We start from the raw sequence: 111555 nt of genomic DNA on the forward strand, positions 1-111555 counted from the left end.
TGCGACTGGCTCGACGCCCAGGACCCCAAGGTCCTCGCCGACCTGCGCCGGCTCGGGGTCGGGCAGCGCTTCACGGGCCGCGGCTGACGGCAGCGGCCGGACCACACACCGGCCGGCGCCTCTCCTCCCCGCCACCTCACCGTTCGTCGGGCGACGGTCAGTCCCTCGTCCAGAAGCGGAGCTTGTCGGGGTTGAGTACGGCCCAGATGCGATGGATCCGGTCGCCTGTGATGTCGAACGCCATCACCGATACCGTCACGCCATCCCGTTGGGCCACCAGCCCGGGTTGCCCGTTGACCGTACGCTCCACCAGCGTCGCGGCGGCCGTGGCCGCACCGGCCCGGTCGGCGAAGAAGCGTGCGACCTGCTCGGCGCCTTCGACCGGGTGGAGCGCGGCGGTGACGAGTCCGCCGCCGTCGCCGGTGGCCGTGGCGTCGGGGGCCAGCAGGCCGACGAGGGCGTCGATGTCCTTGGCCTCCCATGCCTGTTTGAAGGCCCTGACGACATCGGCGCGCCGGGCTGCCGCGACCGCGTCGGGCCGGGACGCCGCGTCGGGCTGCGCCGCGCGAATGCGCCGGCGGGCAGAAGAGGCCAGTTGACGGCAGGCCTCCGGGGTCCGGCCGACGATCTCGGCCACTTCGGCGAAGGGGTAGCGGAAGACGTCGTGCAGGATGAACGCGACGCGCTCCGCCGGGGTCATCGCCTCCAGCACGACGAGGAAGGCCATGTGGACCGACTCGTCGAGGGTGACCCGGTCGGCCGGGTCGATGACGCCGGCGCCGGCCCGCCCGCTGATCCACTCGGTACGGTCGGGCAGCGGCTCCGGGAGCCATTCGCCCACATAACGCTCGCGTCTGGCCCGCGCCGAGCCGAGCTGGTCCAGGCAGATCCGGCTGGCAACGGTCGTCAGCCAGGCACCGGGGGAGTCGACGGCCGACCGCTGCTGCGGGGACCTGGCGTACCAGCGGGCGTAGGTTTCCTGGACGACATCCTCGGCATCGGCCAGTGAGCCCAACAGCCGGTACGCGAGGTTGGTCAGCTGACGCCGCTCACTCATGACCGCGCTCAGGCCCGGATCGGGCCGGCCCTGTCCCGGCGTGGGGTCGGACGGGTTGTTCATCGTGTCACCGGCTCCTTCGGACGCTCTGCCTCACCCCTTACGACGAGCCGGCGCACGGAATTGTGAGGTCGGGTCGTCGTCGGCACGTCGCCTCACATCTCATGGGGCTGTCTCGTCGTACCGATCAGACCGGCACCGAGGGGCCGGCATCCGATCAGATCGACAAAGGCAGGAAACCGATCGTGGAACCCGTGAACGTGGCGATCATCTACTACAGCTCCACCGGCACCGTACATGCCTTGGCACAAGCGGCCGTTGAGGGTGCGGAGAAGGCCGGCGCCACCGTGCGCCTGCGCAAGGTCGCCGAAACGGCCCCACCGGAGGCGGTCGGCGCCAGGCCGGAGTGGGCCCGGCACCTGGCGGACACCGCCGACGTCGCCGAGGCCGGCCACGACGACCTGGAGTGGGCCGACGCGGTGCTGTTCGGCACCCCCACCCGCTTCGGCAATCCGGCGAGCCAGCTCAGGGCGTTCATCGACACCACCGGCCCGCTGTGGTTCCAGGGCAAGCTCGCGGACAAGGTGTACTCGGCCTTCACCGCATCCAACACCGCCCACGGCGGGCAGGAATCCACCCTGCTGGCCCTGGCGAACACGTTCTACCACTGGGGCGGCATCATCGTTCCGCCCGGCTACACCGACCCCGTCCAGTTCCAGTCGGGCAACCCCTACGGCACCTCCCATGTGACCGCCGACGGCCCGCCCGGTGAGGTGGCCCTGCAGGCCGCCCGCTACCAGGCCCGTCGCGTCGTCGACACCACGGCTTCCCTCAAGGCCGGCCGCGCCGCCTGATCCAGCACGGTTTTCCTACGCGAGAGCGGCCTTCGCCTGCTCCTGTGCTTCGTCACCGGTCACAGGAACCACGCGAAGGCCGTTCTCGCGCCTCTTCCGGGTGGGACTTGTCCCGTCGTGCCCGGACGGAGGCGCCGGCCTCATGCCAAGCCCCTCAATTCCGCAGAAAGTAGGAGCACACATACGGGCCGAGCGACTCGCCCCTGGCGCGCAGGGTCACCTGGACGTCGTCGGGCCGAAGCGCCGGGTGGAGGGCCGCCTGTGCGCGGGCCAGGCTGCAGACCAACTGCCCGTTGCGGAGGCGTGCGTCAGGGGAGAGGTAGGTGTCCGGTGCGTCGAGGGCGACGCGATGGGCGTTTCCGGAGACGCGGTACGAGCCCTCGAACGCCACGAGGTTGGTGAGACCGCTCTTCTGCTCCGATTCGTTCGGGCCGGCCATGAGGAGTTTGATCACCCCGTCGAGGGAGTGCAGCTTCAGGTCGGGCCGGGAGACACCGCGCAGACCCGTGTCCGAGGCGAAGTAGATCCGCAGTCCCCTGGTGAGCCCCGGGACGGGCGGACCGGCGTCGATGACTCCGGTCGGGGTGATCCCGCAGCCGGCGAGGGCCGCGAGGAGCAGCGCCCCGAACGTCAAGGTGCGCACGGTTCTCATTGGGCGTCCTCCGGAGGGGTGCCGGGCAGTCGGAGGGTGAAGCGCGCGCCGCCGTCCGGCCGGTTGGCGGCCGTGATGGTGCCGCCGTGCAACTGGGCGTTCTCCAGGGCGATCGCGCTGCCGAGGCCGCTGCCCTCGGACCGGCTGCGGGCGGTGTCGGCCTTGTAGAAGCGGTCGAAGACGTGCGGCAGGGCTGCGGGGGGCAGGCCGGGGCCGCGGTCCGTGACCTCCACGGTGATCTCGTTGCCCGTAGCGCGGAGTACCACGGCGACGGGCTGGTCCCCGTGCCGCAGCGCATTGCCGACGAGGTTCGCCACCACGACATCGATCCGGCGCCGGTCGACCCGCGCCCGTATCCCGTCGGGAAGATCCGTGTGCACCTGGTCGGTCCAGCCCCGCCGGGTGAGCGTGGACCGGACCAGTTCCGCCAGGTCGGTCTCCGCGGCGTCGAGCGAGACGGTCCTGGCGTCGAAGCGGGAGATCTCGATGAGGTCCTGTACGAGGCGGGTGAGCTGTGCGACCTCCGTACTGACCGTACGGGCGGCCAGGGCCGAGTCGGGCGGCAACTGGTCGGCGTCCTCGTCCAGCACGGTGGAGACCATGGTCATCGCGGCGAGCGGAGTGCGCAGTTCGTGGGAGACGTCCGCCACGAAGCGGCGGGCCCGCTCTTCCTGCGCCCGCAGTTCGGCGACGGAGGTCTGCAGGCTCTCGGCCGTGTGGTTGAACGTCTCGGCGAGCTGGGCGAGTTCGTCCCGGCCCTTGACCGGGACCCGGGCGGAGAGTTCGCCCGCGGCGAGCATCCGGGTCGCCCGGCCCAGGTCCCGTACGGGCCGCAGCACGGTACGGGCGGCGAACAGCGCGAGTCCCGCCGCCAACAGGACGACCGGCACGAGCCCCTCGCGGACGGTCGCCAGCAGCACGGCGATGTCCTCTTCCTCGGCCCGCAGCGGGGCGACGGTGAAGACATCGAGGTCCGAGGTGCGCCCGGTGTCGAAGGCCACGGACGCCCCGACCACCAGGAACGGTTCGCCCCGCCACTCGACGCGCTGGAAGCGCATCCGGCCGGTGGTCCTGACCGCGGTGCGCAGTTCGGGAGTGATCCGGGTCTGGTCCGCGTGGGCATCCGAGGTGGCTGTGAGGCCGTGGTAACGGGCCACGACGACGGCATCGCCGAGTCCGTGCGCGACGCTCGTCGTGAACCGGGCGAGGGTGTCCCGGTCCGGAGGTATGTCGAGGTCGGCGGCCACTTCGCCGACCCGGTTGCGGAAGTCGGTCCGGATCGCGTTCTGGGCCCGTTCCAGGACGGCGTTGCGGGATTCGCGGTAGGCGAGGGCGGTTGCGGTCACCGCGGTGATCAGGGTGACGAGGACGAAGGCGACCACGAGTCGGGTGCGCAGTCCGCCCGTGGGGACCCGGAGGCGTCTCATCGGTGCGTCACAGGGGACCGAAGCGGTAGCCGAAGCCCCGGACGGTCTGGACGTATCGCGGCTTGCCGGGCAGGTCCTCGATCTTGGTGCGCAATCTGCGCACGGCGGCGTCCACCAGTCGTGAGTCGCCCAGGTAGTCGAGGTCCCAGACCGAGGACAGAAGTTGCTCACGGCTGAACACCCGGCCCGGTGCGGCCGACAGTTCCAGCAGCAGCCGCAGCTCCATGGGCGGCAGCGGGATGGGCGTGTCCCGCTTGGTGACGGTCAGGGCGGCCCGGTCGATGACGAGCCCGGCATGGTGCTCTCCCGGCCGGGAGCCGGGTATCGGCTCGGCGCGGCGCAGTGCTGCCCGGATGCGGGCTTCGAGCACCCGGGCCGTGACCGGTTTGACCACGTAGTCGTCGGCACCCGCTTCGAGGCCCGCGACGATGTCCTGGTCGTCGCCGCGGGCGGTGAGCATGATCACCGGGATGGTGCTGCGGGCCCGGATCGCACGGCAGACCTCGAATCCGTCCATCCCGGGCAGCATCAGGTCGAGCACGACGAGCTCGACCGGCTTCTCCGGAAGTCCGGCCAGCAGCGAAAGCGCCTCCTCCCCGGTGCCGGCCACGGACACGTCGTAGTCGTGTCGGCGCAGTACGAGTTCCATCCCGTCGCGTACGGAGAGGTCGTCCTCGATGAGCAGCACATGCGGCATGCCCCTGATTATGCGGGAGCGTTTGCGCATGTCAGGCCGGGTCGGGCGGGGGACGGGCGGCTCGCCGCCGATTGTTACCTCCCCATCATCCAGAGATCCAGGATTCATGATGTGAGCGGCCGAGCGTTGTCGGCATGGACATCCGCACGCCATTGCGTCACGCCGGCCGCCTCCGTCTGGCCGCACTCGTCGCCCTCCCCGTTCTGGTCCTCTCCGCCGCATGCGGGGGAGAGGACGACGGGCTCAAAACCGGTAAGGAAGTCGCTTCCGTTCCCGGGGAAGCTGGCAACGCCTCCTCCGGCAGCAAGAGTTCCGGCCATCAGGGCGGCACGGGCGACAAGGGCGCTTTCTACGACGCCCAGATGAAGTACGTGCAGTGCATGCGCGGGAAGGCCGGCATCAAGGACTTCCCCGACCCGAAGATCAGCGGGTATCTCGACTGGGCGAAGATCGACGAGATCTCTCGGAAACCCGGAAACGAAGAGGTGTCCAAGGGCGGCAAGAACGGCATCTGCGGCAAGGAAATGTCCGCCGCCATGACCCTGGAGCCGAAGCGCGACGTACAGAAGGAGTACGAATCGATGCTGTCGCATGCCACCTGCATGCGGAGGCACGGCGTCTCGAAGTTCGCCAACCCCACGATGTCCGGCGGCAATGTGATCCCCGGCGGCAATGCCAGTCCGGTCGGGGCACCGATCGACTTCGAATCCCCCGTCTACAAGCGCGCCCGCGAGGCGTGCAAGGACAAGCTGCTCGACGGCCTGGACGGCATGCAGTGACGCGCCGCAGGACACTGGTGGCAGCCGGCGCGGTGACGGCCGCCGTCGCACTCGGCGCCGGGACATGGGTTCTCGTAGGGAGCGACCACGACGCACCGGCCGGGAACAAGGGCGATCTGCCGCCCGCCACCACCGAGATCACCCGTACCGACCTGGTACAGAGCAAGACCGTCGACGGACACCTCGACTACGCCCAACGCCGGGCCATCAAGTCACCCGTCGAGGGGACCGTCACCAAGGCCGCTCAGGAAGGCAGGACGGTCGCGGCCGGACAGCGGCTGTACGAGCGGGACGCCCGGCCGGTGATCCTGATGTACGGGCCGACACCGGCGTTCCGGGCGCTGAAGGCCGGCGACCGGGGCCCCGATGTCCTCCAGTTGGAACGCAACCTCCGGGACCTGGGATTCGGCGCCGGCCTGTACGTCGACACCCGCTACGACAGGGGCACCGAAGCCGCGGTCAAGAGCTGGCAGAAAGCGATCGGCATCGAGAACGCGGACGGCCGGGTCGGGAGGGGGGACGTGGTCTTCCAGCCCGGCACGGTACGGGTGGTGTCCGCGGACGCCGCACTCGCCGACCAGATCGGCCCCGAGAAGACCGTACTGACCGTCGCCTCCACCAGACCGGTCGTACGGGCCCGGCTCGACCAGACCGACACCGGCCTGACGGTCCGCGGCACCAAGGTCGAGGTCACCCTGCCCAGTGGGAAGACCGCCGCCGGCAAGGTGGCGGGAACCGCCAGACCGGAGGCACAGGAGGGCTCCGCCGAGCCGAGCCAGGACGGCATCACGGTGGAGATCACCCTCGACCACCCCCGGTCCGCCATGGCCTCCGAGGACCCCAAGGCCACCACCAGCGTCAGGTTCATCAGCGAGAGCCGCAAGAACGTGCTGACCGTACCGGTCGAGGCGGTCGTCGCCCTGCGCGGCGAAAACGGCGGCTACGGCCTGCAACTCGTCCAGGGCCGTACCACCACGATGGTCAGGGTCACCACCGGCATGACCGCCGACGGACGGATCGAGGTCAGCGGCAGCGGCATCCGCGAGGGCATGCGGGTGGGAGTGGCCAAGCAATGACCGTGATCGAACTACGGGCCGTCACCAAGTCCTACCCCGGCGGTGTCCACGCCCTGCGCGGTGTGGACCTCAGCATCGACCGGGGCGAACTCCTCGCCGTCGTCGGCCCGTCCGGCTCCGGGAAGTCGACCCTGCTCAACCTGATCGGCACCCTCGACCGGCCCACGTCGGGCACGGTCCGGGTGGCCGGCCACGACGTGGGCGCGCTGTCCGACAGCCGGCTGTCCGCGCTGCGGGCCCGCCACATCGGCTTCGTGTTCCAGCACTTCCACCTCTCGCCCGGCCGGGACGCGGTCGACAACGTCGCGGACGGCCTGCTCTACGCAGGCGTACCGCTCAAGGAACGGCGGGCACGGGCCCGCCTCGCGCTGGACCGGGTCCGCCTCGGGCACCGGCTCGCGCACCGCCCGCACGAGCTTTCCGGCGGCGAGAAACAACGCGTCGCCATCGCCCGTGCGCTGGTCGGCGAGCCCGACCTGGTGCTCGCCGACGAGCCCACCGGCGCGCTGGACACCGCGTCCGGCCAGCTCGTGATGGAACTCCTCCACGAGCTCCATGCGACGGGCACCACGATCTGCGTGATCACCCATGACCAGGAGATCGCCGCCGCACTTCCCCGGCACATACGGGTCAGGGACGGCGTCGTGGTCTCCGACCGCCGCTCCGCCGAGGCCGCCTCATGACCCGCCCCGCCTTGCCACCCGCCCGCCTCGCGGGGGCCGACATCCTGCGCATCGGGGCCGTCGGGCTGCGCGCCCGCCGGGCCCGCGTCGTGCTCTCCGCCCTCGGCATCGCGATCGGCATCGCCACGATGGTCGCGGTCGTCGGCCTCTCCACATCCAGCCGGGCCGACCTGATGGGCCGGCTCGACCGCCTCGGCACGAACCTGCTCACCGCCGAGGGCGGCAAGGACGCCCTGGGCCAGGAGGTGAAGCTCCCGAAGAACGCCGAAGCCATGGTCGAGCGCATCGGCCCGGTGCAACGGGCCACCGCCATCGGGCAGGTGGACGCCCGGATCCGGCGCAGCGATGTGGTCCCCGAGGACCAGCCGGCCGGAGTCACCGTACAAGCGGCCCGCACGGACCTGCTGACCACGCTCAACGCCCGGACATCCAACGGGCGTTGGTTCGACCGCGCCACCGAGCGGCTCCCCGTCACCGTCCTCGGTGCCGTCGCCGCCGAGCGACTGGGAATCACCGAGCCCGGCGGGAAGATCATGATGAACAACCGCTACGTCGTGGTCATCGGCATCCTCCACCCCGTCGAACTCGTCCCCAACCTCGACCGGGTGGCCCTGGTCGGCTTCCCGGCCGCGGAGGAATACCTGGGATTCGACGGCCACCCCACGACCGTCTTCGAGCGGTCCCCCGATGCCTCGGTCGAGGACGTCCGCGCGGTGCTCGCGCGGACGGTCATGCCCGGCAACGAGGGTTCCGTGAAGGTGTCCCGCCCCTCCGACGCACTGGCGGCGAAGGCCGCCGCGGACCAGGGACTCACCAGCCTGATGCTCGGCCTCGGCGCGGTCGCCCTCCTGGTCGGCGGCGTGGGCGTGGCCAACACCATGGTCATCTCCGTACTGGAACGCCGTCAGGAAATCGGTCTGCGCCGCGCCCTCGGCGCCACCAAGGGCGCCATCCGCCTGCAATTCGTCACCGAGTCACTCCTGCTCTCGGCACTGGGCGGGGTCACGGGCGCAGCACTCGGCGCCGCAGCGACGGCCACCTTCGCCATGGCACAGGATTGGCAGGTGGTCATACCCCTGTGGTCACTCGGCGGCGGCATGGCCGCCACCCTCCTCATCGGCATCCTCGCCGGCCTCTACCCGGCGATCCGGGCCTCCGGTCTCCACCCGACGGTGGCACTGCACGCGACGTGATGTCTGGCCGGGGGAGAGCTGGGGGCGGAGACCAGAGGCCGGGAGCAGAGGGAGACCTACTCGAACTGCTCGAGGCTAGTAATCATCGTCGTCGTCCGGATAGCCCCAGTTGACAGCCACCTTCGCGGACGGTGCCACCTGCTGCACCGCCTGGTGGACGCGGCTCTCGAATGCCGGCTGCCAGCGCCCGAGTCCGCTGATGATCAGCGGGTAGTCGGTGCCACCCACCACCTGGAGTTGCCCTTCCCACTCCTCCACCGCAAGGCGGACCGAGTGGTCCATACCCTCGTGATGTATCACTGCCTCAAGGGCCTTCAGTATCCGCTCCGCCTGTTCCGAGTCGCTCGGCCCGGTGACGGTCAGCTCAAGATCGATGTTGACTGACATGCGGTAAGGCTATGCACAGGGCAGCGGGTTGTCCGGCCTGCCCCGGTCACTGTCCCGGCAGTCGGTTCCGACCGGGCCTCGCCGACCACCACCCGCGAGATGCGGAACGGACGCACGAGTCCGGGGCAGTGAGGGCGGCATCCCGATCAGGGCCGTGTGGACGGAAAACTTGACGGTGGTTGTCAGGTATCACCCCGCATAGTGGTCCCATCGACCCGCACACGATCCGGTCCGGGCCCGTACGAGAGGTGCATCCATGAACGCGTTCGACCCCCGCCCCCAGTTCCTCAACGCCCTCGACCAGTTGGAGAAGCTGCTGAGCGGCCTCGACCCCGCCCTCCTCGGCCGTCCGACCCCTTGCGACGCGTACGACCTGCGGGCACTGCTGAGCCACACCGTTGGCGCGATCCACCGGATCGCCTACATCGGCGAGGGCGGCCGCGGCATGGACCTCCCCGCGGCGGCCGGTGAGATCGCCGACACCGACTGGGCCGGCGCGCTCGGCCGGGCCCGCGCCCGCGCGGCAGCGGCCTGGGCGGACGACGGCAAGCTCGACCGGGAATTCGAGGTTCCGTGGGGTGTGGCCGCGGGCCGGATCGCCCTGAGCGGCTATGTGATGGAGACGGTCACCCATACCTGGGACATCGCCCAGGTCATCGCTCCCGAGGCCGAGTTGGACCAGGAGCTGGGCCGGACGGCCTTCACCATCGCCCAGCAGGTCCTGCCGGCCGAGCCGCGCGGTGGAGAGATGCCGTTCGCCGCGGTCCGTCCCGTCCCGGACGACGCCGACATCCACCGCCGACTCGCCGGCTGGCTCGGCCGCGCGGTCTGACCTCCGGGGCCGGCACCGAACGGAGCGCGGGGCCGGCCCCGGGGCGTGGGCTCGGTGTGTCAGTCGTCGATTGCCTGGTAGAGCGTGGTCCAGAAGTCGTGCATGAGGTGCACCGGGTCCGGGACGGATGCCCCGACCTGGGTGAGCAGGATTCCGGTGAGCTGATGGGCCGGGTCGGCGTAGGTCGAGGTGCCGCTTCCGCCGTCCCAGCCGAACTGGCCGATGGGCGCGTAGTCGCCGCGGTAGGTGCGGACCGCCATCCCGAAGCCCCAGCCGCCGTGCTGCCCTTGGCCGAAGGACACATGGACGTTGTCACGGGCCAGGGCGGTTCGGGCGGCGTTCTGCTCGGGCGTGAGGCGGTTGGTGGTCATCAGCTCGACGGCGGCCCGGGACAGGATGCGTTCGCTCCCGTGCATTCCGCCGTTCAGCAGCATCCGGAAGTAGGCGTGGTAGTCGTCGGCGGTGGAGACCAGCCCGCCACCGCCGCCCGGGAACGCCGGAGCCTGGCTCCACCGTCCCCCCTTGGCCTCGTCCCACACGGTGAACTCGCCGGTCTGCGGGTCGGGAGCGTAGAGGGTCGGCAGCCGGTCGATCTTGTCGGCGGGTACGTGGAAACCGGTGTCCTTCATACCCAGCGGGCCGAAGATGCGTTCACGCAGGAACGTCTCGAACGACTGGCCCGTGACCCTGGCCACGAGCACGCCGACCAGATCGCTGCTGATCTGGTACTGCCAGCGCTCACCGGGCTGGTACATCAGCGGAAGCGTGCCCAGGCGGCGCATCCACTCGTCCGGCTCGGGCATCGGCTCCGGCAGGTTGGGCGTGAGCCCCTGCTCGAAGACCGCGTTCATGATCGGAGTGCCCAGCACGGTCATATCCATGCCCAGCCCGAACGTGGAGGTCAGCACGTCCCGCACGGTGATCGGACGCCGCGCCGGCACGGTGTCGTCCAGCGGGCCGTCGATCCGCTTCAGCACCCGACGGTCGGCCAGCTCCGGCAGCCACGGCTCCACCGGGTCGTCGAGGCGCAGCCGGCACTCGTCGAGCAGAACCATCGCCGCCGCTATCGAGACCGGCTTGGACGTCGAGGCCATCCGGAAGATCGTGTCCCGGCGCATCGGCGCGCCACCGTCATGACGCATCGTCCCGACCGTTTCGACGTGTGTCTCACCGCCCCGGCCGACCAGGGCGACGAGTCCGGGAATCTTTCCCGACTCCACATGCCGTGCCAGCACATCGCGGACCCTGCGCAGCCCCGTAGCGGAGAAGCCGCTGTGCTGGTCGGTAAGGGTGACGGACATGGTGGTGTGCTCCTTTGATGGAAGAGAGGGGTATATCTACGAGACGGGTGTCTATGGGACAGGTATGGGACGGACGGGTAGGGAAGGCGGGTAGGGAACAGGCGGGTGGTACGTCGCCGTACTTGTGGGCGCCCGGGGTGTCTGGAGTGCGGTCGGTCATTGGATTGGCACCCGGGGTGTCTGGAATGCGGTCGGTCATTGGGCTGGCGCCCGAGTGTCTGGATTGCTCAAGTCGCCTCGCCCGAAGGGATCTCGCCCTCCGCCGGCCCGGACCGGGTGAGGAGAGTGGACCGCCGGCAGCCGAGCCGGTCGGCGATCACCTCCAGCACCTGTTGCAGATCGCGTGACATGCGGGCACGCAGGCCGAGCTCGGCGATCCCGTCCGCGAACCCTGGATGGTCCGGGACGACCCGGTGGACGCGATGGGTCACCAGGGTGCCTGCGGGGCAGGCGGTGGCGGTGTGGACGCCGGCGTACCAGCTCTGCACCGCCACCCTGGACCGGGCCCGGTCCACCTGGATATCCACCGGCTCCACAGGCCCGGCGAGCTCGGCGCGGTAGGCATCGGCGCCGGGCCCGGTCACAACGGTCATGGCCCCCTGTCGTGCCGCCGAGGCCCTGGCCAGCAGCAGCAAGTTGTCATCGCCCACCCGCCCTTCGGCGACGGCGAGCAGAAGCGCGGCGACCGCCTCAACGGGCGCGGCGAGTGTCCCGGCCACTTCCCATCGGAAGGGCAGCGCGTCCAACTCGGTGAGTAGGGAAGACGTCGTGTGCATGGGGATGAGCCTCGCCGCGGCGGCCTGTCCGGGACAAGGCACACCGCGCCTTCCGGGACACCAGACATCCCACCAGTGCCCGTCTGACCTGCGCTGTTACGCCAACGGACGGCTGTTGCACGGGTGTCCCGGGACGGGACGGGACGGGACACCCGGGAGGGGACGGGACACCGGGGACACACCCGGCCGGACCCAGTCAGGTCCCCCGGGCGATGACCCCACGCGCGCCGGCACCAGATCCTCCCTTAGCCGCTCGGCTAGTTCACCGAGCACTTTGCCAGCCTTTCTCCAGGTCCGGTCCAGAGCGCTGATCTCAGACGGCCTGGAGTGGACCAAGTCGGACGTCAAGTGGTCCAGGGCGGCTTCAGCCGTTCTCGGAGGCGCGGAGGATGCCGGGGAGCTCGTCCATCCAAGCGAGCACCGCTCTCTCGTAGTGGATGCCGAACCGCAGCGTACTGCGCTGGTACCTGTCGAACAGGGGATCGGCGTCGAACTCCTCGTACCGGCGCAGCCGTTCCGCATGGGCCGAGCGGTGTGCGGCGACGTACTCCAGCAGCCGGTCGTCGTCCAGGAACTGGCCGAAGGACAGGGTCAGCAGCAGGGGATAGCGGATGTTCTCCGGGCCCGGGGGTACGGCGAGCCATTCGGCGAAGGCCGCGCGTCCGGAATCGGTGAGGCGGTACGGGCGGGCCGATCTCGCCCGGATGGGCTGGGCCTGCACCATGCCGCGCTCCTCCAGCCTGGCCAGCTCCCGATATGCCTGACTTCGCGTCACCGTCCAGAAGTCGCCGATGAACGTGCGTGCCGCGTCCCAGAGTTGGTAGCCGGTCGCCTCGCCGCCGTGAAGGAGACCGAGCAGCGCGGCGGCCGTCGGATTCACGTCGTTCACCAAGACCCCCTTGACGCTCCACAGTGGACGTTCCACTATGGACGATTATAGGGACCTGAGATCCTTCCGCAGGTTCCGCATGAGCGGCCCCCTCGCCAAGCAGGCAGAGGATGCCGTCCCATGCTTGCCAGTCGTCATACGGGGGTGTCATGACGGGCAGGAAGAAGCGCGGTCCGGCGAGCACCGGCAGAGTGAGCCACCGGCGCAGAGGTGTGGTCGGTCTTCTGGTGCTGCTCATCGGATGGGTCGGCCTCGCCGGCCCGTCTCCGGCCGCCACGGGGGCAAGGCCGAACGCGGCACCGGCCGCGTTCGGCCTTGCGGCGGATCCTCCGTACGGCGATCCGATGTTCACGTACCTCTACGAGGGACGGATCTTCGACGGGTACGACTCCACAGCACGCGCCGGTGTGAACTATGCCGTCGCATGGCTCAGGGTCACCGACTACACGGCCAGGGAATTGCGGATCTTCGACAAGGAGCTCTTCTCCCGGTTCGACCGCCGCCGCGGCAAGTGGGACGACGTGATCTACCGCAAGTTACGCACGGCGGGCGAGATCCAGCAGGAAGATCCCGGGCTCTTCCGTCAACTCGAAGAGCGCGGACTGCGGCGCGACGACGTCACGCTGCAGGTGGTGGCCCGGAGCGCCCGGTACCGCGGTGAAGCGGTCGGGCATTCCGAGGAACTCATCCTTCGGCGCTTGGGAGAAATCGAGTACACCTTCAAGCGGCTGAAGGCCCATGCCTCACTCGAGCAGATCGAGAAGGAACTGCAGACCAAGCACGGGGTGGACATCACCCCGGAGCGGCTGATCGGCGGCGCGTCCGAGCGAGCGCCCTGCGATTACGCGGGGGGACCGCGATGCGCTCGATACTCCAAGGACATGAAATTCCTGGTGCCGTACGGGACCAAGGAGGAGCAGCGGAAGGCCACCGCTCACGTCAAGGAGCTGATTCAACAGCAGAACGAGTGGCGGGACCGGAACGGGGACGGGCTGTTCGACCCACCATCGACCGGGGCCTCGACCCCCACAAGCGGTCCGAAGGGAAACAGCGACTCCAGATCGCCGCGGCAGGTGGCGGCCGGAGCCTCGATCGGTGCCCCCGGCGGTATCGACTTCACGACCGTCGAGTTGCGGTACCTCTCGGCGTATCCAGGAGATCGGCTCGGGTTCGCCTATGGGTTCACCGCACAACGGGGCGCCGGGAAGAATGCTGCCACTGGCCTGCAGAGTCTGCGTGAGACGTCCGACGCGTTCTATGTCTGGCTGGCCCTCGACCCATCGAAGCTCTGGGTGAACCTGAATCCCAACGAGCCCGACCGGATCATCGACAAGCAGCTCGGCCGTACCGATGCCGGAAAGATCCTCCTCGAGGCCGACCTGCGGCTGAAGGGGATCGAGGCAAACCTTCTCTATCGGAATACCGCGGCCGCGAGCGAGTACTGGAAGCGGATCCGAAACCTCAACGTTCGGTGCTTCGATCGTCGTCTGTGGATCACACCCGGAGAGGCCAAGGTCTATACGGAAGGCGACGAACTCTACATCCTCGACGCGCCGTTGAAGGTGCAAGCCGAACCGATGAGCATCGGGAAGACCGGAAACCGCAGCCATCAGGGATGTCCCCGTCTGTCCGAGGACGCCGAGGCCAGCATCTCCGCCGCCTACGATGCTCTGGTCCTGCCCGGGATTGTGCGAGAGGTCAATAAGGGCCCCGAGTACGCCGCCTTGCGGCGGGTCTACCTCAGCCGGGTCGCCGCCGAGTGGATCCGCCGGCGGACCGCGGTTCGGGAGACGGGATATGAATACGTCATCGACAGCGGCGATGTCTCCAGGTGGAGCTCAAAACGACAGTGGTCTCCGCATTCCGTCTTCGAACGTTACGTGACGTATTACGACAGGATGGCGGCCTGTCGTACCTGCACGAGGGAGAAGCTGTACCGCATCGCGTCCGGTGGCGTCGACTTCGGCCGGGTCGTCCAGCACAACGTGAGCAAGGCCGAATTCGACGCGAAATGGCGCCACTTGGCGGCAGGTCGGGCGTACCTGAAAGGCGCCAGCGTGTCCCAGCCGAAGTCCGGCGCCGAAGCCGCGCCCTTCAAACCGAACCCACCGGATTCAGCGAGCCCTTGGGCGCTGCTTTCGGACCTCGCCGGATCCAACCGGCATCTGGGCATCGAGCTGATCGTCGTCGGCGTCTTGGCGCTACTCGTCGGCTGGCGGATCGTCGACCGTCGACGTTCCACCAGGACTGATCTACCCATGCATGATCCCCCCGTGCAGGACTGATCCCCCCCATGCGCGACGGTTCAGTGACTTTCTGACGGCCATGGATGTGGTTCAGGTCGAACGGCTGACCCGGCGCGCCGCCAAAGAGGGAGCTCACGCGTGACCACACCACCAGATGCCGTCCCACCGACCCCGTCTCGGACACCCATTCTGCGAGATCGGCGCAACTGGATCGCTTTCGTCATCGGCCTGGCCGTCATCGTCACCGGAGCCGTCCTGGTATGGCCGAAGGGTGCGCCGGAGGCCGGCCCGAAGGTGCCGGACGACTTCTGCTCGTTCATCGGCGAGGAGACGCTCGCCAAGTACGTCCCGAGTGCCGAGCTGCGCCACAGCGCGGACACGCCGATGGGCTACGTCAATTGCACTGCCCGTTCGCCGTCCGGTGACGTCTTCCTCAACATCTCTCTTTCGCGAGGACTGGGCCGTGCTGATCCACTCCTCCCCAAATTCTGCCGGCAGATGAGATGGACCCACGAGGATGCCCACGTCATAGGGCCCACCGAAACAGCCGAGTTCGGCGACCACATGTGTGGCGTCGTCGACATCGATCAGTACGACCGCGGCGCGATGTTCTATGTCGCCCGGGGTGGTGACCTGCTCGATGTCAGCTACAAGCTTCGAGCCGGGGACCGAAAGGACATCCTGCCGCGCGCGTTGGAGCTGACGCGGCGGGTACTCGCCAAAGTTCGATAACGGGAGACTCACGTATGGCAACGCCAGCAGGATCCGGCAATCCGTCCCGGACCGGGACACCCTTCCTCCGAGACCGACGCAAGTGGATGCCGCTCGCAGCCGGGGCGGTGGTCGTCATCGCCGGAATCGTACTCGTGTGGCCGAAAGGCCGACTGGAAGAGGTGCCGGACGACCTTTGCGCCGCTCTCGGCAAGGAGACGCTCGCCAAGTACGTCCCAGACCCCAAGACGCTGCCCGACAAGATCGGGACCGACCTCGCCTATTGCAAATCCAAGTCGCCCTCCGGTGACTTCAGACTCAACATCGAACTCTCGCGGAACGAAGACAGCGAGGAAAGCTACACCGACCTGTGCCGGAAGCTGAAGTCGCGTAGGGAAATGAAGGCGGAGGACCTGATCAAGCCGTCCGAAACGGCCGAGTTCGGTGATCAGATGTGCGGTTGGATCTCCGCCGTGCGCAATAAGTCGGGTGTCGGTTCACTGCCGAACGCCAGCACCGTCCATGTCCTTCATGGCGACGACGAAGTCTTCATCATGTATGAGGGCGGGTCGGGGAGCAGGAGCTACCAACTACGGCACACGCTGGACCTGACGCGGTCGATCCTCGCGAAGCTTGACTGACTGCGTCAGGCTCTTGCGGGCTTGCGGGCTTGCGGGCTTGCGGGCTTGCGGGCTTGCGGGCTTGCGGGCTTGCGGGCTTGCGGGCTTGCGGGCTTGCGGGCATGCGGGCATGCGGGCATGCGGCGAGTTGAGCTGGCCTGTTGGTGGGGCAGTGCGCTTGCGAAAGCCAGTACCTCCTTCGCCGACACGCCAGGCTCGGCTGATCCTGGGGGGAACGAGAAGGGCGCCCCGCTTCGGTGCCGCGCTGGTCGATGAGCACGGTCGGTGCGGTGCACGGAACGCGCTCACGCCTCCAGGCCGAGGGCGGCGTTCATGGAGGAGCAGGACCGGCGCAAGAGCGTGGGAAGTGCGCCCGGTGTGCAGTCGGGCAGCCATTCATCCAGGGCGCAGCGCCAGGCGGCCACGAAGAACTCGATGAGGAGCCGCAGTTCGAGAGGGTTCTGGCCGTCGAATCGGCGCGCGATCTCGGCCTGGACCTCGGCGCAGTGCCGCAGCGTGTACCCGTCGAGTGCGGGTGAGTCGGCGATCAGTCGGAGCGTGAGCGGGAAGCGCCGGTACCAGTCCTCGTCCATGCGCTCCAGAGTGGTCAGCATGGCGCCCAGGAGGACGTCGGCCAGCGGCCCGGACTTCGCGGTGCCGTCCAGGACTTCCAGGTAGACGTCCCAGAGCTCCTTGACGGCGGTGAGCGCCACGTCCTCCTTGGAGCGGAAGTTGCGAAAGAAGGTCCGCCGGGACACCTCCACCTGATCCAGCAGCGCGTCCAGCGGCGTGCTGTCGAATCCGCGCTCACCGAAGAGCGTGACGGCGGTATCGACCAGCGCCTGGCGAGTGCGCTGCTTCTTGCGTTCGCGCAAGGTGACGGGCTGTTCGGAGGTGTTCATCACGAGCACTTTACCAAGTACGCCAAGCTCGCGCGTATGCTCTACTGGAGCAAACGCCACACTGTGGCACTACAGCCCTGTGGCACTCATTGAGAGGGATATTCCTGTGCGCGCACTCGTCGTCGACCACACCTCACCCGGCCACCTGTCACTGACGGACGTCCCCGCTCCCCGGCCCGCCGCCCACGAGGCGCTCGTACGGGTCGAGGCGGTCTCGCTGAACTTCGGAGAGGTCCTTGAGGCGACCCGTCCCGAGATGCCGGACGGCACTGTGCTCGGCTGGGACGCGGCCGGCGTGGTCGTCCAGGCGGCCGCCGACGGCTCGGGTCCGGCCGAAGGAGAGAGGGTCGTCACCGTCGGCGAGACCGGCTGGGCCGAATTGCGGGCCACACCCGCCGCCCTGCTCGGCACCGCGCCGAAGGACGCCGATCCCGGCGCACTGAGCACCGTCCCCGTGGCCGGCCTGAGCGCCCTGCACGTACTGCGCCGGATGGGATCGCTCCTCGGTCGCCGCGTGATGGTCACCGGTGCTTCCGGCGGCGTCGGCCGTTACGCCGTCCAGTTGGCCGCCCGCGCGGGCGCGCACGTCGTTGCCATCAGCCGGAATCCCGCCCAGGCGGACGGGCTGCGAGCCCTGGGCGCCCACGAGGTCCACCCCGAGCCGGCCGCCGTGGAGCAGCCCGTGTCGGCCGTTCTCGACAACGTCGGCGGACCGCACCTCGTCGATGCCTTCGCCTCCCTGTCGGCCGGCGGCACCCTCTTCAGCGTGGGCCGCTCCTCCGAGGTCGACGCGATGCTGTCACCGGAGGCCCTGCTGGGCACCGAGGGACGGCACGACCGGTCGATCCGCACTTTCTTCCTCTTCGCCGACCCCAGCACCGACTTCTCGGCGGATCTGACCTGGCTGGCCGGAGAGATCGCCGCCGGCCGCCTCGACCCAGGCATCAGCTGGCGCGGGTCGTGGACTCGCCACGCCGAGGCAGTACAGGTTCTGCTCGACCGCCGCCTCCACGGCAAAGCCGTCCTCGACCTTGAGTAACCGGCCGGTGTGACGTCGTCATCACCTCCGCCGGTGCTGTACGTGCTGTACGACGCCGGCGGAGGTTGCAGACTCCGGTGGTCGTCGCGTTCGGAGCCTGTTGACTTCGCCGCAGCGTCATGCGCCTTCGAAAGGTCCGGTGCGCCGAAAGGGCCGGTGCGCCGCGTGAAAGCGTCAGTCGGGGAGAAACTCCCGGGCATGGTCGTGTGCCCACTGGGCGAAGGTGCGAGCCGGGGCCCCAGTGGCCTCCTCGGCTGTGGGCATCGGACCAGCCGCCGTCGGATCGAATTCCGCCGTCGGATCGAATTCCGTCGTCGGATCGGATTCCTTCGTCGGATCGAATTCCTTCGCCGGGTCGGATTCCTGGAGTGCCTGTAGGTCCGTCTGGCCGCCTGAATAGTCCTCGAAACCGAGCAGGAAGTCCGCGTTCGCCGCGGCGAATCCGCCTTGCCTGCGGTAGTTCTCCCGTGCCTCTTCCCGGCTGACGACTTCACAACGGATCGGACGTCCGATGGCCTCGGCGATCAGTTCGACCTGTCGACGATGCGACAGCATTTCGGGGCCGTTGAGGGTGTAAGCCCGTCCGCAGTGTCCGTCCTCCAACAGAGCCAGGGTCGCGACATCGGCGATGTCCTGCTCATGCACCGGGTACCAGGCCACTTCGGGGTTGGGGTCGCGTACCACACCCTCGGCACGGATGGAGGGGCCCCACAGGGCCAGCTTGTTCAGCGCGAACTCGCCGGGGCGCACATGCGTCCACTCCAGGCCCGACTCTTCTACGGCCCGCTCGACCGGCACGTGGAAGTCGTTGTCGAAGCCCGTCGTGACAGCTCCGGAGGAGAGCACCACGATACGGCGCACGCCGGCCTGTCGTGCCAAGGCAACCACTTCCCGTGCCGTTTCCGCGACCGGGAAGAGATACATCCGGTCGACGCCCTTCAACGCGTCGGCGAGCGACTCCGGTTGCAAGAGATCGCCTGCAACCACGCGTACGGCCTCCGGGAATCCCGCCGTGTGTGGACTGCGGGTCAGAGCCCGCACCTCCGCGCCGGACCCAACGAGTTGCCGGACCACGTTCCGGCCCACATTACCGGTGGCTCCGGTCACCAAGATCGCCACAATGCTCCTTCCGATCGTCACTGCTCACGGGACGACTCACCACGACGCTCACTACGAGGCATCACTACGAGAGGCCAGCAGGCCGCACGTTGAACCGACCGACGAACCCAGCTGTCCTACCAGGCAGGCAGGCAGGCAGGCAGGCCGGCCACGGCGGCGAGAATGGCACGCAGCGGGGGAGCAGCTCTAGTCTCCCGCCGCATGCATGGCGAAACATCAGTAAGCAACGCCGCCCGTAAGCAACGCCCGTAAGAACGTCAGTAAGAAGCGTCAGTGACTCGGCGGTGTCTCCCAGATCAGTGGACCGCCGTTCCCGGCACGCTCCGGGAGGGGGCCTCAGGGCTGCTCGGGGCCGGGTGCGACCGTCAGGACGATCTTCCCCGTGGTGCGGCCGGTTTCGCCCAACGCGTGGGCCTCGGCGGCCTGTTCGAGGGGGCACGCCGCGTCGACGATCACCCGCAGGCGGCCGTCCTCGACCAGGGCGCTGATCTCGCGCAGCCCCTGCTGGTCGGGTTCGACGAGCATGAACACCGCTTGTACGCCGGCCTTCTCCGCCTGCTGGAGGGGGAAGGTGTCGTCCGGCGGCAGCAGGGAGATGAGGATGCCGCCCCGGCGCAGGGTGCGCAGGGAGCGTGTCCAGTTGGGACCGCCGATGCTGTCGAGGGCGACATCGACGTCGCGGACGGTGCCGGCGACGTCCTGGGTTCGGTAGTCGATGAGCTCGTCGGCACCGAACGTGCGCAGCAGGTCGTGCTTGGCGGCGCTGGCGGTGGCGATGACGTACGCGCCGCGGGCCTTGGCGATCTGTACGGCCAGGTGACCGACACCGCCGGCCGCGGCATGGATCAGCACGCGCTGCCCCGGCTGGACATGAGCGGTGTCGACCAGGGCCTGCCAGGCGGTGAGCGCGGCCAGCGGCATGGCGCCGGCCTGGATGGGGTCGAGGCCGCGTGGGCGCGGGGCGAAGTGGCGGGCCGGTGCCGTGACGTACTCGGCATACGCGCCCGCCGGGTACGGGAAGCGAGGCATCCCGAACACCTCGTCGCCGGGCTGGAAGATCGTCACGCCGGCGCCGACGGCCTCGACGGCTCCGGCCACGTCGAAGCCGAGGATGAAGGGAGGTGTCGCTCCGGTGGCGAACACGCCGCGCTCGCGGGTCTTCCAGTCGGCGGGGTTCACGCCCGCCGCGCGCACACGGACCAGGATCTCGCCCCGGCCCGGCTCCGGTCGCTCGGTCTCGACGACCTTGAGGACGTCGGGGGCTCCGGCCCTGTCCTGGGACACGGCGCGCATGGTCGAAGGGGTGGTGCTGGGCTGGGTCATGAAGGCGTTCCTTCTCCGGGGGCGTAGCGGGTTCTCGTGCCGGTGGTCCCGACACGGCCCCAGACTGGCCGGTCGGCAACGCCCCTGGTGGTGGCGTGATGGCCAGGCACTGAAAGGATCTGGCCATGCACCGTGTTGGCGTTCTGGCCCTGGAGGGCGTCGTCCCCTTCGAGCTCGGCATCCCCGCCCGTATCTTCAACGCCGCCCGCGACCGGGACGGCAACCCGCTGTACTCCGTGGCCACCTGCAGCCTGGACGGCGGTCCTGTGCGCGCCGAGGGCGACTACGACCTCGCCGTCGCCCACGACGCCTCCCTGCTGGCCACCGTCGACACCATCGTCGTCCCGCCCTCTCACCGACTGGGACCGATCCGGGAGGAGGGCCGTCTGCCCGGCCCGCTGCGGCATGCCCTGGCCGCCATCCGCCCCGGAACGAGGATCGTCGCGATCTGTACCGGCACCTACGTCCTGGCCGCCGCCGGCCTGCTCGACGGCCGTCCCGCCACCACCCACTGGCGCGAAGCCGACCGGCTCCAGCGGATGTTCACCCGCACCCGCATCGACCCCGACGTCCTCTACGTCGACGACGGTGATGTCCTCACCTCCGCCGGAGTCGCCGCGGGCATCGACCTGTGTCTGCACCTCGTCCGCCGCGACCATGGCAGCCACATCGCCAACGAGGTCGCCCGCTCCTGCGTCGTACCGCCGTGGCGCGACGGCGGCCAGGCCCAGTACATCCAGCGCCCCGTCCCCGACCCGTCCACCGGCAGCACGGCCACCACCCGGGCATGGGCCATGCGGCACCTGGCCGAACCGCTCACCCTGGCCGGCCTCGCCGCCCACACCAACATGAGCGTCCGCACCTTCAGCCGCCGCTTCCGCGACGAAGTCGGTACCACGCCCGGACAGTGGCTCACCCGCCAACGCGTCGACCTCGCACGCCACTTGTTGGAGACCACCGACTGGCCGATCGACCTGGTCGCCCACCGGTCCGGATTCGGCACAGGTGCCTCCCTGCGCCAACACCTCCACGCCACCATCGGCGTCAGCCCCCAGGCGTACCGCCGCACCTTCCGCCCCCAACAGACAGCCGGCTGACCCCAACAAGACAGCTGGGAGACCCTGCCCAGAACCCAAGTCAGGCGGCGGGCCCCAATCGGCGGCCCCATCAGCGCTGTACGTTCAACCAGCACACTCATAACCGCTGTTGAAGGACACATCCTCGTGAGTGATCAGACCGGGATCGCCTGGATAGGCGCACACAGCACCACGGAGAAGGACGGCACCCTGCCGGGAATGCGCGGCGGGATCTCGCTGACCTGCGCCCGTGGCATCGAGCAGGACGCATTCCTGATCAACCTGGGCGCCGACCTGGACGAGTTGGCCGAACGGATCCCGTACAGGGATCTCGCCGCGTCGGTGGGCGGACCCCCGGCCGGCACCAACTACGCGATGTACGGGACGTGCGGGGAGTGGGTGTATGTGCTGGAGGACTGGGGGATGTCCACGTGGTCGACCGGCTTCCGCAAGGCCGAGTCGATGTGGCCGGGTCCGGGCCAGGAGATCGTCTGCGTGACGTTGAACTGGTGGAGCCCTCCGCCCGTGACCATCCACCTGCCGGGCTACGAACGTGTCGTGCGCGCCGAGTTCGGGGAGGACACCGGCGAGGGGTCCGCCCTGGATGCGGCGCTGCGTGAGGCGGGCGCGTTGATCGGACCCAGGCCGGACAGCGCCACGGCGGCGGCGGAGGCGGAGTACGAGGAGCGCAGGGAGCTGCTCCCTGCGGCGGTGTTCACCGCCGTTGGCGCCTATTGCGGACTGTCGATCGACCAGGCCGCCGTGGAGGCCGGCGACCTCCCGGCGGTGGTGATCCCCATGGTCTGAGACACCGGCACAAGACGACTGGCCGCCACCCCCGATCGTGCCTGTGGTGGTGGAGGCCAGTCATCTTGTGCCGGTGGAGTTCTGCTGCTGGGCGGCCAACTTGCAGACGACCGGGGTAGCGCAGCCGTGCCGGCCGACAGACCAACTGACCGCCGCTGGGCCCTGCTTTCGACCCAGGCCCCCACAGTGAGGACTTCGGCACACGGCCAGCCATCACACACGTCTCCACACCCACCCTGCGGTATTTTCACTCAACGTCAGACGTTGAAGGGTCAGTAGCCCAATCATGCATGAGCAATTCGACACCATCGGTGGGTCAACCCCTTCCGACACCGACCTGGTGCGGCGCATCCGTGCGGCAGCCCGGCCCGGAAGCCGGGCGGCGGCTGATCCGTATGGCGGACCGGCTCCGGACGGCACAGCGGAGACGGCCGAGGAATCCCTCGACGAGTTTCACCACCGGCACTACGCCGCCGTACTGGCCTACGCCCGCACCTGCTGCAGATCCTCCCAGGCCGCGGCGGATCTGGCGAAGGAAGCCATCGACGGCGTCCTGCACTCCCAAGAGCCGGCGGAGGGGCCTGATGCCGTATGGCGGGACCGGCTGCTGGCGGAGGTACGCCACACCGCCGCCGTCTGGCACCAGAATTCCCGGAACGCCGAACTGCGCGACAACTTCGAGTCCTGGCTGGCCCACCAGTCAGGGGAGGGACCCGATCCTTTCGACAGCGAAGGCGAGCCTGCCACCGGCGGCGAACCCGCCGTCGCTGTGCCCCCTTCGACGGTGAAGCCGTCCGCCGAGCCGCGCGTTGCCCAGGCGTCCCGATTCTCACCGGCGCGCATCGCCGTGCTCGCCGTTGCCGTGACTGTCCTGGCCGGCGGTGCCATATCCGCCGGCACCCTGCTCGGACCGGCGCGCCACGACGCCTCGGCCGGCAGCCCCGAACGGTCCGGTCACTCATCGGCAACCACTCCGGACCACCCGCCGACGGCTTCGCCCAGCGGCTCGGCGACCGCCTCCGGCTCGGCGTCGGGCTCCCCGTCCCCCACCCCCACCACGGCGTCGAAGCGTCCGAGTTCCCGGCCCTCGTCCTCCGCGAAGCCGTCGCCTTCCGGGCGCCCGGGCTCCGAGGACAAGCCGTCGCCCGCCCGTATCACCTCGTTGAACACCCGGCCGTGGACCTCCAGCAAGAACGGCTGGGGGCCGGTAAGGCTGAACCGCAGCATCGACGGACACCCCATTACCATCCAGGGAACCAGCTACACCGAAGGGCTGGGGGCCCACGCCTTCAGCGAGATCACCTACCACCTCGGCGGCGCCTGCTCCGCCCTCAGTGTGGACGTGGGCATCGACGACGAGGTGGGCGCAAACGGCTCAGTGGTCTTCCAGATCTACCGGGACGGCACGAAGGTCGCCGACAGCGGGCTGATGACGGTCGACCAGCCCGCGAAGCACCTCACCGCAGACCTGACCGGCGGCAGCGAGATGCGGCTCGTGGTCACCGACGGAGGCAACGGCAACAACTCCGACCACGCCGACTGGGCCGGACCCCTCATCACCTGCCGCTGAGCGGTCGCGTCCGACCGGCACCGGCTGGTCGTGGCCGCAGGCAACCAGGCCATCGAGCTAACAACCGCGCCGCCGACCGCGCACGATCTCGGTGTAGCGGGACTGCAGTTCGTCCGCGATCGGCCCGGCGTAGCAAGTGTTCACGATCACGGGCACGAGCACGAGCACGAGCACGAGCACGAGCACGAGCACGAGCACGAGCACGATCACGATCACGAGCACGAGCACGGCACGAGCTCGATCACGGGCACGGGCACGGGCACGTTCTCCACGATCACCATATGACTGCGCGTCAGGGAGCGAACGGCCCAGGGGAGTTGGCGAACTGGCCGGTCTCGGCCGCCACCGTCATTTGGGAATGGTCGAGGCGACCTCGTCGAGGGTGGCGTCCTTGACGAGTCCGGTGTCCTCCAGAACGTCCATATGGTCCTGGACGGTGTTGTTGGTTTGTGTGGCCAGTCGCCGGATCAGCGAGTTCTTGGTCGTGGCGCGCACCTCGCCGATGGTGATGAAGATCTTGCCGTGGGAAGCACGCAGCAGGTCCACGAAGAGCTGGTCGAATGCCTGGCCCCGGGCGTTCTTCAACTGGTCCACCCAGCCCTGTTGTTCGGCGGTGGCCTGGTCGGGGATGGGCACGTTCAGCGCCTCGGAGTCCTCACGGGCCAGTTGGTCGAGCTTGCTGTGCCCTTCGAGCAGATGCATACCGGCGCGCTTGATGGCTTCGCTCGATGCGTGTGTCTGGGCGAGCCGGCCCGCCGGCATCTCCCACAGGCCGGCCTGCCGGACCTTGGTGAGGAAGGTCTTGTCCAATGCGGTGACCGTGCCGGTGTTGCCCCCACGAGGGCCGGCCAGGGCCGCGCTCGCGGCCGGCAGATCGGCAGAGACGGACTCGTCGGCAGAGCCGTTCCGCTGCCACAGCCACACGGACACGGCAGCGATAACTGTGGTGAGGGCGAGTGCGGCGGCTATCAGGCGGCCGCGGTTCGAGGTGGGCCGGGGGCTTCGCGCGTGAGATGTCATCGTGCCTCCTGGATTGCGCACGACGGATTGCCGACGGGCGCCGCCGTCCGGGCGAGGGTGGGCGGTGCCACGCTAACCGTTGCACTGGGCAATGAAGCGGTTTGAGCGACGATGCTCAAATCCGGCCGTCGGGCGGTGCGCGTGAACTACGATCCCGCTCTCCGCGCCGTGCGCACGGGAGCTGGCTCTGCCGATGCGGGACGGATTCCCCCGTGCTGGTGAACGCGGACCGGGGACCGGTCAGAGGTGCCACCGAATGTCTGGGCCCGCGTGTACGACGCCGTGGCCGTGGAGGTCTTCGGCCATTCGGCCACCTCGCCTTCGCCCTGACGGACCCCGAACCGCCCTTCGCCCACACCGTCCGCGCATCCTCGCCGCACTGGGTGAGTCCGCGCCGATGACGCACACCCCTTCCAGCGCCGATGGTGGGGCCTACCGGGCGTTCGGCGCGCTCAGCCCGCCGGATCTGCCGTAGGGCGGCTGCCCGTAGTCTGCGTTTCGGTCTGATGTTACGGTCGTTGCATGAGTGCCAAGACGACAGTGGGTCGGGCGCGATTCCTGCTGGTATCGGTGAGCACGGCCGACGCCCCGACGGCGACGCGGGTGCGGGTGTGGCGCAAGCTGCGCTCGCTGGGCGCGCTGTACCTCCAGCAGTCGGTGTGCCTGTTGCCGGATCGCGAACCGGTGCGCCGCCAGGTGGCACGGCTGCTCGCCTCGGTACGGGCCGATGGCGGTACCGCCCGTCAACTGACGGTGGACATCGCGGACGACGCCGAATACGCCCAACTGGTCGGCGAGTTCAATGCCGAGCGGGACACCGAGTACGGCGAGGTCGTCGAGCGGGCCCCGGAACTCCTTGAGGAACTGGAACGAGAGACCGCCCGCGGCAACGCCACCTACGCGGAAGTGGAGGAGTCAGAGGCGGACCTGGAACGGTTCGAGAAGTGGCTCGCGAAGATCGCCGCCCGCGACTACTTCGACGCCCCGGGCGCCCCGGCGGCACGGGAAGCGGTCGAACGGTGCCGGGCCGCGCTGGCCGCCTTCGAGGACGCGGCGATCGCCGCACAGGCCGGCGACCACCCCACAGGCCGCTCCGCGCACGCGCTGCCCGCATCGGCGCGGCTGCGCAGCACCGTCGAGTGATGGAGCACCCCATGTGGTGGGACCTACTGATCGCGCTCGGCGCGGGCCTGCTCGCCGCATGGCTGGCCCTGCTGATCACACTGCTGCTGATCCGCCCCAAGGGCGCCCTACTCGCCGAGGCCATACGCCTGCTACCTGACCTACTACGGCTGCTGCGCCGCCTGGCCGCTGACAAAAAACTGCCTCGGGGCGTACGGCTCCGACTCGGCCTGTTGATGGTCTACCTGGCCCTGCCGATCGACCTGATCCCCGACTTTCTGCCCGTCATCGGCTACGCCGACGACGCCGTCATCGTCGCCTTCGTCCTGCGCGGCGTCGTACGACGGGCCGGGATCGAGGCGGTCCGCGCTCACTGGTCCGGCACCGACGACGGCTTCACCGCCCTGGCCCGCCTGACCGGACTCCACCGGGCCGCCGACGGAACCGGCGCCACCACCGACCCGGACCGGCGGTAGACCCGGCCGAGGTTGACCTCGGTGAGCTCTACCTGGTGTGAGGTGGGGCGCGTTGACCGCCCGCCACCACCGCTGTTGGGCGGACGTCCTCGTCCGCGCCGGAGCGGTGTGCGTCAATGGCGGGGGACCGGTCGAGCGAGCGGCTAAGTGGCGGCGTGCAGCGGCGAGAAGGCTTCGACCGTGACGTGACCGTCGAGTCGGCCGCCTGTCAGGTTCGTCCTCCTTCACGGTCGGCGGCTCCATCTCTCGCCTCGTCCCCCTGCTCAGCTCCACGTTCCGGGCCACATTGCGTGGCAGTTCGTCCTCCCGTAGGGCGTGCCCGGGTTGGGCCGCGTGTTGGTCTGTCCGGGTGATAGTCGGGTCAAGACGGTGGTGTTCCATTGGCCATTTCGGGTTAATGGTGGTGACCGTTTTCCGGTGGGTTGCCCATCTCTCCGGGGAGAGATGGGCAACCCTGCGGTGTGCCGGTGTGCCGGCGCGCGGTACGTGTCGGTGTGTCCTCTCTTTGTCCCGGTGTGCACGTGGTGATCCGGTTCGCGTATGCCGGCGCCGTGCGACGCGGGCCCCGGTGGGAGTTCTCGGGTGGCCCTCTCAGCTGAGAGAGGTTTGCCATGGAACCGACTACGGGTTGGTGGGGAGCTCCGGCGGTAGCCGGCGGGGTTCGGCCGGTTGTACCGGCCAGTGGGTCTGGGACGGCCGCCGTGCGGGGGCTTGTGGCCGCGCCGTTCAGTGCGGCGTTCTCCACGGTGACGATCCCGGCGGGCACGACCCCGCTGGCGGTGGCGGTGGCACAGAACGGCAACGTCTACGTCGGCAACGCCAATTCGGCCAACGTGACGGTGATCAGCAGCACCACGAACACCGTCCTGGCCACCGTCCCCGCCGGCTCAGACCCGGCCATGATTGCGGTGGCGCAGAACGGCAACGTCTACGTCACCAACCAGAGCTCCAACAACGTGACGGTGATCAGCAGCGCGACGAACACCGTCCTGGCCACCGTCCCCACCGGCGGGGGCCCGTTCGCACTGGCGGTGGCGCCGAACGGCAACGTCTACGTCGCCAACAGCACCTCCAACAACGTGACGGTGATCAGCAGCGCCACGAACACGGTCCTGGCCACCGTCCCCGTCGGCGCGGTCCCGGACGCGGTGGCGGTGGCGGCGAACGGCAACGTCTACGTCGCCAACCGGAACGCCAACACCGTGACGGTGATCAGCAGCGCCACGAACACCGTCCTGACCACCCTCCCCACCGGTGGTTTCCCGGGCTATGCGGCGGTGGCGCAGAACGGCAACGTCTACATCGCCAACCAGACCTCGAACAACGTGACAGTGATCGACAGCGCCACCAACACGGTCGTGGCCACCGTCCCCGCCGGCTCGGTCCCGGGGGTGATTGCGGTGGCGCCGAACGGCAACGTCTACGTCACCAACACCGTTTCGAACAACGTGACGGTGATCAGCAGCGCCACGAACACGGTCCTGGCCACCGTCCCCACCGGCGGGGGCCCGTTCGGGGTGGCGGTGGCGCCGACCGGCAACGTCTACGTCGGCAACAGCAATTCCAACAACGTGACGGTGATCAGCAGCGCCACGAACACCGTCCTGGCCACCGTCCCCGTCGGCGCGTTCCCGTTCTCGGTGGCGGCGGCGCAGAACAGCAACGTCTACGTCAGCAACGCCAATTCGGCCAACGTGACGGAGATTTCCCCGTTGACGGTGACGACCTCGCCGGCATCGCCGGTGTGTGGACAACCGGTGACGTTCAACATCTCCGGGGGGACTCCGAGCGGGACAGCGGTGGTGAACTTCGGGGACGCGAGCCCCACGGTCACCGTCCCCCTGGACGCCACGGGGAGCGGGCAGACCACCCACACCTACACCGCCGGTTCGTTCACCGCGACCGTGAACGGCAACCCCACCCCCGTCACCGTGAGCCCCAACCCCACAACGACGACGCTGTCGGTGACGCCGAACCCCTCCACCTGCGGGCAGAGCGTGACCGTGTGCGCCACCATCACCCCGGCACCGGCCACCACCTCAGTGCCGACCGGCACGGTCACCTTCACCCTCCCCAACAGCCAGACCCAGGTGGTCTCCGTCAACGCATCGGGCCAGGCCTGCTTCACCACCACCGCCCTGACCACCGGCACCCTCACCGCCGCCTACAGCGGTGACAGCTGCTTCACCGTCTCCACCACCAGCACCTTGGTCACCGTGAACCCCAGCCCCACGACACTGACCGCGCAGCCAGGCACGATCCGGCTCCGGCTGACCCCGCTGCCCGAGTACTACATCCCCACCCTCAGCGCCACCCTGACGACCACCTCGGGGATGCCGGTGGTCGGTCAGCCGGTGACCTTCACCGCCACCACGCTCTTCGGCCCGGTCAACCTCGGCACCGCCCTCACCGACGCCAACGGCACCGCCACCCTCCACAACGCCATCGTCCCCGTCTTCGCCATCGCCACCCCCTTCTACACCGCCACCTTCCCCGGCACTGCCTGCTACACCCCCGCCACCGCCCACGGCATCCTGCTGTTCATCCCCCTCTAGGTCTGATCTCATCGGCTTCGATAACCGCAGGTCACCTGGTCTGCTGTGCCTGGAGGAACCATCGTGGCCCAACTGAACGAGCTGGCCGACCAGTTGAGGGGTTCGGCGACACGTGTGGTCCGTCGGCACTCAGCGTGCCCCAGCGAGTGCATCCCTCAACCCATGGGCGCCGCCACGGTAGAGGCTGTCGATGATGTCGAGGCACTGGGCTCGCGTGGTGGCTCCGCCCTGGCGGTACAGACGCAGGACGATCTCAATGAGGTACCGCTGGAGCAACGCGTAACCGCGCTTCCCGGCCGCGGCTTGGTCCTCGGCCGCGCGCGCAATGGCTTGGCACGCATGCACGGTCCGGGACGGTAGGCGATGGGGCGTTTTGGCCAGTGCATGGGCCAGTTCTCGGAGATGTTCGGAGAAGGCGGGGCTGGTCAGGAATGCGGTGATGAGGTCATCGGCCTCATGCCGAGGCAGGGAATCGACTTTCCGCATGGCACGGGAAGCTGCCTGGCGTACTGACTTTTCCCGGTCGTGAAACAACCGTTTCAGGAGCGGCGCACCATAGGCGACGTCGCTCGCGGCCATCTTTGCAGCCCCATGCCGCGCCGCAGGAGGAAGGCGTTGAACGTCTGCGGGCAGGCCAGCTGGGAGCTTGTCTTGCATCACGAGGACGGACCAGCTTGCCCCGGCATAGTGAGCTGCCGATTCTGGGCCGGCGAGGACTCGTACCAGCTCGGGGGCGAATCGCTCAGCGTCACTGAGCATGACGTAGGTGAGGAGCTCGTGGCAGCTGCGGGCACCGTGGATGTCGGCGGGAGCGTCAGCGAAGAGCTGCGCGGCGAGGTCGAGGGCGGCAGAACGCCTGTGACGCAGCAATGCCATCACCGACTCGGCGGCACATACCCGTACTGCCATGATGGGATCCTGAACGAGGGACTCGATGACTGGCAGCAGACGTCCTGCATGGGCGTCTCCTGCGAAGAGGATGGCGGCCGCTGTGAGGGCTGCCCGTCCGCGAGTGGAGTTGAGCCCTGCGGTGAGGAAGTCTCCGTTGGAGAACTGCTGGCCCTGGCCGTCGTCGGTTCGGGCGGCCTCGCGTTCGGGGTCCGGATCGGTAGCGCAGTCCGCCAGCAAACCGGGTGGGCCGCGGCGCTTGCCTCCGCAACTGGCATGACGAAAGGCAGCACATGTTGGAGGAATGCCTGGGGAGCTGCCCCGGCAATGTCGTCGATGGCGGTACTGGCGCCTGACGTTGCGGGGGTGGGTAGATGCCCGGAAGAGAACGGATCGCCGTGCCCTGCGGCCTGAGCTCGCCGCAATTGGCGTTGCAGGAAGGCGCCGAGCAGCCGCGCGGCGTCCGAGGGGGAACGATCAGCGACATCCTTGACGAGGTCCCACACGTCACCGCCGGCGTCCGTCTCGTCGAAGTCCCCGCGGTCGATGCACCGGAGAGACAAGTCCAGGGAAAAAGGGACTGGCCATGCTCGATCTATGTGTGGAACCATCGGTCGGTTTTGCTGCCCTACCGGTCAAGCCGGTATTGGCGGCATACGGTCTGGAAGATTTCCAGTGGAAGGCATCGCATCACCCTCGTCAAATGCAGCCCATGTAACGGTCAATATCGTTGTGACACATGTGAGTTGGCGCTGTAGGCTCGTGCGTCTCTCCACCGTGATTCCGTCCGTATCGAGCAGGACGAGGGAATGAGCCTGAAAACCGAAACCACAGCGGATGAGCCGGCCGAGGCAGTCGGAAGTCCATTCGGGTTGCCGGCGTTCAGGTGGTTCTTCACCGGTCGGCTTGTCTCGCTGCTGGGTAGCGCGATGACTCCCGTGGCGCTGTCCCTCGCGGTGCTCAACGCCTCGAACAGTGCGGGTGACATGGGTGCCGTTCTCACCGCCAACACGATCCCGCTCATCGTCTTCACATTGGCCGGTGGCGTTGTCGGTGACCGGTTCTCGCGGCGTCTGGTACTCCTCCTCTCGAACCTGGGTGCCGCCCTGACGCAGGCGATCGTTGCGTTCCTGCTGATCTCGGGAAACTACGACCTTGGTTCGCTGATCGTGCTGGAAGCCCTCAACGGCACGGTGGCGGCCTTCACGAATCCCGCGCTCCGCGGCATCGTTCCGGATATCGTCCCCAAGCCGCAGATCCAGCGTGCGAATTCCGTACTGGGGTCGGCGAAGAACGCCGCGAAGGTACTGGGGCCGACAGCCGCGGCCACGATCGTGGCCACCGCGGACGGTGGCTGGGCCATCTCCTTCGATGCCGCCACCTACTTCGTCGCGGCGATCTGCATGGCTCGGTTGAAGGTGACCGGTAACACGCCGCCTCGCAAGGCGAGTGTCTTCGTGTCCCTGCGAGAGGGTTGGACCGAATTCAGGTCGCGGACCTGGGTGTGGACGATCGTCGCTTCGTTCGGCGTGGCGAACTACGTGCAGGTCGGCATCTGGACCGTGCTGGGACCGCTTATCGCCAAGGAGCGGATCGGCGAGACGTCTTGGGGATTCGTGCTCAGCGTCAAGGCGGTCGGCGTGCTGCTCATGGCCGTGCTGATGTACCGCATTACTCTCAAACGCCTGTTGCCCGTGGCACAGACCTGTGCGGCGCTGGTGGGCCTTCCCCTGATCGCACTCGGGCTCGTGGCGAACGTGTACTGGCTTGCCGCGTCCGCTTTCATCGCGGGTCTGAGCCTCGGCTTCTACAGCGTCGCCTGGGAAACCACGCTGCAGGAGCAGATCCCGAAGAACATGATTTCGCGCATCTCCTCATACGACAATCTGGGGTCCTTCATCGCTATCCCGGCGGGACAACTCTCAGCCGCTCCATTGGCGAGCGTCTTCGGGGCTTCCCGTGTGGCGTTGGTCGGTGGATTCCTATGGATCGTTCTGACGCTCTGCCCTCTTATGGTCCCCTCGGTACGTGGATTGCGGCACGAAGTCTGACGCCACCGCCCGGTGTGTGTCTCGCACGCGACTGCTCGCGCCGAACCGCTGCCGAGTTTGTCGAGCCATATCGATGCGTTCCCCGCATGCCGCCTCAGGGCATCCGTGCGAGCGGGCATCTCCACGTAGCGTCCGGCTATTCCATGCGCTAAAGCGCATCCCATCCCGAAGCCTTGGTGCGGAGAGCCGCCGAGCGGGGCACGGAGTGGCTCGCTCTGACGGATCGCGACAACGTCACCGGGGCCGTTCGGTTCGCGAAGTCGTGCGCAGCGCATGGAGTGCGCCCGATCTTCGGCGTTGACCTGGCGGTTGCTTCCACGAGGATCGGTGGAGGTTTCGCGCCTGTCCCCGGCGCTCGGCCGAGCCACGGCAACCTCGTGACCCGGCGGTCCCGCCCCGCCTCCCGTCCGAGGCGGGGCGTCAGTCCGCGGAGTCCCTCTCCGGCGTTCCGTCATCCACGGTGTCCGGATGTGAGACGCGGCCGGCGGACTGGTCGTCGGTGTGGTCCGCCCCTTGCGGGTCGATCGTGGCTGCCCAGCGTTCCGCCCAGCGGGCGAGGGGGTTCAGGGCGTGGCGCGCCTCCTGTCCCAGCGGGGTGAGCTCGTAGCGGCTGTCCGGTAGTTGGTGAATCACCTGGGCATCCAGCAGTTCGGTCAGGCGCTGGCGCATCACGCTGGAGGACATGTCGTCGCACCGCTTCTGCAAGGGGCGGAAGCCAAGCGGACCGGCGCGAAGCTCCCACAGGATGCGCAGACTCCACCGCCGCCCGAACAGATCGAGTGCGGCCATGAGGGGGCGGCCGGTGGTCGAGCCGCGAACAGGGTTGCCAGGTCTGGGAGTTGCCATGTCGGGATGTCCAGCTCTCCAGGGTTGATGCTTCGAATTCAGACACGCTAGCATCGGTGACCGCTTCGGAAATCGAAACGGAGGCGGCTGTTGTGGCACCTGCCCTGACGACCTGACCCACAGCGCGCCGGCCATGGATCCGAGCATGTTTCTGATCATCAATTCCGAACACAGGAGGTACCGTGGCCAAGGGCTACTGGGTCAGCGTCTACCGCACCATCGCAGACCCTGAGAGGCTTGCCGCCTACGACAAGCTGGCCGGTCCAGCCGTCAAGGCCGCGGGCGGGCGGCTGCTCTCCCGCGGCAGCCGGGTCGTCGCACACGACGCCGGAATCGCCGAGCGCACCATCCTGATCGAGTTCGACAGCTTCGAACAGGCGGTCGCCGCACGCGCGAGTGCGGCCTACCAGGAGGCGCTGGCCGTACTTGCTGACTGCGTTGAGCGCGACTTCCGCATCATCGAAGGCCTCGACTGACGACCGATGCCGCGTCAGGGAGGAACACGATGCCAACTGCGGGGATCACCCCGGCTCGTCAGCGCGCCGCACCGTCGCGAACACCCTGTTCGGGACGGGATGCCGGATGTAGGGGTGTGCGGCTCGTCAGCAGGGCCGGCCAACTCCTATACGCCCAAGGGTATGACGAAGCTCCGGCGGTGCTGTGGAGGAGAGAAGATTCGATGGCCACAACGACGCTGGTGCTCTGCAGGTCAGCCGTGCGACGTGGTGCGACCGGGGCCCCTGAGCAGTGCAGGACAGCCGAACGGGAAGGTGTATGCGCTGTGGTGGATCCGAGCGCATGACGCGGATCGGCGCCGCACCCCACCGATCTGGCCGCTGTAGCGGGAGCGCCGTCGACCGTCACTGTGGCGCCCGACGGGCCGGAGAGCTGGCGCGGTGTGTAGACGGATGCCTCACAGGACGGTGCGGCGTCGGCGTCCCCGTGATCATGAGGCCCTGCCTCATCGTGCGCCGCAGCCCGCTCGACACCGCCGGCCTGCGCGGGCGTGACGACGGCACGGTGCTGTGATCAGCCGCCCAGATCGAGGGCGGATAGATGAGTTGGCCCGCACGTGAACCCGGCGTGCAGGAGGCCCACCAGGGCGGCAACCAGCACAAGGGCCCCGAGCCCCGCGGTAGGCCGCGGGCCGGGGTCTGCTGGAGAGGTACCGCATCTGGCCCTCCTGGTTCTCCCCCCAGAGAACCGCGACATCATCGCTCTGGGCATGCTGAGAGCGACCGAACGGGGCACTGATTCGTCCGATCCGGTGAACGCCGGCGCCACACGGGTCGTGGCACGTGGCCGTATCGCAGACGACGTACGGCCTGTTCGCTCACCTGAGCTCTTTCGCGTACAGGGAGAACTTGCGCCTGCCCCGCGGGCCATGCGCGAAGCCCACGTACAGCCCCCTGCCATCACCTCGTCGTACGGCCAAGCCCTCCGGCTCCCGCCAGGAAAGTGCCGGTGCGGTTCGCTCGAGAACGTCGCGCGTCACCGTGCCGGTGCGCCAGTTGATGCGGGACAGCCGGGTATTGCCGGAAGAGGACGGCGGATTGCCGCGACCGTATCCGCTACCAAGGAGTTGGTAGACCGAGTTGCCGTCCAACGCCATTCCCTGGAAGGGCAGACCCAGCTCCGTATGGGGTTGGGCGAAGTCGGCGAGTGGATGAAATGCACCACTTGCGAATTGATCGGTCTCATACAGCGCGAAACGCGGCTCTCCATGCACCTTGTAACGCAGCAGAAGTCTGCGCCGGCCCGGATCCAGGGTGGCGCAGTTGCTGGTGGACCCGGGAATCGGGCGATAGGTGGCGAGTTCAGCGCTGTTCCGGGTGAGGACCCGGCCGTGCGTAAAAGGGAAGCGGCAGAGGCCTCGTCCGTAGCCGGACGCCGGGTTCGCATCCCATTCCGTCCACAGGATGCTGCCGTGTTCTCCCGCTTCGACCCCCAGAGCACCGCCGTGCCCAAATCCTTTGAGGAACATATAGCCGGTGACGGTGCCGTTCATTGCGAGCCGGTTCAGGCACAGGTCACCCCGTCGAGCCCGTTCCCCATGGGAGTATGCGCGGTCTTCGTCCTGCAGGCGGATGCCGCCCTGCATGACCTGGAGAGCGAAAAGGTGCCCGTTGCGTTCGTCGAAGGCGAAGGACTGCAGCACCGTGGTCTGATGCAATGGTCGGTCGATGAGCCACGCCTTTCCGGGAGCCGCCAGGCCGGAGGGCTTTGCCGGCGCCCTCGTCGGCGCGTGCGCTTTCCAGGCCGGCAGGGCCATGGCCAGGGCCGTCATACCGGCGAGGCCAAGGATCTCCCTGCGGCCTGACCACCGTGGGAGTCGGGTCTTGGCCATGGAAATCACCTTCTTCAGGGTGCTTGGTTTTCTCCCGCGCAGCGCTCCATTGACGGCCGGAAGGGGGACGCGCGCGGTACGCCGCTTCGCTCGACGTGAGGCTGTGCGCAGCGCGGGGCGGGAGCCAGGGGAATGGCGGCTGGCAGAGCTACGCAGCAGTCACGGCCACGGCCACGGCGACGGAGCCGTGCCGCATGAGGCGAGGGATCATGAGCGCTCCTCAAGGAGAGCGCCTCGCATCATGCCGCCGCAGCTCGCGGCCCAAGCGCAATGCGGGATTCTGAGATCAGCTAGGAGCTGACGGAAGTCGGGGCGCAGGACGATCCGGTCGATGGAGCCGTCGGGCTGGATGACCTTGTGCTCCTTGAATGCCGAGGTGTCGTTCTCGCGGTAGACGCGGGCGAACGGGCCCCACCGCAGGCGAGTCCGGGTGTCCTGGGCTTCTTCGAGCTGTCGGTCCACGCCGGCTTCGAGGCTGTGAGCGTCTGCGGATACTCGAACAGCGCGGGTCGCTCTTTCGGGGTATTGCGCGGGCAGTGGGTGGCTTCGCGAAGGGCGGGGTTTTGGGCATGGTGGGGAGGGCGCGGCGTATGCGTGCCGATGGCTCGGGGTGGAGCAGGTTCAGGCGACCGAGGTCTCCAGGGTCCGGTTCCACGCGTTGAGCGCGTCCGCGGCGAGCAGCGGAGCGACGGGACGGAGGAGCGGATGAATTCGTGCTCGACGAGGTAGAGCGCCGCATGCCCGATCCGCGACGAGGACCAAGGCCGGGGCCCCAGCCTGCTCGCTGACGTCGGCATCGCGCACACCGAGCGGGTCAAGGCACAGAGCAAGGGCCCGACAACAATGCCGTCGGGCCCTTTCATCATCTGACCTCAGCAGGGACGCACCGCCGACCACCTGAGCCGGCGCATCGCGCCGGCTCAGGTGGTCTCGGAAGACCTTCTCCTCCTTGCCGAGGCGGTGTCAGTGTGCTGTGCGTGGTTTCCGTGCGCTCACGTTGGGCGCCTGGGTGGTGCTGATCTGGTTGAAGGTGTTGGAGTATGCGTAGCCGGTGGGCTTGTCGTAGCCGTCGACTTCCCAGAAGGACAGTTCCTGGATTCCGTTGGAGGCGGCGAAGTTCTCCAGCGCGGCCGCGTCGGACTGGGAGAAGATTTCGTCGTCGTCGTTCTTGCCGGCGATCGGCGTCAGCCCCATCATCTGGTACGCCTGCGAGTGGGAAACGCCGTAGAGAGTGGCGAGTTGCTGGGCGGTTGCCTGTGCGGCCGATTCGGCGTCGGCGAGCGGGTTGTGCCCGTCGCCGAAGTCCATGGTCATGAGGTTGACGGTGCTGACGTTGACCCCGGTGTCCTTGGCGTCTTGGAGGAGTCCGGTCTGTGCGGAGGGCAGGCCGTCGGGGGCGACCGCGAGCGTGTAGTTCACCTGGACCGAGGGGTTTTGTGCCTGAAGCGCGGCGAGCGCCTGGTTGCGGCGGGTGTTGGCGGCGGTGTCGTCGAGGGTCGCGCCTTCGATGTCGAAGTCGAGCCGGGTGACGCCGTAGGTGTTGACGATGTTGGCGTAGGCGGCGGTCAGGTCGGACACGGAGGTGCAGGTCTGGGCGAGTTCGCCGCCGGCGGCTCCGCCGAAGGAGATGATGACGTCTCCGCCGTTGGCCTTGAGCGCGTTGATCTCCGAACCGAACGCGCCGACGGGGTCACCGTTGAATTCCCATTTTGCCGTGCAGCCATCCTGGGGGATGAGGAATGCCAGCGTGTAGTGCTTCAGACCGGTGGCGGCCATGTCGTCGGCCATGTCACCGGCTGTGCCGGGGCCGATCTGGAGGTAGGGGGCCGCGAAGTGTGCGGGCCATGTCGACGTTGCCGCCGCGGCGTTGGCCGGCTGTCCGTTCGCGACCAGCATGGCGGTGGCGGTGAGTGGCAGAAGCGCGGCGAGAGCGGTTCTGGGGATGCGAGTGTTCATGGTTGCCTTGTCGGATTGGGAATCGAAGGGGGGGACCGCCGTCCACGGGCAGGCTTGGGCCTGGGGGGGCGTGCTCCGGCACGGTGTGCCTGACCTGGTGTGCGGATGCGAGGGCAGGTGCGTTCGCCGGCTGCCCGCGGCGACCGAACGTCGACGGAACCGGGCCGCTCATGGAGGGCTCAGTGATGGACGACCGTGCACTGTCCGTCGGAGAACATCGGGGTGGTGTCGACCGGCAGGCCGGGGTCAGGGTTGACGATGATGCCGGAGTCCTGGGTGACCGAACCTTCGCAGTTGCCGAGGGCGGGCTCCGGCTGCGTGCTGGCGGGGCCCATCCACAGGTCGACGTGGTACACGCCGTTGCTCCAGTCCGAACTGCACGCCGCACAGCCGTCCTCCATGATGAAGTACTTCTGGAGGTACGGGACGTAGATGCGCGTGCCGGGAGCGAATTCGCCGGGGTCGGTGGCGAAGGTGGCGGGATGGTCGTAGGTGCCGAGGTCTTCGGTCGCCTCGTTGTGTATCTGGGGATAGGCGATCTGCGCGGTGCCGTATTGGCCGTTGCCGTCGTCGTTGTCGTTGTAGCCGTAGGACGTCACGTGGACGTTGATGTTCTGGCTGTCCGACGGCCGCATTTCGTGGTTGCCCGAACGCTGGAAGGCGACGGAGGCGGTGTGTGCCGAGGCAACAGGGGCAGCGAGGGCTGTGGCGAGCGTCGCCACCGTGACGGCGACTGATAACTTCAGGTGTGAGCGCATGGTGTCTTTCTTCTCTGATGGGAAGTGGACGTCAGCGAGCGGACCGCTTCGGTGGGCGGCCGAGCAGGGCACCCAGAAGCCGGAGCACGCGCTGAAACATTCGGGGGGCCACCACAAGGTGCTCCCCGAGGGCGGTGACGGCACAGGTGGACAGGTCGATACGGCGGTGTGCCGAACCTGTTCACGGGCCGCGATCGTTGATCCTCGCGGTCACTGTGCGTCTGTACGTGGCCGCGGCCGCCAGGAGTTGGCCGGGCGGCTCCGGCTACGGGATTCTGTGTCGTCCGTGCCTTATCGGCATGCGAGTCCTCTGGGCGGATCGGTCATGGTGACACGGGTTGGCTGCCGGAGACCCGCCGTACTGTTGTACAACAGGTTACTGTCGGTAACCTTATTGGTCCGTACCAAAGTTGGGTCTCTAAGGCTTCATTACACGCCGCTTAAGGCACGGATAACCGATGGCTTCCATCTGAGGTTCTGAGGCGGTGGAGGGAGGGGCAGGTTGCCTTTGCGAGGCCGTTGGCATCGGTGACCGCTCCGCCGTGACCGTGGGGTGGGATCGACCGGCGAGGAGGGTGCGAGCAAGCGGTCACTTCGTCGTAGCTTCGGGTTTTGAGGGGGCCTTCGCAGCCGTGGCCGGGCCTTAGCGGCACCGGCGATCTCCTACAACAATGGCACGCGGCGCAGGCCGAGCTCCCTGTGATGCGTTGACTGATCGCCCCGCACTTCATGGCATGTTCGCCGCGCTCACCGTCGGAGACCACGCGCCCGGCCAGTCGCACGGCCGCCTTCGTCGGCTGGGCAGCACCTGCGTTCCAAGAGACGGACCAGCCGCCGCACTCCAGGCGGAGTCCGCTGGGCAGCAACGGCATCGCCCGCCGAGGTCACGTTGCCAGACGGACCAGGTGAGCGATCGGTGTGCCCGCAGGCAGGTGGGACAGCCAGTAATCGGTCCGTGCTTCGCTGTCCGCGCAGCCGGTCGTGGAACTGCCTTGACCAGGCCGTGGTCGCGCCAGTGGCGGAAGAACGCATACACCCGGTCCCACGGCGGGAAATCCACCGGCATCGCCCGCCACTTGATGCCGTTGTCCGCCAGGTAGTGGAGCGCGTCCAGCATCGCCCGGTGGCAGTACCCTTCCGGCTGCCCGCCCCGGCCGCGCAGCCAGGGATACGGCTTCTGATGGAAGGCCGGCCTGGCCGCCCCGCTGGCTGACGGGGCGGCCAGGCCATCGATGGTCAGTTGTCGATCTGCTGCTGGATGTCGCTCGCGTAGGTGGCGACACGGACGAGGACCCCGGGCAGTTCCACCGGTATACAAGGCTCGCGGCCGAACGACACTATTCCGGCCAGTTTCCCGTGGACGACCAGTGGCCCACCACTGTCACCCTTGCACTGCCGGGTGGTGTCCGACCCGGCACACACCATCATCTCCGGGTCGAAGTCGGGGTATTCGACATCGCAGAAGCTGTCCTTGGACACCGCCACAGCACCCTTCCGCAAATGGGTGATGCGGGGGACGTTGTCGCCGGTCAGGCCCCAGCCCAGGATGGTTCCGGGTGCGCCGGGCCGGTACAGGTCGTCGTCCGGCGTACCGAGGGGCAGGGGCGGGGCGTCGGCCGCCTCGGTGAGGGTGAGGACGGCGACGTCATTGCCGTTCCAGACGTCATAGAACTTGGGGTGGATCCATACGGAACCGACGTCCAGGACCTTGCCGCTGGTGTGGTCTTTCAGATCGGTGCGGCCGGTGACCACCTTCAACTCGGCTGCCTTCAGGCCCTTGGCGCAGTGCGCGGCGGTGACCACTTTGCGCGGGGCGACCAGCGTGCCGCCGCAGAACATCCCGGAATACTGGTTGTTGACCGAGGGCGCGTAGGAGACCGCCACCATCCAGGGGAATTCCTCGGTGCTCGCCTCCGAGCCGCCGATGACCGACGGCTGGGCGGCGCGGGGCCCAGTCTTGGCGGCCGCGGGCGCGGTGATGGCCAGGGCCAGCCCGAGTGCCACCAGGGCAGCCCATATCCGGGTACGGAATCTCATGCCTCGCCTCCAAAGCGATGGGGAGCGTGGAAGTTCTCTCCGGATCAGTGGCTGCCACCGCGTCAACGGTAGTGAGTGTCCGCATGGCGAGGAAGCGCGGGAATTCTCGGTTTGAGGGTTGCGAGGCCGGCCATTGACAACGTGGTGGCGGAAGGGTTGGTTACCCACCATGGCGCCAACCCCCTTACTGCCAGGGCCTGGTGAGCCAATGCCCTTCGCGGACGCACTACGGGCCGCGGTCAGCGCATGCGGGCTGGCACTGGACCGTATCCAGCACCGGCTGCGGCAGCGTGGCACACCCGTCAGCGTTGCCACCCTCAGTTCCTGGCAGTCAGGCCGCACCCGGCCGGAACGGCCCGGATCGCTGGCCGCGCTGCCGCACCTTGAGGACATCCTCGGCATTCCATCCGGTGGGCTGAGCGGACTGCTGGGAAAGCCCAGACCCCGAGGCCGGGGCCGCCGGGAGGCGCGGATGCTGCCGATCGGTGCGCTCAAACCCCACGCGGACCGGGTAGCCGCCCTGTTGTCCGGGCTGGACGTCGACTCAGATCCGTACCTGATCCGGATCAGTCAGCACGACCGCTACGAGTACGGGCCCGGCCGCACTCAACTCCGGGCGTGGAACCGGCAGATCCTGCGCGCGGACCGGGACGGCCCCGACCGATGGGTAACCCTGTTCTACGAGGACGAACCCGGCTCCGGCGTTCCCCGACTCCGCGCGCTGCGCAACTGCCGCTTGGGCCGCACGGTGAAGGACGAGACGGCCGGGATGCTCGCCGCCGAATTGCTCTTCGACCGTCCACTGCACTGCGGTGAAACATTGATCATGGAGTATGAGCTGGTCAACCTGGTGCCACAGCAGCCCGCGACCCAAGGCAGTTGCGGCCGCACCCTGCGGATGATCACCCGCGAGTACCTCCTGGAGGCGGCCTTCCACCCCACCGCGCTGCCGGCCCTCTGCGAGGAGTTCAACGAACCCGCGGACGGCGGCCCGGCCACCAGCCGCCGGATTCGCCTGGACAGCACCGGGTGCGCCCACGCCCTTGCCCTGAACACCGGCCCGGCCCGGTTCGGCATCCGCTGGACCTGGAACGACTGAACTCTGTCCGTCATGGCCTGCGCGGTTGACCGGTCGTGACGACTACTCGGCCCCGGCGTGTGAGGGTGCTGGTCCCAGGTGACGGGTTGGCGGGCGGGGCGGGGCGGGGCGGGGCGTGGGCGGCGCGGGCCTGTCGCGCGGCGCGCTGTCCGGCGGGCTGCCTCTGTCCGGCGGCCGCAAGGAGTCCGGTGAGACCGACGAGGAGTGCGCGCGCCGCGAGCTGCGTGCGGAGGCCGGCATCACGGCCGAGTCGTGGCTGAGGCCCGGCTCGTACGTCATCTCGCTCGACTCGGCGGCGCGTGTGCACCTCTTCGAGGCCCGGGATCTGAGCTTCGGGCCGCAGGGGCTGACACTCGTCGGGTCGACTCCCTGCTGTGGGCGGCGGCGTTGGGTGGAAGGCATGGCAGGGACCGTAACCGCGTTTGCCGACCAGGTGTGTTGCCGGAGTATTACGCCATGTCGTATTGCCACGGCGGGGCTGTGACTGCGTGGATGCGCATTTCTGAGGGAGATCCGCCACACCGGAGGCGCGAATCGGCAGCGATTCCGGTCCACACCGGGACTCCTCGGCAGCTCGCCAGGTTCACCCCGACCTGTTTTGTCGTCCCACAGGTCGGGCAGGCTTTGACAACCATGTCCGAGGTCTGTCTAACTTACGCCGCAGATCGGTCATGAGTGTCAGCGACAAGCCCTGGCTTGCTGACCGGCAACCCTCGCGCCGCGGTGGGGTGCCCCAGGTGACGACCGGGCCGGAGACTTTCGGTAAGCGCGAGGCCCTCAGGGGCCGGAACAGTGACGGTGACGGAATGTACGCAGCTTTCGGGACGGCCGCATGGCGGCGCCGCGGCTGCCTGTTGCTGTGCGCGAACCGTTCGGTCGATCTACTCCGCGTCAACAGCGCGCTGTGTACCGGTACCGGCACAGGCACCTGCTGTGCCTTTTGCCGAGGCTGACGGTCTTCTGAATCTGTGACGCCACCGCTGTCGTGGTGTGCGCCCTTCCTGCCCAGCCCCCGTTCCGCATGCCCCGTGCGCATCGTCACGCAGAGTCCTGCCGACTCTGCGGTGTCGTTGCCGCATCCGTGGCCCGGGGTGTCCGAATTCGCTGGAGCCCTCCATGAGTCAATCTCCTGGCGCTGCGGTATCCCCCGCCTCAGCGCCTCCTGCCGAGGAGACCCCCGAACTCTCCTCCGCGCCTCGTACCGCACGCCCCGCCGAGGCCGAACGGCCGGGCGACGACACCGCACCGCGGCCACTGGCGGCCCAGCGCGTGCTGCCGTTGCGCAGACCGGGCCGCTGGATCGCCACGGCGATCGTGCTGGTGCTGGTCGCCCAGATCGCCCACGGACTGGTGACCAACCCCTTCTATCAGTGGGACCGGTTCCAGTACTGGTTCCTGCGCCCGACGATCCTCGACGGTCTGCTCATCACCCTCGAAGTGACGGCGTACAGTGCCGTGTTGGGTCTGCTCGGCGGCATCCTGGTCGCCCTGGGCAGGCTGTCCCGGAGCCCGGTACTGCGGGCGGTCAGCTGGACCTACACATGGCTGTTCCGTTCGGTCCCGCTGATCGTGGTGCTGCTGTTCCTCTACAACTTCAGCGCGCTGTACAAGACGCTGAGCCTGGGGGTTCCGTTCGGGCCCGCCTTCTTCAGCTTCGACGAGTCCCGGCTCGCCACCGACATCGTCGTTGCGGTCGTCGGACTCAGCCTGAACGAGGCGGCGTACGCGTCCGAGGTGGTGCGGAGCGGCATCCTCGCGGTCGACCAGGGGCAGCACGAGGCGGCATCGGCACTCGGCCTGCCGAAGAGCCACCAGTTCACGAAGATCGTCTTTCCGCAGGCACTGCGCTCCATCACCCCGAACTACGTCAATCTGCTGATCAATCTCATCAAGAGCACCTCGCTCGTCTTCTACGTGTCCTTGCTCGATCTGTTCGGATCCGCGCAGAGCATGGGCAGCACCTACCCGGGTGACATCGTCCCGCTGCTACTGGTCGCCACCGTCTGGTACCTGATCCTCACGAGTGCGGTCTCCGTCGTCCAGTTCTACGTCGAGCGGTACTTCTCCCGGGGCGCAACGCGCACCCTTCCGCCGACGCCGTTGCAGAAGTTGCGGACGAGTCTGCGTGATCTGCGGGCCCGAGCCCGGAGGGAGGCGGCGGTATGACCACCGAGACTGCTGGTAGCACCGAGCTGACTGAGACCACCGACGCCACCGAGATACGACCGGCTGCCGTCGAGGTGCACGACGTGCACAAGTGGTACGGCGCCCACCGGGTGCTGGACGGCGTCGAGTTGACCGTGCGGCCGGGCGAGGTCACCGTGATTCTGGGGCCGTCCGGGTCCGGCAAGTCCACCCTGCTGAGGGTGATCAACCATCTGGAGAAGCCCGAGGTCGGTTACGTCAGCGTGAACGGCGAGCCGATCGGCGTACGCCGGCACGGTGAGAGGCTCAAGGAGCTGAGCGAGCGGGTCATCCTGGGCCAGCGCGGCCGGATCGGCTTCGTCTTCCAGAACTTCAACCTCTTCCCGCATCTGACCGCGCTTGACAACGTGGCAGCCGCTCCCGTTGCCACCGGGAAGCTGACCAAGCCCCAGGCCCAGGAGCTGGCCCGCGAGCTGCTCGGCCGGGTGGGCCTGGCCGACAAGGTCGGCGCCTATCCGCGGCAACTGTCCGGCGGCCAGCAGCAGCGGGTGGCCATCGCCCGCGCGCTCGCCCTGCGGCCGGGGGTCATCCTCTTCGACGAACCCACCTCCGCGCTTGATCCCGAACTGGTCGGCGAGGTGCTGGCCGTCATCAAGGACCTGGCCACCAGCGGCACCACCCTCATCATCGTCACCCACGAGATCGGATTCGCCCGTGAGGTCGCCGACCAGGTCGTCTTCCTCGACGAGGGTCGGATCGTCGAACAGGGCCCGCCCACCGAGGTGCTGGACCACCCGAAACACGAGCGGACCAGGGACTTCCTGAGCAAGGTGCTCTGACCCCGCCGAACAAGCAACACGCCACCACCCTCACTCACCGAACCAAGGACAGCCATGCACACCGCCAGCCTTCGCAGCAGACTCCTCCGCAGCCTCACCGCAGGCACCGCCGTCGCCACCCTCGCCACCGGCCTCGCCGCCTGCGGGGGCAACAGCGAAGCGGCCGGCACGTCTGACAGCAAGCCGTCCGGGACGGTCACCGTGGGCGCCCTTTCCAACGGGGCCGCCAAGGAGACCGACCTCAAGGTCTCCGAGGTCAAGTCCATCAGCGCAAAGCTGCCCAAGTCGATCGCCAAGAAGGGCAAGCTGGTCATCGGTGTCGGCGCCCTGCCCACCGGCTCCGTGCCGCTGAACTTCGTCGGCGACGACCAGAAGACGCTCACCGGATCCGAGCCCGACTTCGGCCGACTGGTGGCCGCGGTCCTCGGCCTCAAGCCCGAGCTGAAGAACTCGACCTGGGAGAACCTGTTCGTCGGCATCGACAGCGGCAAGGTCGACGCGGCCTTCTCCAACGTCACCGACACCGAGGAGCGCAAGAAGAAGTACGAGTTCGCCACCTACCGGCAGGACAACCTGGGGTTCGAGGTGCCCAAGAAGAGCACCTGGAACTTCGACGGCGACTACAAGAACCTGGCCGGCAAGACGGTCTCGGTGAGCCGGGGCACCAACCAGGAGAAGGTCCTGCTGGAGTGGAAGGCGAAGCTGAAGAAGGAGGGCAAGGACCTCACCGTCAAGTACTACCCGGACAACAACAGTGTCTACCTGGCGCTGAACAGCGGGAAGATAGATGCCCACTTCGGCCCCAACCCCAGCATCGCTTACCACACCACCCACACGGCGAATACCCCCAACGCGACCCGTAGCGCTGGCAAGTTCTCCGGCGCGGGCGCGAAACTCCAGGGTCTGATCGCCGCGACGTCGAAGAAGGACAGCGGGCTGGCCAAGCCGCTCGCCGAGGCCATCAACTACCTGATCAAGCACGGCCAGTACGCCAAGTGGCTGGACGCCTGGAACCTCTCCAACGAGGCCGTCAAGACCTCCCAGGTCAACCCGCCCGGCCTGCCGCTCGACAACTCCTGATCAACGCTCGCACGGGCGTCTGCCGCCCGGGACCGCCCCGGGACTCCGGCGTCACGTCGGAGTCCCGGGCACCCCGGCCCGCCATGTCCGCCACCGATGACACGGATCCCACGGAGCCTTCTCACCACTATGTCCACCAGTGTCTCGCCTTCCCCCGCGCAGAGCCCGGCCGAACCGCACGTCCTGGACAGCGCTGTCTGGGCCGCGCTGACCGGCCCGCACGCCCGGTTCGCCGAGCGCCGCGGCCGCGCTGCCCGCTACCCCCTGGACGTGTGCCCCTTCACCGCCCTCGCTGACCCGGCCGACCCGGGGGCCTGGGACGACCTGACCGCGCTGGTCGGCCCGGACACGGTCACCGCCGTCACGGGAGCGCGGGCCGTCCCCGACGGATGGGAGATCGTGGAGAGAGGGCAGGGCGTCCAACTGGTCGACACCGGGCTGCGCGCCGAATCCGCCCCCGAAGCGGTACGGCTCGGGCTCGATGACGTCCCCGAGATCCTGGACCTGATCGCTCTGACCAAGCCGGGTCCCTTCCTGCCCCGCACCGTCGAACTCGGCACCTACCTCGGCATCCGGCACCACGGACGGCTCATCGCCATGGCCGGGGAACGCGTGCGTCCGCCGGGCTGGACGGAGATCAGCGCCGTCTGCACCCATCCGGCACGCCGTGGGCAGGGCCTGGCCACGCGACTGGTCCGGGCGGTGGCGGCCGGGATCCGGGAACGCGGTGAGACCCCCTTCCTCCACACCCTCGCAAGCAACACCACAGCCATCCGCCTCTACGAGTCGATCGGCTTCACCCTGCGCCGCCGTACGGACTTCCTGCTGGTGCGCACCCCGGGCCGCCAGTCGGCACCGACACCTTGAACAGGCGGCCGCCGTGCCCGACGACGCCGTGTCCGACCACGCCCAGACGCCGAAGGGAACCGACATGGTCACCTCCGCCAACCGCCCTGCCTGGTCCTCCACCGCCGTTGCTGCCGACGACATACTCCGCCGCACCCTGCGGCGCCACGCAGCCGGAGTCACGGTGATCACCGTCCCGGGCCCCGCCGGCTTCACGGCCACCTCCTTCAGGGCATCGCCTGGACCGCGCATGAGGACGGCTCACGACGGGGCGTTCGCCGCGGCCCGTCCGCTGCTCCCACAACCGATCCGTCGCGTTTCGTGACCCTCACAACCCTCACGATGATCGCGACCATCACGACGATCGCGACGAGATGAGCCCACTCCCGGTACGTACGTCCCATAAGGAAGGCGCCCCACCGTGTCCTCGTCATCCTCTTCGCTGCCTGCTTCGCCCCCTTCATCCGCCCCGCTGCACCTGGCCGTCGCGCTTGACGGCGCGGGCTGGCACCCTGCCGCCTGGCGTGAGCCGGTGGCCCGGCCGCGGGACCTGTTCACCGCCGGCTACTGGGCCGATCTGGTCGCCGAGGCCGAGCGCGGTCTGCTCGATTTCGTGACCATCGAGGACGGCCTCGGCCCTCAGTCCTCGCACTTCCTGGACCCGGACGAGCGCACCGACCAGGTCCGCGGCCGCCTCGACGCCGTCCTCATCGCCTCCCGCATCGCACCGTTGACCCGGCACATAGGTCTGGTGCCCACGGTGGTCTCCACGCACACGGAGCCGTTCCACATCTCCAAGGCGATCGCCACCCTCGACTACGTCAGCGCCGGCCGCGCCGGCCTGCGCGTGCAGATCACCGCCCGCCCGAACGAGGCCGCGCACTTCGGCCGCCGCACCGTCCCGCGCATCGAGGCCTACGACCACCCGGACACCCGGGAGCTGGTGGCCGACCTCTTCGACGAGGCCGCCGACTACGTGGAGGTGGTGCGCCGCCTGTGGGACAGCTGGGAGGACGACGCCGAGATCCGGGACGCGGTCACCGGCCGCTTCATCGACCGCGACAAGCTGCACTACATCGACTTCGAGGGCAGGCACTTCAGCGTCAGAGGCCCCAGCATCACGCCCCGCCCGCCGCAGGGCCAGCCGATCGTCAGCGCCCTCGCCCACGACACCATCCCGTACCGGCTGGTGGCCCGCGCCGCCGACATCGGGTACGTCACCCCGCACGACGCCGACGAGGCCCGCGCCATCGTCGCCCGGATCCGCGCCGAGCAGAACGCCGTGGGGCGAGCCACCGAACCCCTCCATGTCTTCGGCGACCTGGTCGTCTTCCTCGACGACGACCCGGCCGCCGCGACCGCCCGCCGGGAACGGCTCGACGCGCTCGCGGGACGGCCGTACACGAGTGATGCCCACATCTTCACCGGCACGCCCTCCGAACTCGCCGATCTGCTCCAGGAGTTGCACAGCGCCGGGCTGACCGGTTTCCGGCTGCGTCCCGCCGTCGCCGGCCACGACCTCCCGGCGATCACCCGGGGGCTGGTCCCCGAACTGCAGCGCCGGGGCGCCTTCCGCCGCGCCTACGAGGCAGACACTCTGCGCGACCTGCTGGGCCTGGCCCGCCCCGCCAACCGCTACGCCGCTGCCTGAGCCGGAAGGATCCCCGACCGATGACCAAGCCTTTGAAGCAGATCCATCTGGCCGCCCACTTCCCGGGCGTCAACAACACCACCGTGTGGAGTGACCCGAAGGCCGGCAGCCACATCGAGTTCAGCTCCTTCGTCCACTTCGCGCGGACCGCCGAACGCGCCAAGTTCGACTTCCTGTTCCTCGCCGAGGGACTCCGGCTGCGCGAACAGGGCGGGCAGATCTACGACCTGGACGTCGTCGGCCGCCCCGACACCTTCACCGTGCTCGCCGCGCTCGCCGCCGTCACCGAGCACCTCGGCCTGACCGGCACCATCAACTCCACCTTCAACGAGCCCTACGAGGTCGCCCGCCAGTTCGCCAGCCTCGACCACCTCTCCGGCGGCCGCTCCGCCTGGAACGTCGTCACCTCCTGGGACGCCTTCACCGGCGAGAACTTCCGCCGCGGCGGCTTCCTGCCGCAGGAGGAGCGCTACTCCCGCGCCAAGGAGTTCCTTGCCACGGCGAACGAGCTCTTCGACTCCTGGCACGGCGACGAGATCCTCGCCGACCAGGAGACCGGCACCTTCCTGCGGGACGCCAAGGCCGGCGCCTTCGTCCACACCGGGCAACACTTCGACATCCACGGGCAGTTCAACGTGCCGCGCTCCCCGCAGGGCCGCCCGGTGATCTTCCAGGCCGGCGACTCCGAGGAGGGCCGCGAGTTCGCCGCCTCCGAAGCCGACGCGATCTTCAGCCGGCACGCCACCCTCGAAGCGGGCCAGGCCTTCTACACCGACGTCAAGAACCGCCTCGCCAAGTACGGCCGCCACCACGACCAGCTGCTGATCCTGCCCGCCGCCACCTTCACCCTCGCCGACACCGACGCCGAGGCGGAGGAACTGGCCAAGCTGGTGCGCCGCCAGCAGGTCAGCGGCGCCACCGCCCTCAAGCACCTGGAGTTCGTCTGGAACCGGGACCTGTCCTCCTACGACCCGGACGGGCCGCTCCCCGACATCGACCCGGACGTCAGCGACCGGCATATCTCCCAGGGCCGCGCCCAGGTCCGCATGTACCGCGACCCGCTGGCCACCGCCCGCGAGTGGCGCGAGCTGGCCGCCGCGAACAACTGGTCGATCCGCGACCTGGTCATTGAGACAGGAAACCGGCAGAACTTCATCGGCTCGGCCAAGACGATCGCCCGCACCATCAACGAGTTCGTGCAGGCCGACGCAAGTGACGGCTTCATCCTCGTCCCGCACATCACCCCGACCGGCCTCGACGAGTTCGCCGACAAGGTTGTTCCGCTCCTGCAGGAACAGGGCGTGTTCCGCACGGAGTACGAGGGCCCGACCCTGCGCGACCACCTCGGCCTGGACCTCCCCCACTCTCGGCTCCGCTCGAGCGGGGGGACCCCCAGCGACGACGGCCGCGACGAACGGGCAGCGTCGTGAGGTTCCTCGCCATCACCCTGATCGTGCACCGGCCGGACCCGATCACCGGGGTGCAGAAGCCGACCCATGACCGCTTCCGTGAGGTCCTCGACAACGCCCTGCTCGCCGAGGAACTCGGCTTCGACGGCTTCGGCGTGGGGGAGCGGCACGAGCGGCCTTTCCTCTCCTCCTCGCCGACCGTCGTCCTCAGCCACATCGCGGCACTGACCCGACGCATCCGGCTGTTCACCGCCGTGACCACGCTCAGCCTTCTGGACCCGGTGCGCGCCTACGAGGACTACGCCACCCTCGACCATCTCTCCGAGGGACGACTGGAGCTGATCATCGGCAAGGGCAACGGCGCCGCCCAGCGCGAGCTGTTCCATGTCACTCCCGAGGACCAGTGGGAGCGCAACGCCGAGAGCTATGAGGTGTTCCGGCAGATCTGGCGGCAGGACAAGGTGACCGCGGCGACCCGCTTCCGCCCTCCGCTGACGGACGCCGAGGTGTGGCCGCGGCCCTACCAGCGGCCCGTCCGGGTCTGGCACGGCAGCGCCACCAGCAAGGAGTCGGTGGATCTGGCCGCCCGCTACGGCGACCCGCTGTTCTCGGCGAACGTCACCAACCCCATCGAGCCGTACAGCGAGTTGATCAGGTACTACCGCGAGCGCTGGGAATTCTACGGCCACGACCCGGCGAAGATCGCGGTCGGTGCCGGCACGGCCGGGCTCCTCGTGACCCGTACCTCCCAGGAAGCGATCGAGGTGTACCGGCCGATCTTCGAGTCGACGCTGGCGTTCCAGAAGCAGTTCGGCCTGCCGGTGGTCTTCGAGACCGTGGAGGACTTCGTTGAGCGCAGCTCCGCCCTGATCGGCAGCCCGCAGCAGATCATCGACAAGGTGCACCGCTACCACGAGCAGTTCGGGCACACGGTGCTCCATCTGCACGCGGACGCGAACGGGTTGACGGATGCCCAGCACCGCGCCTCGCTCCAGCTCTTCCAGTCCGACGTCGCCCCGGTACTGCGCCGCGACATCCCGGACCCGCCCTTCGCCTGGGGACCGGTCCTGCCCGTCACCGAGGAGGAGCCCGCCCATGCCTGACATCCCCCTCGGCGTCCTCGACACCGAACGCACCCAAGCCCTGACAGGCTTCCTCCACACCTACAACCACCACCGCAGCCACACCGCACTCGGCGGCAAGCCACCCATCAGCCGTGTGAACAACGCTCCAGGTCAATACACCTAGGACGACGAGCACGGGTTGTCCTTCCAAAGCGCTCCCGAGCGGCACCCTCGTCGGACCCGGCGGGCTCGTCGTCGGGGGTGTGGCCTGCGGTGACGGAGTCGATGGGGCCCACGAGGCGGGCTTTCCCTGCGTCACCGGGCATGGCGGGAACGTCGGTGACGTCTGATTCAGGCGGAGGCACGATACTCACGGGCGTTGCGTACGAACAGCTCATGCAGGTCGCGGCGAACTCAGGGGCTGGGTGGTGCCGCGGATCCGCTGTACGGTGCGCGGCGGCCACCTGGATACTGATCCGCATGCGTACTGACTTTGATCCCGCCGTCATGTCCCGCAATGACTTCTACCGGCTGCTGACCGCCACCGTGGTGCCGCGGCCCATCGCCTGGGTGTCGACGATGTCGGCGGACGGGGTTCATAACCTCGCCCCGCACTCCTTCTTCAACATTGCGAGCGTCGCGCCGCCCGTTGTGCAGTTCAGTTCGGTCGGGCGTAAGGACACTCTCCGCAACATCGAGGCGACCGGGCAATTCGTGGTGAATTTCGCCTCGGAGGAGCTTTTTCAGCAGATCAATGACACGGCGACCGACTTCCCGCATGGTGTGAGTGAATTCGAGGCGGCCGGGGTCGAGTCGGAGCCGAGTCTGCGGGTCAAGCCGCTGCGGGTGGCGGCCTCGCCGGTGGCGCTGGAGTGCGAGGTGCACTCGACGATGGGGATCGGGGATTCCGTCATCGTTTTCGGGCGGGTGGTGCATGCGGTCGTCTCGCAGGACGTGCTGGTCGACGGGCACCCTGAGATTTCCCGGCTGAAGCCGTTGACGCGGCTGGGCCGGGACGAGTGGGGGACGGTCGGTGACGTGCGGGAGCTCTCCCGTATTCGGCACGCGGACTGGCAGGGGCCGGCCAGCGACCGCTGAGGCTGATTCCGGCCGCGTTCCCCTGCGGGGCACTTCCCGCTCATCCCAGTCTTCGAGAATCTGTGAGGGATGACCGAGGCGACGGAGCTGACCGAGCTAACGGAGCTGACTGGGGCGACTGAGGTGGCTGGGGTGACTCACGTGACTGTCGTTGGTGAGTTAAGCGGCGTGGCTGATGTGACGAACGGGCGTGAGCTGACGGATGCGGTCGCTTGCGGGGCGGGCCGGTCCCGGTTCGGGCGGCGGGCCGTAGTGCGGGCGGTGGCGGCTGCGGCGGTCGCCGGGCCGGTGGTGACGACGGCGGCGTACGGGTCGGGGACCGCGTACGCCGCCGACCGCGGCCCGGCGCTGCACGTGATGACGTTCAACCTGCGCTACGCCTCGGACACCCCGCCGCACTCCTGGGCCGAACGCCGCCCCGTGATGCGAGCCCTCCTGCGCCGGGAGGGCCCGCATCTGCTCGGCACCCAGGAGGGGCTCTACGGTCAGCTCCGCGACATCGCGGAGGACCTGGGGCCGCGCTACGCCTGGCTGGGCACCGGGCGTGGTGGTGGCAGCAAGGATGAATTCGCGGCCATTTTCTACCGGGTGGGCCGGCTCGCTCCGCTTGAGTACGACCATTTCTGGCTGTCCGACACGCCCTATCTGATCGGGTCGGCGACCTGGGGGAATACGGTCATCCGGATGGTGACCTGGGTGCGTTTCCGGGATCTGCGTACGGGCAGCGAGTTCTATGCACTCAATACGCATCTGGATCATGCGCATCAATATGCGCGGGAGCGGTCCGCAGCGCTGATCAGCGAAAGGCTGGACGGCCTGGACCCCGCACTGCCCCGGATCGTCACCGGCGACTTCAATGTGGCGGCGCACGGAAATCCCGTGTACGACGCGATGCTGCACGGCGGGTCGCTCGTCGACAGTTGGGACACCGCCGAGGAGCGGAGCGCGCAGTACGGCACCTTCCACGGATACCGGCCGCTGGTGCCGGACGGGGACCGGATCGACTGGATCCTGACGTCGCCGGGCGTACGGACGCGGCGCACGACGATCAATACCTATTCCGCACACGGCCAGTTTCCGAGCGATCACCTACCGGTACAGGCGGTGGTGGAGTACGGCCGATGAGCCCGGCCGGTCGGTCTCCGGGGGTCGGCCCGGCCGGTGTCAGTGGTGGGTGGGCAACGTGGCCCGGCGGGTGGCGGAGCCGCGGATCTGCAGGCCGTCGAGCAGCTCCTGGGTCGCTGCCGCCACCGCGTCCACGGCCTGGTCGAACACCTCACGGTTGTGGGCGGCCGGGGCGCGGAAGCCGGAGATCTTGCGGACGTACTGCAGGGCCGCGGCCCTGATGTCCTCGTCGGTGACCTCAGGGGTGAGGGGCGGGCGGAGCGTCTTGATGCTGCGGCACATGAGTTCAGTGTGCGGGCATCTGGTGACGGAGTCATCTTCCGGGGGGATCTTCCGAGGGGCATCTTCCGAGGGTCACCTCCCCGGAGTCGTGTCCCCGGAGTCATCTCGCCGGATTCATTTCCCCAGAGTCAGTGCCCCTGGGGGGCCGGCCCCACCTTCCGCTCCTACCCCTCAAGTGCTAACCCTTGAGGCCCGTCATGCGCAGGGTGATGTTGAGGCGGCCGCCGGCCAGGCCGGTGGCGGGGTCGCCGGTGCCCGGTCGTACCTTCGGGACGCCGTGGTACGCGAGGCGGGACGGCCCACCGAAGACGAAGAGGTCGCCGGAGGCCAGCTCGATGTCGGTGTACGGCTTGGTGCGCGTCTCGGTGTTGCCGAAGCGGAAGACACAGCGGTCGCCGATGCTGAGGGACACCACGGGCGCGTCCGAGCGCTCGTCCTTGTCCTGGTGCATGCCCATCTTCGCCTGGTCGTCGTAGAAGTTGATCAGTGCGGTGTCGGGTGTGTAGGCGTGGGGTGCGTAGGCGTGGGGCCGGTACGTGTCCGTGGCCGGGGTGGGAGCCCCGTCCTGGTACGCCTCGGCTACGGCCTTGCGGCCCAACTCGACCAGCCAGGCGGGGAGTTCGGCGACCCGGGCGCCGTTCACGTCGTCGGCGGTACGGGTGTACGCGTACGGCTGCCAGTGCCAGCCCAGGCACACGGTCCGGACGGACATCACGCCGCCGTTCGGGAGCCTGGTGTGCCGGATCGGCACGGGACCGCGCGCCCAGTCCCGGCAGGCGACGACCAGAGCCTGCTGCTGCGCCAGGGACAGCCAGCCGGGGACGTGTACGGCGCCGGGGGCGATCTCCCGGCGGGTGCGCGTGCTCGTCGTGTTGCTGTCGGCCCGGCCTCCGGGGGCCGGCTCGCTACCCGCGGCTCGTGGCTCTCCGGTGGCTTGTGGCTCGTCGGCGGCTCGTGGCCTTCCGGCGGCTTGCGGCCTTCCCGCGAGGACGTCGAAGCTTTCGAAGCCGGGGAGTGGCGTGCTCATGTGTGTCCGCCTGCCTCTGTTCCTACCTGTGTTCCTGCGCTGTTCCCGCCTGTTTGTGCCCCCTTATTGGCTGGATCATCGTGGGCCTGATGCGCGCTGAGCGCTTACGCCGCCTCCGCCACCACGACGTCCGCGTCCTCCGCATCCTCCGACCGTACCGCCAGCATCCAGACCTCCAGCAGCGCCGCGTACTCCGTCATGTCCTGCGCCGTCCAGGTCAGGCCGTGCCGAGCGCGCACGAACCGCCGAATCGATTCGTTCGCCTCGGAGGCAGGGACAGGCGCGCCCATATGGGCAGAAGGAGTTGGGGACATATGAGCAATGCTAGGGGCAGACACTGACAACGCCGCCCCGTCGGCGACGTGCTCCGGCCCCCGTGGCGTGATCCGACGCCTGCCGCCGCCGGCGCCGCTGCCGCCTCAACTCGCTGACCAGTGACGACCGGTCGCCCCGAACGCGGCGGGTGCTGGCTGCATGTGTCCATTCCCACACGCTCCGCGTCCGGGCATGGAGCTCACGTGATCTCGGAGGAGGGGAGGGCCGGGGGAGGGGAGAGGGGGAGTTGGGGAGCTGGGGAGTAGAGGTCAGGTCGGGGTCGGTAGGGGTCGGGTGGATGTCAGGTAGGAGGGGTCAGTTGAGGAAGAGGCAGAAGGGGTGGCCTGCCGGGTCGTACAGCACCCGTACATCGTCCTGGGGCTGGTGCTCGGCTCGTACCGCGCCGTGGGCGACCGCATACCGCTCGGCCTCGTCGAGATCGTCGACGCGAATATCGAGATGAAGGATCTTCTGCTGTTCGTCGGGGAGTTCGGGCCACACCGGTGGCCGGTAGCCCGGTTCGGACTGGAAGGACAAACCGGTGCCGCCGTCCGGGCATCTGAGCAGTACCCAGTCCGGTTCGCTGGCGGTTACGCCCCAGCCCAGCAGTCGTCCGTAGAAGCCGGCCAGCTGATGGGCGTCCGGGCAGTCCAGGACGATCGTCGCGAGCGAGAAGCGAGGTTTCCTCGTCACCTTCCGCTACTCCCTTTCTCGGGTTGGTCGGGAGTTTCCTCGGCTCTGCCGCGGCCTGTGGTTGACCGCAGGGAACTCCCCTGATCGGGTGATGCCCTCATACCGCGCTGCGGCGATTTTCGGCGGCCAGTTGCTGTCGGGCGTCGTATGCGCGGCACATCATGCTCTCTTCCCGACCGCGATTGTCAGTGGTGGCCCGTACGGTGGGATCCGTAACTATCCGAGCTGCTGGCGCTTCTCGGACCCGCCCCGCTCCTGTGACAGCGCACGGGAGCGGGGCGCCAACAATCCGTGACGGCACCGGGCCGTTCCCGTGGTGACGCAGCACCGTTTCCTGAGGCGCGCCCGGCGGGCCTGAGTGACGATGGAAGGGCCAAGCCGTATCGGGAGGCCGCCATGGATTACCCGGAACGCTATGAGCTGGTGTTTCAAGCCCCCGCCGTAGAGGACGACGTGGTGGTCGTCCGCCGCACCGAGCGGGCCGGAGCGGGCGGCTATCCGGTCTACGAGGACGAATCGGGGATCGTACGCGCGGAGATCAGTGACCGGGGTGAGGTGCGCATGCTGGCCAGCGGCGGACATCAGGCACCCCGTACACCGCTCCTCGCGCGGCCGCTCGGTCGCTGAGTGGCTTACGCCCGCTCGTACCCAGGAGTGCGTCTCGCGCCAGCCCTCTTCGTGCACTCTCGGTAAGCGGGCGAGCGTGACGCGTAAGGGGTGGGAGATGAGGCCCAGGGACGTGTCGCGAAAGGCGTGGGAGGGGAGATCCCAGGGCTGTGTTGCGTCATGCAGGGGAGGGAAGGAAGGTGCCAGTTCCCAGGATCCAGGTCCCAGGCAGGTCGACGGAGCGGTCGGCGATTCGGCTAGAGGCCGCGTAGATGCGGCCGTCGCCGTGGTGGGGTCTCGTCTTCGTCCGGGAGGTCGGCGGGCTCGGCGTCGTCGTCCGCGTTGTCCTCGGGCGGGGCGTGGCTGACCTCGGGGTCTTCGGGGGCCGGGTCGGTGGTCTGTCCTTGGAGTACGGCCATGGCGCGTTCGAGCGTTTCTCCGGTGACCTGCATCCGGATTCTGGCCAGTCGTTCTAGCTCGGTACGCGACACCACGTCAGAGTACCTGTCGCCACTTCAAACCTCGGGGGCACCCAAGAATCCGTGCAGAAAGGGTAGTTGACGGGTGGTCGTGCGTGTTGGGGGTGGGGGGCGGGAGACGCCGACGGGTTGGCTCTGTCTGCCTGCTCTGTTTCCCGTCGTGCCTCCTGTCGTGTTTCCTGTCGCGCTTCCTGCTGTGCTCACCACGCCATGGCCGTACTTCGGTGCGCTCGGTGTCGGTTCGGCTATGTGGCCAGGGGGGCGAGCGCGCGGTCGACGGCTGCTTCGGCATGCAGTCGGGTGGTGGGGAAGACAGGGACCGGGCTGTGCTCGGCGCCGATGAGCAACTCGATCTCGGTACAGCCCAACACGATGCCTTCGGCGCCGGCCGCCACCAGATCGTCGATGACTGCCTTGAAGGCCGCCCGGGACTCCTCGCGGACGATGCCGAGGCACAGCTCGTCGTAGATCACCTTGTGGACGGTGCTGCGGCCGGCTGCGTTCGGGACGAGGACGTCGAGCCCGTGGCGTGCGAGGCGGCCGCGGTAGAAGTCCTGCTCCATGGTGAAGGCGGTGCCCAGCAGTCCGATGCGGCGTAGTCCGTGGGCACGGACGGCCTCCGCCGTGGTGTCGGCGAGGTGCAGGAGCGGGACGGAGGTCGCGGCGGCCACCTGATCGGCGACCTTGTGCATGGTGTTGGTGCAGATCAGCAGCATGTCCGCGCCGGCCGCCGCCAGCGCCTTGGCCGCGTCGGCGAGTATCTCGGCGGCCTCTTCCCAACGGCCTTCGACCTGCAGCCGTTCGATCTCGGCGAAGTCCACGGAGTAGAGCACGCACTTGGACGAATGCAGGCCGCCCAGACGCTCGCGGGTGAGCTCGTTGAGCAGCCGGTAGTACTCCGCCGTGGACTCCCAGCTCATCCCGCCGAGCAGCCCGATTGTTCGCATTTCCATGGGGTCACTGTGGCACAGGGGGTCACGGGGGCACAGGCGTGCGGGGTGGCGAGGTGATCTCCCGGGGGTGCAATGGGGGGCTCTGGCTCTGGGGTCTTCTGTGGGAGGTGCTCTGTGGGAGGTGCTTTCCGGCTCTCCGGCGGGTGGGTGAATCGCGCAGTGGTCTTGCGCGGATGAGTCGCACATGCGGTCTCGCGCACTCGGTCTCGCATATGTGGGCTCGGCGACTCGGTCTCGCGCATTGGTCTGGACATGGCCAACTTGGCCTGGTTAGCCTTCCGTTGAGCCTTGGTTGGTCTAGACCTGGGTTCGTCTCTACATGTGCGTGCGCGCGATGCCTGTCTCCCCCACTCTCTCCCCACGCTCTCCCACCCCTCACCCCTCACCCCCCCCACCCCCTCCGGCCGCCCCGTCCCGCCTCGGCCCCGCTCCGTCCTTCTCCTGGGCCCGCGGCATCTGGCGGCCGTGTGAAGGAGTTTCGCCATGAGAACACGTATGGCCGCGGTGCTGAGCGCCGCCACACTGGCCGTCGGTGTCGCCCTCGTCGTGCCGACGGGACCTGCGGCGGCCGCGGCGGGTTGCTCCTCCTGTACCGCCGCTCCGGCCGGGTCCCAGGCTGATGCGCGAGCCGGTGCACGAGCCGGGGGCACGAGCCGATGCGCGGGCCGACGTCCGAGCCGAGGAATTCGTGGTCAGCGAGGCGCAGTTCAACGAGATGTTCCCGAACCGGAACCCGTTCTACACGTACAGCGGACTGACCGCGGCGCTCAGCGCCTACCCGGAGTTCGCGAACACCGGGAGCGACACCGTGCGGCGCCAGGAGGCCGCGGCGTTCCTCGCGAACGTCGGCCATGAGACCGGTGGGCTCGTCTACTTGGTGGAGCAGAACACCGCGAACTACCCCCACTACTGCGACGCCAGTCAGCCGTACGGATGCCCGGCCGGGCAGGCCGCCTACTACGGCCGCGGGCCGCTCCAGCTCAGCTGGAACTTCAACTACAAGGCCGCGGGCGACGCGTTGGGGATCGATCTGCTGAACAATCCCTATCTGGTGGAGCAGGACCCCGCCGTCGCCTGGAAGACGGCGCTCTGGTACTGGAACACCCAGAACGGCCCAGGCACCATGACGCCGCATCAGGCCATGGTCAGCGGCGCCGGTTTCGGGGAGACCATCCGCAGCATCAACGGTTCCCTCGAATGCAACGGGGGCAACCCCGGCCAGGTACGGAGCCGGATCGACAACTACACGAACTTTGTGCGGATCCTGGGCACCACACCTGGCGACAATCTGAGCTGTTGAGGTGCTGAGTGCTGAGTGCTGAGTGCTGAGTGCTGAGTGCTGCACCTGACCCGGGCGGGCCGGAGCACCCGACCCCGCCGGGCCGGGGCGTTCGACCCCGGCCCGCCCGTCAGCAGCGTGCGTGGGCCGTGATGTCCGCGCCGAACTCGTCGATCATCGCGGGGGTGACGGTCGGCCGGCACTGGGCGATGGCGGCGAGGTAGTCCTCGGTGCTCGCCCCGAAGCGGCCATGCCCGGACGCCCCCGCGCCGACCGACTCCAGATCGCGCTCGAACGACGCCTGCGCGGCCACCCGCGCGGCGTGTTCGATGTCGGCCGGGGTGAACAGCTCGCTGGCCGCGACGAGCGCCGCGATGTCCACGTCGGCCCGCCCGTCGGTGTACCGGGACCAGATCGCCGAACGGGCCGCGGGGTCCGGCGTACCGATCGGGATCAGGTAGTCGAACCGGCCCGGGCGCAGGAACGCCGGGTCGAGCGAGCGGATCGAGTTGGTCGCGCACACCAGCAGCCGTTCGTCCCGCTCGCGGAAGCCCGGTATCAGCTTGAGCAGCTCATTGGTCACACCGTGCAGCCCGCCCGGCTGGGCCGGCTCATGGCGTACCGGAGCGATCTCCTCCACCTCGTCGATGAAGACGAGCACCCGCTCCAGATCCGCGATCCGGGCGAACGCGCTGCGCAGTGCCGCCGCGAGATTGCCCTCGTCGGCCAGCCGGGACGGCAACAGCTCGACGAACGGCCAGCCGAGGCGGGCGGCGATGGCTCGGGCGAAGGTGGTCTTGCCGGTCCCCGGCGGGCCGAAGAGGGTGATCGCGCGGGGCGGCCGGACCCCGTGCCGGGCGGCCCGCTCGGGCTCCGCCAGCGGCAGCACGACCCGCCGTTCGATCAGGTCCTTCTCCGCCGCCATCCCCGCCACCTTGGCCCACAGGTCGGCGGGCAGGAAGCGTCCGCCGAGGTCCTCCAGGAGGTTGGCCGCCGGACCGTGGTGCGGTTCGACCTTCTCGAAGTAGGCCACCGCGGGCTGGCGCGTATAGCCGGCGTTCAGCAACCCCTCTCCGAGCAGGTCCTCCTCCGGCAGGACGTACGCGATACGGCTCACCCGGGCCGCGATCAGCCGCCGTTCCAGTTCCACCAGCAGCGCGCTCGCCAGGCCCCGGCCGCGCCAGGCCGACGAGATCGCGATCCGCATCACCCAGCCCCGCTCACCCGCCACGCACGCGAGGGCCGCCCCGATGGGCGCTCCCTGGTGGACGGCCACCACGGCGGGCTGCCGCGAGGTCAGCGCGCTGATGCACTCGGCGAGCGAGAAGACGGACTCCTGCCCGAGGTCGGCCGTGGAGTCGATCAGGTGGACCACTTCGGCGAGATCGTTCTCGCGGTAGTCATGGATGAGCCAGTTCACCGGTACCGCCCCTCGTTGGTCGTGCTGGTGATGTGGGTGTTGGTGGTGATGTCGGTGTTCGTGGGTGACGTGGGTGACGTGGGTGACGTGGGTGACGTGGTGATGTGGGTGTCGTGGTGAGGTAGGTGGGGTGGCAGTGAGGCTAGGGGTGGCCGGGGGAGTGGGGCCTGCTCCACCGTGCACAACCGGGGGAGCGAACCACTACGGTCCGTATGTAGCGAGAAACGCCCGCGCTCCTGAGCTTCAGCGCCCGCGCCGAGGCCCTGCCGAGGCCCCCGCCGAGGCGGAATTTGCTGGCCGGTCCGTCCCGTCCGGTGACATGCTGTGCGACGTGAACGCACCGGTAGTCCACTTCAGCTTCGCCCCTGAGCTGCACGTTTTCGTCGCAGCAGAGCACAGCGCCACCGATGCCGCCGTGGTGACCGACGGGACGTCGACGCTCGGCCATGTCGTCGAGTCGCTGGGCGTCCCGCTCACCGAGGTCGGCGGCTTGGTGGTGGACGGCACCGAGGCGACGCCCGCCCACGTGCCCAGCGCGGGCGAGCGCATCGAGGTACGAGCCGTCGAACGCCCGCAACGGGTCCCCGGTGCCCCGCTGCGCTTCCTGCTCGACGTCCACCTCGGCACCCTCGCCCGCCGGCTGCGGCTGCTGGGCGTCGATGCGGCGTACACGAACGAGGACCCGGGCGACGCCGCACTGGCGGCGCTCTCGGCGAAGGAGCAGCGGGTGCTGCTCTCCCGGGACCGCGGGCTGCTGCGCCGACGGGAGATCTGGGCCGGGGCGTTCGTCTACAGCGACCGACCCGACGACCAACTCCGCGATGTCCTCAGGCGGTTCGCACCCACGCTGGCCCCTTGGACGCGCTGCACCGCCTGCAACGGCCGGCTGGCGGACGCCGACAAGGACTCGGTGCGCGAGCAACTCCAGCACGGCACGCAACGTACGTACGACGTCTTCGCGCAGTGCACCGCCTGCGGCCGCGTCTACTGGCGCGGCGCCCACCACGCCCGCCTGGAGGCCATCGTCCAGGAGGCGCTTCGGGAGAACGCCGGCTGATACGGCGAGCAGCTGCCGGCTGACCGTTGCCCGCTGCGGTGGACGGCCCCGCCCCGCTGGAGCACGCGGGGCGGGCCGGCGCCTCCCCGGGCGGCCTCTTGGCCGTACGACTTCCTCCGGACGGGGGACGGGCGGGAGGGCATGGGGCACCGGGCACTCCGACCTTTGCGGTGGCAGCCGTGGAGCTGCGTGAGGTGCCGTGCCGTGACGTGACGTTTCGTCAGTGAATGCTCAACTGGGGTGCCTGGCACGGGAATCAAAGGGCTCGGTGGTGCGGCGGCCCGGCCGACGTTCGGGGCGAGGTTCTCCGCCGCGCGGCCATAGGTGGTCGTCTTGATCGTCGGGGCGTCGTCGGGGCGTCGTCGGGGCGTCGTCGGAGCGGCAGTCGCAGCGTCGTCGCCGGGCAGCCCCAGTCGTTGAGTCATGAACCATCTCCTGGGTGGGGACGCCCTCGCACCCCCTAGCCCACTCGTTGCGCGACACGCCGACGACGCGCGCCGTCCAACGGGTGAATCCGCTGCTTCCGGCCACCCGAAGAGCCCATCGGGTACCTCGAATGCGACGTTCTCCGGTGGTGCGCGGTCGCAATCCGGCTGACGGTGATCACGTCGCTACTGCGATCCGATGTGCCGACAAAGAGTCAGCCTTCGCAGTCGCGCCGAAAGGAACATGTCCCCATGCGCACTGCCCGCACCCTGTTCGCCTCGGCCGCTATCACAGCGGCCCTTGCAATCTCCGCGCCCGCCGCACACGCAATGATCATGGAGGATATTGCCTCGGGCAGCGGGTCGTCTGCCAGCAACAACGATCACGACAGGAACGGCGACCGCGACCGCGACCGTGACAACGGTCGTGACCACCGTTGCGACTACGGCCGCGACCACGGTCGTGACGGCGGCCGTGACAATGGCCGCGACCACGGTCGCGACAACGGCAGGGACAACGGCCGTGGCAACGGTCGTGACAATGGCCGCGACAATGGCCGCGACAATGGCCGCGACCACGGTCGTGACGGCGGCCGGGACCACGGTCGCGACAACGACCGGGACCGTCGCTGCGACCCCGGCCACAGGAGGCCGAGCGGCGGCGTGCACACCGGTGGCGGCGCGCTGGCCCAGACCGTGCTTGCCGACTGGGACCAGGGCAGCGGCTACGGCGACGACCACGGCCGTGACGGCGGCGGCCGGGACCACGGCCGCGACGGTGGTGGCCGGGACCACGGCCGGGATGGCGGCGGCCGCGACCATGGCCGTGACGGTGGCGGCCGGGACCACGGCCGCGACGGTGGTGGCCGGGACCACGGTGGCTACGGCGACCGGGACCACGGTGGCTACGGCGACCGGGACCACGGTGGCTACGGCGACCGCGACCACGGCGGCTACGGCGACCACCGCCGGCCGCACGGCGGCATCCACACCGGTGGCGGCGGCCTCGCGTCCGGCAGCAGCATGGCTGCCGGTTCTGTGCTGATGCTCGGTGGTCTGGGCGCAGGTGCCTACATGCTGCGCCGTCGTTCCGCCTCGGGCTCTGCGACGGCCTGACAAGGCTGCCCCCGTACGGAGGCCGCCACGCCGTCGCGGCCACCGTTCCTCGCGGACGGTGGCCGCGGCGATTGCGTTCCCCGCCGCCTCCTTCACGCCTCGCCGCCGTCCGTTCATGAAAGGCATCCGCACATGACCGCCCAGCAGTCGCCCCAGCCGAAAACGAACCCGCCCCGGACCCCCGCGTCCCGCCCCGTCGGTCGCGGCCTGTTGTGGTCAGCGGCAACATTTCTGCTGGGCTCGCTCCTCGTCTACAACTCCGTCGACACCTCGGCGGACCCCAAGCCGCAGTCCCACCACGCCGTGGCCGCGTCCGCAACCCCCCGGGCGAACGGCTCCCCGTCCGCTGCGGCCGCCGCGCCGGGACTGGCCCTGCCCCGCTCCGCACCGAAGCGGCTGAGGATCCCGTCGATCGCGGTCGACGCGCCCTTCGCCCCGCTCGGCCTCGGCCCGACCGGCCAGCTCGAAGCCCCGCCCCCCAACGACAACAACCTCGTCGGCTGGTTCAAGGACGGGGCCACCCCGGGCGAACGCGGTTCGTCGATCATCGCCGGTCACGTCGACACCAAGACCGGACCTGCGGTGTTCATGCAACTCGAATCGATCAAACCGGGCAGTACGGTCAACATCACTCGTGAGGACGGGGTGACCGCCACGTTCAAGGTCGACTCCGTGGAGACGTTCAGCAAGGCGAACTTCCCCAACGACCGGGTCTACGGCGATGTGCAGGACGCGTCGCTGCGGATCATCACCTGCGGGGGCGCCTACGACAGGAAGGTGCGGGACTACGTCGACAACATCGTGGTCTTCGCCCACCTCGCCTCGTACACGCGTGCCTGACCTGTCCCGTCCCCCTGTCTCCCCTCACACCTCGCACCCCGCACCCCGCCGTCACCGCTTCCCTTCCCTTTCCTTCCTTCCCTCTCCCCTTCCCGTCTTCCCGTCTTCGCGTCTCGTTCCGCCGCAATAGGACGATGCCCGGGCCGGCCACCGCGCCGGTCCGGGCACCGCCCTTTATCCGACCGTTTGCCGTTGGCGGTCAGCCGTTTTGTCTGGCGATCACAGGGCACACGCGAGGCGACGTGAGGACAGCGGACCTGAGTACCGCAGACGGCAGGCCCGAGTACCGCAGACGAGAGACCTGAGTACCGCAGACGGGAGTCCGCCTGACTCACGCGTGCACGTAATGCCACACCTCGCCCTGATGACGGGATGAAATGAACCCCGGACGTCAACAACCGCCGACCCCGCGGCAGCGCCGGAAGCCGGCCCGCGGGGGTACGCCCGCGACCGACCGCATGCTGCGCATCCTGCTGCGTCGCCGCAAACAGCCACTGAGCGCCCAGGACGTCACCGTCACCGACCGGCCCGCGGTCCGTAAGGCGGTCTCGGCGGCCGCGCTGGGCAATACCATGGAGTGGTTCGACTTCGGCGTCTATGCCTATCTGGCGGGCACGTTGGGGAAGGTGTTCTTCCCGTCGAGTTCGCCCGGGGCGCAGGTCGTCTCGACGTTCGCCACATTTGCCGCGGCCTTTATCGTCCGGCCGCTCGGTGGCCTCGTATTCGGCCCGCTCGGCGACCGCATCGGCCGTAAGCGCGTACTCGCCGCGACCATGATCATGATGGCGATCAGCACCTTCGCGGTCGGCTTTCTGCCCAGTTACCACACCATCGGCTTCGCCGCGCCGATTCTGCTGCTGATCTGCCGTCTGGTGCAGGGCTTCTCCACCGGTGGCGAATACGCCGGAGCCACCACCTATATCGCCGAATACGCCCCCGATACCCGGCGCGGATTCCTGGGCAGCTGGCTCGACTTCGGCACCTTCGTCGGGTACTCGCTCGGTTCCGGGCTGGTCACGCTGCTCACCGGCGTCCTCGGTACGGACGGACTGGTGAACTGGGGCTGGCGGCTGCCGTTCCTCGTCGCCGGACCGCTGGGGCTGATCGGCCTGTACATGCGGCTGCGGCTGGAGGAGACGCCGGCCTTCCAGCGCGAGGCCGAACAGGCGCACCACGATGCGGAGGAGGCGCGCGCCGCGGGTGGCGCGGACCCTATCGAGGAGGCCCGCCAGTCCGGTCACGGCCGGTTGAAGGAGATCTTCACCCGGCACTGGCAGGCGGTGCTGATCTGTATGGGCCTGGTGCTGCTCTACAACGTCACCAACTACATGGTGACCTCCTATCTGCCGACGTACATGACCGAGACCGTCGGCGAGGATCCCCTCACCGCGCAGCTGCTGGTGCTCGGCACCATGATCGTCGTGGTGCTCACCATCACCACCGTCGGCCGCACCTCCGACAAATGGGGCCGGCGGCCCGTCTTCATGGCAGGCAGCGCCGCCCTGATCGCGCTCGCCGCACCCGCGGTGCTGCTCATCCGGGCCGGCGGCATCCTGCTGCCCGCCCTCGGCTGCCTGATCCTCGGCCTGCTGCTGGTCTGCTTCGCGGGGACCTCGGCCTCGACGCTGCCGGCGCTCTTCCCGACCCGGCTGCGCTACGGAGCGCTGTCGATCTCGTTCAACATCTCCGTCTCGCTCTTCGGCGGTACGACACCGTTGTTCGCCTCCGCGCTGGTGCAGGCGACCGGCAGCGCCATGGTTCCGGCGTACTACCTGATGGCGGCCGGCGTCATCGGGCTGATCGCCACCTTCTTCCTGCACGAAACCGCGGGCAAGCCGCTGCGTGGCTCCGGCCCGATGGTGGAGACCGAGGAGCAGGCCCAGGCCCTCGTGGCCGAGAGCCGCACCGAGGCCGGTCGGCGGGCCAGGGACATCTGGATCCGACTGCGACACCCGTGGACACGGCACTGAAGGCGCATCACGGGCGAACGCTGCTGTCCCAGCGCCAACTGGTGAGTCGAGGACGCCCCGGAAGCACACCGCGTCCGGTGGCCCACAACAGGACGGCCCAGGGGCCACCGGCCACCGGGATGTCTACGTCCGCCGCCGCCCCCAGCGCATCCGCTGCCCCCGGTGCTCCCGATGTCCCCGGGCCGTCCACGTCCTCCGGCGCACCTGGGGCGCCCGGGGCACCTGAGGCACCTGGAACATCCGGAAACAGTCGGGCGAGCACCCGTTCGCACAGGTCGGCGGGCGGCTCCCAGGCCAGCCCCAGCCCCTCGGCCAGATCGTGGGTGTGGACCAGGGTTTCCACCATCCCCATCGCGGCGAAGCCCTCCGGATCCGAGACTCCGAACACATGGTGGGCCCGGACCTCCGGAGACGCCGTGCGCACCATGGCGACCAGCAGCGCACCGCTCGCCTCCAGCACCTGCAACAGCCCCGCCGGCCCCGCCGCGCGGTCGGCGTGCACGGCGTTCGCGGGCCCGCCCGGCCGCCGGCTCTCCCAGACGAACGGCACCTCACCGTCCAACGGCGGCTTCCTGGGCGCCAGTTGGACGGCGTAGGCGAAGAGGTCATCACTGAGGTGCTCGACCGTCTCCCAGCAGTCCCACTCCAGCGAACCGGCCTTCCGCTGCCACGCCTCCGCGGGCGCCTGGCGCAGCACGGCCAGCGCGAGCTGCACACAACGGTCGAGGTCGTCCGCGGTCACCGTGAGGGGGGACCGGGACGCGAGCGCAGAAGACTCGGATACGGCACGGCCGCCGAGACGGGAACTGGCGCTGGCACTCGTACTGGCACTGGTGCTGGCACTGGTACTGGCACTGCGTGTTGACCGGGACATGAGGGGACCGTACCCGACCGTAGGGGCCCCTCCTGACCCGACCTAAGGGCCCCTCCTGCGGGCCTCCGCCCCAATCTGACGGTCTATCGTGGGCGCATGTCCGCCCCAGAACTGATCCGCATCGTCTCCCGCGACTCGCCGATGGCCCTGGCCCAGGTGGAGCGAGTACGCACCGAACTCGCCGCGCTCCACCCCGGTATCGCCACCGAGGTCATCCCGGTCAAGACCACCGGTGACCGCTGGATGGGGGCGCTCTCCCAGGTCGAGGGGAAGGGCGCGTTCACCAAGGAGGTCGACGCCGCCCTGCTCGCCGGTGAGGCGGATCTCGCGGTGCACTGCGTCAAGGACATCCCGGGTGACCGCCCGCTGCCGGCCGGTACGACCTTCGCCGCGTTCCTGGAGCGCGATGACGTACGCGATGCGCTGATCGACCCGGGCGGCCGTACGCTCGACGAGCTCCCCGCCGGCACCCGGATCGGTACCTCATCGGTCCGGCGGATCGCCCAGCTCGCCGCCTCGCACCCGCACCTCCAGTGCGTGCCGATGCGGGGCAACGCCAACCGCCGCATGGAGAAGCTCGCGGCCGGCGAGGCGGATGCGCTGCTGCTGGCCGTCTCCGGTCTTGAGCGCATCGGCCGGACGGACGTGATCACCCAGATCCTGTCCGTCGACGAGATGTGTCCGCCCATCGGCGCGGGCGTGCTGGCGCTCCAGTGCCGCGAGGGCGACACCGGGACCATCGACGCGGTCAGCGGTCTGGGCCACCCCCGGACGTACCAGGAGACCACGGCCGAGCGCATGCTCCTGCACGTCCTGCAGGGGCACTGCAACAGCCCGATCGCCGGTTACGCCACCACCGACCGCCGCGGCGAACTCTCCCTGCGTGCCTGCGTCTTCACCCCGGACGGCAAGACGGTCCTCAATGCCCACGAATGGGCCGGCCCGCTCACCCCCGAGACGCTCGGCACTTCCGTGGCCGTGGCCCTCCTGCGCCAGGGCGCCCGCGAACTCATCGACGGCATCCCGCACTGAGCCCGCGCTTAGGTGGGAAGCGGTATGAAGCGGTAGGAAGGGTAGGGAGCCGAGGCCGGCCGCTTCCTTCCGCCTCAGAGATGAGTGGATGACGACTGCCGGCCCGGTGGCCTGTCACCGCCCGCCCTCTGCCGCGGTACGACCACGATCTGGTCGTCGTCCTCGTAGATGATGTGGCCCGGATCGGTGGACTCCAGTCGTTCGCACGGGACGCCGTGGGCGGCCAGCAGGTGCAGATAACCGTCCACGCGGTCGATGAGGTGGGTTGCGGTGATCTTGAACCAGGCGACCGCACCCGGGTTCCGTTGCCGGTCGTAGACGAGTGGGTCGGTGTCGGACGGATTGGGGTAATGGGCGTCGTACCAGTCGTTGCCGGCGCGCCAGAAGCGGTACTGCTCCTCGTTCAGTCTGCCGTCCCGCGCGAGCCCGTTGGCCAGGGCGAAGATGCCGGGGAAGTGACCGTGCGGGCTGCGTGTCGTGCCTTGGAACCGCACGTAGCGGGCCTGGGACATGGGGCTGGCCTCCGGTGGGGGAGAGGGGTGGTGAGGGGGCTGACTGCGGCGGCGTGCGCTTACGGGGCGGGGCTTGCGTGTGGTGCTGCGTAGTGGTGGGGCGCCGTTCATGGTGCGCCATCCGTTCCATGTGTGTCATGCGTGACGGCGCGTCAGCTCAGTCCGTCCGTAGGCCGGCCGGACCATGGCGCGATGGGCAAGGGATGCGGCGGGCGGGCGTGGTGGGGGTGCGCGGAGTGGGGGGTGCGGTTTCCGCGGCGGGTGTTGGTGGTGGCGGGGGTTTTGTGTGTGCTCTTCGGGTGTGCTGCCTCGGGACTGGCCGATCGGTTGTCCGTCGGTGGGCTGACCGCGTCGGGAACACCTTCGGCGCGGGCCGAGGCGTGGGCGACGCGCTACGGTGCCGGCCGTCCGGAACTCGTCCTGGTGGTCCGGCCGGTATCGCCCCGGACCGGGCTGGACGGTCCGGTGGCGCGCATCGCGGGAAGGCGTCTGACGGAACGGCTGTCGGCTGAGGGAGGGGTGGCCGGGGCACGTTCGTACTGGGCTACCGGCGCGGACCGCGGTACAGCTCCTGATCGTGGTGCGGAGTTGCGGTCGACGGACGGGCGGGCCGCGCTCGTGCTGGTCGATCTGCGGGGGAGCGAGACGGATACGGCGCGTACGGCGGAGCGGCTCGTACCGCGCTACACCGGGGAGATCGGCCCGTTCGAGATCCGGGCCACCGGGCCCGCGTGGAGCCTGGCGCAGTCGACCGACCAGGCGCGTACGGACCTGCTGCGGGCCGAACTGATCGCCGCCCCGCTGACCTTCGTGATCCTGGCCCTGGCATTCCGTTCGCTGGTGGCCGCGCTCCTTCCGGTGCTGGTCGGCGGGGTGTCGGCGATGGGGGCGCTCGCCGTGTTGTGGGCGCTCACCGCCGTCACGGACGTCTCGGTCTTCGCGGTCAACCTCATCGGCGCGCTCGGATTCGGACTGGCCGTGGACTACGCCCTGTTCATCGTCGCCCGGTTCCGTGAGGAGCGGGCCCATGGGCGGAGCGCGGAGGACGCGGCGCGGGCCGGCGTGGCGACGGCCGGCCGTACGGTCGCGGTGTCGGCCGGAACGGTCACCGCGGCCCTGGCAGCGCTGTTGGTGTTCCCCTTCTCGTTCCTGCGCTCGATGGCGTACGCCGGCATGGTGGTGGTCGTACTCGCCGCCCTCACCGCCGTGTTGGTGCTCCCGGCGGTACTGGTCCGCTGGGGGAGCCGGGTGACGGCGCTGGATCCGCTGGGACGGTTCCGATGGGCACCCGCGCCGACGATCGGCGGGGACAGTCCGTTGTGGCGCACGGTCGCCCGGGCGGTCACCCGGCGGCCGGTGTGGTGGGGAGCGGCCTGCCTGGTGGTGCTGGCGGTGCTGGTGCTGCCGTTCGCACACGGTCGACCCGGGCTGGCCGATGAACGGATCCTGCCGGCGGGCACCGAAGCACATGCGACCGCCGATCTCGTACGGAGGCAAGGGGGGACGTCCGCGGAGGGCACCCTCGCGGTGGTCCTCCCGCGCGTCGATCCGGTTGCCGACCGGGCGGCACTGGATGCGTACGGGCGCAGGCTGTCCGCGCTGGCCGGGGTACGGGGGGAGGCGACGGTGGCCGTGCGGGCGACGACGGGGCGGTATGCGGGCGGGCGACGCGTGGGGGGCGCGGCGCCGTACACCCCGCAGGCGGGCGGCGGAGCGTACGTTCCGGGGACGGGCGGGGGAACCGTTGGACGGGGGATGGGCCGGGGCACGGTGGTGACGTTGACGCTGCGGCCCGATCCGCAGTCGGAGCGTGCCGCCGCACTCGTGCACGCGGTCCGCCGGCTGCCCGCCCCCGGCGGCGCCCTGCATCTCGCCGGTTGGGCCGCCCAAGTCGTGGACGCCCGTGCGGCGTTGGCGCACCGGCTACCGCTGGCCCTGGGGCTGATCGCCGCCGGAACCATGACCGTGGTGTTCCTGTTCACCCGCAGCGTGCTGATCCCGCTGAAGGTGCTCGCGGTGGCGGCGCTGAGCCTCACCGCCGCCCTCGGCAGCATCGTCTTCGTCTTCCAGGACGGTCATCTACGGTCACTGCTCGGCGACTTCACCGTCACCGGCACCATCGACATGACCATCCCGCTGCTCCTGTTCAGTGTGGCATTCGGCCTGTCCGTGGACTACGAACTGTTTCTGCTCTCCCGCATCCAGGAGCACTACCGCGCGACGGGCGACAACACCGCGGCCATCGTCCACGGCATTTCCCGGACCGGGCGGCTGTTCACCGCGGCCGCACTCGCCGTGGCCGTGGCGATGGGCGCGCTCGCCTCGTCGGGCGTGCTGCTGCTCAAGGAACTGGGCGTCGGCCTTGCCCTGGCCGTCGTGGTCGATGCCACGGTGGTACGAGGGGTGCTCGTCCCGTCGGTGATGCGGCTGGCGGGGCGCGCCAACTGGTGGACGCCGGGCCGCGGCGGCCGCCGTGCTGCTGATCCCCGACAGGAGCCTCCCCGCTATGACGGGTCGTCAGTCACGTCCGGTCACGCCGAGGTGACCGACCTTGCCGTCGACCCCGGCCGACGGCCCGACCTCGATCGTCGGTGAAGCGGAGACGAAGTCCGTCAGCCCGGCCTGGCGCTGCCGCACCGCGGCAGCCAGCCCGGACTGACCGGAGCCGATCACGACCGCGTGGACGTCCTGAGGGACGGGGAAACCGGGGGAACCGGAAAGGAGCCCGAGGAAGAGGAAGCCGTGTCGACGAGTGCCGCTGCCTCCGCGAGGGTCATCCCTGGTCGCAGTTCCGTCTCCCTGGTCACACCGAGGCGTTCGCCCATGACGAGGGCGAATTCGAGAAGGGCGAGGGAATCGACGTCGAGTTCCTCGAACGTCGCGTCAGGGCGCAGTTCGTCCGTATCGATGCCGAAGGTCTCGTGGAGGGCCGTGCAGATGACGGCGTAGGTGGGGGAGGAGGCAGGGGGAGTGGTCGTCGGGCGGGGATCAGACACGAGCCGTCACGGCTCCCTTCTGTGCCGAGGCGGAAGAGGAGGAGGGGGAGGAAGGGGAGGAGGGAGAGGAAGGGGCGGAGGGCGCGGGTGACGAGGGGGTGCGCATGCCCGCCCGGACGTACTCACCGGACAGTTCCGGAGGCGGTGCCAGGCCGGCCGTTGCGGCCTCCAACCGGGTCCGGTCGTAGTGGCGGCGGGACCACCAGTGCGGCGTCAGCCCGGCGGCCAGGCGGATGAGGAACCGCTCCAGCGGCCGCATGCCTTCGGTCGTCACGTCCGGGTCAAGCGTGACGTCGAGCCAGTCACATCCGCTCAAGGCGATCTGCACCAGCTCCTGCACCGAACAGTCCTGAGGGTGTGTCACGTGATACGTCTCAACTGGCGACTCCGGCTTGACCGTTGTCTTTGCCGTGCCGGCGGCGGCGCAGCGGAGCATGGCCGTCACCGCCCAGTCGACCTGGAGGAGGTTGACGACGGCGTCCGGCCGTCCCGGCACCCGCGCCTCATAGGGGAAGCTGATGTCGTCGCCGGCCAGACCGGCGGCGCGCAGGACGAACGCCGGATTCTGTCGCTCCAGCATGCTGATCCGCGCCGCCTGCACCGCCAGCCAGTGGCGCGGCTCGCCGGCCTGGGCCGGGCGGTCGGTCACCAGCAGACTGGGGCGGAAGACCAGCGCCGGACGGCCCTCGGCCCGCGCCCATGCGCGCACCAGGCTCTCGGCGCGGAACTTGGACTCCTCGTAGAGGGTGGCAAATCCGTACTGCTCGTCCAGCGTGTCCTCGTGCACCAGGCCGGTGCGGCGCCGGCCCGCGACGAACGCGGTGCTGACGTGGCACAGCCGGGCGGTACGTCCGCCGGCGTTCAGCAGTTCCAGGACGCGGCGGGTGCCCCCCACGTTGGTGCGGTGCAGGGCCGCCGCCTGCCCCAGTGGGCTGGTGTCGGCGGCGCAGTGCCACAGCTCCTGCGTGCGCCGGGCCAGCGCCGAGTGTTCCGCCTCGGACAGTCCCAGCCGCGGGGCGGACAGCTCGATCCGTACCGGGGTGACCCGGCGATGGAACGTGTCGGCGTCCCACTCGGCCCCCCATCCGGCGCCGGCCCCAGGCCTTGCGCCGGTGCTGCGTACGGCCCGCAGCAGTCGTTCGCGGGCCGAGACCGGATCGCCCCGGACGAGGGCGCAGACGGGACGGTCGTCCCTGCGCAGCAGCGCGGCGAGGAGATGTGCGCCGAGAAAGCCGGTGGCACCGGTGATCGTGATCAACGACTCACTCCTTCGACCGCGTGCCGGCCGCGGCGCGGCAGCGTAGGCAGCGCGGGCCCGCACGTCGTGACACTGACATTCTTCCTATTTATAGGAATTTCTTGCAGTATGTCGAAGTGTCAGGGATCAGCAGCCCCGGCGCACCGGCGCACTGTTGCAATACGAGCATTCGCGTGACCTCCGGCCGCTACCGCACGCCCCGTGCCCACCGCACCGGCCGACAGGCAAACGCCCAAGACGCTAAGACGCCGCGCGGAAGACCAGTACCGCGTTCTGGCCGCCGAACCCGAACGCATTGCTCACCGCCGCCGCCATCGGCAACGGCCGTGGCACCTTCGCGACCACATCGAGCTCGACCTCGGGGTCCTGTCGCTGCAGATTCGCCGTCGGCGGGACCACCTGCTCCGTCAGCGTCAGGACCGTGCAGGCCGCCTCGATCGCTCCGGCACCACCGGCCGAGTGCCCCAGCGTCCCCTTCACCGCGGTCACCGGCGGCGGCCGCCGGAAGACCTGCCGCAGCGCCAGCGCCTCCGCCCGGTCGTTGAGGACCGTCGAGGTGCCGTGCGCATTGACGTGGTCGACATCGCCGGGCTCGATCCCGGCGTCGCCCAGCGCGGCCGACAACGCCTCGGCCGCCCCGCGTCCTTCCGGGTGCGGCGCCGTGAAGTGGTACGCGTCGCACGACGCCCCGTAGCCGGACAGGTAGGCGTGGGGGCGGGCGCCGCGGGACCGGGCGTGCTCCAGCCGCTCCAGTACGAGCACCCCGGCCCCCTCCGCCAGGACGAACCCGTCGCGGTCCGCGTCGAAGGGACGGGACGCGCCCGCGGGATCCTCCGCGCGCCGGGACAGCGCGCCCATCTGGTGGAAGCACGCGGCCGGAACCCGGCTGCACAGCGATTCGCTGCCGCCCGCCACCACCACGTCGCAGGCATCCGCGAGCAGCAGCTGGCGGGCCGTCCCCAAGGCCGTGGCCCCGGAGGCGCACGCCGTACTGACCGTCAAGTTCGGCCCCCGCACCTGGAGGTCCATCCCCACTTCGCCGGCCACCATGTTCGGCACACTGCGCGGAATGGCCAACGGGGAGATGTCCGTGGCCCGTCCCTCGGTGAGCTTGGTGAACTCCGCCTCGTAGCGCTCCATGCTCGCCGTACCCACCCCGAGGACGACACCCACCCGTACGGGATCCCAGTGGCCCGCGCCCAGCCCGGCGTCCTTCACCGCCTCACGGGCGGCCACCAGGGCCATCGCCGCACACCGGTCCAGACGCCAGGAGAGCCGCCGTCCGAGCTGCGCGGCAGCGTCGAAGTGGGGCACCCGGCAGCAGAAGTCCACCGGGAGGCCGGCGAGTGACGGCTCGGTCGCCGCGGTGGATTCGCCCCTCAGCAAGCCCTGCCAAGTGGCGGTGACACCCACCCCCGCGGGCGTCACCAGCCCGAGCCCGGTGACGGCCACGTCTCGCGCGTTCATGCGGCCCCCACCCTCCGCACCCGCGGCTCAGCGATTTCCGGCATGCGCTCAGTATTGGAGGCGTCCTACCGCCCCCGGGCGCGCCAAGCCGCAACGTCCCCCGACCAGCCGCAGCCCTACCGGGCCGGGGCGGCGAGTGCTTGCCCCTACGGAGAGGCCGTTCGGCGCACGCACGGACCGTTCCGCGCCGCCGTCCCGCACCGCCTCGTCCGCGCCCCGCCCGCGCCCCGTGCACCGTTCGCGGATGTCGTCCCGCGCACAAACCGTGCTTTCGATCATCAACGGTGATCAACAGTCTCAGGCTCTGGGATGATCTTTGCGTGCTCGCCACGCGCATGACACGATGTCCAGCGCCGCACGGGGGAGCGGTGTATCAGTGGGGACAACCTCCCTTTGCACCAAGGTTTCCGTCGACCCGACGAGGTCGGCCGGCCCCACCGGTGCTCCCTTCTTCCCGGGGCGGCGAATACCTACCGAGCCGAACCAGCGTAAGCAAGTGGAAAGAAGGAACCACCGACATGAGCACCGCCATGCAGCCCTCCGGCACGACGCCCATCTACGAAGAGCTCGTCGAGAAGCACGGCGATGTCCTCGCCGCGACCCGTGAGGCGGCGGAGCATTCCCAACTCAAGGCGTCCCAGGCCCTCGACTGGAGCGATCTGCGTCGCCGTCACCACGAGTAGTGCTCACGGGCCGGCCGCTCGCTCCGTCATTCAGTTGGTTACTCGTTCCGCTGGTTACTCGTTCCGCGGCTCGCTCGCTCGCACGGTCGGTCTCGACCACGCCGTCGCGATTATTTTCCGTTCTGGCTTGTGCGGAAGTTCTCCAACAACCGTGCCGGGGCGGCTTGTTTCCAGGAATCCACCAGGATGTCCCGGAGTTCGTCCAGGTCCTCCAGTTCGGCCAGCCGGACCCGCACCCAGTGAGAACCTGCCTCGTGCGGCGGCACCCAGAATTTGCGTGGTTCCGCGGCGATCAGTTCCTGCCGTTCATGGATCGGGCAGCGCACGGCGAATGACGTCTCGTCGTCGGGCACGGTGATGAACATCTTCCCCGCCACCCGGAACGTGGGCATGTCCCAGGCTTCCTTCTCCACCGTTTCCGGAAGGGAGAGGGCGATACGGCGGACGTCGGAGGAATCGATCACGTCACTACTCTCGATCACGTCACCACTTTAGCCCCGCCGACGACGCTCCGGACGTGTTCAGGAGGGCCCGGTGGGACCGCGGCCCCTGATCAGGTTCTCGACGTGGTCGAAACGCGCGTGCAGCGTACGCAGCTCCGCCCGCAGCGCTTCCGCGTCCTCGCGCGCATGGCTGCCGATCGCCTTGCCCAGCCGGATCGCGTCCTGCTCCGCACGTCCGACGAACCAGGTGGCGAGGGCGGCCGTGATGACGCCGAACGCGGTAATGGCGCCCAGCATCAAAAAGGACGCGATGACCCTCCCCCAGAACGTCACCGGATAGAAATCCCCGTATCCCACAGTGGTCGCCGTCTCGATCGACCACCACAGCGCCTTCGGGTACGACGTGATATTCGCCCGCGGCGCGCCTGATTCGGCGACGACGGTCAAACCGGCGCCACTGAGCAGGAGTGCGCCCATGCCCATGGTCACCCAGAAAGCAGCCCGGGCGTGCAGCCGGCGCCATGCCTCGTTCCCGAAAAGGCGATTCAGGGCGGATGCGAGGAACGACGGCACCAACGAGGGTCATCACCTTTCACTGCCGGCCTGACCGGAATTCAGGTCCGCCGGGCGAAAACCGGCTCTCGATGGAAAGCCGGTTCTCTGACGGCAGGGATTCCGAGATTAACAGGGTGCGGTGCCGCGGCCCGGTCAGGAGGACGGAACGCGGGGTGCGGCCGGAGTGTCGCCGCGTACGGCATGGAGGTAGAGCGCGAGCGTGTCGAGGGTGAAATACGAGCTGTAGGAGACGTCGGGGAAGTCACCGCCGGTGTGATAGCCGCCGATGACGCCGATCAGGGCGTAACCGGTGAAGTCCCGTACGAGGAAGGGTCCGCCGGAGGTTCCGCCGATATAGCCGGCGCAGGCGATCTCCAGGAAGTCGCCGGGGGCGGCCGGGTCGGTGCTGGTGTAGCGGTGCGTGGACGAGGTGCAGTCCAGCGGCTTGGGGTGGGTGGTGTCACTGTTGCCCGGGTAACCGATGAGCCGCACGTTCTGGTGTTGGTATCCGGGATAGGGGACCAGGTCGTACCCGCCGGTGATGTCCTCCACCTCGGCCCCGTCCGCGCGCGCCCCGAGCCGGACGACCGCATAGTCCCAGCGTGCGCCGCCGTCCGTACCGAGGTCGTAGTAGCGCTGGTCGAGGTAGATCCGGTCGACGGGGTAGATCCCGTGGGGCTTCAAGCCGTCGTGGTACTGCGGTACGAACGACAGATGCCGCTTCGGGTCGGGCGCGCGCAGGCAGTGTGCGGCGGTGACGACGAGGTTGCGGAGCGGGCTGCGGACGACCGTTCCCCCGCAGAAGCGACCGGTGTGGGTGCCGTCCGTCCAGAAGAACGTGCCGACTTGCGGCAGGCCGTCGAAGGGGTGGCTGGGCGGCACCGGATCCGCCTCCGCCGACGGGTGCGGAGTACGGAGGCTGCTGTTCCTGCTCGCTCGGGAACTCGAGTCGGTCACGACCGGCTTGGCGGCCTGCATGCGCTGGGGCGTCCAGTACGCGGCATCGTCCGATGCGGTTGCGGACGCCGCTGTCGACGCGGATGAGGGTGTCCGGTGGGCGGTTCCGGTTGCGTGGGCGAGGGAGGCGAAGGGGGCCGGCGGGGCGATGAGCGTCAGTCCGCCGAGTCCGAGGAGGAGGGCGGTGAGGAGGAGGGGGCGGCGGCCGCGTACGGCGATCGGTCTGTGCATGATCGGGGTCCTCCCGAGGGATGCTGGCCGAGCGTGGAGTGCCGAGGGTGTGGGGGCGGATGGGGCGGCTTGCGGCGTGCGCGTGCGGATGACGGCGTGGCCGGTGCGAGTGGGTAGCGAGTCATGGTCCTACGGGGAGGGCCGGTGTGGCGAGAGGGCGTACGGAGGGGCCTGGTCCGGGCGGTGTGGCCGGTGCGTTCCGGTGTGCGTTTCGCGGGGGGAGTGGGGGTGCGATTCGGATAGGGTGGTGAGGGAGGTGGTTCCCGTGGCCAGTGAGCAGGATGCGCTCTTCGCATCGGTGGATGCGTTGCTGGCGCAGGCCGGTGCGCCGGATGCGTTCCCGGAGCCGTCGGAGCGCAAGCGGCTGCGCGAGGCCGCCGGCCTGAGTCAGGATCAGGTCGCCAAGGCGCTGTCCGTACGACGGGAGACGATCACCAGCTGGGAGTCCGGCCGCACCGAGCCGCGTCAGCCGAAGCGGGCCGCGTATCTACGGTTGTTGGAGGGCCTCGCCGAGCGATTCCCGGCGGGGTCGGGCGCCGTCGGTTCCGTCGAGCCCACCCCGGCCGCGAGTGCTGTCTCCGTGCCCGCCCGGCTACCTACGCGGCCCGCGTGATCGCCCCGTGCAGGGCGGCCGGCGGCAGTGCGTCCAGCTCGCGATCCTCCCGTGGGGGGCGCTCGACGCCCGTGAGGCGCCGGACGAACTGCGTCTCGCCGCGGACGCTCGAGAAGCCCAGGCCGCCGACCGGGGCAACGGAACAGCAACTGCGCGACATCGCCGCCGAGGGGCTTCAGGAGATCTACTTCAAGGATCACGGCCGCCGCGCCGACGGACTCCAGGTGGAGTTCACCGACATCGAGTACGTGGAGCTGGAGTTCTAGGAGCGAGCCAGGTGGCCGCGGTCCATGGGCAGTTCACGAGGTCCAGATCGGGTCGTGGGGGCCGGTCCGTCCGGAGGAGCGTTGCGGTGGAGCGCCGGGTGCGGGATCCGTACCGGGCCCGCGGGGAGTGACGGAATCTGTGCTTGTTGCTGGGGCACATCGTGCTGCAATGGTCTCAACGCGCGGGAGAGGTACGGGGGTTGCTGATGGTCAAGGTGCGTGATGTGGTCCGCGAGGTGGTGGCGGAGCGTGCGGCGCACGAGCTGCCGCTGGTCGACAGTCTGCGGCAGTTCGACGACGACCGGGTCGTTCGGACCCTCGGCCGGCAGGGTCGGCGGGGCGAACCGCTGGGCTTCGGCTATGCGGAAATGGTGTCCCTGGTGACGCCGGTGGTCTGGCTCGTCCTCGACCAGGCGGCCAGGCGCGGCGTCGACATGGCCACCGAGAGCGCGCTGGCACGCGGGCGGGCGGGGCTGCGCAGGCTGCTGCGCCGTGCCCCCGCAGCGCCGGACCGGGTGCTGGTCGAGCTGGCGCGGGACGAGCTGGCGCTGGTGCGTACGCACATCCTGGAGCGCGCCGTCGAGCGGGGCATGGACCGCGAGGAGGCCGAGGCGCTGGCGGACAGCGTGGTGGCGCGGCTGGCGACGGCGCCCCACCCCGCACAAGCTGACCAGGCCGAGTAAGCAGGGGCATGATCGCGGAGATCGCGGACCTGGTGTTGGTGTTGGTGTTGGCGCTGATGCTCCTCTAGCCGTCGCTTGTGGCCGTCGTTCGTTGTCTTCGTTCGTTGCCGTCTGCAATGTTTGCCGCGGTGTCGAAGCGGGTGGTTGCCTGGCGGGACCGGCCGGCGGGACCGGCCCTGGCCGGCCTTGATCCTCGCCGTTACGGTGCCTGCCCTGCCCTTTACGGGGGCCCGCCCCGCCCGCCTCGTTCGCCGTGCGTCACCGCCCGGAGGTAACCTGAACGGAACCCTCCTGCCCCCGGTGCCGGGGAGGTCTCATGGTCGTCGGTGAGAGCCTGCGTCCCAATAAGGCGGACGCGCCGCGCTACATCCCCATAGCCGAGCACGGCCTGATCGGCGATATGCGGACGGCCGCGCTCGTCGGCACGAACGGCACCATCGACTGGTACTGCTGCGCCCGTTTCGACGCGCCCAGTGTGTTCGCGTCGATCCTGGACGCCGACCGCGGCGGGTCGTTCGAGCTGGCCCCGGACGTGCCCGCCCGGACCAAGCAGTTCTACTTCCCCGACACCAACATCCTGATCACCCGCTTCTTCGCGGACAACGGCGTCGGCGAGGTCCAGGACTTCATGCCGATCGTCGACGACTCGCGCGAGGCGGACCGGCACCGGCTGATCCGCCGGGTGCTGTGCGTCCGCGGCACGCTGCCGTTCAGCGCCCGGGTGGCTCCCCGGTTCGACTACGGCCGGCGTGCGCACACCGTGAGCAGCCACGGCTGCCATACGGTCTTCGAGTCGCCGGGGCTGTCGCTGTCGCTGACCTCCAGCGTTCCGGTCGAGATCGACGGTCCGGACGCCTGGTCCTCGTTCAAGCTGCACGAGGGCGACGCCGCGGTATTCGCGCTCGACCGTATTGGCGGGGGGCTGGAGCCGCGGGCCTGTCCGGCGACCGAGGCCGAGGAGCTGTTCGGCGCCACGGTGCGGTACTGGCGCAGCTGGCTGTCCCACTCCCGGTACCGGGGGCGCTGGCGGGAAATGGTGCACCGCTCCGCGCTCACCCTCAAGCTCCTCACGTACGCGCCGACCGGCGCCATCGTGGCCGCGCCCACGACCAGCCTGCCAGAGCAGATCGGCGGCGAGCGGAACTGGGACTACCGCTACGCCTGGGTGCGGGACGCCGCCTTCTGTATTTATGCGCTCCTCAGGTTGGGCTTCACCGATGAGGCCAAGGCGTTCGTGCACTTCCTGTCCGGCAACATCCGCCCCGAGGGCTGTGCGGCCGGACCGTTGCAGATCATGTACGGCATCGACGGCCGCAGCGAACTGCCCGAGGAGGAGCTGCCCCATCTGGAGGGGCATCTGGGCTCGGCGCCCGTCCGGATCGGCAACAATGCCGTCCAGCAGCTCCAACTGGACATCTACGGTGCCCTGATCGACTCCCTCTACCTCTACGACAAGTGGGGAGAGCCGCTGTCCAGTGAGCACTGGGACGCCATCGGGCACCTGGTCGACTGGGTCTGTGAGAACTGGGACCAGCCGGACGAGGGGATCTGGGAGACCCGCGGCAAGACACAGAACTTCCTGTATTCGCAGCTGATGTGCTGGGTCGCCATCGAACGGGCGATGCGGATCGCCACCCACCGCGGGCTGCCGGCGGACATGCTCCGGTGGGGGCGGACCCGCGACACGATCTACCGCAGGATCATGGACCGCGGCTGGTCCGCGGAGCGGAAGGCGTTCGTCCAGCACGAGGGCGACACCGTCCTGGACGCCGCCGTCCTGATGATGCCGCTGGCCAAGTTCATCTCGCCCACCGACCCGAAATGGCTCTCCACCCTGGATGTGCTGGGCGAGGACCTGGTGTCCGACTCGCTCGTCTACCGCTACGACCCGCGCAGCAGCCCGGACGGTCTGCGCGGCGCGGAGGGCACCTTCTCGATCTGCTCGTTCTGGTACGTCGAGGCGCTGTCCCGCGCCGGCCGCGTCGACGAGGCCCGGCTCGCCTTCGAGAAGATGCTCACCTACGGAAACCATCTCGGCCTGTACGCCGAGGAGATCGGCCGCACCGGCGAACAGATCGGCAACTTCCCCCAGGCTTTCACCCACCTGGCACTGATCAGCGCCGCCTTCAACCTCGACCGGGCGCTGGGCTGACGACCGTTCCCCGGCGACGGCACCCCCGGTGACGTCATGGCGGTGACGGCATCCCCGGTGGCGTGATCCCCGGTGACGGCATCCCCGGTGGCGGCAGGGCGGAACGACCCGCCTACCGTAGGGCGCTGCCGTTGACGGGGGGAGAGGCATGACCATCGAAGATTCCGTGTTCCGTGGGCGGATGCCCGGGCGGGCCGGGGACCTGGCGGTTGAGGGGCACGGCATCGAGCCGGTGCCCGAGAGCAACCGCTACGGGACGCCGGGGCGGCTGTTCACCGTGTGGTGTGCGCCGAACCTGACCATGACCGGGGTCTTCACCGGCACGGTGGGCGTCTCGCTGGGGCTGGACTTCTGGACGGCCCTGGTCGCGATGGCCCTCGGCACGGTGGTCGGCGCGCTGCCGGCGGCGTACCTGTGCACCTGGGGCAGCCGGACCGGCACCGGCCAATTGCCGCTGGCGCGGCTGGCGTTCGGCGCTGGTGTGGTGCTGCCCGGTGTCACACATTGGCTCACCTCCGTCGCCTGGGACGCCCTGATCGGGCTCTTCGGCGGTGAGGCGCTGGCGCAGCTGCTCGGCCTGCCGTTCTGGACGGGCGCGCTGGTGGTACTGCTCCTGCCGGGCGTCGTGGGGGTCTTCGGTTACGAGGTCCAGCACCGGCTCCAGACCGTGATGACCTTCGTGCTGGCCGCCGCGTTCCTGGTCATCGGCGGCAAGCTGCTGAACGGCGTGCCGCTGCCGGTGCCGGGCACCGCGCACGGCGCCGACCGCCTCGGCGCGTTCGTGCTGACCAGCACCGTGGCGCTCGGCCTGGCCGTCTCCTGGGCGCCGTACGCCTCCGATGTCAGCCGCTATCTGCCGCGCAGCACCTCCCGGCCGCGGATGTTCTGGTACTCGCTGCTCGGCCTGGCGGCCTCCCTCGTCGGGGTGCAGACGCTGGGCCTGTGGGGAGCCGGGCTGTTCACCGACCAGACCGCCGCCGGGGTGCACGGCCTGCTGGGCGGCGGGGTCCCCGGCGCCTTCGGTCTGCTCGCCATCGCCGCCGCGGCGGTGTGCAGCAACGCGATGAACGACTACAGCGCCTCGCTGGCCCTCCAGGCGGCCGGCCTACGGGTGCCCAGACCACTCGCCGCCGCGGCCGCCGCCGTCCTCGGGTTCCTGCTCGTCCTGTGGCTGCACGCCGCGCACACCACCGTCCGCTTCCAGTACCTGCTGCTGTTCGTCGGCTACTGGATTCCCGGCTTCGTCGGCATCGTGCTCGTGGACGCGTGGGCGCGGGCCAGGGCCCGGGGCGGTGTGCCGATCGACGTGGTGGCCGAGTTCGGCCGGCCGCAACCGTGGTGGCCGGCGTGCGTCGCCTTCCTCGCCGCGTTCGGCGCCGCCGTGCCCTTCATGAACACCTTCCTCTTCACCGGCCCGGTCGCGGCCGCGCTGCACGGCGCCGACCTCGCGTACTACGTGGCCTTCGCCGTGTCGGTGGCGGTGTACGCGCCGCTGCGGTGGATGCTGCGTCACCGGGCCGCGGGGGCGCCGGAGCCTGGTGTGGCGGTCGAGGCAGTGCGCGACTGAGCACGCCGGCCGGGGCGACCGTCACTCCCCGGGCAGTGTGCTCAGCCAGTGGCGGCCCCTGGCGCTCCAGCCCAGGAAGCGGCGGGCCCGGCCGCCCCGCGCCGTACCGTCGGGCCCGAAGCTGCCGCCCCCGGCGACCAGGCGCAGGCCCGCCACGGCGGGCGCCAGCCGGGCGGTGACGTGCCGCGGATGGCGGGCCGATTCCTCGTCCAGCCAGGCCAGCACCCGGGCCTGCTCGCCGGGCTCGCACAGCGCCAGATGGAACACCAGGTGCCGCCAGGCGTACGCCGCGTCCTTGATCGTCGCCAGTGGCCTCGGGTGGTGCTGCACCTGGGCCGTCAGCCGGCACACCGTACGGAAGCAGCGCCGCGCCAGATCGGCCGGGCCCGGCTCCGGGGCGATGCCGACCCGGCCGACCAGCGTGGCCAGATTGTGCGTGGTCAGAATCTGGGCCTGCTCGATCACCGCACCGTTCTCCGCCACCGAGCCGTGCCCGGACACCCCGGCCCGCTCGCTGCACAACCGGGCGAAGCCCGGCGACGTCCGCGGCTGATGGCCGCTGACCAGCGCGGTGCTCGTCTCGACGATCGCCAGATTGCGCAGCGCCGCGTAGTCGATGCCGTAGTAGCGCGCGTAGAGCGTGCCGCCCAGCAGTTCGCCGGCGATCCGCGCCGCCGTGAGGAACTTGCGGGAGAACGTCCCCATGAAGATGTCCGCGGCGAGTTCCTCGACCAGAGGGGCGTCGAGGTCCGCCTGGCGGGCCAGCGAACTCAGTTCACGGATCAGCGGGTTGGGCAGGAGCGTGCCCGGGAAACCCTGGACGGCCAGCTCGCCGAGGTGCCGCAGGGTGGTGAGCGCCTCGTCCTGGGCGGCGCCGGCCGCCCGCTGTCCGGCCACCGCCCGCACCCACGGCAGCTCGTCCACCCGTACCTGCCGCTCCAGGTTGAGCAGCAACAGCGAACGGCGGCGCGCGAACGCCCGGTAGTGGGCGGCCATCAGGCGGCGCAGCGCCGCGTCCGGATAGGCCTGCGCGGTCGTCGTGGCCACCAACTGGGGCACCAGCTCGGCCAGTACCTCCGCCGACGGCACCACACCCCGCTCGATGAGGGTGCCGACCGGGGCGCTCAGCGTGGACCCGACGACCTGCCGGATCGCCGCCGGAACTGCTGCTCCCCGGGGCAGATCGGTTTCCCAGTGCTCCTCTTCCGTCACCGGGACGACCAGGGACTCGACATCGGCCGCCCCCACGTCCTGGGGCAGCTCGCCGAGCCGGCGGAGCACCAGCTGCGCCATCGTGTGGTGGGACGGCAGCGCCGCCTGGGCCGCCTGTCGCGCCCGCAGCGCCGTATGCGCGACGGAACCGGGGGCTCCGCGCCGCCGCACCATGGAGGACACGGCGTGCCGCAGCAGACCGAGCCGGCGGGCCTCAAGGGGACGCCCGGCGACGGTGGTCTCCAGAGAGGCACGCAGGATGGCGAGGTTCTCCTTGGGCTTGCGGTGCTTACCGCAGTGGGTGTGGGCCGCGGCCAGCCGCCGGTAGCGGTCCAGCAGCGCGGCCCCGCGCGCGAGCCACTCCTCGTCGGGCGTACGGGCCAGCACCCGCCCGCCCTCGGCGGTCTCCAGCCAGTGGACCAGCAGCTCATCGGCGAACGGCTGCCAGACCGTGAGGGCCTCGCGCTGCGCCTCGACGGCCGCATGCGGCCGACGCCCCGCCAGGGCCTGTCCGGCCTCGGCGACCGTCCGGCGGTGCAGTGCGGAGGCGTCCGGCGCGGGCGCCGCCGCCGGCCGCGGGGTGAACCGCAGCTGTCCGGCGAACGGCTCCAGTACGTCGACGAGTTCCAGCGCCTCGACCACCTGCCCGGAGCGCACCAACCAGGCCACGGTGAGCAGCGCGGCCTCCTCGGGCACCGCGACGTCGTAGCACCCGTCGTCCAGCATCCGGCACAGCCCGGCCAGGCCGTCCTCGGTCAGGGAGTACGCGAAGAGCGCCCGGCGCTCGGCCGGAACGCCCGCCCGGCGCGCCGCGTCCCGCTCGTACGGCAACAACGGACCACCGGCGCTCGCCGCACCGGTCGCGAAGCCGCCGCGGACGACCTCCGGTGTGACCCAGGCCGGCAGGCCCGCCACCGGGGTCCGCGAACCCACGGTCAGGCGGCCGGTGGCGATTCCGTCGAGCACGCTCCGCCAACGACGGATCCGCTCCTCGGCGCGCCGGCGGGTGGCGGCGTCCTCATGGGTGAGCGCGGTGCCGAAGGCCCCGGCCAACTGCGCCTGGGCGTACGGCGGGCCGCTGGTGACAGGAAGCTGCTGCTCAGCGTCGTCGTTCATAAGCCGACGTGGCGGGTGCTGCCCCCGCTCCCTCCGGGTCTCAAGCCCGGTGCTCTGCTGTTGAGCTACACGTCGATGATGCGGGAGCGTAGGCGGCCCGGAAGCGGCCGGGCAAACGCATTTTCGGGGAGCGGAGAGGGAGGGGGAGGGGAGCGGGGAGAGGGGGGAGAGGGGGCGGGGAGGGTCGTCCGGTGAGCCGGGGCCGGTGGGGCGGGGCGGCGACGGTGTCGGTGCGGCGGTTCACCGGCTGCGGGGCAGGTCAGGGGCATTGTCAGACCCTGCGGCTACGGTCGCCGGTATGAACGAACTGTCACCGCACGCGGCCCAGTTGCTCGCCGCCATGACCGGACCACAGCCGGATGCCGGGTGGTCCGGCGGCCTCTGGGCCGCCTGTGCCCAGCTGACGTCGGTGGAGCTGGGCATGCTGCTGCCGGTCGCGTACCGTACCCTCGCCGACGAGGACGCGCCCGACCACGCCCGCCAGGTCGCCCGCGAGGTCACCTGGACCAAGGTGCAGCCCTCGTTCACCTCCATAACGCTCACCCAACTCTTCCTGGCGCTGGCCGAGTCCCCGCGGCCGCGCGATGTGCGGTTCGCGGCCGGCGGCCTGCTCCGCTGCACCGAAGCCTGGGACGAGGAGGCGCTGAAGAAGCCCGCGGCCATCCTGGTGGAGGTCGCCGGGCGCAAGGCCGACGAGAACGCCGATGCCGCCCTTGCGGTGGCCGCGCTGGCCGGCCCTGATGCCGAACGCGAGCTGGCCGGGTGTTTGCGGGACCGCTACGCCGACAGCCCGTTGCGCTCCGCGGAGATCGAGGTGCTGCTCGCGACGGGCCCCCGTGAGCGGGCCCTGGTCGCCGAGGACCGGCGGTACGCACCGCTGACCGGCGAGTGGCCGCTGTTGACCGGTGCCGCGCTCGGGCCGTCCGCCGAGGAGCTGCACACCGAGCTGGCCCGCCAGGTGCTGAGCACCGCGGCCGACCACCTCGCCGCACTGCACGCCGGCCGGCTGCCGTACGCCGCCGACAAGGCCTTCACCGGCGCCGACACCGACACCCTGTGGCGGGCCGCCCGGCGGGCCCTGCGGCGTGACGAACCATGGGCCGGGCAGCTCTTCGCGACGCTCCTGCCGCACAGTGCCGTGGCCCCGACCACCGCGAAGACCCTGCCGTCGCAGGCCGCCTGCATCGGTCTCGCGCAGGCCGTCGAAGCCCATCCGACCCCGGAATCCCTGGCCGCACTGCGTGAGGCCCGGCGCGTCGTCCGGCACGCCGGTGTCACCAAGAAGCTCGACCGCACACTGCGGCGCGCCGAACGCAACCTCGCCCGGCGTCTCGAACTCGCCCTGCGACTGCCGGACTTGGGCCTCGATGCCGAGGGGACCCGGCGCCTCTCCTGCGGCCCGTACACCGCCGTGCTCACGGTCGGCGAGGAGGCCACCCTCGCCTGGGAACGTGCCGACGGCCGGGCGCTGAAGTCCCTGCCGGCCGCCGCCCGTCGGGACCACCCCGACGAGGTCGCGGCCGCCCGAGACCTCCTGGCGAAGGCACGCGCTCAGATACGCACGTTGGTCCGCGGAGTGGAAGGCGGCTATCTGGAGGGCACCGTCCACCGTTACGACCGCTGGCGCGAGGCCCTGGCCAACAGTCCCGTGGTCCGTGGCACCGCCGCACGCCTCATCTGGGAGGTCGAGTACACGCCGGGGGAGTGGCGGGCCGTCCTGCCCGCGGCAGGGCCGGCCGACGACGGTCCCGAGCCGGCCGGGTCCGCCGCGGTCCGGCTCTGGCATCCGGCCCGCGCCACCGCCGCCGAACGGCACTACTGGCGCGACCGGATCACGGAGCTGGGTCTGCGCCAGCCGTTCCGCCAGGCCTACCGGGAGCACTACCGCCCCGAGGACAGCAGAGACCACACCACCGGAGACCACACCACCGGAGCCGGTGCCACTGGAGACGGTGCCACCGGAGACCCCGTCGGAGGTGCGGTCGGCGGAGACTCCGCCCACTCCACGTCCATGTTCCACGGTCACCTGGTCCGGATCGAGGCGGTCCTGGGCCTGGCCGTGCGCCAGGGCTGGAACATCGAGGACGAGGTACTCGTCCTGCCGGTGGGCGGATCGGGCGAGTTGACGGCCTGCTTCGTCATCGCCGGGTCTCTGTATCCCGGTGCCAGTGGCTGGGCGGAGGCGTTGGACGTCATGCTCCTGCGCGCCGACGGAAGTCCCCAGCCCCTGGCGGAGGTCGATGCCGTACGGCTCTCCGAGATCCTGCGCGCCGTCGACCTGCTCGTCAGCGCCGGCAGCTTCGGTTGGTGCGAGACCCACACCCATGAACCCGGCGCCTGGCAGCAGCTGAACCGCCTCTACGGCCAGCCGCTGGGCGAGGGCGCACGGATGCGCCGGGAGGCACTGCGCCGCATCCTGGCGGCACAGATAGCGTCCGGCCGGGTCGAACTCGGCGAGCGGCAACTGCTGTTGGACGGCCGTTACGCCATCCACCTGGCCACCGGACGGGTCACCCGCGACGGCGATCCGGTGGAGATCAGCCCCCCGACGGGACGGCGGGCCGCTCCCCTGCCGTTCCTGCCCTACGACGAGACGCTGCTGGAACGTGTGGTGCGCACCGTGGAGCACCTCATGGAAGGCACCGGCACCTGAGCCGAGGGGCTCGGGCGGTGGCCGGAACGGCGTCGTCCCCGCGCAGCCGCGGATCTGCGCGGGGACGGCCGTTGATGCGACTGGTGCGCTCGTGACTACCGGTGGCCTACCGGTGTCATGAGCGGTTTAGAGCGGACGGGCCCACAGGTCCCACTGGAGCCCCGAGCCGTCGCAGAAGGGGTCGGCCCACTTGCCGCTGGCGACCAGGTCCGTGCCGGCCGCCTGGCAGCCGCTGAGGGTCCAGAACTTCTTGCCGGTCCACACCGTGCCGGGCGGACCGTCCATCGGCCGGACCTGGTGCCGCACGGAGGCGGCGGGCTTGGCGGCGGTGGCGTGGGACTGCGTGGCGGTCTTGGCGCCGGTGGTGGCGTGGGCCTGGGCAGCGCCGCCCAGACCGGCGACCGTGAGCGCGGCGGCCGCCAGCGCGGTGGTGAGAACTCGCCTGTTACGCACGTTGATGTCCTTTCCCCGTAGGTCCGGGCCCCGTTCGGGCCCGTCACCCCGTACACGGAGAAGGGGACTTCGGCGTATGACACCCTCCTGTGTGACCTGAGTCACATGAGGGAGGTGGGCTCCCCTTGGTGGGTCATCGACCGATGGTGCCGTCGAGTCGCTCGCGCAGCAGATCGGCATGGCCGTTGTGCCGGGCGTACTCGGCGATCATGTCCACCAGGATGCTGCGCAGCGAGACCGGTTCGCCCGTTCTCTTGCGGATCCCGGTCTCCTCCAGCGAGGTCGCGGCGGCGACGATCTCCCGCGACCGGTCGCACTCCGCCCGCCAGAGCGCGAAGGCCTCGTCGACATCGCCGTCGAGAGCGGTGAAGTCCTGGTGGGGATCGTCGTCGGAGTAATACAGCAAGGGCAGCTCCTCACCGGCGAACTGGATCCGGAACCACCAGCGTTCGCAGCCGGCCAGATGCCGGACCAGACCGTGCAGGGAGAGCTCGGAGGGCGGCACCGCCTTGTGGGAGAGCTGCTCCGCCGACAGGCCGGCGCACTTGAGCGCGAAGGTGGCGCGGTGCCAGTCGAGTACGGCGCTCAGCGTCTCCCGCTCACTGCCCGTCGAGGGCGTCGGACGGCGGGAATCGCTCTCCAGCTGGGGGGAGTAGTGCGCAGGGGTCGCTCGGTCGGTCATCGTCTGGCTCCCATCGTCGGACTGCTGGCGCCGGGCGCCCGGCATCGGGCTTTCCGGTACCGGGCTCCCGGGCTCGCGGTCCGCGCCTCGCGGACTTGGACGGTTCCGGTGTGGATACCGCCGAGTCTCGCAGGGACCACTGACAATCGCGGCTGGGCGACGGGCCCGTGCGGATCCGCACGGGCCCGTCACCCACGGCGGGTTCTGACGCCCGAGGCCGCTACGGCGCGATCCGCCAGCTCAGCGTCCCCGACATCTGCCGGCGCAGGGCCGGGTCACGGACCGCGGCGGTCCGGTCGGCGGCGCGGGCGGTGACGGTGTGCCGGCGGCCGTCGGCCGGGACGCCGAGGGTGCGCGGCACGACCGTGGTCCGGCCGCGTGCGGACTTCCGTTCCCGGCCGTCGACGTACCACTTGAGCTGCGCGGACGCAGGCACGGTGACATGGATGCGGGTGCCGCGGGTGACCGCCCGGTCGGTCGCCAACGGGCTGCTGAGCACGCTGCCGAACCGGTAGAAGCCGGCGATCATCGCCTCCCGGCCGGGGAGGTTGAACTCCCGCCCGAGGCTCCGCATGATCGAGTTCTCGGTGGGGCGGTTGAGCCCGTACTGGTAGTAGCCGCCGCCCTCGTAGGCGCCCACGGTGCCGCCGTCCGGGGATTGCTGGCCGAGCCAGCGGTACCACTTCTGACGCTGTGCGGCCATCTGGTCGGCGGAGAGGGTGGTGAGGTTGGACTGCTGGGGCTCGGGCCCGGAGTAGGTGCCGGACTCGCCGTAGTCGTACTCGTCGGCGAGCTTCCCGAGCGAATGGCCGGTCTCGTGCACCGCGATCTGATCGGACCGGTCGTTGTCGGAGGAGGCGGTGGCGATCCCGTCGTAGCCGACCTGGGAGGAGATGTCGTTGTAGCCCGCGCCGCCGTATTTGGTGGAGTTGGAGAGGACCACGACCAGGTCGGCGGCCGGGGCCTTGGCGGCGTACGCCTCGACCTTCCCGGTGTCGACGCACAGCAGCCGCTCGGTCCCGTCGCAGAAGAACCCGGAGCCGAGGGCGGTGTTCCGGACCACGTCCTGGGTCGGGTCGCCGGAGACGCCGGAGTCGTGGGAAACGGCGTCCACCGCCCAGACGTTGAACTGGCCGGTGTAGGAGGCGTACGGCTCCACGGCGCTGATCTTCGCCCACTTGGCGCGGACGTCGGCGTGGAAGTCCTCCTGCTGGGCGGAGGTGTAGCCGTCGCCGATGAAGACGATGTCCAGTTTGCTGCCGACCGGGCCGTTCTGGACGATCGGTGTGACCTCGCCGTCGCCGGCGGCGATCGCCGACTTCTGGGAGCGGGACAGCGGCTTCGGGGCCGCTACGGAGGTGTGCCGGGGGTGGCCGCCCGGGCCGGTGAAGTACTCCACCCGCTGGGTGGGTTGGGCCTTCGGGGAGGGGGCCGGGGCGGCGGCGCCCTGTGCGGTGCTCGCCGCGGCCGTGGTGGCGGCCAGTGCGGCGACGGCCAGCGCGCCGGAGACGGTGGTACGCAGAGAGGGGCGGCGTGGGCTGCGTCCGGTGGCACCACGGTGCCGACCGGTGCCGGGTATGGAGGGGGAACGTCTGAGCATGGGGGGTTTGTCCTTCCGAACACCGCCGCCGGAGCGGCGAGTTGAGCCCGATTCAGGCGCCGCTCAAGGTAGAGGGTCGGAAAGGCAAGGGCAACGGGAAACCGCAGGGATAACAGGAAACGACAGAAATAACGGAAAGCTCGGGGGCAACTGCGCCGTTCGATACCGGGCCGATCGGATGCCGGGCCGATGCGGTGTGACCGAGGTGGGCGTCGGAGTGTCAGTGCGGCGTGACAGCATCCCGGGCATGACGAGTACCGGTGTGCGTCGCGGGCTGGACCACTTTCGTGCGGACATCCCCCTCTACCAGCTGACCTTCGCCAAGGGCCTGTCGCCCACGGACCTGCTGGCCCGTATGGGGATCGATCCGGACACCTTGGCGCTGCGCGATGCGGCGGAGCTCGCCGACGAGTTCGGCGACACCCTGCTCGACGAGGACGAACCGGTGGTGACGACCGGCACCGACGGCGCGTGGTCGTGGGCATGGGAGCAGGGCGGCAGCCACGGGCTGGACGAGAGGATCCTGCGTGCGGTCTCGCAGGGCACGGACGCCGTCGCCCTGTACCACAACGAGCGGCCGATGCATTGGTTCAAGTACGCGGTGGACGGCGAGATCGTCGTCGACTTCCACACCCTGGAGCCGATCCGTCCGACCGGCCAGGACCCCCAGCGGCTCGATGAGTTCATGCGTCCCCTGGGGCTCGTCCCCGGGCAGTCCGCTCCGCTGCACAGCGTCCTGGCTCTCGCGGAGAGCGCCTTCGGGCTGCGCGTCACACCGGCCGGGGACGACGAAAAGCGCTGGAGCGGCAGCCTGCTGCCCCTGCCGGAGCAGGAAGAGCAGCCGGACTGAGCGCGCGCCCCGGCAACGGGAAAGCCAGGGCAATGGGAAAGCCAGGCGCCACAGGGGAAGCCCGGAGGCAACGGTGAAGCCGCCACGGCCCCGTGGACCCTGGACCGTGGCGGCACCCTGGTCACCCGCCGGGGCGGCCCTGCCCGGCTCAGACCTCGATGACCAGCTTGCCCCGGACGTGGCCCGCCTCGCTCAACTCCTGTGCCTTGGCGGCCTCGGCGAGCGCGAAGGTCTCGACGACCGGTACGGACAGCCGGCCCTCGACGGCGAGCTGGGCGTGCCGGACCAGGCCCGCGCGCATCTGCTCCGACGGCGTACCGCCCGCGGAGAACGGCACGCCGTGCTCGGCCGCGTTCGGGTCGGCGATGGTGACGATGCGGTCCGTCGTGCCGCCGCGCAGGGCGATCGAGAGCGGCAGCACATCGGAGCCGGCGGCGTCGAAGACCGCGTCCACACCCTGCGGGGCGGCGGCCCGGACCCGGTCGGCGAGCCCCTCGCCGTACGCCACCGGTATCGCGCCGAGCGCCCGCAGGAAGTCGTGGTTGGCGGGCGACGCCGTGCCGACCACCGTGGCGCCCAGAGCCACCGCCAGCTGGACGGCCACCTGGCCGACCGCCCCCGCGGCCCCGTGCAGCAGCAGCGTCTCGCCCTTGGCCAGGCCCAGCTCGTCGAGCACCCGCTGCGCGGTCTCCCCGGCGACGGGCAGCGCCGCCGCGGCCCGGAAGGACAGCTCGGCGGGCTTGGGAGCGAAGTCCCCGGCGAGGGCGTACTCGGCGTAGGCACCTGTACTGGTCCAGCCGAAGACCTCGTCCCCGACGGACACGTCGTGGTCGCCCGGGCCCAGCGCGTCCACGATCCCGGCGAACTCCAGACCGGGCACCGCGGGGAAGGTGGTCGGGTAGTGCTGCTCCACCCAGCCGTAACGCCGCTTGTAGTCCAGTGGATTGACGCCGACCGCCACCACCTTCACCCGGACTTCCCCCGGGCCCGGTGCGGGCTTCTCGGTCTCCCCGAACGTCAGCACTTCCGGGCCGCCGAAGCTGTGGTAAATGATCGCCTTCATCTTGAATCTCCCCGCTTTGGTAGGAGACCTCTCCTGCTGTGAGGTCTCCGGTGGTGTGAGGGCTTCAGCCTCGCCCCCGGGGGAGCCCCCGGTCCCCGGCCATCGGGCCAGTCCCCCCTGGCCGAAAGGCCAGCGCCCGTTCCGCCGCGCCTGGCTAGGCTGACGGCCATGGAGCTGACCGGAGCCGTACCCGCCCTGACCGCCGCCTACGAGGTGATCCGCCAGCCGCTCGGCGAGATCCTGCCGCGGCTCTCCGAGGTGCTGTCCGAGGCGGTCCCGCACCGCGCGGTGGCCGAACTCTCCACGCACTGCGCGCACTCACCGTTCAAGACGGCCGGCGACCCGGAGCTCACCGGACGGCTCTCCACCGCCGACCTGGCCCCGCTGCTCGCTGCCGGCACCCCGGGCCGGCCGTGGCAGGGGACGCTCGACCTGGCCGGTGCGGAGCGGCCGGTGCTCGCCGTGACCAGCCATGCGACGCCCCGCGGCGCCGTCCTGCTGCTGGTACGCGACGCGGCGGCCACTCCCGTCGACGAGGGCGTCACCGCGCTCGTCCAGGCCCTGTGGGACATCGTCACCAGCCACTTCGAACGGCTGGCGGCGGAGGCCATGCCCGGTGCGCTGGCCCGCTCACGGACCGCCGCGGGCACCCGGGCGCGGGTGATCGCCGAGCTGGGCGAGGCGTACTCGGCCGCGCTCACCGGCGTACTGGGCGTCCTGCGCAGCCGCACCCTGGACGATGCGGCGGCCCGCGCCGCCGCCACGGACCTGGCGGTCTCCGCCCTGGTCGAACTGCGCGCGGAGGCCGAACGGGACCAGCAGATCGCCGAGGAGCCGGCCGACCAGGCCTTCGCCCGGCTCGCCGAATCCCTCCGGCCGCTGGTGCGCTACAGCCCCGTACGGCTGGAACTGGGCGCGCCCGACTCCGTGCGGAACCTGGCCGCCGACGTGGCACACACCGCACGGGCGGTCGTCCGGGCCGTGCTGATGAAGGCGCTGGAGCAGGAGGCGGTGACCCGGGTGCACGTCTGCTGGCAGATCAACGAGGACGAGCTCCGCGCGACCGTACGGGACGACGGGCCCGGCACCCTCACGCCCGACGCACTGGCTCCCGGCCGGGTCCGGGAACGGCTCGACGTCCTCAAGGGCCGCCTGGACGTCGACGCGGTGCCCGGCTGGGGCACGACGGTGTCGGCGACGATCCCGCTCCGGGCGTCCCAGGATCCCGCGCCCGACCCGCTGACCGCCCTGGGCGAACGGGAGTTGGAGGTGCTGGCACGGCTCGCGCTCGGACACCGCAACCGGGCGATCGCCCAGGAGCTCCACATCAGCGAGTCGACGGTGAAGTTCCACGTCGCCAAGATCCTCACCAAACTGGGTGTCGAGTCCCGGGGCGCGGCGGCGGCGCTCTTCCACGCCGTGGCGTAGGGCCGGTACCCGTCCGCGCTCCGTAGTGGAGGGAGGCCGACGGGCCCGCCCTTATGCGAGGTGCTTGCCGTTGCCCACGTGCCGGGCCTTGGGCACGCCGCTGAACCGCGCCGCCTGCCCGGCCGGCGCCGCGCGCATCGCCCGCTCCGCGCGGGCCCGGCGCTCCTCGCCCTCGTCCACCGGGGCCACATCGCTCCAGTAGATGTCCAGCATCGTGCGCAGCGACGTCGGTTCGTTCGCCGGTCCTATCGGGACGGTGATCCGGTCCAGGGCGCGCCAGAGTTCGTAGTCGGCCTGGTCGGCGATGCCGCCGGACCGGGCGTGCGCGGCCTGGTGGCGGCGGACCGCGCAGGCGAGGTCGCGCAGCCGGTCCCGGTGGTTCTGCGCGACCTGGTGGTTCATGGAGCGGTTGAGCTCCTTCTTCGCCTTGTTGATCTCCGACAGGGCGTTCTGCACCGTCCGGCTGAAGTTCGCCGCGCGGTGCCGCCAGGCGTCGTACTCCCGCTTCGAGGCGAACCACTCCTGTTTGCCGGCCGGTCCGCGGGCGAAGCACTCCAGGCGGAACCGTTCGCGCTCCTCGCGCCGCTTGCGCAGCACCGACGAACTGCGCTGGAAGAGGGTGTTGAGGGCCTCGCGGGTGCGCTCGATGAGCGCCGGGTCGATCAGGGCCGCCCAGACCTCCGGGTCGCGTGCGGGCGGGTGGGCGTGGTCGAGGACGAGTTGTTCGTAAGCGGCGTCGTCGAGACGGGACAGGCGGCCTGCGTCCATCAGTCGGCCTCCAAGCCGGTTGTGGGCTGCTCCGTCCATGGTGGCGGCTGGGTGTGACAGGCCGACAGGGCGCACTCGGGCCGCCGCGAATGCGCCCGTGGCACGTGCCGGGCGTGCGGTCCGGGAACTGGGGGAGCGGGGCGCGCGGTGACGAGGCGCGGGCTCACTGCGGATATGGCGTACGGCGACGCTCACTGCGGATACGGCGTACGGCACCGCTCACGGCGGATACGGCGTACGCGTGAGCACCTCGCAGCCGTCCTCCGTGACCAGTGCCGTGTCGGAGCACGCATAGGTACCCAGCCGGTCGTCCCGGACCCAGGACTGGACGTGGAACGTCATTCCGGCGCGCAGCCGCAGCGGGTTGCCGGGCCGCAGGGTGCGGGTGCCGCCCATCCAGCTCGGCGGGAAGCCGATCCCGACGAGATAGCCGCAGTGGTGGCGGCGGTACTCCCGGCCGATCGCCTGCTCGACGACCGCACGCCATGCGCCGAAGACCTCCTCGGCGCTCCGGTCCGGGCGCAGCGCCGCGCACAGGGCCCGCATCGCCTCCTGCGATGCCTCGGCCGCCGGGCGGTGGCGGGCGGCGTCCCGGGGGTCGAGGTGGTGCAGCCGGGCGAGGGGTGCGTGGTAGCGGCCGTAGGCGGCGGACAGCTCCAGGAAGACGCCGTCCCGGGGCCCGAACTGCCGCCGCGTCCAGGTCAGATGCTCCTGGTCGAGCCGGTCGGTGCTGCGTACGAGCGGGGCGAAGCCGGGCAGGTCGCCGCCGGCCCGGAACATGGCGTCGTGCACCACGGCGGCCACCTCGTTCTCCCGCGCCCCGGCGGTGGCCGCGGCGAGACCGGCGGCCATGGCCGTGTCGGAGAGCCGGGCCGCGGTGCGGAGGTGGCCGATCTCGCCGGCGGTGTGCACCGACCGCCGCAGGATGAGCAGGGTGCTGCAGTCCGTCCAGGTCACCGGCACGTCGTGGCGCAGCCGGTCCCATACGGCGGGCGGCAGGGTGAGCGCATCGGCCTGGTACCCCACCCGCTGTGCCGGACGGGCCAGTTGGGTGAGCGCGTCGACCAGGGCCTCGGCCGGCGCGGTGCCGTCCCCGTAGCCGTGGTGCGCCACGTCATGGGTCTGTGCGCGGGCGGTGGGGGTCTCCATGGCCCGTTCGACGAGGACGGGCGTCCCGTCGAGGGGCAGGAGGAGCGCGGTGACCGCGAAGTGGCCCTGGTGGTTGAGGCCGCAGTGGTAGTGGATGTCCTCGGGGGCCGTGACGAGCAGCAGATCCAGCCCGTCGCGTGCCATCGCCTCCCGGGTACCGGCCAGTCGCCGGGCGTACTCCTCGGGCGGGAACCCGGGTTCGGGCAGGTGGGGCCGGTCGGGCGGCTGGGGTTGCTGGGGAGGGAGATGCGCCATACGTCCAGTCTGCCCCGGTTGTTGCGCCGGCTCCCGTCGGAATCTGACGGGAAGTGAACGCCCGCCGGCCGTCGTCCGTACCTTCCGGCAACCGTGCCCCGCGGGGGCATGGGCCGACGAAGTGAGGAGCGCCCATGACCGACGCCGGTAACCCGCAGCTCCAGGCCCTGCCGGACGGTGAGGCCCAACTGTCGCTGGTGGTGCGTCTCCAGTGGGAGGACGTCGCCGCCCTCGGCCAGGAGGCCACCCGGCTCGCCGCCCGGTTCAAACGCCCGGTGACGCTGGACGAGGCGGCGGCCCACCGGCTGCGGATGCGGCCGCCGGCCGCGCCCGTGAAGACGGTGCCCCAGGAACGGACGCCACCCGCGGTCGCCACGACCACGGTGTCCCCGCTGCCCGCCCGCTCCCCGCAGGAACAGGCCCGGCAGGCGATCGAGCGGATCAACGGCACCGCCGGTCATGAAACGGCGTAGCAGCAACCACCGGCCGGGGGCCGGCCGCAGGAGATGACCGACCCGCCGTCAGCAGTGCCGGTCGACGTACCCCTTGGTGCCGGCCGGCCGGAGGTCCCGGTCGCGCAGGGTGACGGAGAGCCTCGGGCCCCAGGTGCGGCAGGCGGCGGTGAAGTCCTTCTCCCGGTACTCGATGACGAAGATCCGGTCCTCGTAGGCGTCCGCGAAATCGCCGCACTCCTTGTAGCGGGCGCATTCCTCGACGACGGCGAAGTCGAAGCCGATGGACCGGCGGCGGGGCAGCAGGTCGGCGGTGTTCTTCTGGGCGACGGCCAGTTGCCGCCGGTGGGCGCGGCGGGCCAGCAGCCGGGCGAAGGCCGCCGCGTCCCCGGCGGTGAGCCGGCCGTCCGAGCGCTCGTAGGAATCGAGGTTGTCGGGTTCCACCGCGTCGTAGCCCGCCGTCGCGCAACCGTCGATCCACGGGCCGACGACGTCCATGAGTGCCTGGCGCTTGGCGGCCGTGGAGATGTCGAACAGCGGCTCGTCCCAGTCCCGATCGATGACCGGCCTGCCGTCCGCGTCCCGGAGCAGCAGGTCGGGGTGGTGCCGCTGCCAGCTGCGGATCTCGTCCGGCTGGGCCTGGAAGGCGTTGACGTAACAGACGTTGTAGCGGCCGGGGGCGGGCTTCGCCGTACGGTCGCGGGAGACCGCACGGACGCCGCGGGGCGGCGGATACGGGCCGCCGAGCTGGTAGTCGAACGCCGCGTCCGCGGCCGGCGGGCGGACCCCGCGGGGCGTCGTCGCACCGGTGCCCTGCGGGCCGCCGCCGGCGGAGCACGCGGTGCCGAACGGCAGTGCCAGGGCCAGTGCCAGGAGGAGGGCGCGGGTGGCGCGGGGGCGTCGGAGCTGCACGAAGTGGATCTTAGGTGCGAATGCGATGTTCCTTGGCGCCGCGCTGCGTTCGGTGACCAACAGCACAGGTACTGACCAGTAGCGTTACCGGTCCACGGGCCTAGAGTGAGGGCCCGATGGCGCCGTCGGACAGCCGGCGGCGGCCCGCACCCCTCTTTATCCGACCAGGGAGACTGCATGCGCTCTCCGAAGGACTTCTTCCGCCCGCTGGCCGTCGGTGCACCGGCACCGGTGCGCGAAGTACCCTTCCGGCCGTCCCGGATGATCCACTTCTTCGACCCGGGCAACGAGAAGATGGCGGCCAAGGTGCCGGACATCGCGCCGACCGTGGACGTACTGCTCGGCAATCTGGAGGACGCCGTCGCCGCCGACCGCAAGGAGGCGGCCCGCTCCGGCCTGGTGAAGATCGCCAAGGCGACGGACCTCGGCGACACCCAGCTCTGGACCCGGATCAACAGCCTGGACTCGCCCTGGGCGCTGGACGATCTGCTCACGCTGGTCACCGAGATCGGCGACAAGCTCGACGTCATCATGGTGCCGAAGGTGGAGGGCGCCGAGGACATCCACTACGTCGACCGGCTGCTCGCCCAGCTGGAGGCGAAGGCCGGGATCCAGCGGCCGATCCTGGTGCACGCCATCCTGGAGACCGCCACCGGCGTCGCCAACGTCGAGGAGATCGCCGGCGCCAGCCCCCGGATGCAGGGCATCTCACTCGGCCCGGCCGACCTGGCCGCCAGCCGCCGGATGAAGACCACCCGGGTGGGTGGCGGCCACCCCGGATACCTCGTACGCGAGGACCCGCACGGACCGGACGCCAGCGTTCCGCGGGCCACCTTCCAGCAGGACCTGTGGCACTACACCCTCGCGCGGATGGTCGACGCCTGCGCGGCGCACGGCATCCTGCCGTACTACGGGCCGTTCGGTGACATCAAGGACACCACCGCCTGCGAGGACCAGTTCCGCAACGCCTTCCTGCTCGGCTGCGTCGGCGCCTGGAGCCTGCACCCGGTGCAGATCGCCATCGCCAAGCGGGTGTTCTCCCCGTCCCCCGCCGACGTCGCCTGGGCCCGCAGGGTCATCGATGCCATGGGCGACGGCACCGGCGCGGTGATGATCGACGGCAAGATGCAGGACGACGCCACCTACAAGCAGTGCCAGGTCGTCGCCCAGCTCGCCGACGCCCTCGCCGCCCGTGACCCCGAACTGCGCGACGCCTACGCCGCGGCCGAGTCCCGGCAGAACAAGGAGTAAGTACGTGTCCGACGCGATCCTGCGGCCGCGCCGCTCCGTGCTCTACATGCCGGGCGCCAACGAACGCGCCCTGGAGAAGGCCAAGTCGCTCCCCGCCGACGCCCTCATCCTCGACCTGGAGGACGCGGTCGCCCCCGACGCGAAGACCGACGCCCGCAAGCGGGTCGCGGCCGCCGCGGCCTCGGGGGAGTACGGCTACCGCGAGGTGACGATCCGGGTCAACGGACCGGGCACCGAGTGGCACGCCGACGACCTGCGGGCCGCCGCCGAGGCCGGCCCGGACGCGGTCGTCGTCCCCAAGGTCGAATCCGCGGAGACCGTACGGGAGGTCGAGCGCGCCCTGGAGGCGGCCGGCGCCCCGGACCGTACGGCCATCTGGGCCATGGTCGAGACCCCGCGCGCGATGCTGGACGCCCGCGCGGTCGCCGCCGCCAGCGAACGGCTCACCGTACTGGTCATGGGCACCAACGACCTGGCCAAGGAACTGCACGCCGAGCACGTCCCCGGCCGGGCCCCGCTGCTGACCGGGCTGTCGCTGGCGCTGCTGGCCGCCCGGGAGTCCGGCAAGGTGATCCTCGACGGGGTCTACAACGACGTGAAGGACGCCGCCGGTTTTGAAGCGGAGTGCGTCCAGGGCCGGCAGTTCGGCTTCGACGGGAAGACGCTGATCCACCCCTCGCAGCTGGAGCCGTGCAACCGGGTCTTCGCCCCCTCGGCCGAGCAGGTCGAGCGCTCCCGGAAGATCATCGACGCCTTCGACGAGGCCACCCGCGAAGGGCGCGGCGTGGTCACCGTCGACGGCCGGCTGATCGAGAACCTGCACGTCGAGGACGCCCGCCGGATCCTCACCCTCGCCGAGGCGGTCGCCGGCCGCGACTAGCGACCGACGGCGCCCCTCGCGCGCCCGCCCGTGGACGGCCAAGGCCCCACGCGGCGGGCGCCGGCGTCTGGCCACCTCCCGCGGCGCACGGCCCGGCCGCCCGTCAGAGCACCGGCGCGCGACGCGACCGGCCCAGCCGCAGCCGGCCCCGGAGCTTGTCCACCAGCGGATACTTCTCCCGCTGCTCACGCGACTGCCGGTCCAGCTCCTCCACCAGCCGCTGGGAGCGCTTCTCCACGTCCAGCTCGTCCAGGATGCGGTCGATCTCGGCCAGCAGCGCACCGTGCAGCTGCCACTGCCGCGGATGCTCCTGCACCTCGTCGAGCAGCAGATGCGCCACCGTCTCGCGGCTCTCCCGGCTGGCGGCCAGCTCCTTGACCAGCTGGTCCTCCGCCTTGTCCGCGTTCGCACTGACCTGCGTCGTGATCAGCACGGCGAAGCTGTCCACCGCCCGGGCCATGTGCCGGAACAACTCGCTCAAGGAAGTGCCGATCCGGGCGGAGAACAGCGACTCCTCGGTCCGGGCCTTGGCGAGGTCGGTCAGCGTGCGGCAGACCGTGCGCAGCACCACCGCGGAGATCTCCAGGGTGTCCAGACCGGTCCGCAGCACCACCCGGGAGAGCAGCCCCTCCTTGACCCGTGGATTGAGCCGCAGACTGTCCTCGGCCTGCCGTAGCGACGCGTCCACCTGCACGATGTCGTGGTCCAGCCGCCGCGCCTCGTGCAGCCGGGCCGCGGCCTCCGCGACCGGCGTATGACCGACCACCTCGTCGCTGAGGCTCAGCAGCAGCACCCGCATCCGGCCAGCCAGCCCCTCGATCGCCTGGCTGGCCGGCTGCACCAGCACCGGCGGCACGAACAGCACGTTGAACAGCAGCCCGACCACCGCCCCGATCAGCGTCTCCAGCACCCGGTCCCAGGCCGTCGCCGCCACCCGTGTCGTCGTCACCCCGAGCACCAGCATCGCGCTGATCGCCACCTCGGGGACGAACTCGCCGGCCTTCACGAACCGGCCGATCACCAGCGACGCCAGGATGATCAGCCCCAGGCTCCACCAGGTCAGACCCACCAGCGAGCTGAAACCGATGGCGATGACCACCCCGACCACCACCGAGTTCACCCGGCGCATGCTGGTGGTGAGCGTCGTGTAGAGGGTGACCTGGACGACGAGCAGGGCCGTCAGGGGTGCGGTCAGCGGCGCCGGTTCGCTGCTGACCATCAGCGCGACGACGTACGAGATCACGGCGGCGATGGTCGAGCGCAGCGTCTGCGCGACGACGGGCTCGCTGTGCCGCCGGACGAGATCCAACAGCGGATCGGTTACTTCACGCACTCTTCTCCCCCTTCCCGCTTTCCGCACCAAGAGCAACATGCGCGGCCGCCCTACCCGCATTCGGACCCCTGCGGTCGTCCGGCCGGCCGTCGCCACGGATGATCGTCCCGAGCGGACGGACCGGCCCGGTCAGGCAACGGCGGCGCACGGGAGTGGTGCGATGAGCGGCGACGGCGGGGATCAGCACGGGCCTCCGTGTTCCGCGCGTGACGGCGACGGCAGCCGCACCGACGCACCCGGCGGCCTGGTCCGGCGGCACTTCCTCGGGGCCGCGGCGGCCGGCGCCGCCGGTCTCGCCCTCGCCACGGCCACCGGCTGCGACGCCCCCTCCGGCAAGACCCCCGGCCTCGCCCACGGCACCGGCCCCGACGACCTCGCCGCGGAACGGGCCCGGGCCGGCAGCCCCGACTGGCGGCTGCGCGCACCCGGCCCGCCCGAGGCCGTCGAGGGCTACACCGACCAGGTCAGCGTCCGGCCGGGCGAGGAATTCGGCCTGTACGTCTCCACCACCGCACCCGGATTCCGGGTCTCGGCCTACCGCGTCGGCTGGTACGGCGGCGCCCAGGCTCGGCTCGTCTGGCGCTCGCCGCGGGTCACCGGCCACCGCCAGCGCCGCCCGCGGCTGCTGCCCGGCACCCGCACCGTCCGCGCGGACTGGCAGCGCACCCTCGCGGTCCGCACCACCGGCTGGCCACCGGGCGCGTACCTGCTCCGGCTCGACGCGGACCACGGGCACCAGCGGTACGTCCCGCTCGTCGTCCGCTCCGCGACCGCCGCCGGCCGGACCGTGCTGATGCACGCCGTGACGACCTGGCAGGCGTACAACCGCTGGGGCGGCCACAACCTCTACGCGGGCGAGGACGGCGCCTACCGGACGCGGTCGCTGGCGGTCAGCTTCGACCGGCCCTACGACGCGAACGGCGCCGAGAAGTTCCTGGTCCACGAGCGCGCCCTGGTCGTCCTCGCCGAACGGCTCGGCCTGCCGCTCGCCTACACCACGTCCGTGGACGTGCACCGCTCCCCGGCGGCGCTGCGGGGCGCCACCGCCGTCCTCTCGCTCGGCCACGACGAGTACTGGACCCCGCAGCAGCGTGAGCACGTCACCCGGGCCCGCGACACCGGCGCCAACCTGGCCTTCCTCGGCGCCAACGCCTGCTTCCGCCGGGTCCGGCTGGACCCCGGCCCCTCCGGCGCCCTGCGCACCGTGACCTGCTACAAGACCGCCTACCGGGACGACCCGTCCTTCGCGGAGCGCCGCGAGCCGCCCACCCACGACTTCCGCCTGCCGCCCGCCGCCGACCCCGAGTCGTCCCTGACCGGCGTCCTCTACGAGGGCTACCCCACCGACGCCCCGTACGTCGTCCACCAACCGGACCACTGGCTCTTCGCGGGCACCGGAGCCGGCCGCGGGGCGTCCTTCGACCACCTCGTCGGGGTGGAGTACGACCGGGTCACCCCCGAGGCGCCCACCCCGGAACGGCTGGAGATCATCGCCCACTCACCGCTGGTCTGCGCCGGCCGAGGCAGTCACGCGGACTCCGCGTACTACACCGTCGCGAGCGGCGCCGGGGTCTACGCCACCGGCACCATGCGCTGGGTCGAGGCGCTGATGGCCGGTACCGGTGACGACGGTCGCGACCACGGGATGGACGCCCGGACCAGGGCGTTCGTCACCCGCACCACCGAGAACCTGCTCCGCGCCTTCGCCGCGGGGCCGGCCGCGAAGAACCGGCCCGCACCGCGGAACAACGTGGCCGCCGTGTACGGCACCTGACGAACCGGCGCGCGCCGGACCCGGTCAGTCCTCGGCGCGCTGGGTGACCGGAGCCTCGGTGCGGTCGCCGAGGAACTCGTACCACCGGCGCTGCAGACAGACGTAGCGGGCGTCGGCCTCGACCAGGGTGAGGAAGGCCGTGACGGTCTCGGCGAGCCGCTGCTGCAGCCCGGCGTCCGCCAACTCCCCGCCCTCGGTGAAGCCTTGGTGGGCGGCGGCGAGACTGAACATGTCCGGGTAGACCCGGGTTCCCAGGTGCTCCAGCGGCACCCGCAGCGCCCACAGCCCCCGGTTGCCGCCGACCAGCGAGGGGGAGGCGGAGACCAGCAGCGCGTGCTTGGTCTTGAACGGCTGCGGCCGGACCCGCGAGACCCAGTCGATCGCGTTCTTCACCACCCCGGGCACGGAGGCGTTGTACTCCGGCGAGGCGATGACGAAGGCGTCGGACCGCTCGATCCGGTCCCGCAGCGCCAGCGCGCCGGCCGGCAGTCCCTCCGCGGCCTCCAGGTCCCCGTCGTACAGCGGCATGTCGAAGTCCCGCAGCCCCGCGAGGTCGACCGTGGCGCCCGACCCCGTCATCATCCGGGCCACGAGCGCGGCCAGCCGGCCGTTGGCCGACGCGGCCCGCAGCGAAGCACCGAGGACCAGTACGCGCAGCGGACCGGGGTGGGCGTCGGCGGGCAGGGCCATGGCTCATGTCCTTTCCTTATCCGGGTCCGGTCGCCCGGTGCGGGGGCAGCGTATCCGCGGCGCGCCCGGAAGCCCGGCACCCACCGGACCCGCCGCGCCACGGGTGCTGCCTACGAGGAGTCGCGGGCCCGCCGCCGGGCGATCCGACGCCGCTCGGCGCGCCGCTCCTCCTCGTCCATACCGCCCCAGATCCCGTTGTCCTGGCCGGAGGCGATCGCCCAGTCCCGGCACTCGGCGATCACCGGGCACTGCCGGCAGACCGCCTTGGCCTCCTGGATCTGCAGCAGCGAGGGGCCGGTGCTGCCGACCGGGAAGAAGAGTTCCGGGTCCTCGTCCCGGCACCGGGCGCGATGGCGCCAGTCCATGGGTACCTCCGTTCCGCGCCACGGAGCGCGGTCGATGTCCACTGTGGGGGCGGGCCGCACACCGGCCGGCAACTTCCGCACCGGGGCGCCCCGTTGTCGTCGGGTGCCCCGTCCCGCCCCGGCAATGCGCCGGAACTCAGCGGACCGCCCAGCCCCGGTCACGCAGCGCGTCGGTGAGCGGACGCGCCACATCCGGAGCCACCCACAGCTCGACCGCGCCGTCCGTCGCGTCCGGGACCGCCGGGGCGTCCGGCAGCACCATGCCTTCGAGGTCCACCCGGGCCTCGGCCACATCGCCGAGCAGCCGCTCCAGCTGCCGCTGCGGACCGCCGACGGCTATCGAGAGCACGCGGTGCCGGCCCGCGCCCGCCGGGCCGTGCGGAGCGGCGATCCGCGCCCGCCCCGCGCTGCCCCGCCGCAGCACCCCGGTCAGCTCCGCCAGGGCTGCGGGGTGCTGCTCGGGGACGTCCTCGGTCAGCCTGGCGAGCGCCCGGGCCGCCGCCGTCAGGTCCCGGCCGAGCTCGGCCAGCAACGGGCCCAGGGCGGCCGCGTTCGCCGCGAGGATGTCGGTCCACAGCCCGGGGTCGCCGGCCGCGGTCCGGGTGACGTCCCGCATGCCGCGGCCGGCCAGCCGCACCGCGTACTCCTCGCCGTCCACCAGCCGGGCGGCGGTGAGACTCGCCATCAGGTGCGGCAGATGGGACACCAGCGCCACCGCCCGGTCGTGGTCGGCCGGCGGCAGCAGGACCGGCACCGCGCCGCACAACGACACCAGCTCCAGCACGCGGTTGAGCGCGCTCTCCCGGGACTCCGGGGTCGGGGTGAGGATCCAGTGGCGGTCCTGGAAGAGATCGGCGCGGGCCGTCAGCGGACCGGAGCGCTCCCCTCCGGCCATCGGATGCCCGCCCACCAGAGCGGTGGTGTCGCAGCCGAGGGCCAGGCACTCGGCGTGCACCAGCGCCTTGACGCTGGACACGTCCGTGTAGACCTGGGCAAGTTCGGCCTTCTGGTGGTCCGCGACGGTCCGGGCGACCTCCGACGGGGGCACCGCGATGACCGCGACGTCCGCCGGGGCCGGCGGGGGACCGGCGACACCGGCCCCGAGTGCGACGGCGATCCGCACGCTGTCCGGATCGCGGTCGATCAAGTAAGTGGTCACTCCCCGGCCGGTCAGTGCCAGGGCGATGGACGTACCGATGAGACCCGTGCCGACGACGCAAGCGGTATGCAAGAGAACGCTCCTGGGCCGTGAAGAGGGAAGGCGGACGTCACCGGGCCCGCCCGATGGGGGAACGGGCGGGCCCGGTGGGTCCTGGGGGAGGTACTACCGGTCGGCCGGTGCCTGGGTCCGGGCCGCCGGTTCGGGCTCCTCGGCCGGCCGGCCGAGCAGCTTCCGCACCAGCGCCGGATTGGTCAGCATCACCGCGTTGCCGATCAGGATCAGGGCGACACCCATCAGGTCCCGCACCGTCCAGTGGAAACTCTCGAACACCGTGGACAACAACAGCGCCACGATCGGGAAGAGCACCATGGCGTACGCGGCGCGCTCACCGCCGATCCGGCCGAGCAGCGTGAGGTACGCGCCGAAGCCGACCACGGAGCCGAAGACGGCCAGATAGACCAGCGAACCGGTGTACTTCAAGGACGGGTCGAAGGCCGCCCCGCCACCGAAGACCAGCGCGAACGGGGCCGTGAGCAGCGCCCCGTAGGCCATCGCGAAGCCGGTGCCCTGCACCACCGGAATGCCCGCGGCCTGGGTCTTGCCGGAGACGACGTTGCCCAGACAGAAGACCAGCGTGCCGAGGGCGGAGAGCACGATGCCCTGGCCCGACCCGGAGGACAGCCCGAAGTTCTGGAACTCCGGCCAGAACACGGTGACGATCCCCAGCAGTCCGATCGCCCCGCCCACCAGCATCTTCGGGGTGATCGTCCGCCGGAAGAAGAGGCGGGCGAAGACCATGTTCACCAGCAGCGACATCGCGAAGATGATCGAGACGAGGCCGGTGGTCAGATGCTGTTCGGCGAAGTAGAAGCAGACGAAGTTGGTGGAGAACATCAGCCCGCCCATCAGGACGAACTGCCCGTGCACCCGCAGGGGATAGCGCAGCGGCAGCCCGCGCAGCCGGGCCCAGGCCAGCAGGATCACCGCGGCCAGCGCGAACCGGTAGGCGACCGACACCGTGGGGTGCACATCGCCCAGCTGGCCCTTGATGGCCAGCCAGGTCGAGCCCCAGATCAGCACCGTCACCACATAGAGAACGGCGTTCACAGGCAGCTCCGTTCCAGCAGACCCACCAGCCGGCGGGCGCCCTCGGCGACCTGTTGGGGCGTCAGATAACTGAGCGAGAGCCGGATCTGGCACCGGCCCCCCTCACTGTCCGGGTAGAAGTAGTTCATCGGTGTCCAGATCACTCCGTGCTCGCGGGCGGACTCTTCCAGCAGCGCATTGTCCGCCGGCACGGGAAGGGTGAGGGTCAGGAAGAACCCGCCGTCCGGCACGTTCCAGCCAATGCCGGCCGCCTCCCGCCGCTCACGCGGCAGCATCCGCTCCAGGCTCTCCAGCAGGACCGCCAGGTTCTCCTGGTAGAAGTCGGCGGCCGGCTTGTTGGCCTCGCGCAGCCGGAAGTCATGGGTGAGCAGCATCCCCCCGATGACCGCCTGGCTGAGCGCCGGGGTGTTCACCGTCACCATGCCCTTGATCTTGGACAGTTCGTCCGCCAGCAGGGTGCGGCGGCCGTCCGCCGCCTCGACCTCCTGGTCGGCGACGACGTAACCGACCCGGGCGCCGGGGAAACAGGTCTTGGCGAACGAACCGAGGTAGATCACCCGCCCCCGCTCGTCCAGCGCCTTGAGCGTGGGCAGCCCGGTGCCGGTCCGGGTGAAGAACCCGTAGGGGTTGTCCTCCAGGAGGAGCAGGTCCTCCTCCTCGGCCAGCTCCAGCAGCCGTCGGCGGGCCTCGACCGGCATACAGGTCCCGGTCGGATTGGCGAAGTCCGGAACGACGTAGAACGCCCGCGGGCGCTTCCCGGCCGCCCGCAGCTCGGCGACCGTACGGCGCAGCACCTCCGGGTCCATCCCGTTCTCGCCCTCGGGGACGTGCGCGACGGACAGGTCCAGCAACCGGGCCGCCCCCGTGATCCCGACGTAGCACGGGGACGGCACCAGCAGCACGTCCGACGGCTCGGCGAACAGCGCCCGCAGGACCAGGAACATGCCCTCCTGGCACCCCACGGTCACCACCAGCGACTCCGGCGCCGCCTCGATGCCCTCGTCGTTGCGCAGCGCCCGGGCCACCAGTTCGTGGATCTGCCCGTTGGTGCGCCCGTACTGGAACAGCAGCGTGCGCACCTCGTCCGGGGTGCGGCCCAGATCCGTCACCAGGTGGCGCTGGTAGGCCGCGAGGTACTCGCCGATCCGCTCGACCTCGAAGAGCCCTTCGTACGGGCGCCCCGGGCCGAAGGAGATCGCCTCCGGATAGCGGGAGGTGACCTCGTTGAGGAAATTCATCACCTCCATCAGGGGGTCGCCGAGCGAGCCGTGCAGCTCGCCGGCAGGAAGTACGGTGGCGGTGGAGCCATCGGTCACCGGGGGTCCTCCCAGAGGACGGGGCAGAAGTCGGGGTCGGTGTAGTCGGGGTTGCCGTGCGCGTCCTGACGGACCAGCACATCATTGTTGTAGACCACGAGGTCGCCGGAGGACAGCTGGTAGGGCCGCCACTGGTTGGTGCGGTCCTGGAGGTGCAGCGAGATGGCGCGCCGCGGACGGTCGCTGACGTTGTACCCGCTGCCGTGGTAGGTGCGGCAGTGGTGGAAGCTGATGTGGCCCTTGGGGATGTTGACCGGGACCTTGACCACCTCGGCGTTGTTGAACGCGGCGTTCTCCGCGAGCATGTCCTCCAGCTCCGACCGGTCGCGCTCGGCGAAGTGCCGGCTGGTGGTGTCGTCCCCGCCGATCTCCTTCCAGCGGTGGCTGCCGTCCACCATCGTGATGGTGCCCATCTCCTCGTCACAGTCGTGGAAGGGGATGAACGCGGTCAGCATCTCGTCGGAGGAGCACGTCTGCCAGTAGTGCCGGTCGAAGTGCCAGGGCACGATGTTGCGCTCGTCGTCCGCGCGCGGCGGCTTGTGGATGAGGGTGCTGTTCCACAGGCGTATCTGGCTGGTCTCCGCTATCCGGGCGGCGACCGCGGCGATGAGCGGCTTGGCCAGAATGCTCCGGATGGTGTCGTCCTCGTAGAAGATGTAGTCGTTGTGCCGGTGGACATCGCCCTTCTCCGGCTCCCAGTACGCCAGCCGCGGCGGCCGCTTCGGCAGGGTGCGGTCCCGGTGGCCGCCGTAGAAGCGGTCGGCGGCGGCATTGAGCGTGTCGACCTCTTCGTCGGTCAGCAGCTTCTTCGACAGATACCAGCCGTGCTCCTGGTAGAACTGCACCTCGTCATCGGTCGGCAGTAGCGCCTCTTCGGCGGCGGTCAGCGGGCGCGGGGTGTCCTTCAGAGTCATGCCATATCCCTGTCGTTGGTGAGGAGGGGCTGGGAAGGGTGGTCGGGGGAGAGGTGGGGCAGGTCGGCGGAGGGGGCCGCCGCGGCGGGGGAGAGGTGCAGCAGGTCCGGGCCGATCGCGTCGAGGACGGGGCGGCCGGTCAGGGCCATCGCCTCCTCCAACTCGGCGCGGAGGGTGGCCAGTACCCGTTCGGCGCCGGCCGCCCCGTCGACGGCCAGGCCCCACAGGACCGGGCGGCCGATCAGCACGCCACGGGCCCCCAGCGCCAGCGCCTTGAGCACGTCGGTGCCGCGCCGGATGCCGCCGTCGACCAGCACCTCACAGGTGTCCGGTACGGCCGCCACGACCTCCGGCAGGGCGTCCAGCGCCGCGATCGCACCGTCCAGCTGCCGGCCGCCGTGGGTGGAGACGATCAGGCCCTCGACGCCCAACTCGGCCGCCTGCCGCGCGTCCTGCCCGGTCAGTACGCCCTTGAGCACCAGCGGCAGGCTGGTCAGCGAGCGCAGCCAGGCCAGGTCCTGCCAGGTGAACGCGGCGTCGTGGTGCCGCGCGGCATGCTCGGCCAGGGTGGAGCTGCCGGCCCGGCTGCCGTGCAGCCCGCCGGCCTGACCGTCGTCGAGGTTCACCGGCCGGATGTGCGACGGAAGGCTGAAACCGTTCCGCAGATCGCGCTCCCGGCGCGCCATCCGGGGCGCGTCGACGGTGATCACCAGCGCCCGGTAGCCGGCCGCCTCGGCCCGGCGCACCAGCGACTCGGTGACCTTACGTTCGCGCAGTACGTACAGCTGCAGCCAGAGCGGGCCGGACGCCGCCCGGGCGGTCTCCTCGATGGTCCGGCTGGCGAAGGTGCTGGTGACGGTGAGCGCACCGACCGCACCGGCCGCCCGCACGGTCGCCGTCTCGCCCTCCGCGTCGACCAGGCGGTGGTACGCCATCGGCGCGACACCGACGGGGAAGGACACCGGGGCGCCGAGCAGCGTGGTGCCCGGCTCGCAGTGGGAGACGTCGACCAGGGTCCGCGGGCGCAGCCGGTAGCGGTCGTACGCCGCCCGCTCGCCGCGCAGCGTCACCTCGTCCCCGCTGCCGCCGGCGATGAAGTCCCACACCGCCCGGTCCAGTCGGGCGCGGGCCGCCGCCTCGTAGTCCTCCGGCGACAGCAGCACCTCCGCGGCGTCGGTCCCGGGTGTCCGGCCGGCCCGCGCGGTCATACGCCGGCCTTCGCGGGCGCGCCGGCGGGGACCGCGTCGCCGCGCGGATCGTCGGCGTCGTCGGTGCGGGACCGCTCGCGCTCCACGGCCTCGTACAGCGCCTTGATGTTGCCGCTGCCGAAGGTCCGGGCGTCGAGCCGCTGGATCAGCTCGAAGAAGACCGTGCGGCGGGCGTAAGGGGACCGGGTGAAGACCTGGACCAGCTGTCCCCACTCGTCCCGGTCGGCGAGCAGACCGAGGTCCTGCAGCACCGCCGGGTCGATGCCCACCTCGATGCCGCGCTCGGCGAGCGAGGCGTAGTAGCCGGCCGGGGTGGAGAGCAACTCCACGCCGGAGAGCCTGAGTTCACGGGCGGCGTGCACGATGTCGTCGGTGCCGTAGGCGACGTGCTGGACGCCCGGGCCGTCGAATCCGTCGAGGAAGTCGTTGAGCTGTCCCCGGCCGCCGACCGGGTCGGGCTCGACCATGGTGAAGGTGATGCCCCTGGTCTCGTCCTGGACGACCTTCGAGGCCATCGCCTGGCCGCCGACGACGATGTACTCGTCGTAGGTGTGCTTCAGGCCCAGCGCCCGCTGGTAGAAGTCGACCATGGTGTCCAGCGATCCGGCCCGCAGGCAGAGGGCCAGGTGGTCGACCGAGCGGAGCAGGGCGGGGCCGGAGGCTTCGGCGCCCTCCGCCACCGGACGGTACCGGCCCGGCAGGAAGTGGGCCGCCGCCTCGTCGTCCCCGTCGCGCTGGACGAAGCTGTGGACCAGGTCGTTGGTGGCGGCGACGGTGGCGCGGACCACCCGCACCCCGTCGTCCTCGAACGTCTCCGGTCCGGCCACCGGCTCGGCCCCGGCGGCCAGCGCCTGCTCGAAGTCCGCGGCGGCATCGGTCGACCGCAGGGCCACGTCCCGTACGCCGTCGCCGTGCCGGTGGACGAAGCGGGCGGCCCGGTGGTCCGCGTGCAGGGCGGAGGTCAGCACCAGGCGGACGCCGCCGTGGGCCAGGACCAGCGACCGGGCGCCGGCGAGCCCGGTGAGCGGCCCCGCTTCGGCCACCACCCGGAAGCCGTAGGTCCCGCAGTAGTAGTGGGAAGCCTGGTTGACGTCCCCCACATAGAACTCAACGTGATCGATGGAGTGGGCGGTCACAGTGATCCAATCTGTTGCTCGGGAGGTGGGAGCGGCCGCAGCCGCGCACCGCGGCGCGGCGCCGCGAGCGTGCGGCGGCGGAGCAGGGGGGTAGGGGTGTAGGGGGCCGGAGCGGACTACCGGAGGTGACCGGAGGCCTCGGCAAGTGCGCGGAACACAGCGGCGGTCGAGGTGGCGCCGGGGTCCTGGTGGCCGATGCTGCGCAGCCCCAGATACGCCGCCCGGCCCTTCCTGGCCTGCAGCGGAACGGTGTCCCGCATCCCGGCCTCGGCGGCCTCGGCGGCGGCCTGCGCCGCCGTGGCGAATGCGGTGCCGGACTCCGCGGCGGCCCGGAAGGCGTCGACCGCGGGCGCGTATGCGTCGATCATGGTCTTGTCGCCCGGCACGGCCGCGCCCAACTGCTGGATCTTCGCCAGCCCCGCGGCGAGCCCGGTCGCGAACCGGTGTGCGTCGACCTCGGGGGAGGAGCCGAGCGCCTCGCCGAGGGCCCGGAACGCGCCGCCGAACAGTGGTCCGGACGCGCCTCCGACGACCGAGACCAGACAGTTGCCGGCCCGGACGAGGACCTCGCCGGGCGCGTCGCTGCCGTCCGGCGGAGCGACGACTGTGGACGGGACGAGCCCGGAGCGGGCCAGGCCGGCCTGTACCGCGCCGAACCCCCGGGCCATGTTCGCCCCGTGGTCACCGTCGCCGATGGCGGAGTCCAGACGGGTGAGCAGGTCCCGGTCCCGGAGCATGGCCGAGGCGGTGTGCCGCATCCAGCCGAGGGCGAGCGCCGCGTCCACCGCTACTCCTCCGGTTGTGCCGATCGTCCTGCACCGGCCCGTTCGTACCGTCCGGCTCGTCCGGTGGCCGCCGGCATGAGCGTCCGAGCCGCCCGGTCGCCGCGGCGGGGTCCTCGTCGACGCGCGGTACCCCGGCCCCGGCTCCGGCGTCACCGGCCCGGACAGCACTAAGTTGTCGATCTTCTCCGCAGGTTTCCGCATGGCAGGCGCTCCTTCGTTCCCCCGGTGCCCGCAACCTTGAGGGCGAGTCGGATAACTCACGCTTTACCGAAAGCTGTTCGGCATTGCCGAATGGCCATAGGAAGCAAAACCCAGCGACCCCGACCCCGTCAAGGGCTTCGGCGCATTGGCAACGCAGGCAACACAATCGCCGGGCAAGTGCGCCCTGCGCACGGCGCGTTGATGAACCCGCGATGAAACCGCGCGGTCCTCCCGGCTGGTCAACCGGCCGCGCGCAGCCCCGCGTTGCGTGGCGCGCCGAGATCCCGCGACAGGCTGCGGGCGACCTCGCGGACCGCGATCGCACACTCCTGGCGAGCGGTTTCGGCCAACAATCGCTCGATCGGTCCCACCAGGCCGAGCGCGCCCACCACCTCGCCGCTGCGGTCGAACACCGGCGCCGCGATACCCCCGTCGCCGAGCGTCAACTCGCCCTCCTCCAGGGCGTATCCGGTCTCCCGGGCCCGGTCCAGCTGGGTCGCCAGCCAGCCCGGGTCGTCGATGCTGGCCCCGGTGACCCGGGCCAGCTCGCCCGCGAGCAGTTCACCGCGCCGCTCGGCCGGCAGGAACGCCGCGATCGCCTTCCCGATGGCGCAGGCGTTCCAGGGCAGGCTGGCCCCGGTTTCCAGCACCTGAACCGACCCGCCGGGCCGGAACGCATGGTGGATGACCAGAACCTGACTCCCCGTCAAAATGCCTACCCAGACGGCCGCGCCGACCTGGTTGGCCAGCAGATCGGCCCAGGTCACCGCGCGGGTGCGGAGCTCGTGCGAGTCCAGATAGGCGTTGCCCAGGGTCACCAGGCCGGGGCCCAGCCGGTATTTGCCGGTCTCCCGGTCCTGGACGACCATGCCCTCCGATTCCAGGGTGCGCAGCAGGGCGTGGACGGTCGGCTTCGCCACCCCGATACGGTCGGCCAGCTCGGTGACGCCCAGGCGCGGCGTCGCCGTGGCGAGCTCCCGGAGGACGTGGATCGCCCTGTGCACAGCCTGGACCATCGATCAACTCCTGTTCGGTATTGCTGAACGGCGTTCCGGCCAGTAGGGTCCTCGTTCATGACACCGCTGGTTGGCATCGTACTTGTGTCGCACCGTGCGGAGATCGCCTTCGGCGTACGGACCCTCATCGCGCAGATGGCCGGCCCCGAAGTCGTCGTCGCCCCGGCCGGCGGCACCGATGACGGCCGTACGGGCACGAGTTACCCGCGGATCCTGCGCGCGCTGCGCACCGCCGCCACCGGCGGAGCGGGCGCGGTGGTCCTGCCCGACCTGGGCAGTTCGGTGCTCGCCACCCGGCTCGTGCTGACCGACCACCCCGGCATCCACGCCGTCCTGGCCGACGCGCCCTTCCTCGAAGGAGCCGTGGCGGCCGCCGTCACCTCGGCGAGCGGCGCCGCCCTCCCCACCGTCCTCAAAGCGGCCGAAGAGGCCCGCCACGCCTCCAAGTTCTGACCGGATCCGATCGGTCGAGGCTCAGCCCCGGAAGCCGCGGACGAGGAGTTCGGTGTTGCGGTCCGCCGGCCGGCCCGCCATCTCCTCGTGCACCCCGCCCGCCATCCTGGCGGCCAGCCCCGGGGCGTTGTAGGACAGCTCGCGGTACAGGGACGCGAGGCCGACCGCGGACAGATCGTCGAGGTCCGTCCG

Annotated in this window: 108 protein-coding genes, 1 tRNA gene, 2 pseudogenes and 1 riboswitch (1 of these 112 only partly in view); of the genes and pseudogenes, 54 read left to right on the forward strand and 57 right to left on the reverse strand. The window is 70.2% G+C overall.

Features of this window, described 5'->3' with window-relative positions; translation table 11 throughout:
* Positions 1 to 157: 157 nt before the first annotated feature.
* Complete coding sequence (gene sigJ, locus ACFV1J_RS00005) at positions 158 to 1120, reverse strand: RNA polymerase sigma factor SigJ (RefSeq protein ID WP_385854884.1); 963 nt, start codon at positions 1118 to 1120, stop codon at positions 158 to 160.
* Positions 1121 to 1299: 179 nt separating this feature from the next.
* Between sigJ and wrbA the strand changes: the two genes are divergently transcribed.
* Positions 1300 to 1911, forward strand: coding sequence for an NAD(P)H:quinone oxidoreductase (gene wrbA, locus ACFV1J_RS00010; RefSeq protein ID WP_385855408.1), 612 nt, complete (start codon positions 1300 to 1302; stop codon positions 1909 to 1911).
* 154 nt (positions 1912 to 2065) lie between these two features.
* Here the strand turns inward: wrbA and ACFV1J_RS00015 are convergent, their stop codons facing one another.
* Genes ACFV1J_RS00015 through ACFV1J_RS00025 form a run of 3 tightly spaced genes read right to left on the reverse strand, consistent with a single transcriptional unit; the run spans position 2066 to position 4687 of the window.
* Complete coding sequence (locus tag ACFV1J_RS00015; protein WP_385854885.1) at positions 2066 to 2554, reverse strand: hypothetical protein; 489 nt, start codon at positions 2552 to 2554, stop codon at positions 2066 to 2068.
* A gap of 5 nt (positions 2555 to 2559) precedes the next feature.
* Positions 2560 to 3990, reverse strand: coding sequence for an ATP-binding protein (locus ACFV1J_RS00020; RefSeq protein WP_385854886.1), 1431 nt, complete (start codon positions 3988 to 3990; stop codon positions 2560 to 2562).
* Positions 3991 to 3997: 7 nt separating this feature from the next.
* A complete protein-coding gene (locus tag ACFV1J_RS00025; RefSeq protein WP_385854887.1) occupies positions 3998 to 4687 on the reverse strand; it encodes a response regulator in 690 nt (229 codons plus the stop codon).
* Between the two features lie 134 nt (positions 4688 to 4821).
* Here ACFV1J_RS00025 and ACFV1J_RS00030 point away from each other — a divergent pair, with 134 nt between their 5' ends.
* From ACFV1J_RS00030 to ACFV1J_RS00045, 4 genes are read left to right on the forward strand one after another with little or no spacing between them, the layout of a single operon-like run.
* Complete coding sequence (locus tag ACFV1J_RS00030) at positions 4822 to 5466, forward strand: hypothetical protein (protein WP_385854888.1); 645 nt, start codon at positions 4822 to 4824, stop codon at positions 5464 to 5466.
* Between the two features lie 17 nt (positions 5467 to 5483).
* On the forward strand, positions 5484 to 6542 hold the full coding sequence (locus ACFV1J_RS00035) for a peptidoglycan-binding protein (protein ID WP_385854889.1): 1059 nt from the start codon (positions 5484 to 5486) through the stop codon (positions 6540 to 6542).
* Positions 6539 to 7225 carry an ABC transporter ATP-binding protein gene (locus tag ACFV1J_RS00040; protein WP_385854890.1) on the forward strand — a complete coding sequence of 229 codons (687 nt, stop codon included), beginning with the start codon at positions 6539 to 6541 and terminating at the stop codon, positions 7223 to 7225. The genes ACFV1J_RS00035 and ACFV1J_RS00040 overlap by 4 nt, the downstream gene beginning before the upstream one ends.
* Positions 7222 to 8418, forward strand: coding sequence for an ABC transporter permease (locus ACFV1J_RS00045; protein ID WP_385854891.1), 1197 nt, complete (start codon positions 7222 to 7224; stop codon positions 8416 to 8418). The genes ACFV1J_RS00040 and ACFV1J_RS00045 overlap by 4 nt, the downstream gene beginning before the upstream one ends.
* 75 nt (positions 8419 to 8493) lie before the next feature.
* Here the strand turns inward: ACFV1J_RS00045 and ACFV1J_RS00050 are convergent, their stop codons facing one another.
* Positions 8494 to 8805, reverse strand: coding sequence for a hypothetical protein (locus ACFV1J_RS00050; protein WP_385854892.1), 312 nt, complete (start codon positions 8803 to 8805; stop codon positions 8494 to 8496).
* A 256-nt stretch (positions 8806 to 9061) separates the two neighbouring features.
* Here ACFV1J_RS00050 and ACFV1J_RS00055 point away from each other — a divergent pair, with 256 nt between their 5' ends.
* A complete protein-coding gene (locus ACFV1J_RS00055; protein ID WP_385854893.1) occupies positions 9062 to 9637 on the forward strand; it encodes a TIGR03086 family metal-binding protein in 576 nt (191 codons plus the stop codon).
* A 59-nt stretch (positions 9638 to 9696) separates the two neighbouring features.
* On the opposite strand, the gene ACFV1J_RS00060 is transcribed toward ACFV1J_RS00055, so the two are convergent.
* From ACFV1J_RS00060 to ACFV1J_RS00070, 3 genes are all read right to left on the reverse strand, one after another.
* Positions 9697 to 10938, reverse strand: a complete 1242-nt coding sequence (locus tag ACFV1J_RS00060; RefSeq protein WP_385854894.1) for a serine hydrolase domain-containing protein — start codon at positions 10936 to 10938, stop codon at positions 9697 to 9699.
* 227 nt (positions 10939 to 11165) lie between these two features.
* Entirely contained in the window at positions 11166 to 11714 is a 549-nt protein-coding gene (locus ACFV1J_RS00065; protein WP_385854895.1) for a hypothetical protein, read from the reverse strand.
* A 364-nt stretch (positions 11715 to 12078) separates the two neighbouring features.
* Positions 12079 to 12603 (reverse strand): PadR family transcriptional regulator, encoded by a 525-nt coding sequence (locus ACFV1J_RS00070; RefSeq protein WP_385854896.1) that lies wholly within the window; start codon positions 12601 to 12603, stop codon positions 12079 to 12081.
* A 149-nt stretch (positions 12604 to 12752) separates the two neighbouring features.
* On the opposite strand from ACFV1J_RS00070, the gene ACFV1J_RS00075 reads away from it, so the two are divergent.
* The 3 genes from ACFV1J_RS00075 to ACFV1J_RS00085 all read left to right on the forward strand — a co-directional run bounded on the left by ACFV1J_RS00075 (position 12753) and on the right by ACFV1J_RS00085 (position 16201).
* Positions 12753 to 14888, forward strand: coding sequence for a hypothetical protein (locus tag ACFV1J_RS00075; protein WP_385854897.1), 2136 nt, complete (start codon positions 12753 to 12755; stop codon positions 14886 to 14888).
* Positions 14889 to 14987: 99 nt separating this feature from the next.
* The gene (locus ACFV1J_RS00080; RefSeq protein WP_385854898.1) at positions 14988 to 15581 is read left to right on the forward strand and encodes a hypothetical protein; all 594 of its coding nucleotides are present in this window, start codon (positions 14988 to 14990) and stop codon (positions 15579 to 15581) included.
* 86 nt (positions 15582 to 15667) lie between these two features.
* The gene (locus ACFV1J_RS00085) at positions 15668 to 16201 is read left to right on the forward strand and encodes a hypothetical protein (RefSeq protein WP_385854899.1); all 534 of its coding nucleotides are present in this window, start codon (positions 15668 to 15670) and stop codon (positions 16199 to 16201) included.
* A 284-nt stretch (positions 16202 to 16485) separates the two neighbouring features.
* Here the strand turns inward: ACFV1J_RS00085 and ACFV1J_RS00090 are convergent, their stop codons facing one another.
* Positions 16486 to 17082 (reverse strand): TetR/AcrR family transcriptional regulator, encoded by a 597-nt coding sequence (locus ACFV1J_RS00090; protein ID WP_385854900.1) that lies wholly within the window; start codon positions 17080 to 17082, stop codon positions 16486 to 16488.
* Positions 17083 to 17188: 106 nt separating this feature from the next.
* Between ACFV1J_RS00090 and ACFV1J_RS00095 the strand changes: the two genes are divergently transcribed.
* Entirely contained in the window at positions 17189 to 18121 is a 933-nt protein-coding gene (locus ACFV1J_RS00095; protein ID WP_385854901.1) for a zinc-binding dehydrogenase, read from the forward strand.
* A 174-nt stretch (positions 18122 to 18295) separates the two neighbouring features.
* On the opposite strand, the gene ACFV1J_RS00100 is transcribed toward ACFV1J_RS00095, so the two are convergent.
* Positions 18296 to 19240: an NAD(P)H-binding protein gene (locus tag ACFV1J_RS00100; RefSeq protein ID WP_385854902.1), complete on the reverse strand. Its 945-nt coding sequence runs from the start codon at positions 19238 to 19240 to the stop codon at positions 18296 to 18298.
* A gap of 336 nt (positions 19241 to 19576) precedes the next feature.
* Positions 19577 to 20563, reverse strand: a complete 987-nt coding sequence (locus tag ACFV1J_RS00105; RefSeq protein ID WP_385854903.1) for an NADP-dependent oxidoreductase — start codon at positions 20561 to 20563, stop codon at positions 19577 to 19579.
* A 125-nt stretch (positions 20564 to 20688) separates the two neighbouring features.
* Between ACFV1J_RS00105 and ACFV1J_RS00110 the strand changes: the two genes are divergently transcribed.
* The 3 genes from ACFV1J_RS00110 to ACFV1J_RS00120 all read left to right on the forward strand — a co-directional run bounded on the left by ACFV1J_RS00110 (position 20689) and on the right by ACFV1J_RS00120 (position 24016).
* A complete protein-coding gene (locus ACFV1J_RS00110) occupies positions 20689 to 21660 on the forward strand; it encodes a GlxA family transcriptional regulator (RefSeq protein WP_385854904.1) in 972 nt (323 codons plus the stop codon).
* A 126-nt stretch (positions 21661 to 21786) separates the two neighbouring features.
* Positions 21787 to 22446, forward strand: coding sequence for a hypothetical protein (locus ACFV1J_RS00115; protein WP_385854905.1), 660 nt, complete (start codon positions 21787 to 21789; stop codon positions 22444 to 22446).
* A 286-nt stretch (positions 22447 to 22732) separates the two neighbouring features.
* Complete coding sequence (locus tag ACFV1J_RS00120; protein ID WP_385854906.1) at positions 22733 to 24016, forward strand: NPCBM/NEW2 domain-containing protein; 1284 nt, start codon at positions 22733 to 22735, stop codon at positions 24014 to 24016.
* Between the two features lie 57 nt (positions 24017 to 24073).
* Here the strand turns inward: ACFV1J_RS00120 and ACFV1J_RS00125 are convergent, their stop codons facing one another.
* Positions 24074 to 24244 (reverse strand): hypothetical protein, encoded by a 171-nt coding sequence (locus ACFV1J_RS00125; RefSeq protein WP_385854907.1) that lies wholly within the window; start codon positions 24242 to 24244, stop codon positions 24074 to 24076.
* Between the two features lie 120 nt (positions 24245 to 24364).
* Positions 24365 to 25036 carry a DUF4142 domain-containing protein gene (locus ACFV1J_RS00130; RefSeq protein ID WP_385854908.1) on the reverse strand — a complete coding sequence of 224 codons (672 nt, stop codon included), beginning with the start codon at positions 25034 to 25036 and terminating at the stop codon, positions 24365 to 24367.
* A 522-nt stretch (positions 25037 to 25558) separates the two neighbouring features.
* On the opposite strand from ACFV1J_RS00130, the gene ACFV1J_RS00135 reads away from it, so the two are divergent.
* From ACFV1J_RS00135 to ACFV1J_RS00145, 3 genes are all read left to right on the forward strand, one after another.
* Complete coding sequence (locus ACFV1J_RS00135) at positions 25559 to 26179, forward strand: Chromate resistance protein ChrB (RefSeq protein WP_385854909.1); 621 nt, start codon at positions 25559 to 25561, stop codon at positions 26177 to 26179.
* Positions 26179 to 26634: a YkvA family protein gene (locus ACFV1J_RS00140; RefSeq protein ID WP_385854910.1), complete on the forward strand. Its 456-nt coding sequence runs from the start codon at positions 26179 to 26181 to the stop codon at positions 26632 to 26634. The genes ACFV1J_RS00135 and ACFV1J_RS00140 overlap by 1 nt, the downstream gene beginning before the upstream one ends.
* 701 nt (positions 26635 to 27335) lie before the next feature.
* Positions 27336 to 29189, forward strand: a complete 1854-nt coding sequence (locus ACFV1J_RS00145; RefSeq protein ID WP_385854911.1) for an Ig-like domain repeat protein — start codon at positions 27336 to 27338, stop codon at positions 29187 to 29189.
* A gap of 129 nt (positions 29190 to 29318) precedes the next feature.
* Here ACFV1J_RS00145 and ACFV1J_RS00150 read toward each other — a convergent pair whose 3' ends face one another.
* Positions 29319 to 30098 (reverse strand): hypothetical protein, encoded by a 780-nt coding sequence (locus ACFV1J_RS00150; protein ID WP_385854912.1) that lies wholly within the window; start codon positions 30096 to 30098, stop codon positions 29319 to 29321.
* A gap of 788 nt (positions 30099 to 30886) precedes the next feature.
* Between ACFV1J_RS00150 and ACFV1J_RS00155 the strand changes: the two genes are divergently transcribed.
* Entirely contained in the window at positions 30887 to 32128 is a 1242-nt protein-coding gene (locus ACFV1J_RS00155) for an MFS transporter (RefSeq protein ID WP_385854913.1), read from the forward strand.
* A 176-nt stretch (positions 32129 to 32304) separates the two neighbouring features.
* Positions 32305 to 32727, forward strand: coding sequence for a PHP domain-containing protein (locus tag ACFV1J_RS00160; RefSeq protein WP_385855409.1), 423 nt, complete (start codon positions 32305 to 32307; stop codon positions 32725 to 32727).
* Here ACFV1J_RS00160 and ACFV1J_RS00165 read toward each other — a convergent pair.
* Positions 32669 to 33133, reverse strand: a pseudogene (locus ACFV1J_RS00165) (winged helix-turn-helix transcriptional regulator); the annotation flags it as partial. The gene ACFV1J_RS00160 and the pseudogene ACFV1J_RS00165 overlap by 59 nt on opposite strands.
* Positions 33134 to 33156: 23 nt before the next feature.
* Here ACFV1J_RS00165 and ACFV1J_RS00170 point away from each other — a divergent pair.
* Positions 33157 to 33450 carry a DUF1330 domain-containing protein gene (locus ACFV1J_RS00170; RefSeq protein ID WP_385854914.1) on the forward strand — a complete coding sequence of 98 codons (294 nt, stop codon included), beginning with the start codon at positions 33157 to 33159 and terminating at the stop codon, positions 33448 to 33450.
* An 857-nt stretch (positions 33451 to 34307) separates the two neighbouring features.
* On the opposite strand, the gene ACFV1J_RS00175 is transcribed toward ACFV1J_RS00170, so the two are convergent.
* The 6 genes from ACFV1J_RS00175 to ACFV1J_RS00200 all read right to left on the reverse strand — a co-directional run bounded on the left by ACFV1J_RS00175 (position 34308) and on the right by ACFV1J_RS00200 (position 40072).
* Complete coding sequence (locus ACFV1J_RS00175; protein ID WP_385854915.1) at positions 34308 to 35321, reverse strand: teichoic acid biosynthesis protein C; 1014 nt, start codon at positions 35319 to 35321, stop codon at positions 34308 to 34310.
* Positions 35322 to 35528: 207 nt separating this feature from the next.
* The gene (locus ACFV1J_RS00180) at positions 35529 to 35783 is read right to left on the reverse strand and encodes a hypothetical protein (RefSeq protein WP_385854916.1); all 255 of its coding nucleotides are present in this window, start codon (positions 35781 to 35783) and stop codon (positions 35529 to 35531) included.
* A gap of 501 nt (positions 35784 to 36284) precedes the next feature.
* Positions 36285 to 37277, reverse strand: coding sequence for a glycosyl hydrolase family 18 protein (locus ACFV1J_RS00185; protein ID WP_385854917.1), 993 nt, complete (start codon positions 37275 to 37277; stop codon positions 36285 to 36287).
* 179 nt (positions 37278 to 37456) lie between these two features.
* Positions 37457 to 38035, reverse strand: coding sequence for a hypothetical protein (locus ACFV1J_RS00190; protein ID WP_385854918.1), 579 nt, complete (start codon positions 38033 to 38035; stop codon positions 37457 to 37459).
* Between the two features lie 727 nt (positions 38036 to 38762).
* Positions 38763 to 39152, reverse strand: coding sequence for a transposase (locus ACFV1J_RS00195; RefSeq protein WP_385854919.1), 390 nt, complete (start codon positions 39150 to 39152; stop codon positions 38763 to 38765).
* 119 nt (positions 39153 to 39271) lie between these two features.
* Positions 39272 to 40072, reverse strand: coding sequence for a S1 family peptidase (locus tag ACFV1J_RS00200; RefSeq protein WP_385854920.1), 801 nt, complete (start codon positions 40070 to 40072; stop codon positions 39272 to 39274).
* 208 nt (positions 40073 to 40280) lie between these two features.
* Between ACFV1J_RS00200 and ACFV1J_RS00205 the strand changes: the two genes are divergently transcribed.
* The 12 genes from ACFV1J_RS00205 (at position 40281) to ACFV1J_RS00260 (ending at position 52428) form a co-directional block, all read left to right on the forward strand.
* Positions 40281 to 41171, forward strand: a complete 891-nt coding sequence (locus ACFV1J_RS00205) for a hypothetical protein (protein ID WP_385854921.1) — start codon at positions 40281 to 40283, stop codon at positions 41169 to 41171.
* A gap of 115 nt (positions 41172 to 41286) precedes the next feature.
* A complete protein-coding gene (locus ACFV1J_RS00210) occupies positions 41287 to 41655 on the forward strand; it encodes an NUDIX domain-containing protein (protein ID WP_385854922.1) in 369 nt (122 codons plus the stop codon).
* A 183-nt stretch (positions 41656 to 41838) separates the two neighbouring features.
* Positions 41839 to 41946: riboswitch (SAM riboswitch) on the forward strand.
* Positions 41947 to 42287: 341 nt separating this feature from the next.
* Positions 42288 to 43337 (forward strand): amino acid ABC transporter permease, encoded by a 1050-nt coding sequence (locus ACFV1J_RS00215; protein ID WP_385854923.1) that lies wholly within the window; start codon positions 42288 to 42290, stop codon positions 43335 to 43337.
* On the forward strand, positions 43334 to 44155 hold the full coding sequence (locus tag ACFV1J_RS00220) for an amino acid ABC transporter ATP-binding protein (protein ID WP_385854924.1): 822 nt from the start codon (positions 43334 to 43336) through the stop codon (positions 44153 to 44155). Before ACFV1J_RS00215 ends, ACFV1J_RS00220 begins: the two co-directional genes overlap by 4 nt.
* Positions 44156 to 44209: 54 nt before the next feature.
* On the forward strand, positions 44210 to 45235 hold the full coding sequence (locus tag ACFV1J_RS00225) for an ABC transporter substrate-binding protein (RefSeq protein WP_385854925.1): 1026 nt from the start codon (positions 44210 to 44212) through the stop codon (positions 45233 to 45235).
* A 129-nt stretch (positions 45236 to 45364) separates the two neighbouring features.
* Positions 45365 to 46102, forward strand: a complete 738-nt coding sequence (locus ACFV1J_RS00230) for a GNAT family N-acetyltransferase (protein ID WP_385854926.1) — start codon at positions 45365 to 45367, stop codon at positions 46100 to 46102.
* 400 nt (positions 46103 to 46502) lie between these two features.
* A complete protein-coding gene (locus ACFV1J_RS00235; RefSeq protein WP_385854927.1) occupies positions 46503 to 47732 on the forward strand; it encodes an LLM class flavin-dependent oxidoreductase in 1230 nt (409 codons plus the stop codon).
* Between the two features lie 20 nt (positions 47733 to 47752).
* Complete coding sequence (locus ACFV1J_RS00240) at positions 47753 to 49162, forward strand: NtaA/DmoA family FMN-dependent monooxygenase (RefSeq protein ID WP_385854928.1); 1410 nt, start codon at positions 47753 to 47755, stop codon at positions 49160 to 49162.
* Positions 49159 to 50244, forward strand: a complete 1086-nt coding sequence (locus tag ACFV1J_RS00245) for an LLM class flavin-dependent oxidoreductase (RefSeq protein ID WP_385854929.1) — start codon at positions 49159 to 49161, stop codon at positions 50242 to 50244. Before ACFV1J_RS00240 ends, ACFV1J_RS00245 begins: the two co-directional genes overlap by 4 nt.
* A complete protein-coding gene (locus ACFV1J_RS00250) occupies positions 50237 to 50389 on the forward strand; it encodes a hypothetical protein (protein ID WP_385855439.1) in 153 nt (50 codons plus the stop codon). Before ACFV1J_RS00245 ends, ACFV1J_RS00250 begins: the two co-directional genes overlap by 8 nt.
* A 296-nt stretch (positions 50390 to 50685) precedes the next feature.
* Positions 50686 to 51303 (forward strand): flavin reductase family protein, encoded by a 618-nt coding sequence (locus ACFV1J_RS00255; RefSeq protein ID WP_385855410.1) that lies wholly within the window; start codon positions 50686 to 50688, stop codon positions 51301 to 51303.
* A 69-nt stretch (positions 51304 to 51372) separates the two neighbouring features.
* Entirely contained in the window at positions 51373 to 52428 is a 1056-nt protein-coding gene (locus tag ACFV1J_RS00260) for an endonuclease/exonuclease/phosphatase family protein (protein WP_385854930.1), read from the forward strand.
* Positions 52429 to 52467: 39 nt separating this feature from the next.
* Here ACFV1J_RS00260 and ACFV1J_RS00265 read toward each other — a convergent pair whose 3' ends face one another.
* The 4 genes from ACFV1J_RS00265 to ACFV1J_RS00280 all read right to left on the reverse strand — a co-directional run bounded on the left by ACFV1J_RS00265 (position 52468) and on the right by ACFV1J_RS00280 (position 54745).
* Positions 52468 to 52710 carry a DUF2277 domain-containing protein gene (locus tag ACFV1J_RS00265; protein WP_385854931.1) on the reverse strand — a complete coding sequence of 81 codons (243 nt, stop codon included), beginning with the start codon at positions 52708 to 52710 and terminating at the stop codon, positions 52468 to 52470.
* A 178-nt stretch (positions 52711 to 52888) separates the two neighbouring features.
* Positions 52889 to 53737, reverse strand: a complete 849-nt coding sequence (locus tag ACFV1J_RS00270; protein ID WP_385854932.1) for an alpha-ketoglutarate-dependent dioxygenase AlkB family protein — start codon at positions 53735 to 53737, stop codon at positions 52889 to 52891.
* A gap of 104 nt (positions 53738 to 53841) precedes the next feature.
* Complete coding sequence (locus ACFV1J_RS00275; RefSeq protein ID WP_385854933.1) at positions 53842 to 53976, reverse strand: hypothetical protein; 135 nt, start codon at positions 53974 to 53976, stop codon at positions 53842 to 53844.
* Positions 53977 to 54367: 391 nt separating this feature from the next.
* Positions 54368 to 54745 carry a VOC family protein gene (locus ACFV1J_RS00280; protein WP_385854934.1) on the reverse strand — a complete coding sequence of 126 codons (378 nt, stop codon included), beginning with the start codon at positions 54743 to 54745 and terminating at the stop codon, positions 54368 to 54370.
* A gap of 396 nt (positions 54746 to 55141) precedes the next feature.
* Here ACFV1J_RS00280 and ACFV1J_RS00285 point away from each other — a divergent pair, with 396 nt between their 5' ends.
* Positions 55142 to 55372 (forward strand): DUF6296 family protein, encoded by a 231-nt coding sequence (locus ACFV1J_RS00285; protein WP_385854935.1) that lies wholly within the window; start codon positions 55142 to 55144, stop codon positions 55370 to 55372.
* 236 nt (positions 55373 to 55608) lie between these two features.
* Here ACFV1J_RS00285 and ACFV1J_RS00290 read toward each other — a convergent pair whose 3' ends face one another.
* Positions 55609 to 55842, reverse strand: coding sequence for a hypothetical protein (locus tag ACFV1J_RS00290; RefSeq protein WP_385854936.1), 234 nt, complete (start codon positions 55840 to 55842; stop codon positions 55609 to 55611).
* A 233-nt stretch (positions 55843 to 56075) separates the two neighbouring features.
* Positions 56076 to 56777 (reverse strand): aspartate/glutamate racemase family protein, encoded by a 702-nt coding sequence (locus tag ACFV1J_RS00295; RefSeq protein WP_385855411.1) that lies wholly within the window; start codon positions 56775 to 56777, stop codon positions 56076 to 56078.
* A gap of 625 nt (positions 56778 to 57402) precedes the next feature.
* Here ACFV1J_RS00295 and ACFV1J_RS00300 point away from each other — a divergent pair.
* The gene (locus tag ACFV1J_RS00300; protein ID WP_385854937.1) at positions 57403 to 58083 is read left to right on the forward strand and encodes a chitinase; all 681 of its coding nucleotides are present in this window, start codon (positions 57403 to 57405) and stop codon (positions 58081 to 58083) included.
* Positions 58084 to 58192: 109 nt separating this feature from the next.
* On the opposite strand, the gene ACFV1J_RS00305 is transcribed toward ACFV1J_RS00300, so the two are convergent.
* Positions 58193 to 59482 carry an ATP-binding protein gene (locus ACFV1J_RS00305; RefSeq protein WP_385854938.1) on the reverse strand — a complete coding sequence of 430 codons (1290 nt, stop codon included), beginning with the start codon at positions 59480 to 59482 and terminating at the stop codon, positions 58193 to 58195.
* On the opposite strand from ACFV1J_RS00305, the gene ACFV1J_RS00310 reads away from it, so the two are divergent.
* From ACFV1J_RS00310 to proP, 5 genes are all read left to right on the forward strand, one after another.
* The gene (locus ACFV1J_RS00310) at positions 59465 to 59602 is read left to right on the forward strand and encodes a hypothetical protein (RefSeq protein ID WP_385854939.1); all 138 of its coding nucleotides are present in this window, start codon (positions 59465 to 59467) and stop codon (positions 59600 to 59602) included. The two genes, ACFV1J_RS00305 and ACFV1J_RS00310, sit on opposite strands and share 18 nt — an antisense overlap.
* A 199-nt stretch (positions 59603 to 59801) precedes the next feature.
* Complete coding sequence (locus ACFV1J_RS00315; protein WP_385854940.1) at positions 59802 to 60539, forward strand: Mut7-C RNAse domain-containing protein; 738 nt, start codon at positions 59802 to 59804, stop codon at positions 60537 to 60539.
* Positions 60540 to 61216: 677 nt separating this feature from the next.
* Entirely contained in the window at positions 61217 to 62080 is an 864-nt protein-coding gene (locus tag ACFV1J_RS00320; RefSeq protein ID WP_385854941.1) for a hypothetical protein, read from the forward strand.
* Positions 62081 to 62212: 132 nt separating this feature from the next.
* The gene (locus ACFV1J_RS00325) at positions 62213 to 62920 is read left to right on the forward strand and encodes a class F sortase (protein ID WP_385854942.1); all 708 of its coding nucleotides are present in this window, start codon (positions 62213 to 62215) and stop codon (positions 62918 to 62920) included.
* Positions 62921 to 63378: 458 nt separating this feature from the next.
* Positions 63379 to 64890, forward strand: coding sequence for a glycine betaine/L-proline transporter ProP (gene proP / locus ACFV1J_RS00330; RefSeq protein ID WP_385855412.1), 1512 nt, complete (start codon positions 63379 to 63381; stop codon positions 64888 to 64890).
* 7 nt (positions 64891 to 64897) lie between these two features.
* Here proP and ACFV1J_RS00335 read toward each other — a convergent pair whose 3' ends face one another.
* Complete coding sequence (locus ACFV1J_RS00335; RefSeq protein ID WP_385854943.1) at positions 64898 to 65632, reverse strand: hypothetical protein; 735 nt, start codon at positions 65630 to 65632, stop codon at positions 64898 to 64900.
* Between the two features lie 228 nt (positions 65633 to 65860).
* On the opposite strand from ACFV1J_RS00335, the gene hemC reads away from it, so the two are divergent.
* Entirely contained in the window at positions 65861 to 66796 is a 936-nt protein-coding gene (gene hemC, locus ACFV1J_RS00340) for a hydroxymethylbilane synthase (protein WP_385854944.1), read from the forward strand.
* 74 nt (positions 66797 to 66870) lie between these two features.
* Here the strand turns inward: hemC and ACFV1J_RS00345 are convergent, their stop codons facing one another.
* A complete protein-coding gene (locus tag ACFV1J_RS00345; RefSeq protein ID WP_385854945.1) occupies positions 66871 to 67308 on the reverse strand; it encodes a hypothetical protein in 438 nt (145 codons plus the stop codon).
* 192 nt (positions 67309 to 67500) lie between these two features.
* Here ACFV1J_RS00345 and ACFV1J_RS00350 point away from each other — a divergent pair, with 192 nt between their 5' ends.
* The gene (locus ACFV1J_RS00350; RefSeq protein ID WP_385854946.1) at positions 67501 to 69903 is read left to right on the forward strand and encodes an MMPL family transporter; all 2403 of its coding nucleotides are present in this window, start codon (positions 67501 to 67503) and stop codon (positions 69901 to 69903) included.
* Between the two features lie 74 nt (positions 69904 to 69977).
* Here ACFV1J_RS00350 and ACFV1J_RS00355 read toward each other — a convergent pair whose 3' ends face one another.
* The 3 genes from ACFV1J_RS00355 to ACFV1J_RS00365 form a co-directional block, all read right to left on the reverse strand.
* Positions 69978 to 70304 (reverse strand): acyl carrier protein, encoded by a 327-nt coding sequence (locus tag ACFV1J_RS00355; protein WP_385854947.1) that lies wholly within the window; start codon positions 70302 to 70304, stop codon positions 69978 to 69980.
* Positions 70297 to 71562, reverse strand: a complete 1266-nt coding sequence (locus ACFV1J_RS00360; RefSeq protein ID WP_385854948.1) for an SDR family oxidoreductase — start codon at positions 71560 to 71562, stop codon at positions 70297 to 70299. The genes ACFV1J_RS00355 and ACFV1J_RS00360 overlap by 8 nt, the downstream gene beginning before the upstream one ends.
* 240 nt (positions 71563 to 71802) lie before the next feature.
* Positions 71803 to 73029 carry a beta-ketoacyl-[acyl-carrier-protein] synthase family protein gene (locus ACFV1J_RS00365; RefSeq protein ID WP_385854949.1) on the reverse strand — a complete coding sequence of 409 codons (1227 nt, stop codon included), beginning with the start codon at positions 73027 to 73029 and terminating at the stop codon, positions 71803 to 71805.
* A gap of 518 nt (positions 73030 to 73547) precedes the next feature.
* Here ACFV1J_RS00365 and ACFV1J_RS00370 point away from each other — a divergent pair.
* Positions 73548 to 73712 carry a hypothetical protein gene (locus ACFV1J_RS00370; protein ID WP_385854950.1) on the forward strand — a complete coding sequence of 55 codons (165 nt, stop codon included), beginning with the start codon at positions 73548 to 73550 and terminating at the stop codon, positions 73710 to 73712.
* 110 nt (positions 73713 to 73822) lie between these two features.
* On the opposite strand, the gene ACFV1J_RS00375 is transcribed toward ACFV1J_RS00370, so the two are convergent.
* From ACFV1J_RS00375 to ACFV1J_RS00385, 3 genes are all read right to left on the reverse strand, one after another.
* Positions 73823 to 74194, reverse strand: a complete 372-nt coding sequence (locus ACFV1J_RS00375; RefSeq protein ID WP_385854951.1) for an MmcQ/YjbR family DNA-binding protein — start codon at positions 74192 to 74194, stop codon at positions 73823 to 73825.
* A 39-nt stretch (positions 74195 to 74233) separates the two neighbouring features.
* Positions 74234 to 74731 carry a potassium channel family protein gene (locus ACFV1J_RS00380; RefSeq protein WP_385854952.1) on the reverse strand — a complete coding sequence of 166 codons (498 nt, stop codon included), beginning with the start codon at positions 74729 to 74731 and terminating at the stop codon, positions 74234 to 74236.
* A gap of 132 nt (positions 74732 to 74863) precedes the next feature.
* A complete protein-coding gene (locus ACFV1J_RS00385) occupies positions 74864 to 75898 on the reverse strand; it encodes a trypsin-like serine peptidase (protein ID WP_385854953.1) in 1035 nt (344 codons plus the stop codon).
* A 265-nt stretch (positions 75899 to 76163) separates the two neighbouring features.
* Here ACFV1J_RS00385 and ACFV1J_RS00390 point away from each other — a divergent pair, with 265 nt between their 5' ends.
* From ACFV1J_RS00390 to ACFV1J_RS00410, 5 genes and pseudogenes are all read left to right on the forward strand, one after another.
* The gene (locus ACFV1J_RS00390; RefSeq protein WP_385854954.1) at positions 76164 to 76511 is read left to right on the forward strand and encodes a helix-turn-helix transcriptional regulator; all 348 of its coding nucleotides are present in this window, start codon (positions 76164 to 76166) and stop codon (positions 76509 to 76511) included.
* Positions 76512 to 76642: 131 nt separating this feature from the next.
* A pseudogene (locus ACFV1J_RS00395) lies at positions 76643 to 76777 on the forward strand (XRE family transcriptional regulator); the annotation flags it as partial.
* A 206-nt stretch (positions 76778 to 76983) separates the two neighbouring features.
* Complete coding sequence (locus tag ACFV1J_RS00400; RefSeq protein ID WP_385854955.1) at positions 76984 to 77460, forward strand: hypothetical protein; 477 nt, start codon at positions 76984 to 76986, stop codon at positions 77458 to 77460.
* Positions 77461 to 77776: 316 nt separating this feature from the next.
* A complete protein-coding gene (locus tag ACFV1J_RS00405; RefSeq protein ID WP_385854956.1) occupies positions 77777 to 79612 on the forward strand; it encodes a glycoside hydrolase family 15 protein in 1836 nt (611 codons plus the stop codon).
* A gap of 148 nt (positions 79613 to 79760) precedes the next feature.
* Positions 79761 to 81179, forward strand: coding sequence for a purine-cytosine permease family protein (locus ACFV1J_RS00410; protein ID WP_385854957.1), 1419 nt, complete (start codon positions 79761 to 79763; stop codon positions 81177 to 81179).
* A 21-nt stretch (positions 81180 to 81200) separates the two neighbouring features.
* On the opposite strand, the gene ACFV1J_RS00415 is transcribed toward ACFV1J_RS00410, so the two are convergent.
* Entirely contained in the window at positions 81201 to 83507 is a 2307-nt protein-coding gene (locus ACFV1J_RS00415) for a hypothetical protein (RefSeq protein ID WP_385854958.1), read from the reverse strand.
* Between the two features lie 3 nt (positions 83508 to 83510).
* A tRNA-Ser gene (locus ACFV1J_RS00420) sits at positions 83511 to 83582 on the reverse strand.
* A 223-nt stretch (positions 83583 to 83805) separates the two neighbouring features.
* Here ACFV1J_RS00420 and ACFV1J_RS00425 point away from each other — a divergent pair.
* Positions 83806 to 86160: a DUF4132 domain-containing protein gene (locus tag ACFV1J_RS00425; protein WP_385854959.1), complete on the forward strand. Its 2355-nt coding sequence runs from the start codon at positions 83806 to 83808 to the stop codon at positions 86158 to 86160.
* 126 nt (positions 86161 to 86286) lie between these two features.
* On the opposite strand, the gene ACFV1J_RS00430 is transcribed toward ACFV1J_RS00425, so the two are convergent.
* The 3 genes from ACFV1J_RS00430 to ACFV1J_RS00440 all read right to left on the reverse strand — a co-directional run bounded on the left by ACFV1J_RS00430 (position 86287) and on the right by ACFV1J_RS00440 (position 88895).
* Positions 86287 to 86613, reverse strand: coding sequence for a hypothetical protein (locus ACFV1J_RS00430; protein WP_385854960.1), 327 nt, complete (start codon positions 86611 to 86613; stop codon positions 86287 to 86289).
* 133 nt (positions 86614 to 86746) lie between these two features.
* Complete coding sequence (locus ACFV1J_RS00435) at positions 86747 to 87295, reverse strand: DinB family protein (RefSeq protein WP_385854961.1); 549 nt, start codon at positions 87293 to 87295, stop codon at positions 86747 to 86749.
* 220 nt (positions 87296 to 87515) lie between these two features.
* On the reverse strand, positions 87516 to 88895 hold the full coding sequence (locus tag ACFV1J_RS00440; RefSeq protein ID WP_385854962.1) for a M64 family metallopeptidase: 1380 nt from the start codon (positions 88893 to 88895) through the stop codon (positions 87516 to 87518).
* 247 nt (positions 88896 to 89142) lie between these two features.
* On the opposite strand from ACFV1J_RS00440, the gene ACFV1J_RS00445 reads away from it, so the two are divergent.
* Positions 89143 to 89745: a DUF6461 domain-containing protein gene (locus ACFV1J_RS00445; protein ID WP_385854963.1), complete on the forward strand. Its 603-nt coding sequence runs from the start codon at positions 89143 to 89145 to the stop codon at positions 89743 to 89745.
* Positions 89746 to 89893: 148 nt separating this feature from the next.
* On the opposite strand, the gene ACFV1J_RS00450 is transcribed toward ACFV1J_RS00445, so the two are convergent.
* The gene (locus ACFV1J_RS00450; protein ID WP_385854964.1) at positions 89894 to 90808 is read right to left on the reverse strand and encodes an NADP-dependent oxidoreductase; all 915 of its coding nucleotides are present in this window, start codon (positions 90806 to 90808) and stop codon (positions 89894 to 89896) included.
* A 168-nt stretch (positions 90809 to 90976) separates the two neighbouring features.
* Between ACFV1J_RS00450 and ACFV1J_RS00455 the strand changes: the two genes are divergently transcribed.
* Positions 90977 to 92236, forward strand: a complete 1260-nt coding sequence (locus ACFV1J_RS00455; protein WP_385854965.1) for a LuxR C-terminal-related transcriptional regulator — start codon at positions 90977 to 90979, stop codon at positions 92234 to 92236.
* 51 nt (positions 92237 to 92287) lie between these two features.
* Here ACFV1J_RS00455 and ACFV1J_RS00460 read toward each other — a convergent pair whose 3' ends face one another.
* Together ACFV1J_RS00460 and ACFV1J_RS00465 are read right to left on the reverse strand one after the other, a co-directional pair.
* Positions 92288 to 93004: a hypothetical protein gene (locus tag ACFV1J_RS00460; RefSeq protein ID WP_385854966.1), complete on the reverse strand. Its 717-nt coding sequence runs from the start codon at positions 93002 to 93004 to the stop codon at positions 92288 to 92290.
* 219 nt (positions 93005 to 93223) lie between these two features.
* Positions 93224 to 94408: a M24 family metallopeptidase gene (locus ACFV1J_RS00465; protein ID WP_385854967.1), complete on the reverse strand. Its 1185-nt coding sequence runs from the start codon at positions 94406 to 94408 to the stop codon at positions 93224 to 93226.
* A gap of 134 nt (positions 94409 to 94542) precedes the next feature.
* On the opposite strand from ACFV1J_RS00465, the gene ACFV1J_RS00470 reads away from it, so the two are divergent.
* Positions 94543 to 94881 (forward strand): hypothetical protein, encoded by a 339-nt coding sequence (locus tag ACFV1J_RS00470; protein ID WP_385854968.1) that lies wholly within the window; start codon positions 94543 to 94545, stop codon positions 94879 to 94881.
* Between the two features lie 48 nt (positions 94882 to 94929).
* Here the strand turns inward: ACFV1J_RS00470 and ACFV1J_RS00475 are convergent, their stop codons facing one another.
* Positions 94930 to 95772: an endo alpha-1,4 polygalactosaminidase gene (locus ACFV1J_RS00475; RefSeq protein ID WP_385854969.1), complete on the reverse strand. Its 843-nt coding sequence runs from the start codon at positions 95770 to 95772 to the stop codon at positions 94930 to 94932.
* Between the two features lie 177 nt (positions 95773 to 95949).
* Here ACFV1J_RS00475 and ACFV1J_RS00480 point away from each other — a divergent pair, with 177 nt between their 5' ends.
* Complete coding sequence (locus ACFV1J_RS00480) at positions 95950 to 97023, forward strand: HpcH/HpaI aldolase/citrate lyase family protein (RefSeq protein ID WP_385854970.1); 1074 nt, start codon at positions 95950 to 95952, stop codon at positions 97021 to 97023.
* Between the two features lie 4 nt (positions 97024 to 97027).
* Positions 97028 to 97903 carry an HpcH/HpaI aldolase/citrate lyase family protein gene (locus tag ACFV1J_RS00485; protein WP_385854971.1) on the forward strand — a complete coding sequence of 292 codons (876 nt, stop codon included), beginning with the start codon at positions 97028 to 97030 and terminating at the stop codon, positions 97901 to 97903.
* A 103-nt stretch (positions 97904 to 98006) separates the two neighbouring features.
* Here the strand turns inward: ACFV1J_RS00485 and ACFV1J_RS00490 are convergent, their stop codons facing one another.
* Positions 98007 to 99236, reverse strand: coding sequence for an aromatic acid exporter family protein (locus ACFV1J_RS00490; protein WP_385854972.1), 1230 nt, complete (start codon positions 99234 to 99236; stop codon positions 98007 to 98009).
* A 160-nt stretch (positions 99237 to 99396) separates the two neighbouring features.
* Here ACFV1J_RS00490 and ACFV1J_RS00495 point away from each other — a divergent pair, with 160 nt between their 5' ends.
* A complete protein-coding gene (locus ACFV1J_RS00495; RefSeq protein WP_385854973.1) occupies positions 99397 to 101010 on the forward strand; it encodes a N,N-dimethylformamidase beta subunit family domain-containing protein in 1614 nt (537 codons plus the stop codon).
* Positions 101011 to 101034: 24 nt separating this feature from the next.
* Here ACFV1J_RS00495 and ACFV1J_RS00500 read toward each other — a convergent pair whose 3' ends face one another.
* From ACFV1J_RS00500 to ACFV1J_RS00545, 10 genes are all read right to left on the reverse strand, one after another.
* On the reverse strand, positions 101035 to 101694 hold the full coding sequence (locus ACFV1J_RS00500) for an NADPH-dependent FMN reductase (protein WP_385855413.1): 660 nt from the start codon (positions 101692 to 101694) through the stop codon (positions 101035 to 101037).
* Between the two features lie 116 nt (positions 101695 to 101810).
* Positions 101811 to 102065, reverse strand: coding sequence for a WhiB family transcriptional regulator (locus ACFV1J_RS00505; protein ID WP_385854974.1), 255 nt, complete (start codon positions 102063 to 102065; stop codon positions 101811 to 101813).
* Positions 102066 to 102201: 136 nt separating this feature from the next.
* Positions 102202 to 103296 (reverse strand): prephenate dehydrogenase, encoded by a 1095-nt coding sequence (locus ACFV1J_RS00510; protein ID WP_385854975.1) that lies wholly within the window; start codon positions 103294 to 103296, stop codon positions 102202 to 102204.
* A 93-nt stretch (positions 103297 to 103389) separates the two neighbouring features.
* Positions 103390 to 104334: a DMT family transporter gene (locus tag ACFV1J_RS00515; protein ID WP_385854976.1), complete on the reverse strand. Its 945-nt coding sequence runs from the start codon at positions 104332 to 104334 to the stop codon at positions 103390 to 103392.
* Complete coding sequence (locus tag ACFV1J_RS00520) at positions 104331 to 105581, reverse strand: PLP-dependent aminotransferase family protein (RefSeq protein ID WP_385855414.1); 1251 nt, start codon at positions 105579 to 105581, stop codon at positions 104331 to 104333. Before ACFV1J_RS00520 ends, ACFV1J_RS00515 begins: the two co-directional genes overlap by 4 nt.
* Positions 105582 to 105646: 65 nt before the next feature.
* On the reverse strand, positions 105647 to 106564 hold the full coding sequence (locus ACFV1J_RS00525) for a phytanoyl-CoA dioxygenase family protein (protein ID WP_385854977.1): 918 nt from the start codon (positions 106562 to 106564) through the stop codon (positions 105647 to 105649).
* Positions 106561 to 107772: an alpha-hydroxy acid oxidase gene (locus tag ACFV1J_RS00530; RefSeq protein WP_385854978.1), complete on the reverse strand. Its 1212-nt coding sequence runs from the start codon at positions 107770 to 107772 to the stop codon at positions 106561 to 106563. Before ACFV1J_RS00530 ends, ACFV1J_RS00525 begins: the two co-directional genes overlap by 4 nt.
* Complete coding sequence (gene hppD / locus ACFV1J_RS00535) at positions 107769 to 108908, reverse strand: 4-hydroxyphenylpyruvate dioxygenase (RefSeq protein WP_385854979.1); 1140 nt, start codon at positions 108906 to 108908, stop codon at positions 107769 to 107771. Before hppD ends, ACFV1J_RS00530 begins: the two co-directional genes overlap by 4 nt.
* A 116-nt stretch (positions 108909 to 109024) precedes the next feature.
* On the reverse strand, positions 109025 to 109666 hold the full coding sequence (gene dhaL, locus ACFV1J_RS00540; RefSeq protein WP_385855415.1) for a dihydroxyacetone kinase subunit DhaL: 642 nt from the start codon (positions 109664 to 109666) through the stop codon (positions 109025 to 109027).
* 467 nt (positions 109667 to 110133) lie between these two features.
* Positions 110134 to 110910, reverse strand: a complete 777-nt coding sequence (locus ACFV1J_RS00545) for an IclR family transcriptional regulator (protein WP_385854980.1) — start codon at positions 110908 to 110910, stop codon at positions 110134 to 110136.
* Between the two features lie 57 nt (positions 110911 to 110967).
* Here ACFV1J_RS00545 and dhaM point away from each other — a divergent pair, with 57 nt between their 5' ends.
* Entirely contained in the window at positions 110968 to 111363 is a 396-nt protein-coding gene (dhaM, locus tag ACFV1J_RS00550; RefSeq protein ID WP_385854981.1) for a dihydroxyacetone kinase phosphoryl donor subunit DhaM, read from the forward strand.
* A 21-nt stretch (positions 111364 to 111384) separates the two neighbouring features.
* Here the strand turns inward: dhaM and ACFV1J_RS00555 are convergent, their stop codons facing one another.
* Positions 111385 to 111555 carry the 3' portion of a TIGR03767 family metallophosphoesterase gene (locus tag ACFV1J_RS00555; protein WP_385854982.1) on the reverse strand. The gene runs 1644 nt beyond the window's last position, so the window shows 171 of its 1815 coding nt (coding positions 1645-1815); its start codon lies beyond the right edge, outside the window; it ends in the stop codon at positions 111385 to 111387.

It is taken from the genome of Streptomyces sp. NPDC059649, from assembly GCF_042734445.1.
In the GTDB taxonomy this organism is placed as follows: Bacteria; Actinomycetota; Actinomycetes; order Streptomycetales; family Streptomycetaceae; genus Streptomyces.

Excerpts from the sequence above, each read along its gene's own strand:
- ACFV1J_RS00365 (WP_385854949.1), bottom strand. The coding sequence starts at position 73,029 with ATGAACGCGCGAGACGTGGCCGTCACCGGGCTCGGGCTGGTGACGCCC.
- proP (WP_385855412.1), top strand. The coding sequence starts at position 63,379 with ATGCTGCGCATCCTGCTGCGTCGCCGCAAACAGCCACTGAGCGCCCAG.
- ACFV1J_RS00520 (WP_385855414.1), bottom strand. The coding sequence starts at position 105,581 with ATGGAGGTGATGAATTTCCTCAACGAGGTCACCTCCCGCTATCCGGAG.
- ACFV1J_RS00020 (WP_385854886.1), bottom strand. The coding sequence starts at position 3,990 with ATGAGACGCCTCCGGGTCCCCACGGGCGGACTGCGCACCCGACTCGTG.
- ACFV1J_RS00345 (WP_385854945.1), bottom strand. The coding sequence starts at position 67,308 with ATGTCCCAGGCCCGCTACGTGCGGTTCCAAGGCACGACACGCAGCCCG.
- ACFV1J_RS00295 (WP_385855411.1), bottom strand. The coding sequence starts at position 56,777 with ATGCGAACAATCGGGCTGCTCGGCGGGATGAGCTGGGAGTCCACGGCG.
- ACFV1J_RS00225 (WP_385854925.1), top strand. The coding sequence starts at position 44,210 with ATGCACACCGCCAGCCTTCGCAGCAGACTCCTCCGCAGCCTCACCGCA.
- ACFV1J_RS00255 (WP_385855410.1), top strand. The coding sequence starts at position 50,686 with ATGCGTACTGACTTTGATCCCGCCGTCATGTCCCGCAATGACTTCTAC.
- ACFV1J_RS00215 (WP_385854923.1), top strand. The coding sequence starts at position 42,288 with ATGAGTCAATCTCCTGGCGCTGCGGTATCCCCCGCCTCAGCGCCTCCT.
- ACFV1J_RS00085 (WP_385854899.1), top strand. The coding sequence starts at position 15,668 with ATGCCGCTCGCAGCCGGGGCGGTGGTCGTCATCGCCGGAATCGTACTC.
- ACFV1J_RS00370 (WP_385854950.1), top strand. The coding sequence starts at position 73,548 with ATGAGCACCGCCATGCAGCCCTCCGGCACGACGCCCATCTACGAAGAG.
- ACFV1J_RS00495 (WP_385854973.1), top strand. The coding sequence starts at position 99,397 with ATGAGCGGCGACGGCGGGGATCAGCACGGGCCTCCGTGTTCCGCGCGT.
- ACFV1J_RS00195 (WP_385854919.1), bottom strand. The coding sequence starts at position 39,152 with ATGCTGGACGCGCTCCACTACCTGGCGGACAACGGCATCAAGTGGCGG.
- ACFV1J_RS00130 (WP_385854908.1), bottom strand. The coding sequence starts at position 25,036 with ATGACATCTCACGCGCGAAGCCCCCGGCCCACCTCGAACCGCGGCCGC.
- ACFV1J_RS00250 (WP_385855439.1), top strand. The coding sequence starts at position 50,237 with ATGCCTGACATCCCCCTCGGCGTCCTCGACACCGAACGCACCCAAGCC.
- dhaL (WP_385855415.1), bottom strand. The coding sequence starts at position 109,666 with ATGCGGCACACCGCCTCGGCCATGCTCCGGGACCGGGACCTGCTCACC.
- ACFV1J_RS00455 (WP_385854965.1), top strand. The coding sequence starts at position 90,977 with ATGGAGCTGACCGGAGCCGTACCCGCCCTGACCGCCGCCTACGAGGTG.
- ACFV1J_RS00410 (WP_385854957.1), top strand. The coding sequence starts at position 79,761 with ATGACCATCGAAGATTCCGTGTTCCGTGGGCGGATGCCCGGGCGGGCC.
- ACFV1J_RS00055 (WP_385854893.1), top strand. The coding sequence starts at position 9,062 with ATGAACGCGTTCGACCCCCGCCCCCAGTTCCTCAACGCCCTCGACCAG.
- ACFV1J_RS00110 (WP_385854904.1), top strand. The coding sequence starts at position 20,689 with ATGCACCGTGTTGGCGTTCTGGCCCTGGAGGGCGTCGTCCCCTTCGAG.
- ACFV1J_RS00350 (WP_385854946.1), top strand. The coding sequence starts at position 67,501 with ATGGGCAAGGGATGCGGCGGGCGGGCGTGGTGGGGGTGCGCGGAGTGG.
- ACFV1J_RS00140 (WP_385854910.1), top strand. The coding sequence starts at position 26,179 with ATGGAGCACCCCATGTGGTGGGACCTACTGATCGCGCTCGGCGCGGGC.
- ACFV1J_RS00120 (WP_385854906.1), top strand. The coding sequence starts at position 22,733 with ATGCATGAGCAATTCGACACCATCGGTGGGTCAACCCCTTCCGACACC.
- ACFV1J_RS00260 (WP_385854930.1), top strand. The coding sequence starts at position 51,373 with ATGACCGAGGCGACGGAGCTGACCGAGCTAACGGAGCTGACTGGGGCG.
- sigJ (WP_385854884.1), bottom strand. The coding sequence starts at position 1,120 with ATGAACAACCCGTCCGACCCCACGCCGGGACAGGGCCGGCCCGATCCG.
- ACFV1J_RS00240 (WP_385854928.1), top strand. The coding sequence starts at position 47,753 with ATGACCAAGCCTTTGAAGCAGATCCATCTGGCCGCCCACTTCCCGGGC.
- ACFV1J_RS00300 (WP_385854937.1), top strand. The coding sequence starts at position 57,403 with ATGCGCGAGCCGGTGCACGAGCCGGGGGCACGAGCCGATGCGCGGGCC.
- ACFV1J_RS00185 (WP_385854917.1), bottom strand. The coding sequence starts at position 37,277 with ATGAACACTCGCATCCCCAGAACCGCTCTCGCCGCGCTTCTGCCACTC.
- ACFV1J_RS00150 (WP_385854912.1), bottom strand. The coding sequence starts at position 30,098 with ATGGCAGTACGGGTATGTGCCGCCGAGTCGGTGATGGCATTGCTGCGT.
- ACFV1J_RS00030 (WP_385854888.1), top strand. The coding sequence starts at position 4,822 with ATGGACATCCGCACGCCATTGCGTCACGCCGGCCGCCTCCGTCTGGCC.
- ACFV1J_RS00505 (WP_385854974.1), bottom strand. The coding sequence starts at position 102,065 with ATGGACTGGCGCCATCGCGCCCGGTGCCGGGACGAGGACCCGGAACTC.
- ACFV1J_RS00470 (WP_385854968.1), top strand. The coding sequence starts at position 94,543 with ATGACCGACGCCGGTAACCCGCAGCTCCAGGCCCTGCCGGACGGTGAG.
- ACFV1J_RS00045 (WP_385854891.1), top strand. The coding sequence starts at position 7,222 with ATGACCCGCCCCGCCTTGCCACCCGCCCGCCTCGCGGGGGCCGACATC.
- ACFV1J_RS00545 (WP_385854980.1), bottom strand. The coding sequence starts at position 110,910 with ATGGTCCAGGCTGTGCACAGGGCGATCCACGTCCTCCGGGAGCTCGCC.
- ACFV1J_RS00220 (WP_385854924.1), top strand. The coding sequence starts at position 43,334 with ATGACCACCGAGACTGCTGGTAGCACCGAGCTGACTGAGACCACCGAC.
- ACFV1J_RS00405 (WP_385854956.1), top strand. The coding sequence starts at position 77,777 with ATGGTCGTCGGTGAGAGCCTGCGTCCCAATAAGGCGGACGCGCCGCGC.
- ACFV1J_RS00155 (WP_385854913.1), top strand. The coding sequence starts at position 30,887 with ATGAGCCTGAAAACCGAAACCACAGCGGATGAGCCGGCCGAGGCAGTC.
- ACFV1J_RS00230 (WP_385854926.1), top strand. The coding sequence starts at position 45,365 with ATGTCCACCAGTGTCTCGCCTTCCCCCGCGCAGAGCCCGGCCGAACCG.
- ACFV1J_RS00400 (WP_385854955.1), top strand. The coding sequence starts at position 76,984 with ATGGTCAAGGTGCGTGATGTGGTCCGCGAGGTGGTGGCGGAGCGTGCG.
- ACFV1J_RS00385 (WP_385854953.1), bottom strand. The coding sequence starts at position 75,898 with ATGCACAGACCGATCGCCGTACGCGGCCGCCGCCCCCTCCTCCTCACC.
- ACFV1J_RS00425 (WP_385854959.1), top strand. The coding sequence starts at position 83,806 with ATGAACGAACTGTCACCGCACGCGGCCCAGTTGCTCGCCGCCATGACC.
- ACFV1J_RS00105 (WP_385854903.1), bottom strand. The coding sequence starts at position 20,563 with ATGACCCAGCCCAGCACCACCCCTTCGACCATGCGCGCCGTGTCCCAG.
- ACFV1J_RS00075 (WP_385854897.1), top strand. The coding sequence starts at position 12,753 with ATGACGGGCAGGAAGAAGCGCGGTCCGGCGAGCACCGGCAGAGTGAGC.
- ACFV1J_RS00205 (WP_385854921.1), top strand. The coding sequence starts at position 40,281 with ATGCCCTTCGCGGACGCACTACGGGCCGCGGTCAGCGCATGCGGGCTG.
- ACFV1J_RS00175 (WP_385854915.1), bottom strand. The coding sequence starts at position 35,321 with ATGGCCAAGACCCGACTCCCACGGTGGTCAGGCCGCAGGGAGATCCTT.
- ACFV1J_RS00415 (WP_385854958.1), bottom strand. The coding sequence starts at position 83,507 with ATGAACGACGACGCTGAGCAGCAGCTTCCTGTCACCAGCGGCCCGCCG.
- ACFV1J_RS00460 (WP_385854966.1), bottom strand. The coding sequence starts at position 93,004 with ATGGACGCAGGCCGCCTGTCCCGTCTCGACGACGCCGCTTACGAACAA.
- dhaM (WP_385854981.1), top strand. The coding sequence starts at position 110,968 with ATGACACCGCTGGTTGGCATCGTACTTGTGTCGCACCGTGCGGAGATC.
- ACFV1J_RS00200 (WP_385854920.1), bottom strand. The coding sequence starts at position 40,072 with ATGAGATTCCGTACCCGGATATGGGCTGCCCTGGTGGCACTCGGGCTG.
- ACFV1J_RS00135 (WP_385854909.1), top strand. The coding sequence starts at position 25,559 with ATGAGTGCCAAGACGACAGTGGGTCGGGCGCGATTCCTGCTGGTATCG.
- ACFV1J_RS00445 (WP_385854963.1), top strand. The coding sequence starts at position 89,143 with ATGACGAGTACCGGTGTGCGTCGCGGGCTGGACCACTTTCGTGCGGAC.
- ACFV1J_RS00530 (WP_385854978.1), bottom strand. The coding sequence starts at position 107,772 with ATGACCGCGCGGGCCGGCCGGACACCCGGGACCGACGCCGCGGAGGTG.
- ACFV1J_RS00320 (WP_385854941.1), top strand. The coding sequence starts at position 61,217 with ATGCGCACTGCCCGCACCCTGTTCGCCTCGGCCGCTATCACAGCGGCC.
- ACFV1J_RS00285 (WP_385854935.1), top strand. The coding sequence starts at position 55,142 with ATGGATTACCCGGAACGCTATGAGCTGGTGTTTCAAGCCCCCGCCGTA.
- ACFV1J_RS00065 (WP_385854895.1), bottom strand. The coding sequence starts at position 11,714 with ATGCACACGACGTCTTCCCTACTCACCGAGTTGGACGCGCTGCCCTTC.
- ACFV1J_RS00050 (WP_385854892.1), bottom strand. The coding sequence starts at position 8,805 with ATGTCAGTCAACATCGATCTTGAGCTGACCGTCACCGGGCCGAGCGAC.
- ACFV1J_RS00315 (WP_385854940.1), top strand. The coding sequence starts at position 59,802 with ATGCTGTGCGACGTGAACGCACCGGTAGTCCACTTCAGCTTCGCCCCT.
- ACFV1J_RS00060 (WP_385854894.1), bottom strand. The coding sequence starts at position 10,938 with ATGTCCGTCACCCTTACCGACCAGCACAGCGGCTTCTCCGCTACGGGG.
- ACFV1J_RS00270 (WP_385854932.1), bottom strand. The coding sequence starts at position 53,737 with ATGAGCACGCCACTCCCCGGCTTCGAAAGCTTCGACGTCCTCGCGGGA.
- ACFV1J_RS00040 (WP_385854890.1), top strand. The coding sequence starts at position 6,539 with ATGACCGTGATCGAACTACGGGCCGTCACCAAGTCCTACCCCGGCGGT.
- ACFV1J_RS00190 (WP_385854918.1), bottom strand. The coding sequence starts at position 38,035 with ATGCGCTCACACCTGAAGTTATCAGTCGCCGTCACGGTGGCGACGCTC.
- ACFV1J_RS00435 (WP_385854961.1), bottom strand. The coding sequence starts at position 87,295 with ATGACCGACCGAGCGACCCCTGCGCACTACTCCCCCCAGCTGGAGAGC.
- ACFV1J_RS00310 (WP_385854939.1), top strand. The coding sequence starts at position 59,465 with ATGGATGAGCCAGTTCACCGGTACCGCCCCTCGTTGGTCGTGCTGGTG.
- ACFV1J_RS00440 (WP_385854962.1), bottom strand. The coding sequence starts at position 88,895 with ATGCTCAGACGTTCCCCCTCCATACCCGGCACCGGTCGGCACCGTGGT.
- ACFV1J_RS00090 (WP_385854900.1), bottom strand. The coding sequence starts at position 17,082 with ATGAACACCTCCGAACAGCCCGTCACCTTGCGCGAACGCAAGAAGCAG.
- ACFV1J_RS00265 (WP_385854931.1), bottom strand. The coding sequence starts at position 52,710 with ATGTGCCGCAGCATCAAGACGCTCCGCCCGCCCCTCACCCCTGAGGTC.
- hemC (WP_385854944.1), top strand. The coding sequence starts at position 65,861 with ATGTCCGCCCCAGAACTGATCCGCATCGTCTCCCGCGACTCGCCGATG.
- ACFV1J_RS00325 (WP_385854942.1), top strand. The coding sequence starts at position 62,213 with ATGACCGCCCAGCAGTCGCCCCAGCCGAAAACGAACCCGCCCCGGACC.
- ACFV1J_RS00480 (WP_385854970.1), top strand. The coding sequence starts at position 95,950 with ATGCGCTCTCCGAAGGACTTCTTCCGCCCGCTGGCCGTCGGTGCACCG.
- ACFV1J_RS00465 (WP_385854967.1), bottom strand. The coding sequence starts at position 94,408 with ATGGCGCATCTCCCTCCCCAGCAACCCCAGCCGCCCGACCGGCCCCAC.
- ACFV1J_RS00450 (WP_385854964.1), bottom strand. The coding sequence starts at position 90,808 with ATGAAGGCGATCATTTACCACAGCTTCGGCGGCCCGGAAGTGCTGACG.
- ACFV1J_RS00525 (WP_385854977.1), bottom strand. The coding sequence starts at position 106,564 with ATGACTCTGAAGGACACCCCGCGCCCGCTGACCGCCGCCGAAGAGGCG.
- ACFV1J_RS00025 (WP_385854887.1), bottom strand. The coding sequence starts at position 4,687 with ATGCCGCATGTGCTGCTCATCGAGGACGACCTCTCCGTACGCGACGGG.